At 59.4% G+C, this 113,083-nt stretch carries 112 protein-coding genes, 4 tRNA genes and 3 pseudogenes; 49 read left to right on the top strand and 70 right to left on the bottom strand.

Annotated features, from left to right (window positions below):
- Positions 1–20 precede the first annotated feature (20 nt).
- From QN219_RS05255 to uvrA, 4 genes are all read right to left on the bottom strand, one after another.
- A tRNA-Ala gene (locus QN219_RS05255) sits at positions 21–96 on the bottom strand.
- Between the two features lie 305 nt (positions 97–401).
- Positions 402–4,199 (bottom strand): vitamin B12-dependent ribonucleotide reductase, encoded by a 3,798-nt coding sequence (locus tag QN219_RS05250; protein WP_283998532.1) that lies wholly within the window; start codon positions 4,197–4,199, stop codon positions 402–404.
- Positions 4,200–5,059: 860 nt separating this feature from the next.
- On the bottom strand, positions 5,060–5,863 hold the full coding sequence (locus tag QN219_RS05245; protein ID WP_283998530.1) for a DUF72 domain-containing protein: 804 nt from the start codon (positions 5,861–5,863) through the stop codon (positions 5,060–5,062).
- A gap of 287 nt (positions 5,864–6,150) precedes the next feature.
- Positions 6,151–9,072: an excinuclease ABC subunit UvrA gene (uvrA, locus tag QN219_RS05240; RefSeq protein ID WP_283998919.1), complete on the bottom strand. Its 2,922-nt coding sequence runs from the start codon at positions 9,070–9,072 to the stop codon at positions 6,151–6,153.
- A 280-nt stretch (positions 9,073–9,352) separates the two neighbouring features.
- On the opposite strand from uvrA, the gene QN219_RS05235 reads away from it, so the two are divergent.
- Complete coding sequence (locus QN219_RS05235; RefSeq protein ID WP_283998528.1) at positions 9,353–9,877, top strand: single-stranded DNA-binding protein; 525 nt, start codon at positions 9,353–9,355, stop codon at positions 9,875–9,877.
- Positions 9,878–10,171: 294 nt separating this feature from the next.
- Here the strand turns inward: QN219_RS05235 and QN219_RS05230 are convergent, their stop codons facing one another.
- On the bottom strand, positions 10,172–10,801 hold the full coding sequence (locus tag QN219_RS05230) for a MarC family protein (protein ID WP_283998527.1): 630 nt from the start codon (positions 10,799–10,801) through the stop codon (positions 10,172–10,174).
- Positions 10,802–11,132: 331 nt separating this feature from the next.
- Between QN219_RS05230 and gyrA the strand changes: the two genes are divergently transcribed.
- Complete coding sequence (gene gyrA / locus QN219_RS05225) at positions 11,133–13,910, top strand: DNA gyrase subunit A (RefSeq protein WP_283998526.1); 2,778 nt, start codon at positions 11,133–11,135, stop codon at positions 13,908–13,910.
- 73 nt (positions 13,911–13,983) lie between these two features.
- On the opposite strand, the gene QN219_RS05220 is transcribed toward gyrA, so the two are convergent.
- Positions 13,984–14,877 (bottom strand): LysR family transcriptional regulator, encoded by an 894-nt coding sequence (locus tag QN219_RS05220; protein ID WP_283998525.1) that lies wholly within the window; start codon positions 14,875–14,877, stop codon positions 13,984–13,986.
- 91 nt (positions 14,878–14,968) lie between these two features.
- Between QN219_RS05220 and QN219_RS05215 the strand changes: the two genes are divergently transcribed.
- On the top strand, positions 14,969–15,940 hold the full coding sequence (locus QN219_RS05215) for an NAD(P)H-binding protein (RefSeq protein WP_283998524.1): 972 nt from the start codon (positions 14,969–14,971) through the stop codon (positions 15,938–15,940).
- A 43-nt stretch (positions 15,941–15,983) separates the two neighbouring features.
- Here the strand turns inward: QN219_RS05215 and QN219_RS05210 are convergent, their stop codons facing one another.
- The 7 genes from QN219_RS05210 to trxB all read right to left on the bottom strand — a co-directional run bounded on the left by QN219_RS05210 (position 15,984) and on the right by trxB (position 22,603).
- The gene (locus QN219_RS05210; protein ID WP_405052085.1) at positions 15,984–16,970 is read right to left on the bottom strand and encodes a transglycosylase SLT domain-containing protein; all 987 of its coding nucleotides are present in this window, start codon (positions 16,968–16,970) and stop codon (positions 15,984–15,986) included.
- Between the two features lie 72 nt (positions 16,971–17,042).
- On the bottom strand, positions 17,043–17,552 hold the full coding sequence (locus QN219_RS05205) for an N-acetyltransferase family protein (RefSeq protein ID WP_283998521.1): 510 nt from the start codon (positions 17,550–17,552) through the stop codon (positions 17,043–17,045).
- A 43-nt stretch (positions 17,553–17,595) separates the two neighbouring features.
- Positions 17,596–18,390 carry an aminoglycoside phosphotransferase family protein gene (locus tag QN219_RS05200; RefSeq protein WP_283998520.1) on the bottom strand — a complete coding sequence of 265 codons (795 nt, stop codon included), beginning with the start codon at positions 18,388–18,390 and terminating at the stop codon, positions 17,596–17,598.
- 72 nt (positions 18,391–18,462) lie between these two features.
- Positions 18,463–19,584, bottom strand: coding sequence for an alkene reductase (locus QN219_RS05195; protein ID WP_283998519.1), 1,122 nt, complete (start codon positions 19,582–19,584; stop codon positions 18,463–18,465).
- A gap of 46 nt (positions 19,585–19,630) precedes the next feature.
- On the bottom strand, positions 19,631–19,921 hold the full coding sequence (locus QN219_RS05190; RefSeq protein ID WP_173512995.1) for a helix-turn-helix transcriptional regulator: 291 nt from the start codon (positions 19,919–19,921) through the stop codon (positions 19,631–19,633).
- Between the two features lie 691 nt (positions 19,922–20,612).
- Positions 20,613–21,509 (bottom strand): LysR family transcriptional regulator VtlR, encoded by an 897-nt coding sequence (locus QN219_RS05185; protein ID WP_173512994.1) that lies wholly within the window; start codon positions 21,507–21,509, stop codon positions 20,613–20,615.
- A 119-nt stretch (positions 21,510–21,628) separates the two neighbouring features.
- Positions 21,629–22,603 carry a thioredoxin-disulfide reductase gene (gene trxB / locus QN219_RS05180; protein ID WP_283998517.1) on the bottom strand — a complete coding sequence of 325 codons (975 nt, stop codon included), beginning with the start codon at positions 22,601–22,603 and terminating at the stop codon, positions 21,629–21,631.
- A gap of 562 nt (positions 22,604–23,165) precedes the next feature.
- Between trxB and QN219_RS05175 the strand changes: the two genes are divergently transcribed.
- From QN219_RS05175 to QN219_RS05160, 4 genes are all read left to right on the top strand, one after another.
- Positions 23,166–23,636 (top strand): Lrp/AsnC family transcriptional regulator, encoded by a 471-nt coding sequence (locus QN219_RS05175; protein WP_283998515.1) that lies wholly within the window; start codon positions 23,166–23,168, stop codon positions 23,634–23,636.
- A gap of 142 nt (positions 23,637–23,778) precedes the next feature.
- On the top strand, positions 23,779–24,591 hold the full coding sequence (locus QN219_RS05170) for a glycosyltransferase family 2 protein (protein WP_283998514.1): 813 nt from the start codon (positions 23,779–23,781) through the stop codon (positions 24,589–24,591).
- A gap of 42 nt (positions 24,592–24,633) precedes the next feature.
- Complete coding sequence (locus QN219_RS05165; protein WP_283998512.1) at positions 24,634–25,665, top strand: glycosyltransferase; 1,032 nt, start codon at positions 24,634–24,636, stop codon at positions 25,663–25,665.
- Entirely contained in the window at positions 25,662–26,684 is a 1,023-nt protein-coding gene (locus QN219_RS05160) for a glycosyltransferase (RefSeq protein ID WP_283998510.1), read from the top strand. Before QN219_RS05165 ends, QN219_RS05160 begins: the two co-directional genes overlap by 4 nt.
- Positions 26,685–26,705: 21 nt before the next feature.
- Here QN219_RS05160 and QN219_RS05155 read toward each other — a convergent pair whose 3' ends face one another.
- Together QN219_RS05155 and greA are read right to left on the bottom strand one after the other, a co-directional pair.
- Complete coding sequence (locus tag QN219_RS05155) at positions 26,706–27,761, bottom strand: glycosyltransferase family 4 protein (RefSeq protein ID WP_283998508.1); 1,056 nt, start codon at positions 27,759–27,761, stop codon at positions 26,706–26,708.
- A 164-nt stretch (positions 27,762–27,925) separates the two neighbouring features.
- Positions 27,926–28,402 (bottom strand): transcription elongation factor GreA, encoded by a 477-nt coding sequence (greA, locus tag QN219_RS05150; protein WP_136505474.1) that lies wholly within the window; start codon positions 28,400–28,402, stop codon positions 27,926–27,928.
- Positions 28,403–28,684: 282 nt separating this feature from the next.
- On the opposite strand from greA, the gene QN219_RS05145 reads away from it, so the two are divergent.
- A complete protein-coding gene (locus QN219_RS05145) occupies positions 28,685–30,160 on the top strand; it encodes an MFS transporter (RefSeq protein WP_283998507.1) in 1,476 nt (491 codons plus the stop codon).
- A gap of 50 nt (positions 30,161–30,210) precedes the next feature.
- Here the strand turns inward: QN219_RS05145 and carB are convergent, their stop codons facing one another.
- On the bottom strand, positions 30,211–33,690 hold the full coding sequence (gene carB, locus QN219_RS05140; protein ID WP_283998505.1) for a carbamoyl-phosphate synthase large subunit: 3,480 nt from the start codon (positions 33,688–33,690) through the stop codon (positions 30,211–30,213).
- 389 nt (positions 33,691–34,079) lie between these two features.
- On the opposite strand from carB, the gene QN219_RS05135 reads away from it, so the two are divergent.
- Positions 34,080–35,024 carry a neutral zinc metallopeptidase gene (locus QN219_RS05135; RefSeq protein WP_283998504.1) on the top strand — a complete coding sequence of 315 codons (945 nt, stop codon included), beginning with the start codon at positions 34,080–34,082 and terminating at the stop codon, positions 35,022–35,024.
- 46 nt (positions 35,025–35,070) lie between these two features.
- On the opposite strand, the gene QN219_RS05130 is transcribed toward QN219_RS05135, so the two are convergent.
- The gene (locus QN219_RS05130) at positions 35,071–36,069 is read right to left on the bottom strand and encodes an aldo/keto reductase (protein WP_283998502.1); all 999 of its coding nucleotides are present in this window, start codon (positions 36,067–36,069) and stop codon (positions 35,071–35,073) included.
- Between the two features lie 117 nt (positions 36,070–36,186).
- On the opposite strand from QN219_RS05130, the gene QN219_RS05125 reads away from it, so the two are divergent.
- From QN219_RS05125 to tgt, 12 genes are all read left to right on the top strand, one after another.
- Entirely contained in the window at positions 36,187–37,140 is a 954-nt protein-coding gene (locus QN219_RS05125) for a LysR family transcriptional regulator (protein WP_283998500.1), read from the top strand.
- A 219-nt stretch (positions 37,141–37,359) separates the two neighbouring features.
- Positions 37,360–38,619: a TCR/Tet family MFS transporter gene (locus tag QN219_RS05120; RefSeq protein ID WP_283998498.1), complete on the top strand. Its 1,260-nt coding sequence runs from the start codon at positions 37,360–37,362 to the stop codon at positions 38,617–38,619.
- 291 nt (positions 38,620–38,910) lie between these two features.
- On the top strand, positions 38,911–40,308 hold the full coding sequence (locus QN219_RS05115) for an MATE family efflux transporter (protein ID WP_283998496.1): 1,398 nt from the start codon (positions 38,911–38,913) through the stop codon (positions 40,306–40,308).
- A gap of 103 nt (positions 40,309–40,411) precedes the next feature.
- On the top strand, positions 40,412–41,908 hold the full coding sequence (locus tag QN219_RS05110; protein WP_283998494.1) for an FAD-binding oxidoreductase: 1,497 nt from the start codon (positions 40,412–40,414) through the stop codon (positions 41,906–41,908).
- A 7-nt stretch (positions 41,909–41,915) separates the two neighbouring features.
- Entirely contained in the window at positions 41,916–42,326 is a 411-nt protein-coding gene (locus QN219_RS05105) for a DUF4383 domain-containing protein (RefSeq protein WP_283998492.1), read from the top strand.
- Positions 42,326–43,399 carry a hypothetical protein gene (locus QN219_RS05100; protein ID WP_283998490.1) on the top strand — a complete coding sequence of 358 codons (1,074 nt, stop codon included), beginning with the start codon at positions 42,326–42,328 and terminating at the stop codon, positions 43,397–43,399. Before QN219_RS05105 ends, QN219_RS05100 begins: the two co-directional genes overlap by 1 nt.
- Positions 43,383–43,697, top strand: coding sequence for a hypothetical protein (locus QN219_RS05095; RefSeq protein ID WP_283998488.1), 315 nt, complete (start codon positions 43,383–43,385; stop codon positions 43,695–43,697). The genes QN219_RS05100 and QN219_RS05095 overlap by 17 nt, the downstream gene beginning before the upstream one ends.
- Positions 43,698–44,160: 463 nt before the next feature.
- Positions 44,161–44,655, top strand: coding sequence for a pantetheine-phosphate adenylyltransferase (coaD, locus tag QN219_RS05090; protein ID WP_283998487.1), 495 nt, complete (start codon positions 44,161–44,163; stop codon positions 44,653–44,655).
- 35 nt (positions 44,656–44,690) lie between these two features.
- Entirely contained in the window at positions 44,691–45,263 is a 573-nt protein-coding gene (locus QN219_RS05085; RefSeq protein ID WP_283998486.1) for a peptidylprolyl isomerase, read from the top strand.
- 23 nt (positions 45,264–45,286) lie between these two features.
- Entirely contained in the window at positions 45,287–45,796 is a 510-nt protein-coding gene (locus QN219_RS05080) for a peptidylprolyl isomerase (protein WP_173512975.1), read from the top strand.
- 75 nt (positions 45,797–45,871) lie between these two features.
- On the top strand, positions 45,872–46,954 hold the full coding sequence (gene queA, locus QN219_RS05075) for a tRNA preQ1(34) S-adenosylmethionine ribosyltransferase-isomerase QueA (RefSeq protein WP_283998484.1): 1,083 nt from the start codon (positions 45,872–45,874) through the stop codon (positions 46,952–46,954).
- The gene (gene tgt, locus QN219_RS05070) at positions 46,955–48,085 is read left to right on the top strand and encodes a tRNA guanosine(34) transglycosylase Tgt (protein WP_283998482.1); all 1,131 of its coding nucleotides are present in this window, start codon (positions 46,955–46,957) and stop codon (positions 48,083–48,085) included.
- 18 nt (positions 48,086–48,103) lie between these two features.
- Here the strand turns inward: tgt and QN219_RS05065 are convergent, their stop codons facing one another.
- The 3 genes from QN219_RS05065 to QN219_RS05055 all read right to left on the bottom strand — a co-directional run bounded on the left by QN219_RS05065 (position 48,104) and on the right by QN219_RS05055 (position 50,138).
- A complete protein-coding gene (locus QN219_RS05065; RefSeq protein WP_283998480.1) occupies positions 48,104–48,523 on the bottom strand; it encodes a DUF4864 domain-containing protein in 420 nt (139 codons plus the stop codon).
- A gap of 198 nt (positions 48,524–48,721) precedes the next feature.
- Positions 48,722–49,930, bottom strand: a complete 1,209-nt coding sequence (locus QN219_RS05060) for an MFS transporter (RefSeq protein WP_283998479.1) — start codon at positions 49,928–49,930, stop codon at positions 48,722–48,724.
- Between the two features lie 13 nt (positions 49,931–49,943).
- Positions 49,944–50,138 carry a DUF1127 domain-containing protein gene (locus QN219_RS05055; protein ID WP_283998918.1) on the bottom strand — a complete coding sequence of 65 codons (195 nt, stop codon included), beginning with the start codon at positions 50,136–50,138 and terminating at the stop codon, positions 49,944–49,946.
- A 210-nt stretch (positions 50,139–50,348) separates the two neighbouring features.
- On the opposite strand from QN219_RS05055, the gene QN219_RS05050 reads away from it, so the two are divergent.
- Positions 50,349–51,857 (top strand): winged helix-turn-helix domain-containing tetratricopeptide repeat protein, encoded by a 1,509-nt coding sequence (locus tag QN219_RS05050; protein WP_283998478.1) that lies wholly within the window; start codon positions 50,349–50,351, stop codon positions 51,855–51,857.
- A 111-nt stretch (positions 51,858–51,968) separates the two neighbouring features.
- Here the strand turns inward: QN219_RS05050 and QN219_RS05045 are convergent, their stop codons facing one another.
- The 5 genes and pseudogenes from QN219_RS05045 to metG all read right to left on the bottom strand — a co-directional run bounded on the left by QN219_RS05045 (position 51,969) and on the right by metG (position 56,074).
- A complete protein-coding gene (locus QN219_RS05045) occupies positions 51,969–52,361 on the bottom strand; it encodes a GFA family protein (protein ID WP_283998477.1) in 393 nt (130 codons plus the stop codon).
- 115 nt (positions 52,362–52,476) lie between these two features.
- Positions 52,477–52,710: pseudogene (locus QN219_RS05040) on the bottom strand (helix-turn-helix domain-containing protein); the annotation flags it as partial.
- A 181-nt stretch (positions 52,711–52,891) separates the two neighbouring features.
- Positions 52,892–53,728 (bottom strand): MBL fold metallo-hydrolase, encoded by an 837-nt coding sequence (locus tag QN219_RS05035; RefSeq protein WP_283998476.1) that lies wholly within the window; start codon positions 53,726–53,728, stop codon positions 52,892–52,894.
- A 1-nt stretch (position 53,729) separates the two neighbouring features.
- Positions 53,730–54,509 carry a TatD family hydrolase gene (locus QN219_RS05030; protein WP_283998475.1) on the bottom strand — a complete coding sequence of 260 codons (780 nt, stop codon included), beginning with the start codon at positions 54,507–54,509 and terminating at the stop codon, positions 53,730–53,732.
- A gap of 14 nt (positions 54,510–54,523) precedes the next feature.
- The gene (gene metG / locus QN219_RS05025; protein ID WP_283998474.1) at positions 54,524–56,074 is read right to left on the bottom strand and encodes a methionine--tRNA ligase; all 1,551 of its coding nucleotides are present in this window, start codon (positions 56,072–56,074) and stop codon (positions 54,524–54,526) included.
- Positions 56,075–56,255: 181 nt separating this feature from the next.
- On the opposite strand from metG, the gene QN219_RS05020 reads away from it, so the two are divergent.
- A complete protein-coding gene (locus QN219_RS05020) occupies positions 56,256–56,561 on the top strand; it encodes a MazG nucleotide pyrophosphohydrolase domain-containing protein (protein WP_283998473.1) in 306 nt (101 codons plus the stop codon).
- Here the strand turns inward: QN219_RS05020 and QN219_RS05015 are convergent.
- The 5 genes from QN219_RS05015 to QN219_RS04995 all read right to left on the bottom strand — a co-directional run bounded on the left by QN219_RS05015 (position 56,556) and on the right by QN219_RS04995 (position 62,202).
- The gene (locus tag QN219_RS05015; protein WP_283998472.1) at positions 56,556–57,587 is read right to left on the bottom strand and encodes a DNA polymerase III subunit delta'; all 1,032 of its coding nucleotides are present in this window, start codon (positions 57,585–57,587) and stop codon (positions 56,556–56,558) included. The genes QN219_RS05020 and QN219_RS05015 overlap by 6 nt on opposite strands.
- A complete protein-coding gene (tmk, locus tag QN219_RS05010) occupies positions 57,584–58,264 on the bottom strand; it encodes a dTMP kinase (RefSeq protein ID WP_283998471.1) in 681 nt (226 codons plus the stop codon). The genes QN219_RS05015 and tmk overlap by 4 nt, the downstream gene beginning before the upstream one ends.
- Before the next feature lie 173 nt (positions 58,265–58,437).
- Positions 58,438–59,592: a D-alanyl-D-alanine carboxypeptidase family protein gene (locus QN219_RS05005; RefSeq protein WP_283998470.1), complete on the bottom strand. Its 1,155-nt coding sequence runs from the start codon at positions 59,590–59,592 to the stop codon at positions 58,438–58,440.
- Between the two features lie 63 nt (positions 59,593–59,655).
- Positions 59,656–60,690, bottom strand: coding sequence for a septal ring lytic transglycosylase RlpA family protein (locus tag QN219_RS05000; RefSeq protein WP_283998469.1), 1,035 nt, complete (start codon positions 60,688–60,690; stop codon positions 59,656–59,658).
- Between the two features lie 399 nt (positions 60,691–61,089).
- Positions 61,090–62,202: a protein-glutamine glutaminase family protein gene (locus QN219_RS04995; protein ID WP_283998468.1), complete on the bottom strand. Its 1,113-nt coding sequence runs from the start codon at positions 62,200–62,202 to the stop codon at positions 61,090–61,092.
- 301 nt (positions 62,203–62,503) lie between these two features.
- Between QN219_RS04995 and QN219_RS04990 the strand changes: the two genes are divergently transcribed.
- The 4 genes from QN219_RS04990 to QN219_RS04975 all read left to right on the top strand — a co-directional run bounded on the left by QN219_RS04990 (position 62,504) and on the right by QN219_RS04975 (position 65,377).
- Positions 62,504–62,593 (top strand) — tRNA-Ser (locus tag QN219_RS04990).
- A 167-nt stretch (positions 62,594–62,760) separates the two neighbouring features.
- Positions 62,761–63,999, top strand: coding sequence for a phage integrase central domain-containing protein (locus QN219_RS04985; protein ID WP_283998467.1), 1,239 nt, complete (start codon positions 62,761–62,763; stop codon positions 63,997–63,999).
- A gap of 31 nt (positions 64,000–64,030) precedes the next feature.
- Complete coding sequence (locus tag QN219_RS04980; protein WP_283998466.1) at positions 64,031–64,381, top strand: hypothetical protein; 351 nt, start codon at positions 64,031–64,033, stop codon at positions 64,379–64,381.
- A gap of 204 nt (positions 64,382–64,585) precedes the next feature.
- Positions 64,586–65,377, top strand: a complete 792-nt coding sequence (locus tag QN219_RS04975; RefSeq protein WP_283998465.1) for a DUF4145 domain-containing protein — start codon at positions 64,586–64,588, stop codon at positions 65,375–65,377.
- Positions 65,378–65,384: 7 nt separating this feature from the next.
- Here QN219_RS04975 and QN219_RS04970 read toward each other — a convergent pair whose 3' ends face one another.
- The 3 genes from QN219_RS04970 to QN219_RS04960 all read right to left on the bottom strand — a co-directional run bounded on the left by QN219_RS04970 (position 65,385) and on the right by QN219_RS04960 (position 66,384).
- Positions 65,385–65,699: a succinoglycan biosynthesis protein exoi gene (locus QN219_RS04970; protein WP_283998464.1), complete on the bottom strand. Its 315-nt coding sequence runs from the start codon at positions 65,697–65,699 to the stop codon at positions 65,385–65,387.
- Between the two features lie 141 nt (positions 65,700–65,840).
- Positions 65,841–66,029: an HNH endonuclease gene (locus tag QN219_RS04965; RefSeq protein WP_283998463.1), complete on the bottom strand. Its 189-nt coding sequence runs from the start codon at positions 66,027–66,029 to the stop codon at positions 65,841–65,843.
- The gene (locus QN219_RS04960; RefSeq protein ID WP_283998462.1) at positions 66,004–66,384 is read right to left on the bottom strand and encodes a hypothetical protein; all 381 of its coding nucleotides are present in this window, start codon (positions 66,382–66,384) and stop codon (positions 66,004–66,006) included. Before QN219_RS04960 ends, QN219_RS04965 begins: the two co-directional genes overlap by 26 nt.
- Before the next feature lie 104 nt (positions 66,385–66,488).
- On the opposite strand from QN219_RS04960, the gene QN219_RS04955 reads away from it, so the two are divergent.
- Positions 66,489–66,728, top strand: a complete 240-nt coding sequence (locus QN219_RS04955) for a helix-turn-helix transcriptional regulator (protein WP_283998461.1) — start codon at positions 66,489–66,491, stop codon at positions 66,726–66,728.
- A 187-nt stretch (positions 66,729–66,915) separates the two neighbouring features.
- Positions 66,916–67,179, top strand: coding sequence for a hypothetical protein (locus QN219_RS04950; protein WP_283998460.1), 264 nt, complete (start codon positions 66,916–66,918; stop codon positions 67,177–67,179).
- Positions 67,180–67,191: 12 nt separating this feature from the next.
- Here QN219_RS04950 and QN219_RS04945 read toward each other — a convergent pair whose 3' ends face one another.
- Positions 67,192–67,500, bottom strand: a complete 309-nt coding sequence (locus tag QN219_RS04945) for a hypothetical protein (RefSeq protein ID WP_283998459.1) — start codon at positions 67,498–67,500, stop codon at positions 67,192–67,194.
- Positions 67,501–67,619: 119 nt separating this feature from the next.
- Here QN219_RS04945 and QN219_RS04940 point away from each other — a divergent pair, with 119 nt between their 5' ends.
- From QN219_RS04940 to QN219_RS04910, 7 genes are all read left to right on the top strand, one after another.
- A complete protein-coding gene (locus tag QN219_RS04940; RefSeq protein ID WP_283998458.1) occupies positions 67,620–68,165 on the top strand; it encodes a hypothetical protein in 546 nt (181 codons plus the stop codon).
- The gene (locus QN219_RS04935) at positions 68,126–68,485 is read left to right on the top strand and encodes a hypothetical protein (RefSeq protein WP_283998457.1); all 360 of its coding nucleotides are present in this window, start codon (positions 68,126–68,128) and stop codon (positions 68,483–68,485) included. The genes QN219_RS04940 and QN219_RS04935 overlap by 40 nt, the downstream gene beginning before the upstream one ends.
- Before the next feature lie 90 nt (positions 68,486–68,575).
- The gene (locus QN219_RS04930) at positions 68,576–68,761 is read left to right on the top strand and encodes a hypothetical protein (RefSeq protein WP_283998456.1); all 186 of its coding nucleotides are present in this window, start codon (positions 68,576–68,578) and stop codon (positions 68,759–68,761) included.
- Positions 68,758–69,294, top strand: coding sequence for a hypothetical protein (locus QN219_RS04925; RefSeq protein ID WP_283998454.1), 537 nt, complete (start codon positions 68,758–68,760; stop codon positions 69,292–69,294). Before QN219_RS04930 ends, QN219_RS04925 begins: the two co-directional genes overlap by 4 nt.
- Positions 69,295–69,417: 123 nt before the next feature.
- A complete protein-coding gene (locus QN219_RS04920; RefSeq protein WP_283998452.1) occupies positions 69,418–69,750 on the top strand; it encodes a hypothetical protein in 333 nt (110 codons plus the stop codon).
- Positions 69,751–69,933: 183 nt separating this feature from the next.
- Positions 69,934–71,298: a hypothetical protein gene (locus QN219_RS04915; protein WP_283998451.1), complete on the top strand. Its 1,365-nt coding sequence runs from the start codon at positions 69,934–69,936 to the stop codon at positions 71,296–71,298.
- A gap of 180 nt (positions 71,299–71,478) precedes the next feature.
- Positions 71,479–71,661, top strand: a complete 183-nt coding sequence (locus QN219_RS04910; RefSeq protein WP_283998450.1) for a hypothetical protein — start codon at positions 71,479–71,481, stop codon at positions 71,659–71,661.
- Between the two features lie 483 nt (positions 71,662–72,144).
- Here the strand turns inward: QN219_RS04910 and QN219_RS04905 are convergent, their stop codons facing one another.
- The 3 genes and pseudogenes from QN219_RS04905 to QN219_RS04895 all read right to left on the bottom strand — a co-directional run bounded on the left by QN219_RS04905 (position 72,145) and on the right by QN219_RS04895 (position 75,227).
- On the bottom strand, positions 72,145–73,899 hold the full coding sequence (locus QN219_RS04905; protein ID WP_283998448.1) for a hypothetical protein: 1,755 nt from the start codon (positions 73,897–73,899) through the stop codon (positions 72,145–72,147).
- A 311-nt stretch (positions 73,900–74,210) separates the two neighbouring features.
- A pseudogene (locus QN219_RS04900) lies at positions 74,211–74,455 on the bottom strand (ATP-dependent DNA ligase); the annotation flags it as partial.
- 142 nt (positions 74,456–74,597) lie between these two features.
- Positions 74,598–75,227 (bottom strand): hypothetical protein, encoded by a 630-nt coding sequence (locus QN219_RS04895; protein WP_283998446.1) that lies wholly within the window; start codon positions 75,225–75,227, stop codon positions 74,598–74,600.
- A gap of 611 nt (positions 75,228–75,838) precedes the next feature.
- On the opposite strand from QN219_RS04895, the gene QN219_RS04890 reads away from it, so the two are divergent.
- From QN219_RS04890 to QN219_RS04880, 3 genes are all read left to right on the top strand, one after another.
- Positions 75,839–76,057, top strand: a complete 219-nt coding sequence (locus tag QN219_RS04890; RefSeq protein ID WP_283998444.1) for a hypothetical protein — start codon at positions 75,839–75,841, stop codon at positions 76,055–76,057.
- A complete protein-coding gene (locus tag QN219_RS04885; RefSeq protein WP_283998443.1) occupies positions 76,054–76,242 on the top strand; it encodes a hypothetical protein in 189 nt (62 codons plus the stop codon). The genes QN219_RS04890 and QN219_RS04885 overlap by 4 nt, the downstream gene beginning before the upstream one ends.
- A 1,182-nt stretch (positions 76,243–77,424) precedes the next feature.
- Positions 77,425–78,111 carry a hypothetical protein gene (locus QN219_RS04880; RefSeq protein WP_283998441.1) on the top strand — a complete coding sequence of 229 codons (687 nt, stop codon included), beginning with the start codon at positions 77,425–77,427 and terminating at the stop codon, positions 78,109–78,111.
- An 81-nt stretch (positions 78,112–78,192) separates the two neighbouring features.
- On the opposite strand, the gene QN219_RS04875 is transcribed toward QN219_RS04880, so the two are convergent.
- From QN219_RS04875 to QN219_RS04860, 4 genes are read right to left on the bottom strand one after another with little or no spacing between them, the layout of a single operon-like run.
- Positions 78,193–78,480 (bottom strand): hypothetical protein, encoded by a 288-nt coding sequence (locus QN219_RS04875; RefSeq protein ID WP_283998439.1) that lies wholly within the window; start codon positions 78,478–78,480, stop codon positions 78,193–78,195.
- Positions 78,477–78,836, bottom strand: coding sequence for a hypothetical protein (locus tag QN219_RS04870; RefSeq protein WP_283998437.1), 360 nt, complete (start codon positions 78,834–78,836; stop codon positions 78,477–78,479). Before QN219_RS04870 ends, QN219_RS04875 begins: the two co-directional genes overlap by 4 nt.
- A 5-nt stretch (positions 78,837–78,841) precedes the next feature.
- On the bottom strand, positions 78,842–79,042 hold the full coding sequence (locus tag QN219_RS04865; RefSeq protein WP_283998435.1) for a hypothetical protein: 201 nt from the start codon (positions 79,040–79,042) through the stop codon (positions 78,842–78,844).
- Positions 79,039–79,725, bottom strand: a complete 687-nt coding sequence (locus tag QN219_RS04860; RefSeq protein ID WP_283998433.1) for a hypothetical protein — start codon at positions 79,723–79,725, stop codon at positions 79,039–79,041. Before QN219_RS04860 ends, QN219_RS04865 begins: the two co-directional genes overlap by 4 nt.
- A 217-nt stretch (positions 79,726–79,942) precedes the next feature.
- Between QN219_RS04860 and QN219_RS04855 the strand changes: the two genes are divergently transcribed.
- A complete protein-coding gene (locus tag QN219_RS04855) occupies positions 79,943–80,941 on the top strand; it encodes a hypothetical protein (protein ID WP_283998431.1) in 999 nt (332 codons plus the stop codon).
- Positions 80,942–81,009: 68 nt separating this feature from the next.
- Here QN219_RS04855 and QN219_RS04850 read toward each other — a convergent pair whose 3' ends face one another.
- The 18 genes from QN219_RS04850 to QN219_RS04765 all read right to left on the bottom strand — a co-directional run bounded on the left by QN219_RS04850 (position 81,010) and on the right by QN219_RS04765 (position 99,083).
- Entirely contained in the window at positions 81,010–83,997 is a 2,988-nt protein-coding gene (locus tag QN219_RS04850; protein ID WP_283998429.1) for a hypothetical protein, read from the bottom strand.
- Between the two features lie 89 nt (positions 83,998–84,086).
- Positions 84,087–86,195, bottom strand: coding sequence for a hypothetical protein (locus tag QN219_RS04845; protein ID WP_283998427.1), 2,109 nt, complete (start codon positions 86,193–86,195; stop codon positions 84,087–84,089).
- Positions 86,196–86,207: 12 nt separating this feature from the next.
- Complete coding sequence (locus QN219_RS04840) at positions 86,208–86,621, bottom strand: DUF6950 family protein (RefSeq protein WP_405052084.1); 414 nt, start codon at positions 86,619–86,621, stop codon at positions 86,208–86,210.
- A complete protein-coding gene (locus QN219_RS04835) occupies positions 86,606–87,178 on the bottom strand; it encodes a hypothetical protein (RefSeq protein ID WP_283998423.1) in 573 nt (190 codons plus the stop codon). Before QN219_RS04835 ends, QN219_RS04840 begins: the two co-directional genes overlap by 16 nt.
- A gap of 37 nt (positions 87,179–87,215) precedes the next feature.
- Positions 87,216–87,923: a hypothetical protein gene (locus tag QN219_RS04830; RefSeq protein WP_283998421.1), complete on the bottom strand. Its 708-nt coding sequence runs from the start codon at positions 87,921–87,923 to the stop codon at positions 87,216–87,218.
- Positions 87,924–90,224 carry a phage tail length tape measure family protein gene (locus QN219_RS04825; RefSeq protein WP_283998419.1) on the bottom strand — a complete coding sequence of 767 codons (2,301 nt, stop codon included), beginning with the start codon at positions 90,222–90,224 and terminating at the stop codon, positions 87,924–87,926. It lies immediately after the preceding gene.
- Positions 90,225–90,445: 221 nt separating this feature from the next.
- Positions 90,446–90,799 carry a gene transfer agent family protein gene (locus tag QN219_RS04820; RefSeq protein WP_283998417.1) on the bottom strand — a complete coding sequence of 118 codons (354 nt, stop codon included), beginning with the start codon at positions 90,797–90,799 and terminating at the stop codon, positions 90,446–90,448.
- The gene (locus tag QN219_RS04815) at positions 90,799–91,251 is read right to left on the bottom strand and encodes a phage tail tube protein (protein ID WP_283998414.1); all 453 of its coding nucleotides are present in this window, start codon (positions 91,249–91,251) and stop codon (positions 90,799–90,801) included. Before QN219_RS04815 ends, QN219_RS04820 begins: the two co-directional genes overlap by 1 nt.
- 231 nt (positions 91,252–91,482) lie before the next feature.
- Positions 91,483–91,890, bottom strand: coding sequence for a DUF3168 domain-containing protein (locus QN219_RS04810; protein ID WP_283998412.1), 408 nt, complete (start codon positions 91,888–91,890; stop codon positions 91,483–91,485).
- On the bottom strand, positions 91,887–92,303 hold the full coding sequence (locus QN219_RS04805; protein WP_283998410.1) for an HK97-gp10 family putative phage morphogenesis protein: 417 nt from the start codon (positions 92,301–92,303) through the stop codon (positions 91,887–91,889). The genes QN219_RS04810 and QN219_RS04805 overlap by 4 nt, the downstream gene beginning before the upstream one ends.
- Positions 92,303–92,656: a hypothetical protein gene (locus QN219_RS04800; protein WP_283998408.1), complete on the bottom strand. Its 354-nt coding sequence runs from the start codon at positions 92,654–92,656 to the stop codon at positions 92,303–92,305. The genes QN219_RS04805 and QN219_RS04800 overlap by 1 nt, the downstream gene beginning before the upstream one ends.
- Positions 92,657–92,672: 16 nt before the next feature.
- Positions 92,673–93,011, bottom strand: a complete 339-nt coding sequence (locus tag QN219_RS04795; RefSeq protein ID WP_283998406.1) for a head-tail adaptor protein — start codon at positions 93,009–93,011, stop codon at positions 92,673–92,675.
- Entirely contained in the window at positions 93,011–93,583 is a 573-nt protein-coding gene (locus tag QN219_RS04790; protein ID WP_283998404.1) for a head-tail connector protein, read from the bottom strand. Before QN219_RS04790 ends, QN219_RS04795 begins: the two co-directional genes overlap by 1 nt.
- Before the next feature lie 206 nt (positions 93,584–93,789).
- On the bottom strand, positions 93,790–95,031 hold the full coding sequence (locus QN219_RS04785; protein WP_283998402.1) for a phage major capsid protein: 1,242 nt from the start codon (positions 95,029–95,031) through the stop codon (positions 93,790–93,792).
- A 69-nt stretch (positions 95,032–95,100) separates the two neighbouring features.
- Positions 95,101–95,715: an HK97 family phage prohead protease gene (locus tag QN219_RS04780; RefSeq protein ID WP_283998401.1), complete on the bottom strand. Its 615-nt coding sequence runs from the start codon at positions 95,713–95,715 to the stop codon at positions 95,101–95,103.
- Positions 95,712–96,884, bottom strand: coding sequence for a phage portal protein (locus QN219_RS04775; RefSeq protein ID WP_283998399.1), 1,173 nt, complete (start codon positions 96,882–96,884; stop codon positions 95,712–95,714). Before QN219_RS04775 ends, QN219_RS04780 begins: the two co-directional genes overlap by 4 nt.
- A gap of 92 nt (positions 96,885–96,976) precedes the next feature.
- Positions 96,977–98,695, bottom strand: coding sequence for a terminase TerL endonuclease subunit (locus QN219_RS04770; RefSeq protein ID WP_283998397.1), 1,719 nt, complete (start codon positions 98,693–98,695; stop codon positions 96,977–96,979).
- Positions 98,696–98,699: 4 nt separating this feature from the next.
- Positions 98,700–99,083 (bottom strand): hypothetical protein, encoded by a 384-nt coding sequence (locus QN219_RS04765; protein WP_283998395.1) that lies wholly within the window; start codon positions 99,081–99,083, stop codon positions 98,700–98,702.
- Between the two features lie 476 nt (positions 99,084–99,559).
- On the opposite strand from QN219_RS04765, the gene QN219_RS04760 reads away from it, so the two are divergent.
- From QN219_RS04760 to QN219_RS04750, 3 genes are all read left to right on the top strand, one after another.
- The gene (locus QN219_RS04760; RefSeq protein WP_283998393.1) at positions 99,560–100,228 is read left to right on the top strand and encodes a DUF6998 domain-containing protein; all 669 of its coding nucleotides are present in this window, start codon (positions 99,560–99,562) and stop codon (positions 100,226–100,228) included.
- Between the two features lie 338 nt (positions 100,229–100,566).
- On the top strand, positions 100,567–100,818 hold the full coding sequence (locus QN219_RS04755; protein ID WP_283998391.1) for a GlsB/YeaQ/YmgE family stress response membrane protein: 252 nt from the start codon (positions 100,567–100,569) through the stop codon (positions 100,816–100,818).
- 187 nt (positions 100,819–101,005) lie between these two features.
- Positions 101,006–101,194, top strand: a complete 189-nt coding sequence (locus QN219_RS04750; RefSeq protein WP_283998388.1) for a hypothetical protein — start codon at positions 101,006–101,008, stop codon at positions 101,192–101,194.
- A gap of 130 nt (positions 101,195–101,324) precedes the next feature.
- Here QN219_RS04750 and QN219_RS04745 read toward each other — a convergent pair whose 3' ends face one another.
- The 5 genes from QN219_RS04745 to QN219_RS34130 form a co-directional block, all read right to left on the bottom strand.
- On the bottom strand, positions 101,325–102,299 hold the full coding sequence (locus tag QN219_RS04745) for a hypothetical protein (protein WP_283998386.1): 975 nt from the start codon (positions 102,297–102,299) through the stop codon (positions 101,325–101,327).
- Entirely contained in the window at positions 102,296–102,514 is a 219-nt protein-coding gene (locus QN219_RS04740; protein WP_283998384.1) for a hypothetical protein, read from the bottom strand. Before QN219_RS04740 ends, QN219_RS04745 begins: the two co-directional genes overlap by 4 nt.
- Positions 102,515–102,656: 142 nt before the next feature.
- Positions 102,657–104,171, bottom strand: a complete 1,515-nt coding sequence (locus QN219_RS04735) for an AAA family ATPase (RefSeq protein ID WP_283998383.1) — start codon at positions 104,169–104,171, stop codon at positions 102,657–102,659.
- Positions 104,168–104,899: a hypothetical protein gene (locus QN219_RS04730; protein ID WP_283998381.1), complete on the bottom strand. Its 732-nt coding sequence runs from the start codon at positions 104,897–104,899 to the stop codon at positions 104,168–104,170. Before QN219_RS04730 ends, QN219_RS04735 begins: the two co-directional genes overlap by 4 nt.
- A gap of 102 nt (positions 104,900–105,001) precedes the next feature.
- Positions 105,002–105,229, bottom strand: coding sequence for a helix-turn-helix transcriptional regulator (locus tag QN219_RS34130; protein ID WP_405052083.1), 228 nt, complete (start codon positions 105,227–105,229; stop codon positions 105,002–105,004).
- A 94-nt stretch (positions 105,230–105,323) separates the two neighbouring features.
- Here QN219_RS34130 and QN219_RS04725 point away from each other — a divergent pair, with 94 nt between their 5' ends.
- Positions 105,324–105,818: a helix-turn-helix transcriptional regulator gene (locus QN219_RS04725; protein ID WP_283998379.1), complete on the top strand. Its 495-nt coding sequence runs from the start codon at positions 105,324–105,326 to the stop codon at positions 105,816–105,818.
- 287 nt (positions 105,819–106,105) lie between these two features.
- Here the strand turns inward: QN219_RS04725 and QN219_RS04720 are convergent, their stop codons facing one another.
- Entirely contained in the window at positions 106,106–106,636 is a 531-nt protein-coding gene (locus QN219_RS04720) for a dihydrofolate reductase family protein (RefSeq protein ID WP_283998377.1), read from the bottom strand.
- Between the two features lie 366 nt (positions 106,637–107,002).
- Positions 107,003–107,443, bottom strand: a complete 441-nt coding sequence (locus tag QN219_RS04715; RefSeq protein WP_283998376.1) for an OsmC family protein — start codon at positions 107,441–107,443, stop codon at positions 107,003–107,005.
- A gap of 178 nt (positions 107,444–107,621) precedes the next feature.
- Between QN219_RS04715 and lexA the strand changes: the two genes are divergently transcribed.
- A complete protein-coding gene (gene lexA, locus QN219_RS04710) occupies positions 107,622–108,341 on the top strand; it encodes a transcriptional repressor LexA (protein ID WP_283998374.1) in 720 nt (239 codons plus the stop codon).
- 72 nt (positions 108,342–108,413) lie between these two features.
- On the opposite strand, the gene QN219_RS04705 is transcribed toward lexA, so the two are convergent.
- From QN219_RS04705 to QN219_RS04695, 3 genes are all read right to left on the bottom strand, one after another.
- Entirely contained in the window at positions 108,414–109,325 is a 912-nt protein-coding gene (locus QN219_RS04705) for a PhnA-like protein (RefSeq protein ID WP_283998373.1), read from the bottom strand.
- 726 nt (positions 109,326–110,051) lie between these two features.
- Positions 110,052–110,125, bottom strand: a tRNA-Cys gene (locus tag QN219_RS04700).
- A gap of 299 nt (positions 110,126–110,424) precedes the next feature.
- Positions 110,425–110,718: a hypothetical protein gene (locus QN219_RS04695; RefSeq protein ID WP_173513342.1), complete on the bottom strand. Its 294-nt coding sequence runs from the start codon at positions 110,716–110,718 to the stop codon at positions 110,425–110,427.
- A gap of 137 nt (positions 110,719–110,855) precedes the next feature.
- Here QN219_RS04695 and QN219_RS04690 point away from each other — a divergent pair.
- The 3 genes from QN219_RS04690 to QN219_RS04680 all read left to right on the top strand — a co-directional run bounded on the left by QN219_RS04690 (position 110,856) and on the right by QN219_RS04680 (position 111,686).
- Positions 110,856–110,930, top strand: a tRNA-Asn gene (locus QN219_RS04690).
- Between the two features lie 76 nt (positions 110,931–111,006).
- A complete protein-coding gene (locus tag QN219_RS04685) occupies positions 111,007–111,363 on the top strand; it encodes an SMR family transporter (RefSeq protein ID WP_283998371.1) in 357 nt (118 codons plus the stop codon).
- The gene (locus QN219_RS04680; RefSeq protein ID WP_283998369.1) at positions 111,360–111,686 is read left to right on the top strand and encodes an SMR family transporter; all 327 of its coding nucleotides are present in this window, start codon (positions 111,360–111,362) and stop codon (positions 111,684–111,686) included. Before QN219_RS04685 ends, QN219_RS04680 begins: the two co-directional genes overlap by 4 nt.
- On the opposite strand, the gene QN219_RS04675 is transcribed toward QN219_RS04680, so the two are convergent.
- Entirely contained in the window at positions 111,674–112,519 is an 846-nt protein-coding gene (locus QN219_RS04675) for an SDR family oxidoreductase (protein ID WP_283998917.1), read from the bottom strand. The two genes, QN219_RS04680 and QN219_RS04675, sit on opposite strands and share 13 nt — an antisense overlap.
- A 322-nt stretch (positions 112,520–112,841) precedes the next feature.
- Between QN219_RS04675 and QN219_RS04670 the strand changes: the two are divergent.
- Positions 112,842–113,083 (top strand): annotated as a pseudogene (locus QN219_RS04670) (pyridoxal-phosphate dependent enzyme); the annotation flags it as partial.

Raw genomic sequence — 113,083 nt, 5'->3', positions numbered from 1 at the left:
GGGCTGGACAATGAAAGCCTTGGTGGAGTCGAAGGGAGTCGAACCCTCGACCTCCGCAGTGCGATTGCGGCGCTCTCCCAACTGAGCTACGACCCCAGCATTTCAAGTGTATAAGAGAATTCGGCGGGACGCGCCAGTGTCTTCGTGACCGCACGTCAAGGCATTAAATCTGAACGGACGACCGTGTTCTGGAAGTGGTGGTCATTAGGTCATGACCACATCGCCAATCGATTTTCCGGACGACGGTCGCCAGTTCCGGATTGATTCTGCTTGTATCCTCGCGCCCGTCCTCTGTGATGACAATCCCGTTGTTCTTCTGCAAAGCATTCCGGGCGCCGAAGCGCCCGGAAGGGATCGTTTTTGCCTCGGCGGGCGGCGACTTGATTGAGGCGCTACTCGCCTCAGCTGCACCCGCTCGTTGCACCGCATGTGTCGCACTTCTCGCAGGTGCCGTTACGGACCATCGTGAAGTTCTGGCACTCGGAGCACATGTTGCCGGTATAGCCCTGCATGATCGAGCGGGCGCGGCGTTCCGCCTCGACTTTCTTGGCATCGGCCTTGGCGGATGCGGCTTCCGCGGCGGCCTTGTCGGAGAAGAGGGCAGTTACCTCCTGTTCGACTTCTTCGGCAATCTCCTCGGCGAGTTCCGCGGCGCGCTCTTCATAGTCGCGCTTGAAGGCCAGGACTTCCGATGTAGCAGCCGCTACCGCCGGTTCCAGCTTGCGGACGGCGTTGCCGGCGATCGAGGTGACCGTGGCGCCGCCGGAGGCGCGCGCCGGTGCGGCGGTCGAGGCACCCTTAGGCTCGGAGAGCTGGCGATCGGCCGTGCCGCCGACGATGGTCGGCTTGTAGCCGCGGGTCCAACCGGTCGAGACGAGGTTGGTCTTGCCTTCCTGGATGCCGCGGCCGAGCGCGGTGTTGCCGAAGTCGGACGTGTCGACATGAGCAAGATCGTGGCGGCCGAGATAGGAGACGGCAAGTTCACGGAACACGTAGTCGAGGATCGACGTCGCGTTCTTGATCGCGTCATTGCCCTGAACCATGCCAGCCGGCTCAAACTTGGTGAAGGTGAAGGCCTCCACATATTCTTCGAGCGGCACGCCATATTGCAGGCCGAGCGAGATGGCGATGGCGAAGTTGTTCATCATCGCGCGGAAGGCGGCGCCTTCCTTATGCATGTCGATGAAGATCTCGCCCAAGCGGCCGTCGCCGAATTCGCCGGTGCGCAGATAGACCTTGTGGCCGCCGACGATCGCCTTCTGGGTATAGCCCTGGCGGCGGTTCGGCAGTTTTTCACGGGCGCGGATGACTTTCTCGATGACGCGCTCGACGATCTTCTCGGTGACGGCGACTGCCTGGGCAGCGGCCGGCGCCTGCATCAGCTCTTCGATCGCTTCCTCTTCCTCGTCGTCCTCGATCAGCGAGGCGTTAAGCGGCTGCGACAGCTTGGAACCGTCGCGGTAAAGCGCATTCGCCTTCAGCGCGAGCTTCCAGGAGAGCATGTAGGCGTTCTTGCAATCCTCGACGGTCGCTTCGTTCGGCATGTTGATCGTCTTGGAGATCGCACCCGAGATAAAGGGCTGGGCGGCCGCCATCATGCGGATATGGCTTTCGACCGAGAGGTAGCGCTTGCCGATCTTGCCGCATGGGTTGGCGCAATCGAACACCGGCAGGTGCTCGGCCTTGAGGAACGGCGCGCCTTCCAGCGTCATCGCGCCGCAGACATGGATATTGGCGGCTTCGATATCCTTCCTAGAGAAACCCAGGTGCTCAAGCAGGTTGAAGTCGATGGAGGCAAGCTGCTCATCGGTGACTTTCAGCGTGCCCTTGAGGAAATCGGCGCCGAGCGTCCACTGGTTGAAGACGAACTTGATGTCGAAGGCGGCCTTCAGCGCAGCGTTGACGGCCTCGATTTTCTCATCGGTGAAGCCCTTGGCCTTGAGCGTCGTCGGGTTGATTGCCGGCGCCTGGTTGAGGTTGCCATGGCCGACGGCATAGGTCTCGATCTCGGCGATCTGGCTTTCCGAGTAGCCGAGCGTGCGCAGCGCTTCCGGCACGGCTCGGTTGATGATCTTGAAGTAGCCGCCGCCGGCGAGCTTCTTGAACTTGACCAGTGCGAAATCGGGTTCGATGCCGGTGGTGTCACAATCCATGACGAGGCCGATCGTGCCGGTCGGCGCGATCACAGTTGCCTGGGCATTGCGATAGCCGTGCTTCTCGCCGAGCTCGACGGCCTTGTCCCAAGCGCTCTTGGCGTGTGCGATCAGCTCCTGGTCAGGGCAATCACCGTGGACGAGCGCCACCGGATTGACCGACAGGCTCTCATAGCCCGTGGTCTCGCCATAGGCCGCGCGGCGGTGGTTGCGCATGACGCGCAGCATGTTGTCGCGGTTCGGTGCGAAGCCCGGAAAGGGGCCTAGCTTGGCCGAGATCTCGGCCGAAGTGGCATAGGCGATGCCGGTCATGATGGCGGTCAGGGCACCGGCGATGGCGCGACCTTCGGCCGAGTCGTAGGGAATGCCGGACGACATCAGAAGGCCGCCGATATTGGCGTAGCCGAGGCCGAGCGTGCGGTACTCGTAGGAGAGTTCGGCGATCTCGCGGGACGGGAACTGCGCCATCATCACCGAGACTTCGAGCACGATCGTCCAGAGGCGGACGGCATGCTCGTAGTCGCCGATGTTGATCCGCTTGGTGGCGGCATCCTTGAACTGCATCAGGTTCAGCGAGGCGAGATTGCAGGCCGTGTCGTCAAGGAACATGTATTCCGAGCACGGGTTCGACGCGCGGATCGGGCCGGCCGCCGGGCAGGTGTGCCAGTCGTTCATCGTCGTATTGAAGTGCAGGCCCGGATCGGCCGACGCCCAGGCAGCGTAGGAGATCGATTCCCAGAGGTCGCGGGCTTTCAACGTCTTCAGGATGCGGCCGTCCTTGCGGGCGGTGAGATTCCATTCGCCATCGGCCTCGACGGCGCGCAGGAAGTCGTCCTTGATCGAAACGGAGTTATTGGAGTTCTGGCCGGAGACGGTCAGATAGGCTTCCGAATCCCAGTCCGTGTCATAGGTCTTGAACTCGATGTCCTTGTAGCCCTGGCGCGCGAACTGGATGACGCGCTTGACGTAGTTTTCCGGCACCAGCGCCTGCTTGGCGGCGCGGATCTCGCGCTTCAGCGCCGGGTTCTGCTTCGGGTCGAAGCAGGCGTCGTCGCTGCCGTCGCAGTTGACGCAAGCCTTCATGATCGCCTTCAGGTGCTTCGCGACGATCTTGGAGCCGGTGACGAGGGCGGCGACCTTCTGCTCTTCCTTGACCTTCCAGTTGATGTATTCCTCGATATCCGGATGGTCGATGTCGACGACGACCATCTTGGCGGCGCGCCGCGTCGTGCCGCCCGACTTGATGGCGCCGGCGGCACGGTCGCCGATCTTCAGGAAGCTCATGAGGCCGGAGGACTTGCCGCCGCCCGAAAGCCTTTCACCTTCACCGCGCAGATGAGAGAAGTTGGAACCGGTGCCGGAGCCGTATTTGAAAAGGCGCGCCTCGCGCACCCAAAGGTCCATGATGCCGCCCTCGTTGACGAGGTCGTCAGCAACCGACTGAATGAAGCAGGCATGCGGCTGCGGGTGCTCGTAAGCGGATTTCGACTTCGTCAGCTTGCCGGTGAAGGGATCGACATAGAAGTGGCCCTGGCCGGGGCCGTCGATGCCGTAGGCCCAGTGCAGGCCGGTGTTGAACCATTGCGGGGAGTTCGGTGCGACACGCTGGGTGGCGAGCATATAGGCAAGCTCGTCGCAGAAAGCGGCTGCGTCCTCTTCCGTATCAAAATAGCCGCCCTTCCAGCCCCAATAGGTCCAGGTGCCGGCCAGGCGATCGAAAACCTGGCGCGCATCGGTTTCGGAGCCGTACTGCTCATCCTTCGGCAGCGCCTTCAGCGCATCCGTGTCGGGCACCGAGCGCCACAGGAAGGAAGGCACGTTGTTTTCCTCGACCCGCTTCAGCTTGGCCGGCACGCCCGCCTTGCGGAAGTACTTCTGCGCCAGGATGTCGGCGGCGACCTGAGAGAACTGCGCGGGAACGTCGATGTTCTCAAGACGGAAGACGATCGACCCATCCGGGTTCTTGATCTCACTCGTCGCCTTGCGGAAATCGATCTCGGCATAGGCGGATTGCCCGGCCTTCGTGAAACGACGTTCGATCTGCATTGTCCCGTGTCCTTTGTTGCCATGCGCCAAGGCGCAATTAACCCGCCTGGCCGCGAGGTGTCCGCAGCCAGCTCCAGCTTCCGTCTTTGAAGGAAACCCATGCCCTGGGTCACCCTGTATCTTGTGATGATGCTGGCTGCAAACACTAAATATAGTATTAACAAGTCATTTATGCCAGCCTGAATATTGTCCCGGCGGCCCGAAAATCGCGCAAAAATTCCCTGCCGCGATCACACGAGGTCACGCCCGTGGGTCGCATGCCAGAACCGACGATTTGGGGGGATGAACCGGCCGCTTAACTTCCCGGTCCGCCGCCGTCGCAACGTGAAATCCATTAACCGTGAATCGGCTCAGGGCGTCAAGGGGTGGTTTGTGACGGAAGTTTGAGCGCTATATGTTGTGTGGATCGACTGTGGAAAACGGGGACATCGATCAAGCCGTTGAAAATCAGGGACTTCCGCTGGTTGCCTGCGACAATGCCGTAGCGGCAGACGGAAAATCAAAATTTTCAAGGATGAAAAAGCAGATGAGGGACATACCGTAGCGCTACCCGCGATTGCAAAAGCGGCGTGGATGTGACGCGCACTCGGTGATTCGGTCCCGCAATGACATTGAAGGCGGCGGCTCCGTTTCGGTTTTGGACGCCGCCGCAACATCTGGTATTGCCCTACAGCGCCGAGTGGCCTTTCAGACGCACAGATATCAATGCAGCAGATATCAATGCAGCAGATATCAATGCAGCAGCAATCATGGCCGCAACGAATCAACCAATGCCGGGCTCTCTTCGGCGCCACTGCGGCTAGTCATTTGAAACTAGGCAATTCCGTACGGAAAACGTTGCACACTTTCCTGGAATTGCTTTACCCCACGCGCTTCTGCAGTTCTCTGGCGCCGTTCGGCGCGTTGACCTTGCCCGAGGTGATGAAGAAGGCAAAAACGTCGCGGGGCTTCTTCTCTGCCTTGCGATCCGGCGCGCTCTTTTCGAGTCCTTCCGGCTCACCGCCCGCCGCAAAGGTCTTCAGCCGCTCAGCCCATAGATCCAGCCCCTCGGGCGGATAGCAGGTCTTTACGTCATCACTGCCTTTCTGCAGCCTTGCATAGACGAAGTCTGCGGTGACGTCGGCGACCATCGGATAGTCCGCATGTTCGGCGAGCACGACCGCCACCTTGTATTTGTTCAGCAGCTCGATGAAATCGGGTGCCTGGAACGACGGGTTGCGAACCTCGACCACATGACGAAGTCTCAGGCCGTCCTGCTTTTCCGGGAGGAGCTTCAGAAAGCCTTCAAAATCATCCGGCTCGAATTTCTTGGTTGGCGCGAACTGCCAGAGAATGGGGCCGAGGTGATCGCCCAGTTCCGTCAGTCCCTGGGTCAGGAATCTCTCCATCGATTCACCGGCTTCGGCAAGAACCTTGCGATTCGTCACGAATCGGCTGGCCTTCAGCGAGAAGATAAAATCGTCCGGAACGTCGGCCGCCCAACGGGCAAAGGTCTCCGGCTTCTGTGAACTGTAATAGGTGCCGTTGATCTCGATCGTGCGCAACTCCTTGCCGGCGAATTCGAGCTGCCGCTTCTTCGGAAGATCGGAAGGATAGAACGTGCCCTCCCAGGGCTCGAAGGTCCAGCCGCCGATGCCGACGCGGATTTTACCGGATTGTGTCATCGTCTCCTCCTCAAGGCCCTTTCGGGCGATTTATCTCGCTTGCCGCCAAGCCGCTCGACGACTCCGCGCAATCAGCGTCGCCGGTCCCGGTCAGCACGACCACCCGTTTCCGGGCGAACATGGGTCCTAAAGGAGCGTCGCGTTCCGCGCTCTACAGCGCCGTGCGTCCGTCGGGACGCACAAAGGTCGCTGTAGCACTTTGAATTGCCGCAGCTATCCTTAAATCGGGTACGATTTAAGGATAGATGCAGCAGGCAACTGTCCGAGATGCGGATCGCCGCGAACGGTCACTCCGCCGCCTCGACCTTCTTCACCGACCGGCGCTCCAGCAGCTCTTTCAGGAATTGCCCAGTGTAGGAGCGGGGCTCCTTCACAACCTCTTCCGGCGTGCCCTTGGCGATCACTTCGCCGCCGCCGTCGCCGCCTTCGGGACCGAAGTCGATGATCCAGTCCGCAGTCTTGATGACTTCGAGATTATGCTCGATGACCACCACCGAGTTTCCCTGGTTGACGAGCTCATGCAGAACTTCAAGAAGTTTGGCTACATCGTGGAAATGCAAGCCCGTTGTCGGCTCGTCGAGGATGTAGAGCGTGCGGCCGGTCGAGCGTTTGGACAGTTCCTTGGCAAGCTTCACCCGCTGCGCCTCGCCGCCCGAAAGCGTGTTCGCCTGCTGGCCGACCTTGATATAGCCTAGCCCCACTTGGTTCAGCGTCACGAGCTTGTCGCGCACGGAAGGCACAGCCGAAAAGAATTCGACGCCTTCCTCCACCGTCATGTCGAGCACGTCGGCAATCGACTTGCCCTTGAAATGCACGTCGAGCGTTTCGCGGTTGTAACGTTTGCCGTGGCAGACGTCGCAGGTGACATAGACGTCCGGCAGGAAGTGCATCTCGATCTTGATGACGCCATCGCCTTGACATGCTTCGCAGCGGCCGCCTTTGACGTTGAAGGAGAAGCGCCCCGGCTGGTAGCCACGGGCCTTCGCCTCCGGAAGCCCAGCGAACCAGTCGCGAATCGGCGTAAAGGCGCCGGTATAGGTCGCCGGGTTCGACCGCGGCGTGCGGCCGATCGGCGACTGGTCGATGTCGATCACCTTGTCGATGTGCTCGAAACCGTCGATCCGATCATGTTCTGCCGGATTTTCGCGCGCGCCCATGATGCGGCGTGCGGCCGCCTTGTAGAGCGTTTCGATGAGGAAAGTCGACTTGCCGCCGCCCGAAACGCCGGTAACGGCGGTGAAGACACCAAGCGGGATCGAGGCCGTCACATCCTTCAGATTGTTGGCTCGCGCCCCCACGACCGTGATTTCCTTTTTCTTTTTCGGTTTGCGTCGCTCGCTCGGCACGGCCACCGCGAGTTCGCCGGAGAGGTACTTTCCGGTGAGCGACTTCGGATTTGCCATGATGTCGGACGGCGTGCCTTCCGCGACGATCTCGCCGCCGTGGATGCCGGCCGCCGGGCCGATATCGACGACGTAGTCCGCGGTCAGGATCGCGTCTTCGTCATGCTCCACGACGATGACCGTGTTGCCGATGTCACGCAGATGCCGGAGCGTGTCGAGAAGGCGGGCATTATCCCGCTGATGCAGGCCGATCGAAGGCTCGTCCAGTACGTAGAGCACGCCAGTCAGCCCCGAGCCGATCTGCGAAGCCAGCCGGATACGCTGGCTCTCGCCGCCGGAAAGGGTGCCGGAATTGCGCGAGAGGCTGAGATATTCAAGCCCGACGTCGTTGAGGAAGCGGAGCCGTTCGCGGATCTCCTTGAGGATGCGCACGGCAATCTCGTTCTGCTTCGCGTTAAGGTGCTCGGGCAAGGTCTCGAACCAGTCGCGGGCGAGGCGGATCGACATGTCCGTGACTTCGCCGATGTGCAGCTTGTTGATCTTGACCGCAAGCGCCTCCGGCTTCAGCCGATAACCGGCGCATGCCGGGCAGGGGGCGGCCGACATGAAACGCTCGATCTCCTCGCGCGCCCAGGCGCTGTCCGTCTCCTTCCAGCGGCGCTCGAGATTGGGCACGATGCCTTCGAAGGTCTTCGTGGTGTTGTAGGAACGCGCGCCGTCTACATAATGGAAGACGATCTTCTCCTCCGTGCCGTGCAGGATGGCCCGCTGCGCTTCCTCGGAGAGCTCGTTCCAGCGGCTGCCGAGCTTGAAATCGAAGACCTTCCCCAACGCCTCCAGCGTTTGATTGTAATAAGGCGAAGACGATTTCGCCCACGGCGCGATCGCACCATCTCGCAAGGTCCGGTTCGGTTCCGGGACGATCAACGCTTCGTCGATCTTCTGCTGGCTGCCAAGCCCGTCGCAAGTCGGGCAGGCGCCGAAGGGATTGTTGAAGGAAAAGAGCCGCGGCTCGATCTCCGGAATCGTGAACCCGGAGACTGGGCAAGCGAATTTCTCCGAGAACAGCACTCGCTCGTGCGTCTCGTTCAACGACTTGTTTGCGGAACCGCCGGCGGCAGTTTCCTGCGGCGGCAGCGGCTTGTCGGCGAATTCGGCGATCGCCAGGCCATCGGCGAGCGTCAGGCAGGTCTCGAGGCTGTCGGCGAGACGTGTGGAGAGATCGGGCCGCACCACGACGCGGTCGACGACGACGTCGATGTCGTGCTTGTATTTCTTGTCGAGCGCGGGCACGTCGGCAATTTCATAGAACTGGCCATCGACCTTGACGCGCTGGAAGCCCTTCTTCATCAGCTCGGCGAGTTCCTTCTTGTACTCGCCCTTGCGGCCGCGCACGAGCGGCGCGAGGATGTAGAGCCGCGTTCCCTCGCCGAATTCCAGCACGCGATCGACCATCTGGCTAACCGTCTGGCTTTCGATCGGCAGGCCGGTCGCCGGCGAATAGGGCACGCCGACGCGCGCGAAGAGAAGGCGCATATAGTCATAGATCTCGGTAACCGTGCCGACCGTCGAGCGGGGGTTGCGCGAGGTCGTCTTCTGCTCGATCGAGATCGCCGGAGACAGGCCGTCGATCTGGTCGACGTCCGGCTTCTGCATCATTTCAAGGAACTGGCGTGCGTAGGCCGAAAGGCTCTCGACATAGCGGCGCTGACCCTCCGCATATATTGTATCGAATGCGAGCGAGGATTTGCCGGATCCGGAAAGCCCGGTCATCACGATCAGCTTATTGCGCGGCAGATCAAGGTCGATACCCTTGAGATTGTGCTCGCGCGCACCACGAATGGAGATGGTCTTGAGTTCGCTCATCGGAAGCCAGCTTTGCATGTCGTTGAAAGCCTCCTATTTAATGACGACGACGCCCGTGTCGAGGCGCAATCGGCAAAGAGGCGGCTCAATTGCGATTCGGTTGACAGGATAATAGGGAAATAATAGAACAAAAAAAGAACAAATGTCAGCTATAATCTCGGCAAATCAGTTGTGGATTATGTACGATGCGGGGCGTATCGGTGGCTACAGGCCGTTAAGATGCGCTTCTTGAAATTGGAGAGCCGGGCGGCGGTTCGGCGGAAAGCACGGGAAAAGCGATATGGCTGGTAGCGTCAACAAGGTGATCTTGATCGGAAATGTCGGGGCCGACCCGGAAATCCGGCGCACGCAGGATGGCCGTCCGATCGCCAACCTGCGCATAGCCACCTCGGAGACCTGGCGCGACCGCAACAGCGGAGAGCGTCGCGAGAAGACGGAATGGCACAATGTCGTCGTTTTCAACGAAGGCCTCTGCAAGGTTGTCGAGCAATATGTGAAGAAGGGCGCCAAGCTTTACATCGAGGGCCAGTTGCAGACCCGCAAGTGGCAGGACCAGAACGGCAACGACCGCTACACGACCGAGGTCGTGCTGCAAGGCTTCAACTCGACGTTGACGATGCTGGACGGCCGCGGCGAGGGCGGCGGCTCCGGTGTCAGCCGTGGCGGCGGCGACTTCGGCGGCGGCTACGAGGACTACGATCAGTCGCGCCAGTCTTCCGGTGGGCGCTCTGGCGGCCAAGGTGGCCAGGGCGGCCAGAGCGGCGGCAACTTCTCGCGCGACCTCGACGACGACATTCCGTTCTGATGTGTCGCCGCTCGCGAGAACGGCTCCGCGAAAACGACGAGAATTGGAAAGGCCGGTCGCAAGGGGACCGGCTTTTCGCGCTTCGGCTGTCCCACGATCGGACCTTTAGCGCCGCGCGTCTTATCAGACGCGCAAAGAACGCTGTAATCCTTTGAATTGCTGCGTGTCCTATCCTTAAATCGACTGCGACTTAAGGAAATATGCAGTAAAGGCGCCCCGATGCGACGGACGAGCGCCGTTGGCGGTGACGCGATCCATTGCGCTGTTGATCTCCGGTTCTTCCGGCGAGATGGGCTACGCCAGGAAGGCCGAGCGCACGCCGTCGAGGACGAACTGCACTGCCAGTGCCGCCAGTATGACACCAAGGAGGCGCGTGAGGATCGCCCGTCCCGTGACCCCGAGAAAACGGTCAATGCGTTCGGAGATCACGAGTGCCAGAAACAAGAGCACCATCGACGCTGCGATGACAACGAGAAGCTGGACACGATCGGTAACCGAGGGAAACGAACTGCCAAGCAGGATGGTGGCCGAAATCGCACCCGGACCGGCGATCAGGGGCAGGGCGAGGGGGAATACCGCGATGTCGTGAATGTGGTCCTTGGTCACCGCGACTTCGCCGGTTTTCTCCTTCCGTTCCTGGCGCCTTTCGAAGATCATTTCGAACGAGATCCAGAAAAGCAGCAGACCGCCCGCGATGCGGAACGCGCCGATCGATATCCCGAGCAAGCCGAGAATGCCGTCACCGAAGAGGGCGAATGCGGCGAGGATGAAAAATGCGATCATCGACCCGCGGGTGGCGACCTGGAAACGTTCCTGGCGGCTCAGACCCACAGTAAGACTTAGAAAGATCGGCGCGAGACCGGGCGGATCGAGCGTAACAAGCAGTGTCGTCAGTGCGTTGATCAAGAGATCGACATCGAACATCCGTTTCCCCTTCCGGATTGCTACGCCGGGTTTTCCCGGTGGCTTGCGCGCATTGTTAGGCAAGCGCGGCGAGCTTGGAAAGGGGCGGCTAGCCAACGGCCGATCAATGGCTTAAACCGACTTGGGACATGCCTCGCGGCCCTGATCGTCAGAGATGCGCGGCGCGCATGCTCGGCGCCTCGCAAATCTCGTTCCGATTTCCGGACGAATGCCCTAGAAAAGCCTGTTCCTGCGGCAAAAGACTGTTCACAACCAACTGCAAAAATTGGCGCTTAGAGCCGCATTCGGCTATAAAAAACCGACTGATTCTGAACAAAGATCGTGATCAACATTGACTGAACAAAGCACTCCCGGCGGCGGAAAAACTCCGCCAGGCATCGAGCCGATTTCCATCATCGAGGAAATGCAGCGGTCCTATCTCGATTACGCGATGAGCGTGATCGTTTCCCGCGCGCTTCCCGACGTGCGCGACGGCCTGAAACCCGTTCACCGGCGCATCCTCTACGGGATGAGCGAGCTCGGCATCGACTGGAACAAGAAATACGTCAAGTGCGCCCGCGTCACTGGTGACGTGATGGGTAAATACCACCCGCACGGCAACATGGCGATTTACGATGCGCTGGCACGTATGGCGCAGGACTGGTCGCTGCGATTGCCGTTGATCGACGGTCAGGGCAACTTCGGTTCGGTCGACGGCGACCCGCCTGCGGCCGAACGCTATACCGAATGCCGGCTGCAGAAGGCGGCCCATTCGCTGCTCGACGATCTCGACAAGGAAACGGTCGATTTCCGTGACAACTACGATGGCACGCTGCATGAGCCGGTCGTCGTACCGGCGAAATTCCCGAACCTGCTGGTGAACGGTGCAGGCGGTATTGCCGTCGGCATGGCGACAAACATCCCGCCACACAATCTCGGCGAAGTCATCAACGGCTGCATCGCGCTGATCGACAATCCGGCGATCGAACTGCCGGAGCTGATGGAGATCATTCCGGGGCCGGATTTTCCGACCGGCGCATTGATTCTCGGCCGTTCCGGCATCCGCCAGGCCTATGAGACAGGCCGCGGCTCCGTGATCATGCGCGGACGTGCCCATGTCGAGCCGATGCGCGGCGATCGCGAGCAGATCATCATCACCGAGATCCCCTATCAGGTGAACAAGGCGACGATGATCGAGAAGATGGCCGAGCTGGTGCGCGACAAGCGCATCGAAGGCATCTCGGACCTTCGCGACGAATCCGACCGCCAGGGCTATCGCGTCGTCATCGAGCTGAAGCGCGACGCCAACGCCGAGGTCATCCTCAACCAGCTCTACCGCTACACGCCGCTGCAGACCTCGTTCGGCTGCAACATGGTGGCGCTCAACGGCGGCAAGCCGGAGCAGATGACGCTGCTCGACATGCTGCGCGCCTTCGTCTCCTTCCGCGAAGAAGTCGTTAGCCGGAGAACAAAATTCCTGCTTCGCAAGGCGCGCGAGCGCGCGCATGTGTTGGTCGGTCTCGCCATCGCCGTCGCCAATATCGACGAAATCATCAAGCTGATCCGCCAGGCGCCCGATCCGCAGACGGCGCGCGAGCAGTTGATGGAGCGCCGCTGGCCGGCGCATGACGTAGATGCGCTCATTCGTCTGATCGACGATCCGCGTCACCGCATCAACGATGACGGCACCTACCATCTCTCGGAAGAGCAGGCCCGCGCCATCCTCGACCTGCGCCTGCAACGCCTGACAGCGCTCGGTCGTGACGAAATCGGCGACGAACTCAACAAGATCGGCGAGGAAATCAAGGACTACCTCGATATCCTCTCCTCGCGCCTGCGGATCATGTCGATCGTTAAGCAGGAAATGGAAGCTGTCCGCGACGAATTCGGAACGCCACGGCGGACCGAGATCGCCGAAGGCGGCCCCGATATGGACGACGAAGACCTGATCGCCCAGGAAGATATGGTCGTGACGGTTTCTCATCTCGGCTATATCAAGCGCGTGCCGCTGACCACCTACAGGGCGCAGCGCCGCGGCGGTAAGGGCCGATCCGGCATGGCGACGCGGGACGAGGATTTCGTTACCCGGCTATTCGTTGCCAACACTCATACGCCGGTACTGTTCTTCTCGTCGCGCGGCATCGTCTACAAGGAAAAGGTCTGGCGACTTCCGATCGGTACGCCTCAATCGCGCGGCAAGGCCCTGATCAACATGCTGCCGCTCGAACCCGGTGAACGCATCACCACGATCATGCCGCTGCCCGAAGACGAAACGACCTGGGAAAACCTGGACGTGATGTTCTCGACCACCCGCGGCACGGTCCGCCGCAACAAGCTCTCGGATTTCGTCCAGGTCAACCGCAACGGTAAGATCGCGATGAAGCTCGACGAAGAGGGCGACGAAATCCTCTCTGTCGACACCTGTACCGAGCTGGACGACGTGCTGCTGACGACGGCGCTCGGCCAATGCATTCGCTTCCCGGTCTCGGACGTGCGTGTCTTTGCGGGCCGCAATTCGATCGGCGTGCGCGGCATCTCGCTTGGCGATAGTGACCGGATCATCTCTATGGCGATCGTTGGCCATGTCGATGCGGAGCCGTGGGAGCGTGCGGCCTATCTGAAGCGAGCAGCCGCCGAGCGGCGCACGAACGGCGAAGAAGAGGAAATCGCTCTGGTCGGCGAAGAAGTCACCGACGGCGGCGAGCTTTCCAACGAGCGCTACGAGGAACTGAAGGCACGCGAGCAATTCGTGCTGACGGTCTCCGAAAAAGGCTTCGGCAAGCGTTCGTCCTCCTACGACTTCCGCACGTCAGGCCGCGGCGGCAAAGGCATCCGCGCCACCGACACCTCGAAGACGGCCGAGATCGGCGAGCTGGTCGCCGCCTTCCCGGTCGAATTCAACGACCAGATCATGCTCGTCTCCGATGGTGGTCAGCTCATTCGCGTGCCCGTCAGCGGCATCCGTCTGGCCAGCCGTGCGACGAAGGGCGTTACGATCTTCTCGACCGCCAAGGACGAGAAGGTCGTGTCTGTCGAGCGGATCAGCGAGCCGGACGGCGAGGACGAGATTGTGGAAGCTGCGCTTGGCGAAGGTATCGCGCCGGAGTCACCTGAAGTTTCTGAAGACTGATCGTACTTACATGCTAGAACTGAAAAGCCCGCCCTTGCCGGCGGGCTTTTTGTTGGCCGCGCACACCCTGGCGCTATTGCCGGACATAGCCCTTGAGCCCCTTGGCCAAAGCATCAAAGGTGACACGGCAGCGCGGGCTCGCGCGCAGGTTTTCGTGCATCACGAGCCAGGTTTCGAGTTTCATCTCAAAGGTGTCGGAAAGCACATGGACAAACTGAGGATCGCGGGCGGCAAGCGCGTTCTGGCAGATGCCGATGCCGAAGCCGGCTCGTATGGCCGCGAGCTGCGCGACATTGCTGTCGGTCTTCAGCGCAAAACGCACCGCCGGCAGATCCGGCGTGCGCGCCATGATGCTCCGGATCGCAGCAGTTTCCCGATCGAAACCTATCAGGGTGTGGCGGGAGAGGTCATCGATGGTTTCAGGAACGCCGCGACGGTCGAGATAGGACCGATGCGCATGGAAGCCGAGCGGCACTGCGCCGATATGAAGGGCAACCAAGGCATCCTGCGCCGGTCTGACCATGCGCACGGCGATGTCAGCCTCCTGGTGCAAAAGATCCTCGACCGCGTCCGATGCGGAAAGCTCGATGGTGAGGTCCGGATATTCCCGGTTAAGTTCTGCAAGGATCGGCGGCAAGACCTCTATGCCGATCACCTCGCTGGCGCTGATGCGGACGGTTCCGCCAACCGCACCATGCTGGCCGGAGGCGGCGCGAAGCAAAGCGGAGGAGGTGGCCGCCAGGGCTTCGGCATAGGGCTTCAGTTCCAGGGCTGCGTCGGTCGGCAACAGGCCCTGCGGCGAGCGAGTAAACAGCGGAAAACCGAGGACTTCTTCCAGCGCGTCGACATGACGACCGACCGTCGGCTGGGTCAGCCCAAGTTCGCGCGCCGCCGCCGACAACGATCCTTCGCTCAGGACCATCAGAAAGGTGCGGTAAAAATCCCAGCTCGGTTCAGCCTTGTTCATAAATTTAAGTATAGCTGCCATAGTTATTTAGACAATTCCGTTTGGCACGAACACCGGCGATCCTCAATCCATCGAAGCGATGGAGAGAGAAATGACGGAAACGCAGGGCAATTCAGGAACAGTTCTGGTGCTGGGCGCAACTGGGGGAATAGGGGGAGCGGTGGCCCGCGGCCTTCACCTCCGCGGGTGGACGATCCGGGCATTGAACCGGGATGCGGCGAAGGCATCCAGAAACATGTCGGCCTTCGAATGGATGCAGGGCGACGCGATGAACGCCACGGATGTGCGAGCCGCGGCGGAGGGAGCGAGCGTAATCGTACACGCGGTCAATCCGCCCGGTTATCGGAACTGGGGCAAACTCGTGCTGCCGATGCTCGATAACACGATCGCTGCGGCCAAGGCGGTCGGTGCGCGCATCGTCTTGCCCGGTACGATCTATAATTTTGGACCCGATGTCTTCCGGGTGCTCAACGAAGATGCGCCGCAGAACCCACGAACGGAAAAAGGCGCCATCCGCAAGGAAATGGAAGCAAGATTATTGGCAGCGTCGGAAGCCGGTGTCGGTGTTATCATTCTGCGGGCAGGGGACTTCTTTGGCCCGAGCGCCGCGAACAACTGGTTCTCCCAAGGGTTGGTGAAGCCGGGGAAGCCGCTTGTTGCGATCAGCTATCCGGGGAAGAAGGGAACGGCCCACCAATGGGCCTATTTGCCGGATGTCGCAGAGACGATGATCCGGTTGATCGAACGCGCGGAGAGCCTTCCACCATTTGCTGTCTACCACATGCGCGGTTTCTTCGACGACGACGGCACCAAGATGATTACGGCCATCCGGCGCGCTGTCGGGAAGCCTGATCTCGAGGTCAAAAGGTTTCCCTGGTGGCTCGTGACCCTTGCGTCGCCCTTCGTGCCATTTTTCAAGGAGCTCAAGGAAATGCGCTATCTTTGGCGCGAGCCGCTCGATATGCGGAATGATCGGCTGATCGCCACGCTCGGTGAGGAGCCGCAAACGCCGATCGATGACGCGGTTATGGCAACTCTCGTCTCGCTCGGCTGCCTTCCGTAATCCCGCGGAACGCAGTTGACGACCGTGCCGGGACGCCTGGGCCTCAGTTCTTGAAAACGATACAGGCGCCGCCGCTCTTGCGTATGGCGGCGCAAAGCTCGTTTGCCTCGGCGCGCGTCTGCCTACCAATGCGGGCCGCGTATCGTCTTCTCGCTCCGAAGGCGCCGTTGCGCTCCCTTACGAGGACTGCCTTTTCGGTGTTGATTGGCGCCGGCAGTCTTTTCACCGCATGCAAGAACAGCCGTTGCGCAACGGATTTCTGGTAATGCGCCGACAGTTGGACACCCCACGGCGCCCAGACGGCCTCATCGGCTATGACCAGCTCGCGCAGCCGCCGGGTATTGGCCAGCGCGACGCAGCCATCCAGGAAGCTCTTGCCCTTGTCGAGTTCGAGATTGAGCGACTTCGGTGGATTATCCCGCCAGTCTTCGACGGGATAGGCTGTAATCGCCAAGACATAGTCGCGCGTCTCGTATGGTAGCCGGTCGTTTTCGAGGAAGCGCTCAAGGCCCGCCTCGCCAGCATTGTAGGCCGCTGCCGCAAAACCGAGATTGCCATAGCGCGACTTGAGCTCGCTTAAATACTCGGCCGATTTGCCAAGAGCCGCCACAGCATCGAAACTGTTCGACAAGCCGCGCAGCTTTGCCGTTGCGGGCATGAACTGGGCAATTCCCTCCGCGCCCTTCGGACTGATAGCGTCTGGCTGGAAAAGACTTTCGCGCCAGATCAGCCGGGCAAAGAAGGGAGCCGGCAGATCGTTCACCAAGGCATAGTGCTCAATGATGCCGCAGACATCTCGGGCAAAATTATCGGGGCTGATGCAGAGGCGGACGGAGGGGTTTGCCGCGGACACACCCGAATAGAGGCACTTTCGCGGCGCGACCGGCGCATCGGTGCGGGCCTCTGCAACACCGGAGACCGCACCGGCAAGCCAGCCGGAGACCCACAACGCGGCTCCTGCAGCGCGCGCCAGACGTCCCATTCGGTTGCCCCAGATGTGGCATCTGCCCGCTCTGCTCTGTTCGCCCATGCGGCTCCTCAGCGACAACGAGTGAGCATACATAGCATCTTCGTAGGCGGCGAAAAACAGGCGAAGGCAATCTCAGTTCGGCGAGCCTGTGCGCAGAACCAGTTGCATAAAGGTCAAATCAAGCCAGCGACCGAATTTCGTCCCGACTTCCTTCATGTGGCCGGTTTGTTTGAAGCCCAGTTGCTCGTGCAAACGGATCGAGGGGAGGTTGCTCGATTCAATTCCGGCGACCATCACATGCTTGCCGAGTGCCTCGGCGCGCTCGATGAGCGCGACCATCAACGCCCGGCCGATACCGCCGCCGCGCCGGTCGCTGCGCACATAGACCGAATGCTCGACCGTGTGGCGATAGCCGTCGAAAGCACGCCATTCGCCGAAGGAGGCATAGCCGATGACTTCGCCGGTTTCGGACTGTGCAACGAGAACAGGAAAACCTGCCGTCTTCCGCGCTTTGAGCCAGGCTGCGCGATTGGCGACATCGACGACCGTTTCGTTCCAGATCGCCGTCGTGTTCGCCACCGCGTCATTGTAGATGTCGCGAATGGCCTCGATGTCGGCGTCGACCGCATCCCTGATTTGCATATTGCTCTCCCGTGACCGTTCTCCATCGAGAACGCCGTGAGCTTTAGCGGTTCAGTGCAGCCGCGGCAATCTCAGCCACTGCAAGCGGGTTTTCAGCACTTTCGCCGTCCTGCAGGAACCAGGCTGCCGACAGGCCGGCATAGGCAAGGCACCAGCAAAGAATCCGCCGTGGCTCGAGCTGCGCCTCCTGCGCTACGATCGCGAGTTGTTTCTCGAGTCGCCCAGGCGCTGTGACGATCGGCAATTCAGGATTACAAAAGAGGTTTGCATAGTCGAAGCCCCGCTCGCCATGGAGACGCTTCGGATCGATCGCGAGCCAGCCCCGTTCACCAAAGTCAAGGATGTTTCCATGGTGGATGTCGCCGTGCAGCACGGTCGGCGGATGAGGATCGGCGAAAAGCACCCTTGCCGCACCAGCACAAATCTCGAACAGACCGGCTTGGGCATGCGCCGTTGGTTCGAGCGCTTCGAACCATCTTTCGAGCGGTACGAGCTCCGGGAGTGGCATCGAGCGCGTAGTATGCAGCGAGGCGATCGTGCGGCAGATGATCCGCGTCGCGGCATCGTCACTGCCCGTCATCGCCATGTGAAAGAGCGAGCGCCGGCTTTCCGCACGCTCCATGAGGATGGCTTCACCGCTCTCGGCATAGACGCGAGCCGCGCCATGACCATCCCACCAGCGCATCAGCAAACCGCCGAATTTTTCCTCCGCTTCCTGCGCAACCTTGAGCATTGCCGGCAGGCCGCGCCAGCGCACCGGCAGCAGGCGGCTCGAACGGGTGGTGATCGCCTCGCCATCGGGCACCAGCGACCATCTCTCAATCCAGGAAGCAAACATCAGGGCAGGATAGTAGATTCGTGATGGGAAAGGGCCCCGCATTGCGCGAGGCCCTTCGTTTTGGCCAAGGCCTCAAGCAACCTGCTCGAGCAGCGGATAATCGGTGTATCCCTTGGCGCCGCCACCGTAGAACGTTGCCTGGTCGGGAGCGTTGAGCGGTGCGTTGTCCTTCAGCCTGTGGACAAGGTCGGGGTTGGCGATGAAGGGCTTGCCGAAAGCAACGAGATCGGCCTCCCCAGTTTCGACCGTTCTGACGGCGAGGTCTCGGTCGTATCCGTTATTCGTCATCCAGGCAGCCTTGCCGCCGGCCGCGGTGTAGGCAGCGCGGAGGCCGATATAGTCGAACGGGTGATCGCCCTGCTGGTGATCACGCGCGCCGCCCGTCGCGCCCTCGATGACGTGAATATAGGCAAGCGGATAGCGGGCAAGTTTCTCCACGACATAAGTGAAGAGCGCCTGTGGCTCCGGGTCAAAGGCATCATTGGCCGGAGTGACCGGCGAAATACGGATGCCGACCCGGCCTGCACCGATCTCCTTCGTGATCACGTCGACAACCTCGAAGATGAAGCGCGCGCGATTCTCGATCGAACCGCCATAGGCGTCGGTGCGCTGGTTGGAGCCGGAACGCAAAAATTGGTCGATCAGGTACCCGTTCGCGGCATGGATCTCGATGCCATCGAACCCGGCATTGATCGCGGCGCGCGCCGCCCTGCGGTAATCTTCGACAATGCCAGCAATTTCTTCCAGTTCCAGCGCGCGGGGTTCGGACGTTTCTGCGAACCCGCCGGTTCCATCCTCGTTGACGAGATAGGTCTTCGACTTTGCCCGGATCGCCGAGGGGCCGACGGGCTGGCCGCCGTTTGGCTGGAGAGACGTGTGCGAGATACGGCCTACATGCCACATCTGGACGACGATCTTGCCGCCGGCGCTGTGAACGGCATCCGTCACCTTGCGCCATCCTTCGAGTGCCTCGGGCTTATAGAGACCCGGAACGTCGGCATAGCCTTGCCCCTGATGCGTGATCGCCGTCCCCTCAGTGATCAGCAAGCCGGCGGAAGCGCGCTGCTCGTAATAGGTGACGTTCAGCGTGTTGGGGACCGCTTTCGGTGAGCGGTTGCGGGTGAGCGGAGCCATCACGACGCGATTCTGGAGCGTGATTTCGCCGATCGTGATCGGGTCAAAAAGTGAAGCCATGAAATGTCCTTTCCGTTGCAGCTGAGACTTGGGAGGAAGAAAGGTGTCAGAGGTTACCGATGGCCTTCAGGAATTCGGCGATCGTTTCCTCGTTGCGCTTGTAGAAAACCCACTGGCCGACGCGCCGGGTTGTCACCAGACCGGCGCGCTGCAGGACGGCGAGGTGCGACGACACGGTCGACTGCGATAGACCGCAACGTTCGAACTGTCCGGCGCAGACACCCATATCGAGTGGATGCTCCTGGCCGGAGAAATGTGCCTCCGGCTCCTTCAACCATGTAAGAATGTCCATCCGAGCCGGATGCGCCAACGCCTTCAGGATTTCATCTTTATCCATTGCAAAATCGCCGTATCTAGTTACATCGATATATGTATCGATAAATGCCGATATACAAATCACATGCCTGTGATCTCAGACAAAGCGGAACGCAGACGCCAAGCAGCCCATCCTGATCCAGCGCCAACACGCCGGAATCGACCCGAAATCATGCTCTTTCATCGGCAAAAAAAAGGGCCACAAGAAAACTTGGGCCCTTACAGTTGTGAAGGTCTCAAACCTCCAGAGGGGAACAGCTGCTGCGGCGGCTGGGAGGAGAATGCCGCCATATGCATCAGCCAAAAAACATGTGGGGAGTGCAAAGGCGGCTTTCAATAGCTGGCCTTGCCATTTTCTCGAGTGAAGGCTTTGGGGGAGCGGCAGGCAAAAAAAGAGGGCCACAAGAAAACTTGGGCCCTTGTAGTTGTGAAGGTAATAAGAACCTCCAGAGGGGAACAGCTGCTGCGGTGGCACTGGGAGGAGAAGCCACCAAAGATGCATCAGCTGGGTTTGGTATGCTGTTTTTTTGGGCGCGCAGCAATCATTTAATATGCATGACAGCCATGTCGTGTGCGCATCCCTGCACATTTATGCGGCGCACAAAGCGCCCCCTCTAAAGGGAACTTCCTTTGCGTTAGAAAATATCCTTATAAAACAGCATCTTTTAATTACAGTGAGCAATTGCCCAGAATTCAAGCAACTGAAGCAGGCGTCAAAAATTCCAGTTACGCGCCTTGGCAACGATATAGTCACGGAAGACTTTCAGTTTCGCCGCGTTCTTCATTTCGTCCGGGTAGCAGAAATAGGTATCGAAAGATGGAATGTCTGCGCTGATCGGGAGCTGAATGAGCCCGGGATCGCGGCCGACGATGTAGTCGGGAAGCATGGCGATGCCGATGCCTAGCAGGCAGGCTCGCTTGATCGAGGTCTGGCTGTTGATCTGCAGATGCGAGATTCGCGGATTGTCGTGGTCCCGTCCGGCGATCTCCAGCCAGTTCACATCAAGCAGGTAATTGGGCGCCGGCTCGCCGAAAGTGATGATCCGGTGATTGTCCAGATCCTCGACGGACTGGGGCTCGCCGTGTTTGTTGATGTAGGAGGGCGCGGCATAGATATGCATGTGCACCGTGAAGAGCTTGCGCTGGATCAGGTCCGACTGCTGCGGCTGACGCAGCCGGATAGCGCAGTCCGCGTGCCGCATGTTCACGTCGAGCTCTTCATTGTCCAGGATGAGTTGGACCTGCACGTCCGGGTGCAGGGACATGAATTCCTGTATCTTGTCCGTCAACCAGCCCTGGCCAAGCCCTACCGTGGTGGTGATGCGCAACTTCCCGGTTGGTTTGTCGGTCGTTTCGGTGAGTTGCACCTTGACGCTTTCGAGCTTCATCAGCACTTCATGCGCGGTGCGGTAGAGGATCTCGCCCTGTTCGGTGAGGATCAGGCCACGGGCGTGGCGATGAAACAGCTTGATGCCGACGTCCTGTTCGAGCGAACTGACCTGCCGGCTGATGGCCGATTGCGAGAGATGGAGTTTGTCTGCCGCATGCGTGAACGAGCCGGCCTCGGCCGCCGCATGAAATATGCGCAGTTTATCCCAGTCTAGCGACATGAAAGCCCCCATATACCACCACCCCGGGGAACTGAATAATCGTCCTCCGGTTGTGGCCTGATGCATCTGTTCCCACGCGGGACGCGGCGCCTTACAGCGCGCGCCCCGATTCGCAGCTTCTATTCGGCTGCAATTGCGACGGGCATATGACCCGCCAAATATTTCTCCGCCTCGAGCGCCGCCATGCAGCCCATGCCCGCGGCCGTGACTGCCTGGCGGTAAACGTCGTCCGTGACATCGCCGGCAGCGAAGACACCCGCGACATCGGTCGCGGTCGAATCCGGCGCCGTCCAGAGATAGCCGTTCGGCTTCTGGCGAAGCTTGCCCTTGAACAGCTCCACCGCCGGTGCGTGACCAATCGCGACGAATACGCCATCGGTCACCATGTCCGTGGTTTCGCCGGTCTTGGTATTGCGAAGCTTCACGCCGTTGACCGAAGCGGGCATCGGCGGCTTTGCCGGCGTGCCGAGATATTCGACGACCTCGTGATCCCAGATGACCTTCACGTTCGGCTTGGCGAAAAGGCGCTCCTGAAGAATCTTCTCTGCCCGGAATGTGTCGCGACGGTGAACGACGGTGACCGTCTTCGCCAGATTTGAGAGATAGAGCGCTTCCTCCACGGCGGAATTGCCGCCGCCGACGACGACGACGTCCTTGTTGCGATAGAAGAAGCCGTCGCAGGTGGCGCATGCCGAAACCCCGAAGCCCATGAAGGTCGGCTCGGTCTCGATGCCGAGCCACTTGGCCTTGGCGCCGGTGGCGATGATCAACGCGTCCGTCGTCCAGTCGTTGCCGCTGTCGGTCTTGATGCGGAAGGGGCGGACGGAAAGATCGACATCCGTCACAAGATCATTGACGATTTCCGCACCGACATGCGTGGCCTGCTTCAGCATCTGTTCCATCATCCAGGGGCCCTGGACCGGATCGGCGTAGCCAGGATAGTTCTCCACATCGGTGGTGATCATCAATTGGCCGCCCTGTTCCATTCCCGCGATCAGCACCGGCGAAAGCATGGCGCGCGCCGTGTAGATGGCCGCAGTGTAGCCAGCAGGGCCGGAGCCGATGATCAGCACTTTGGTATGGCGGGCGGTCATGAACGTGTCCTTGATAGGTCGGAGAGCCTGGGCAGCATCATCCGGTTCCGTTGGTTACTGGCAAATATCGCCTTACTTTAGGTATTCACCGCTTGTACTTTCAAGGGTGTGGCCGCCTATACACACAAGTGCTTGGGCTATGGGCAGCGTTTTGGCACCAGATCGGGCATTTTTGCATCGTTTTCAATGTCTCGCTCGACCCCGGCGCGCGATTCCGCCGCAATGGCGACCCGCTTTGTTTCATAGTGCTTTCGTGCCGGAAGACCGATCCGGTGCATCAGTTGCGGGGATGCGTGCCGAAGCCGTGGTGCTTTGCGTTGGTTTTCACAAATGTCTACCCGAAGGTTCCTGTGCATGCGGCAGCGAGTACTCTCGTTCTGCCGTCAGGTTGCATGCTAGGCACAGGAGTGAAATTGGCCGCTTGCGGGAATGGCGGGCCTGTCGCATTCGCGGCCACAGCGCTATCGTTCTCTCGCAGATTTGGGCGGCGATTGGCGTAATCCTGCTGACGGGCATATAAGGCCTCCTTCGCAAAGGCCGATGAAAAAGGGGATGCTAGGCAATGGTCATACGCGTCGAGCTCGATGCCATCGATATGAAAATACTGCGCGAACTGCAGAGCAACGGCCGGATGACGAATGTCGAGCTCGCTGAGCGTGTGGGCATTTCGGCGCCCCCTTGTCTGCGCCGCGTCCGCAAGCTGGAGGAGGCGGGTGTCATTCGCGGCTACCGCGCACTCCTGAACGCATCCGCGCTCGGTTACGACCTCGTCGCCTTCTGCATGGTCGGCCTCAAGCATCAGTCCGATGCGAACCTGAAAGCATTCGCCGCCCGCACCGCTACCTGGCCGCTCGTCCGCGAGGCCTGGATGGTCTCGGGCGAATCCGACTTTCTGCTGCAGTGCGTGGCCGAGAACCTTGCGAGCTTTCAGGATTTCGTTATTGAGGAACTAACGGCAACCGACAATGTCGACACGGTGCGCACGATGCTGACGATCCGTCAGGTGAAGGACGCGTGCCAGGTGGAAATCTAGCCGCGGCCCCGCGGTCATCGCATCCGGCCTGCGGTCCCTGTAGGAAAGTGCTCGTGAAATCATGCTCCCGCTCGGGAAAAGTACCGGAATGTTTCGCAGGCCGGGCCGCCTCACTTCAAAAACGGTTTGAAAAGGCGTCGGCGTGACCTCCAAGCTTCCGCTTTCCGTTTTCATCATCTGCCTCAATGAAGAAGGCTATCTGGGCAATTGCATCGAAAGCCTCGATCAATGCGCCGAGATCGTCATCGTCGATTCCGGCTCGACGGACGGCACGGCGAACCTGGTACAGTCCTATATCGACAAGGGCTGGCCGATCCGCTTCATGTATGAGCCATGGCGCGGCTATGCCGGGCAGAAGCAGTTCGCGCTCGAGCAGTGCAGCCAGCCCTGGTGCTTCAACATCGATGCCGACGAACGGCTGGATGCGCCGTTGCGCAAGCTGCTGCCGAATCTTCTCCAGGCCCCCGCCGAGACGGTTGGCTGGCGCGTCGCGCGTCGCCCCTATCTGATTGGCTACGGCTACACACCGGAACAGGTGCATGAACGGCGGAACCTGCGCCTGATCCGCCGGGGCAGGGGTCGATACGATCTGACCCAAAAGGTCCATGAAGGCATCATGCCCGACGGCAAGGTCGAGAACGCCCTCTCCGGCAGCCTTCTTCATTTCCGGCCGCTGTTGATGGACGAGCAGATCCTCAAGGAAAACAAGTACTCAAGCCTGAAAGCCGACCAACAGTTTGAAGCGGGCAAGCCGCCCAGGTCCTACAAACTCGTCTTCGGTCCACCGCTTTATTTCTTTCGCCTCTATTTTCGCAACGGCCTTTGGCGCTGCGGTCTGCCAGGCTTCATCGAGGCCATGACCGGCGCCGTCTATGCTTTTCTGACAGCGGCCAAAATCTATCAAAGGCACGCTCTCAAGGCACGGTCGAATACCGACGACGCGCTTTCCCACTAGGTCAATTCCGGGAGACGTGATCCAAGCCTCGAAAGGTAACCCATGAAGGTCATGCATATTCACTTCGGCAAGGAAGGCGGGGCAGAACGATTCTTCGTCAACCTCGTCAATGCCCTGCATGACAGGGGCGTCGAACAGCGTGTGCTCATCCGGCCCGATCGCAGTTGGCGCAAGGACATCGAAGGCTGCGCGACGATCTACGAAGGCATCTTCCGCAGGGTCTCGCTTTCGCGGTTTCTTCTGCAATGGAGAATGCGGCGCATTCTTCGCGATTTCCGGCCTGACGTCATCATGGCTTGGCAATTGCGGGCAAGCCGCTTCATGCCGGCATACAAGGACGCCATGCGTATCTCTCGGCTCGGCGATTACCCCGAACATCTCGGCTACTACACCAATGTCGAGACGCTGGTTTGCATCACGCCGGACATGGCCGCGAAGGTTCGCGAACTCGGGTGGAAGCGTGGCGTGGAGGTGATTGCGAATTTCACCCGCGCGACACCGGTCGCTCCCATTGCGCGCAAGGAGATGCAGACACCCGCGGACGCGTTCGTGGTCGTCGGCATGGGCCGATTTGTCAAACGCAAGGGCTTCGACGGGCTGATCCGCGCGATCAAGAAGGTCGACGGCGCCTATCTTTGGCTCGTCGGCGACGGGCCGGAGCGCGAGCGGCTCGAACAGCTGACAAATGAACTCGGCGTCGACGATCGCGTGCGTTTCGCAGGTTGGCAGACCAACGCCTACGGCTATCTGGCGGCAGGGGACGCATTCGCCATCAATTCCTCGCATGAACCGCTCGGCAACGTCTGTTTCGAAGGCTGGGGCGCGGGCAAAGCAACGATCTCCTCGCGCGCGGAGGGGCCATCCTGGGTGATGACCGACGAAGTTGATGGCCGGATCGTGTATTGCGGTGCGGGCGCACGCCTAGCGAACGCGATCCGTCGGCTGCGCGACGATCCTGAGCTTCGGGAAAGATTGAGTGCCGGCGGCCGCGAAACGCTACGTACGCGCTTTTCCGAACAGGCGATCAGTGATGCCTACATTGAACTCTTCTCCAAGGGTGCGGCGCAGCGATGAAGGTCATGCACTTCCATTTCGGCAAGGATGGCGGCGCCGAGCGTTTCTTCGTCCATCTCGTCAACGCGCTCGCCGAACGCGGCGTGGAGCAGACGTCGGTCATCCGACCCCGCCGTCTTTGGCGCTCCGAAATCGAAGGCGCGACCAGGATAATAGAAAGCCACTTCCGGAACCTGTCGCTGGATCGCCTGCTGCTGCCGCGCAAGGTGATGCACATGGCGCGGCGGGACAGGCCGGACGCCCTGATGGCTTGGGCGCCCCGCGCCAGCGAATTGATGCCACCTTACAAGGGATGCATCAGGATTTCGCGCCTCGGCGACTATCCGCCACGCCTTGACTATTTTCGCAACACGGACTGCCTCGTCTGCAACACGCCGGGCATCGCCGAACATGTTCGCAATCTCGGCTGGAAGCACGACGTCGAGATCATCTCGAATTTTACCAATACCGAGCGCGTCGAACCGGTCAGTCGGGCGACGCTCGACACCCCGGAGGGAGCCCCTGTCGTCATGTCGATGGGGCGCTTTGTGGAGCGCAAGGGTTTCCACACGTTGATCGCGGCGATCGCCAAAGTACCCGGCACTTACCTTTGGCTGCTCGGCGATGGCGAGGAACGGGCCAACCTCCACAAGCTCGCAACCGATCTCGGCGTCGCCGGCCGGGTGCGTTTCGCCGGCTGGCAAAAGGATACAAGGCCGTTTCTCGCGGCGGCCGATATTTTCGTGATGGCGTCAAGTCACGAGCCGCTTGGCAATGTCATCCTGGAGGCCTGGGCGCAGGGAACGCCGGTCGTCTCGAGCCGCTCCGAGGGGCCGCAATGGTTCATGCGTAATGACGAAAACGGTCTGATGGTCGACATCGGCGACGCGGATGGTTTCGCGCGTGCGGTGGAGCGGATCGCCAACGACCAGGCATTGCGGACAAGCCTTGCCAAGCGAGGGCATGAGACGCTGATGACACAGTTCTCCAAGCAAGCGATTACCGACGCCTACCTGAAGCTCTTTGCCTCGAAGCGGTAGCCGTCCCCGACAGCCATTGCGTCAGTGCATCAGGCTTTCATAGATGGTGCCTATTGCGCGCGCTTCGCCTTCGATGGCGAAACTCTTTGAGGTCCGCAACGGGCCATTGGCGCCAGCGGCTGCAAGTCGCGGCAGATCGTCCATGAAGGCGGCGGCGCCGTCGACCATGGCGTTCAAATCGCCGGGCGGAATGACGATGCCTGTTTCCTCGGCACCGTCGGCAATCAACTCCGCGAAAGCGCCGACATCGGTTGCCACCACCGGAACGCCGCTTGCCATGGCCTCCAAAGGTGTCAACCCGAAGCCCTCCCAGCGTTGCGGCGCTACGAAAAGGTCGAGCGCCCGGTACCAATCGGGAATGTTGGTGTGTTCTCCGACAAAGAGTATTCGATCCGCAAGGCCCGCCTTCGCAACCCGCTGCTTCAATTCCGCCTCGAAGGCGAGATGCTGTCCGGTCGCGCGTCCGGCAACGACGGCGCACCACTCGGGCCGGCTGGGGAGCAGGGAAATCATGCTGTCGACGAAGAGATCTGTGCCCTTCTGGCGGCGCACGCGCCCGAAACAGCCGGCGAATTTCTTGGTCGGATCCAGTCCGAGCACTCGTTTTGCCTCGGCCTTGTCGGTCGCCGGCCGGAAGCGCTTGGTATCGATGCCGTGCAAAACCACGGTATTCGGCACGTGCAGATAGGCGGCCGTCTTGCCGCTGGTGGCAATCACCGCATCCATCCGGCCAATAAGGAACTTGCTCCACCGCGTATGCCGGCGTTGCGAGGCGGAGGTGAAAACGATCCTGATTTTCATGCGCAGAAGATCGCGCAGGATGATGGCCGGCAGCATTTCGACATTGCGGCGCGCATGCCAGACACGGCATCGCCGCCCCGCAGGAGCCTCCCACAGATGTACCAGATCGCGAAATCGGATCGATGGCAATGTAGAGGGAAGCCCGGGGCCAAGAACCGCGATCTTCTGGCCGAGCGCACGCTGGATCGGAACGAGCTGAATGATCGTCGACGTGACGCCGGAGAGGCGTTGCTTGAAATTGGGCGCAATGATCTCGATGTCCCGGATATCGGCCACTTGAGCGCTCTCCTCGCGCATACGACAATCATCTTTTATAACGGGAAGGGACAGAGCGAGCCTCACGCCCTTTGAGCGGGATAAGAGCAGCCCGCCGAGGCTTGCGAGCATCGATCACGTTGGGTAGTCGGCTCAACCCAAAGTCATCGTGCTCGCGGAGCTCGTCAGCCCCAGTGAATGGCGAGGATTTCGTAGGCCTTGGAGCCGCCGGGCGCATTGACCTCGATCGAGTCGCCGACTTCCTTGCCGATCAGCGCACGGGCGATCGGAGAGGAAATCGAGATGCGACCTGCTTTGACGTCGGCTTCCTGGTCGCCAACGATCTGATAGGTCTTCTCCTCTTCGGTGTCCTCGTCGACGAGCTTGACCTTGGCGCCAAACTTGATCTTCGACCCGGACATCTTCGAGAGATCGATGACCTCGGCGCGCGCAATCAGATCCTCGAGTTCGGTGATCCGGCCCTCGTTGTGGCTCTGCGCTTCCTTGGCAGCGTGATACTCAGCGTTTTCCGACAAGTCACCGTGGGCGCGAGCCTCGGCGATCGCTTCGATGATTCGCGGGCGTTCTCCCTGCTGGCGCCAGCGCAGCTCTTCCTGCAGATTGGCGAACCCACCCTGTGTCATCGGCACTTTGTCGACCATTTCATCATCCTTCATCAAGCGCACGCGGCGCCACCTTTCGGCAGCGCCAACGCAAAAGAAAACGGTCGCCGGCGCGCAAGCGTCGGAACCGTCCAAAACATCCGAACCGCACTTATAGCAGAAAGCCAATTGCCATTGCCAGATTTTTCGCCCCGCGCCCTGCGTGCTGCGGGGCTGCCAAAGACAAAGCAACGCGGCTACAAAAAGCGACTTTACCTCAACCGCGGTTGAGGTTGTAACAGTTCCGCTTCCCAATGTTCTGCATAGGAAGTGCAAAAGAAAATGACCTCAATCGAAGACAAGGAAACGTCCGGGGGCGGTTTATCACGGCAAGATACATCGGGCTGGCGCGAGTTGCTGGGGCCCGGACACCTGACGGCCACGACAACACTCTGCCTCGGTGTGGCGCTTTTTGCATTCAACGGATTCTTCGTTTCGACATCACTGCCGACGGCCGTCGCGGAGTTCGGCGGTGCCGCGCTGCTCTCCTGGGCCTTTACGCTCTACCTCGTTTTCGCGATCCTCGGCGGTACCCTCGCAGCCGATTTGAAGTCGCGGTTCGGAGCACGAAACGTCCTCGTGGCCGCCGCATTCGCCTTCGTCGCCGGGACTCTCATTGCGACGTTTGCAAGCAACATGCAGACCGTCCTCGTCGGGCGGCTGTTTCAAGGGTTGGGCGAGGGGATCATCGCTGCGGTCTGCTACGCGCTGATACCGGAGCTTTTCCCGCCGCGCCTTGTCCCGAAGGTATTCGGCGCCGAAGCCATCGTCTGGGCTGCGGCCGCTTTCGCCGGACCGCTGATCGCCGGAGCGCTGACAGAATATTGGAGCTGGAGGGCGGCCTTCTTCGTCAATGTGCCAGCGGCGGCGATATTCATCGCCCTTGCTTTGGCGATCGTGCCGCCGAGCGAGAAGTCCGCTTCGAACACGACGGGCATCCCCATCAGGCGCGTGGTGGCAGTTGGCGCCGGAATCCTGCTGATCTCGATCTCGAACACAGTGGAAAACGAACTCGCAATGGCCGGCCTGCTTCTGTCAGCAACGATCATCCTCTACGCCACCGTCCAGATCGACCGGCGATCCGATCACGCCTTGCTGCCGTCGGACGCGTTCGCCACGAACAGCGCTCTTGGAACCGGACTTTGGCTGGTGTTGTTGATGCCGCTGGCACAGGCATGCGGTTCGGTCTACCTGGTCTACGCCCTACAACATCTCTGGGATCTTGGACCCACCGCGGCAGGTTTCGCCAACGCCGTCATGGCCATGTCCTGGAGTCTGACCGCCGTTTTCGTCGCCAGTCTGCGGGCACGAGAGTTGCGCGACGCGCTGACCTGGACAGGCCCTTTGTTGCTCAGCATCGGGCTTGCCTTGCTGACGCTCTCGGTCGGCGGCGGTTACTTCTGGGTGGTCTTTCCGAGCCAGGTCGCAATCGGCGCCGGCTTCGGACTTTGCTGGGGAACATTGAGCCAATTGTTGATGGAGGTGTCGCCGCCCGACGAACGGGACAAGACGTCTGCACTCCTGCCGACGCTCCAATCCGCAGGCTATGCGATCGGAGCGGCATTCTTCGGACTGGTTGCAAACGCTCGTGGCTTCGGCGAAAACGCAAGGGACGCCGCGATCAGCGACGCCATGCTTGCAGTTTTCGCGGTTGGATGTGCAATCGCCGTGCTGTCGTTCTACTTCGGAATCAGAACCCAGCGCCTGATCATGCAAACCGTTCGAGCGAATGAAGAGATGGCGCGCCAGCCCGCCTGAAGTCTGAATATGCGCGCCCCTTTTTGTGGGCGCGCATATTCAGGTCGGGATCAGAAATAGCTCTGCAGCGGACGGACCTCGAGATTTCCTGCCTTCAGCGCCTTGATCGCAAGTGCTGCTGCTTCAGCGCCGGCCATCGTGGTGTAGTAGGGCACCTTCTGCATCAGGGTCGCACGGCGAAGCGATTTCGAGTCGGAGATCGCCTTGTTGCCATCCGTCGTGTTGATGACGAGTTGGACCTGCCGGTTGCGGATTGCGTCCTCGACATGCGGCCGGCCTTCGAGAACCTTGTTGATCTTGGTCGCGGCAATGCCGTGCTCGCCGAGGAAGCGCGCCGTGCCGCCGGTCGCCATGACCTTGAAGCCGATGTCGGCGAGAACGCGGATTGCCGGCAGCACGCGCACCTTGTCTTCATCGCGAACGGACACGAAGACCGTTCCATCGCGCGGCAGATCGACACCCGCGCCGAGCTGCGACTTGGCGAAAGCGAGCGCGTAGTCCGTGTCGAGACCGATGACTTCGCCGGTCGAACGCATTTCCGGTCCGAGCAGCGTGTCGACGCCGGGGAAGCGAGCGAAGGGGAAAACCGCCTCCTTGACGGCGATGTGCTTCAGATTGCGCGGATCAGGCTTTTGGCCATAGGCAGCAATCGCCGTCTCCAGCGCTTCGCCCGCCATTACACGTGCGGCGATCTTCGCGATCGGCGCGCCGATGGTCTTTGCCACGAACGGAACCGTGCGCGACGCGCGCGGGTTCACCTCGAGCACGTAGATCGTGCCGTCCTTGATGGCGAACTGCACGTTCATAAGGCCGCCGACATTGAGCGCCTTGGCAAGCGCGGTCGTCTGACGTTCGAGTTCGTCGACAAGCTCACTGTCGAGTGTGTGAACTGGCAGCGAGCAGGCGGAGTCGCCGGAGTGAATGCCAGCTTCCTCGATATGCTCCATGATGCCCGAGACGAAGACCTCGCTACCGTCACAGAGGCAGTCGACGTCCACTTCGGTTGCATTCGTCAGATAGCTGTCGAAAAGCAGCGGGTTCTTGCCGAGCAGCGTGTTGATCTGACCGGTCTTGTCGTTGGGATAACGCTGCTTGATGTCCTCCGGCACGAGCCCCGGCACGATGTCGAGCAGGTAGGTCTGCAGCATGCTCTCCGAATGGATGATCTGCATGGCGCGGCCGCCGAGAACATAGGACGGACGCACGACGAGCGGAAAGCCGATTTCCGCGGCGACGAGGCGGGCCTGCTCGACGGAGTAGGCAATGCCATTGTTCGGCTGGTTGAGATCGAGCTTCATCAAGAGCTTCTGGAACCGGTCACGGTCTTCGGCAAGGTCGATCGCGTCAGGAGCCGTGCCAAGGATCGGAATGCCGTTCTTTTCCAAGGCCTCTGCCAGCTTCAGCGGCGTCTGACCGCCGAACTGCACGATGACCCCGTGCAACGTGCCGTTTTCCTGTTCGGCGCGCATGATCTCGATAACGTCCTCCGCCGTCAGAGGCTCGAAGTAGAGCCGGTCGGAGGTGTCGTAATCGGTCGAGACCGTTTCCGGATTGCAGTTGACCATGATCGCTTCATAGCCGGCGTCCTTCAGCGCGAAGGCGGCGTGGCAGCAGCAATAGTCGAACTCGATACCCTGGCCGATGCGGTTCGGCCCGCCGCCGAGAATGACGACCTTCTTGCGCTCGGAAACCTGGGCTTCAGAGCGCGCGGTGCCGACGAAGGGCGTTTCGTAAGTCGAGTACATGTAGGCAGTCGGAGACGCGAACTCCGCCGCGCAGGTATCGATGCGCTTGTAGACCGGGCGGACGTTCAGCGCATTGCGACGTTCCGCCACCTCCTTCGGGCGCTTGCCCGTGAGCGTCGCGAGGCGGGCGTCCGAGAAGCCCATGGCCTTCAGCATGCGCAGGTTTTCGGCATCCTGCGGCAGACCGTGCTCGCGAATGCGCGCCTCCATGTCGACGATCGCCTTGAACTGGGCGATGAACCACGGATCGATCTTGCAGGCTTCGTGCACCTCCGCCTCACTCATGCCGAGGCGGAGCGCCTGGGCGACCATGCGCAGCCGGTCCGGCGTCGGCGTGCCGATCGCCGCGCGGATCGCGTTGCGGCCGTCGCCGTTCTCGTCGAAGTCCGGAATGTCGATCTCGTCGAGACCGGTGAGCCCCGTTTCGAGACCGCGCAGCGCCTTCTGCAGCGATTCGGCGAAAGTGCGCCCGATCGCCATAACCTCGCCGACCGACTTCATCGCGGTCGTCAGGGTCGGCTCGGCGCCCGGAAATTTTTCGAAGGCAAAACGCGGTATTTTCGTGACAACATAGTCGATCGACGGTTCGAAGGACGCCGGCGTCGCGCCACCGGTGATGTCGTTCTCCAATTCGTCCAGCGTGTAGCCGATCGCCAGCTTGGCGGCGATCTTGGCGATCGGGAAGCCGGTTGCCTTGGAAGCCAGCGCAGAGGAGCGCGACACGCGTGGGTTCATCTCGATGACCACAAGTCGGCCGTTTTCCGGGTTGACGGCGAACTGGACGTTCGATCCGCCGGTCTCGACTCCGATCTCGCGCAGCACCGCGATCGAGGCGTTGCGCATGATCTGGTATTCCTTGTCGGTCAAGGTCAGCGCCGGCGCAACCGTGATCGAGTCGCCCGTATGCACGCCCATCGGGTCGATGTTCTCGATCGAGCAGATGATGATGCAGTTGTCCACCTTGTCGCGGACGACTTCCATTTCATATTCCTTCCAGCCGAGAACCGACTCCTCGATCAGGACTTCCGTCGTCGGCGATGCATCGAGGCCGACGATCTCAAAGAATTCCGAACGGTTGTAGGCTATGCCGCCGCCGGTGCCGCCGAGCGTGAAGGAGGGGCGGATGATCGCCGGCAGACCGACATCGTCGAGCGCCTGCGCGGCAATCGCCATGGCGTGGTTGAGATAACGCTGCTTGCGGTCGCCTTCGCCGAGGTTCCACTGGTTCTCCAGTTCGTCGAGCGCGGTGTCGAGTTCCGAACCGGCGAGCCGCGCTTTCAGCGCCGCGCGCTGCGCCTCGTGCGCCTTTCGATCCTGGTCCTTGATGTCGGTTGCGTTCGCAAGCCGAGACTTCGGCGTCTCGAGACCGATCTTCGCCATCGCTTCGCGGAAAAGGGCGCGGTCCTCCGCCTTGTCGATCGCTTCCGGCTTGGCGCCGATCATCTCAACATTGTAGCGGTCGAGCACGCCCATGCGGCGCAGCGAAAGCGCCGTGTTGAGCGCCGTCTGCCCGCCCATCGTCGGCAGGAGCGCATCCGGGCGTTCCTTGGCAATGATTTTGGCGACCACTTCCGGCGTGATCGGTTCTACATAGGTGGCGTCCGCCAGCCCCGGGTCGGTCATGATCGTGGCCGGGTTGGAGTTGACCAGGATGACCCGGTAGCCTTCCTCCTTCAGCGCCTTGCAGGCCTGGGTACCGGAGTAGTCGAATTCACATGCCTGGCCGATGACGATCGGCCCCGCGCCGATGATGAGGATCGATTTGATATCTTGGCGCTTCGGCATGGGCTCTCATCCGTTTCTAGCTGCGCGAAAAACCGGCCAGGGTGGGAGGTCACCGGCCGGGGCGCGCATTTATGGTCTTTTCAGGCTAGAAGCGGCTTATAGGCAAATGTTTCTGCAAGCGGAACCCCGAAAATTTCTGAATCGACAATAAAGCGAACATATTTGCGATAGCCGTCTGCATACCGTGGGATGACCATGGAGATTGGAAATGCAAGCGGATTCCCGGCACGGCTGGACCCGGCTTCACGCCACCGCGATCGGTCGCCAGGGGAAAAAAGGCCAACCGGATGAAACGAGACCGCCGCGATAGCGTTTTACAAGAATCGTCGCTCGGGCATATAGAATCATTCAACGCATTAAGCGCCGATGCGACGCTTGGAGGAAAGATCATGGAATGGAAGGGCCGCCGCCAATCCGGAAACGTTGAAGACCAGCGTGGAGCGGGCCGCGGAGGCGGTCTCGGAGGCAGTCCGTTCGGCCGCGGCGGCGGGTTCCGCTTGCCCGGCGGCGGAGGTGGCATGCGTCGCGCCGGCGGGGGATTAAGTTTCGGCACGATCATCTTTCTCGTCATTCTCTATTTCGTGCTCCGGGCCATGGGCATCGACATGCTCCAGGTCCTTGAGGGCGGCGGCCAGATGAACATGCCCGGCTTCGAGCAGAGCGACGGCTCGCAGGTACCCCAGGGCTCGGCCGAGGAAGAAGAGATGAAAGCCTTCATGGCGACGGTGCTCGCCGAAACGGAAGACACCTGGAACGGTATCTTCCAGGCGAGCGGCGAGCAGTATCAGGAACCGAAGCTAGTGCTGTTCGATGGCTCCGTCCGTTCGGCCTGCGGCTTTGCGTCGGCCGCCTCAGGCCCGTTCTATTGCCCGGGCGACCGCAAGGTCTATCTCGACATGAGCTTCTTCGACGAACTCGCTCAGAAGTTCGAGGCCACCGGCGATTTCGCCCAGGCCTATGTGCTGGCTCACGAAGTCGGCCATCACGTGCAAAACCTGATCGGCGTCTTGCCGAAATTCAACCAGATGCGACAGCGCATGAGCGAGGTCGAGGCAAACCAAATGTCGATCCGCGTCGAACTGCAGGCCGATTGTTTTGCCGGAATCTGGGGCAAATACACCGAGCAGAAGGGCCTGTTGGAACGGGGCGATCTGGAAGAGGCACTGAACGCCGCCACACAGATCGGCGACGACACGCTGCAAAAGCGTATGCAGGGCTATGTGGTCCCGGAAAGCTTCAACCACGGCACCTCGGAGCAGCGGATGAAATGGTTCCAGCGCGGCTTCGACAGCGGCCAGATGTCCGTTTGCGACACTTTCTCCGGATCCGTCTGAGCGAAGTGCCCGGACCAGCCGCTAGGACCGGTCCGGGTACTTCCGTTCAGCCGTGTCGCTCGCTATCGAGGTGTGCAAGGTGCGCCTCCGGATAGCGGGCACCAGCCGCAGCATCTTTCGGTACGGCACGCTCGATCGCCGCCAGGTCGTCCGCATCGAGGCGAACGGCCTGCGAGCCGAGCGCTTCGGCAAGCCGGTCCCGGCTCCGCGCACCCACAAGCGGCACGATATCGGCACCTTGCGCGACCACCCAGGCGATGGCTATCTGCGCGACGGTAACACCTTTTGCGCCGGCGACGCGGCGCAGTGCTTCAACGAGTGCCAGGTTCCGATCGACGTTGCCTTCCTGGAAACGGGGGCTGACGGCGCGGTAATCACCGGGCTTTGCTGCATCCTTCCGCCAATGGCCACTGATCAGGCCGCGCGAGAGAACGCCATAGGCCGTGACGCCGAGACCAAGCTCGCGGCATGTCGGAAGGATTTCCTTCTCGATCCCGCGAGAGATCAACGAATACTCGATCTGGAGATCGACGATCGCATGCACGGTCGCCGCACGCCGGATCGTCTCCGGGCCGACTTCCGAAAGGCCGATATGACGAACATAGCCAGCCTTCACCATATCGGCGATGGCGCCGATGGTATCCTCGATCGGCACATCGGGATCGAGGCGGGCCGGCCGGTAGATGTCGATGTAATCGACGCCGAGGCGCTGCAGCGTATAGGAAAGGAAGTTACGCACTGCCTTCGGCCGCGCGTCGTAACCGATCCACGCGCCGGTAGCGTCTCGCAACGCGCCGAACTTCACGCTCAACTGCACCTGATCGCGATTGCGCCCCTTGAGCGCTTCGCCGATCAGCATCTCATTGTGACCCATGCCGTAGAAATCGCCGGTGTCGAGCAAGGTGACACCCGCATCGAGCGCGGCATGAATGGTGGCGATGCTTTCCGCACGGTCGGACGGACCGTACATGCCCGACATACCCATGCAGCCAAGCCCGATTGCCGAAACCATGGGACCGGATTTTCCAAGCGAAACCGTATGCATCTCACGCTCCTTCGATGAAAGCCTTTGTCGGCTGTTTCGTTCGCCGCCATGTTTACTTCAGGTCACACTGTGCGATAATCGACGACACACAAAACAGCTTGTCCGAAATTTTGTACAATGAATGATCTTCCGCTTGCGGATCTCGATGCCTTTGCCGCGGTCGCGCGGGAGCGCAGTTTCCGTACCGCTGCCCGCAAGCGCGGCGTGTCGGCCTCTGCGCTCAGCGAAGCGCTGCGGCGGCTGGAGGGGCGGCTCGGCGTGAGACTGCTCAATCGCACGACCCGCAGCGTCACGCCGACGGAGGCGGGGATGCGGCTGCTTGAACGCCTGTCGCCGGCGCTTGGAGAGATCGCCGGAGCGCTCGATCAGGTGGGCAGCCTGCGTGACAGCCCTGCGGGCACGCTCAGGCTGAATGTGCCGACAATCGTCGCCCGCGAGATCCTGCCGCCACTTGTCGGTCGCTTCCTGAAGGCCAATCCGGCAATTACGCTGGAGGTGACGGCAGAGGATGGCTTCATCGATGTTCTCGCCGCCGGATTCGATGCCGGCGTGCGCTACGAGGAACGGCTTGAGCGAGACATGATCGCCATCCCGATCGGCCCGCGCGTGCAGCATTACGTCACCGCCGCTGCCCCGGATTATCTTGCCCGGCGTGGCACGCCACAACACCCGCGCGACCTTCTCGAACACGCCGCTATCCGTCACCGTTTCCCAAGCGGCGTTGCCTTGACGTGGGAGTTTGGAGAGGGCGATGCCGCCCTGACCATCGCACCGCCGGCGGTCATTCTGGCCAACGCAATCGATCTCGAAGTGGGCGCAGCGGTTGACGGTCTCGGAGTGATTCGAACATTCGAGGAATTTCTGGCACCGGAGATCAAAGCAGGGCGGCTCGTGGCAATTCTCGACGAGTGGACAACCAGTTTCCCCGGCCCATTCCTGTACTATGCCAGCCGTCGCCATATGCCGGCACCGCTCAGAGCCTTTGTCGATTTCCTGAAGGCGGAACAGCGGCGTTCGGAAAACGTCGCTACAGCGCCGCGCGTCCAATCAGACGCGCAGAGGTCGCTTTAGAACTTTGAATCTGTATGATTTTTGTTCTTAACTCGGTTCCGATTTAAGGAATCATGCAGTAGCACGCCCCCCGCAAGGCATCAGCGGACGCGATCGTTTCGATCATAAACTTTGAAATGTTCACGCATTGTTTCGATTTTGACAATGCGATACACCTTATTTGGTGACGTCGTTCACGTTCTGTCTCCACACTGGCGATGGACAGCGGGGAGGGGCTTCATGCTCGACAGGAAATTCGTGCGGCGCGGATTATTTCTCGTCTTTCTCATCCTCTTTCTCGACATCATGGGCATCGCCATCATCGTGCCGGTGCTGCCGACCTATCTCGAGGAACTGACCGGCGCCAACGTCGGCGAAGCGGCTATCGACGGCGGCTGGCTTCTGCTCGTCTATTCGGCGATGCAGTTTCTCTTCGCGCCGCTGATCGGCAACTTGAGCGATCGCTTCGGTCGGCGACCGATCTTGCTGGCTTCCGTCCTCACTTTCGCGATCGACAACCTGATCTGTGCGCTTGCAACGAGCTATTGGATGCTTTTCATCGGGCGCGTCCTCGCCGGGATTAGCGGTGCCAGCTTCGGAACGGCGTCGGCCTACATCGCCGACATCAGCGACGACAGCAATCGAGCAAAAAATTTCGGATTGATCGGCATCGCCTTCGGCACCGGCTTTGCGCTCGGCCCCGTCATCGGCGGCTTCCTTGGCGAGTTGGGCCCAAGAGTGCCGTTCTACGGCGCTGCCGCTCTTTCGTTCCTCAATTTCATTGTCGGCCTGTTCCTTCTGCCCGAGACCCTCGACCGCGCAAACAGGCGGCGCTTCGAGTGGTGGCGCGCCAACCCGCTTGGCGCGCTCAAACAGATGCGCAACTATCCCGGCATCGGCTGGATTGGTCTTGTCTTTTTTCTCTACTGGCTGGCCCATGCGGTTTACCCCGCCGTCTGGTCGTTCGTCTCTTCCTATCGTTATGGGTGGAGTGAGGGGCAGATCGGATTGTCGCTCGGAATCTTCGGCGTGGGCGGAGCGGTGGTCATGGCCGTTGTCCTGCCGCGCGTCGTAACGAGGTTCGGAGAACGACGAACGGCCGCGCTCGGTCTCGTCTTCACCGCGCTCGGAATGGCCGGTTATGCGGCCGCGTGGGAGGGATGGATGGTGTATGCCGTCATCGTCGCGACTGCACTTGAAAGCCTGGCGGATCCGCCGTTGCGCAGTATCGCATCGGCGCATGTCCCGCCGTCGGCCCAGGGCGAATTGCAGGGGGCGCTCACCAGCATTTCCAGCATCACGACAATCGTCGGGCCGCTGATCTTTACGCAGATCTTCGGATATTTCACGAGCCCGACAGCGATGTACTCGTTTTCCGGCGCGCCCTACGCCTTGGCGGGCTGCCTCATTGTCGCGGGCCTTACGGTCTTCCTGCTGCGGGTGCGGGCTGTTCCTCACAGGGCGTTCCAGGAGGGAGTGCCGAAACCAACGCAGGCCTAGACCCTGCGGGCTGACGGCGAGAGAGCAACGCCTTCAAATTGATCAAATTTCTTGATCGTTCGATGAAAAATTGAGCAGTCAGGCCTTTCCCGCTGGCACTTTCGTCGGTGCTGCTCTATCTCGGGTAGTTCTTCCACCGAGTTTGCAGCCGATCTGCCGCAACAGAACGGGATGAGGAAAGAATGTGAGCGGTCTTCCGCCCGCATCCCGCTCTAACTTTTTGAAATCGATGACATTTGTGATTTTGGATGCGTCCAAGGTCATGAACGTGATCTGGAGCCAGGTTTTCCCATGCTGACCACGAACACGAGCCAAATGCAGCTGCAGAACGACAATTCGTGGAGCAACCACTATCGTGCGAGCTTCTACCTTGGCGTGCCCTTCATCGGCGCGCAGCTTGCGCAACTGGCGATCAATACGACCGATGTGCTGATGGTGGGAAAGCTGGGCGCTACCGAACTCGCCGCGATCATCCTTGCGACCCAGACCTTCTTCACGGTCTTCATCTTTGGCAGCGGCTTTGCCAACGCCGTGGTACCGATGGCCGCGCAGGCGCAGGGCCGCGGCGACAAGGTTTCCGTCCGCCGCTCGGTGAGGATGGGCATGTGGGTCGTGCTGCTCTACGGCGCCCTCACAGCGCCGCTCCTCTGGATCGCCGAACCTATTCTTCTCTTTGCCGGCCAAAAGCCCGAAGTCGCGAAGCTCGCCGGGGAATACCTGCATATCGCGCAATGGGCTATTTTTCCGAGCCTCATCTTCATGGTGCTGAGGGCGTTCCTGAGCGGTTTGGAGCGGGCAGGAATAATCCTCTACGTGACGCTTGTGACACTCGTTCTCAATGCGCTGCTTTGCTACGTGCTGATCTACGGGCATTTCGGCTTTCCGGCGCTCGGCATCTTCGGCGCCGCACTTGCAGCCCTCGGAGTCGCGTTACTCGGGGCCGCACTCACGATCGCTTATATCCGCAGCCGCCCGGAGCTGAACCAATACGAACTCTTCGTGCGCTTCTGGCGACCGGACTGGCCGGCTTTCCGCGAGGTCATCTATCTCGGCATTCCGATTGCCTTGACGATCCTTGCCGAAGTGAGCCTGTTTACGGCCGCATCGCTGCTCATGGGCAACATCGGCACGAAGGAGTTGGCCGCTCACGGCATCGCGCTCCAGTTCGCCTCGATCGCGTTCATGATTCCGCTCGGCCTTGCGCAGGCTGGCACAGTGCGCGTGGGCCTGGCCTACGGAGCCGGCGACATGCTGGGCGTCAAGCGGGCTGCCATCGCCGTACTTGTCCTCGGCTGCGCCTTTGCGGCCGTCGGCAGCACGATCTTTGCTCTTTTTCCCCATCAGCTCGCCGCGCTTTATCTCGATACGAGCCGGGCGGATGCGGCGGAGGTTCTCGCCTTCGCCGGTCCGTTGATCGTCATTGCCGGCGCATTCCAGTTGGTCGACGGGTTGCAGGCGATTGCCGCGGGCATGCTGCGTGGTCTCAAGGATACGACGATACCGATGATCCTCGCGATGATCTCCTATTGGGCGATCGGCTTCCTCTGCGCCTGGGCATTCGCTTTCCCGTTGAACTTCGGCGGCGTCGGCGTCTGGTTCGGTTTTGTACTCGGGCTGGCGGCGGCAGCCGTGTCCCTCAATTGGCGCTTCTTCCATCTGCTTCGTTCGATGCAGAAAAGGTTCGCGTAAACCAGTGGTTGTCTTTGCGCTGAAAGGCGGGAATCCTGCAGCACCGTCGGCGTGACGGGTGCGGCTGATTCTTTCGCCGCAGTAGCAGATTCGGGGATTCTGGATGCGGAGACTCACACGTCGCAGCCTGCTGATCGGCGCCTCAGCCGGCGCTGGCGCGGTCGCAAGCCACCAGCTATGGCGGTCGTCTAGCCACGCCGGACCGGCCTATCCGCCCAACGGGACCGAATCCCCCGGAGGCGCCGTGGTACTCAACGACGCCAGCGAATTGTCGCCAACCGCCGTGGCCCGCCACATTGTAGTCGATGACGACCCGAAAGCCGCTGTCGTGGCGCGGATCAGAGGACTGATCGCCGAGGCACGCAACGAGGGCAGGGCGGTTGTCGCAAGCACTGCGCGTCATTCCATGGGTGGACAAAGCCTCGCGAGAGATGGCACGGCGCTGACGCTCGACCAGCACTGGCTGGAGGCAGACACGGCAGCGAAGACATACCGTGTGGCCGCTGGGACGCGATGGTCGACAGTCATCGCCAAACTGGACGCTCTCGGCTTTTCACCCGCTGTCATGCAGTCGAACAATGACTTCGGCGTCGCCAGCACGTTTTCGGTCAACGCGCACGGCTGGCCCGTGCCCTTCAGCGGCTGCGGCAGCACCGTGCGCTCTTTCAAAATGCTGTTGGCCGACGGCAGTGATGTCCACTGCTCGCGCATCGAGAATGCCGACCTCTTCAACCATGCCATGGGTGGCTATGGCCTCTTCGGCGTGATCACGGAAGTCGAACTCGACATGGTCCCGAATGTGCTGCTCGAACCGACATTCGAGCGGATGCCGGCGAGCGAAATCGGAACCCGCTTCGCCGCCTTGCTGAGATCGGATGCGACTGTGCAGATGGCCTACGGCCGTATGGACGTCTCGCTCGACCGTTTTTTCGACGAGGGGTTGCTGATCAGCTATCGTCCGACCACGAATCAGAGCGACATCCCCATAGCCGCCGGCTCCGGCTTCATCAGCCATGTCTCGCGCGAAATCTTCCGCGCCCAGGTCGGTTCCGACCGCATCAAGCATCTGCGTTGGTGGACCGAGGCCAGCATTAATCCGTGGATTGCTGCAACGGCGACACGAAACAGCCTGATGAACGAACCGGTGATAACGCTCGACGACCGCGATCCGGCACGCACCGATATCCTGCACGAATATTTCGTTTCGCCGGCGCGCTTCGCGGAATTCGTCGCGGCATGCCGGGAGATAATTCCCGCCTCCTATCAGCAGCTCCTCAACATCACGCTGCGCTTCGTCGACACGGATCGCGATAGCGTGCTTGCCTATGCGAGCGAGCCGCGGATCGCCGCCGTGATGCTCTTCTCCCAGGAGAAAACCGCGCGGGCCGAGGCCGATATGGCGCGCATGACGCGCGACTTGATCGAGCGCGTCATCGCGATCGGCGGCAGCTATTATCTGCCCTACCGGCCGCATGCCTCGGTCGACCAGCTGTTGCGCGCCTATCCGAGGGCGGGCGCATTCGCGGCCAGAAAACGGGAATTTGACGCAGATTGCGTCTTCCGCAACAACCTCTGGGACCAGTATTTCGCAGAGCTCTGAAAGGATCATGATGGGTAAGCTTCGCTGGATCGCCTTGGGCTACACGGTCGCGCTGCTCGCTGCCGCATCGCTCAATTACGTTCCCGGCCTTACCGACAGCCAAGGGCGGGCCTTCGGCATATTCGCTCTCGATATCTATGATGATCTGTTGCACATCGCCTCCGCAGCCTGGGCGGGCATTGCCGGCTTCCTTTCAAAGCATGCAGCACGCAACTTTCTGCTTTATTTCGGCGTCCTCTATCTCTCGGACGGCCTGCTCGGGCTTCTGACCGGATCCGGCTATCTGGATCTCGGCATTCTGACTTACGGCATCCAGGACCTGCCGTTCTCCTTCAAGATACTCGCGAATCTTCCGCATATCGCACTTGGTGGGTTTGCCGTCGCCTACAGTTTCGCCTTTGCGCACGAGGCGCGGTGATGAGGATCGTCTGGAAGAGCCTTAAATGGAGCATCGTCGCGCTGTTGCTGCTTGTGATCCTGATCGCAAGCCCCGTGGCCTATATCGAGGGCTTCTGTCACGGCGAGCCGGTGGAGGACGCGTATACGCCATTGATCAACGACCCCGCCTTCCGGCGGCACGAAGCCAACACATATCTGACCTATCCGGAATGGCATATCGTCTATGCCTATGACGGCCTCGCGGAAGCGTTGAAGACCGGCGACGAACATGCCTTCGACTATTTTTCGAGCGTCAAGGGCTTTTGGACATCGACTTGCGCGCTCACGCGGATCGCCGACGAACACGGCGGCGCAGACAGCCAGACGCGCATGATGATCTACACGATCGGCATCAGCTTCAATCTCGAAATGGCGTTGAAAGCCGCTTACGAGGAGACAATCGGCCGCGTAACGGCTTTGCTTCGAGGTGAAAAGAAAACGCCGCAGGATCAGGTCGCCGCCGGCATGGCGGCCGACTACGCAGCGTTCCTGCGGCAGACGCCGTGGTATCGCTATTCCTTCGATCGTGAGATCGGCAAACTCTGGGATGCACCGATTACCGATCCGGTTCGGGGCTGGGAACGACGCCTGGCGCTCGGCGGGGAATGGCGCGCGAAGGTCGCCTACGCCAAAATGATCGAAAGCGCGGTAGCGGCGACGGCCCCGGCGAAGCTGGAGATCCGCAGCATCATATCCGGACTGCCTGCCGACAGACTGTCGGACATTCCATGGGTCAAGGTCGTCCGTGAAAGCGACGATGGCGTGGAGATCGAGACGCCGCGCTATGCGCTCTTCACGAAGATTCTGACGGACATTGCGCAAGGGGGTGGAACGATCCGCGAAATCGCCGGCAATGACGATATCATGGTCTCAGTGACGGTTCCCGCCGGAGAGACACCGGCCTTCGCAATCGGGGAGGCGATCGCCCGGGTCAAGCGGGGCGGTTTCGCGACGGAGCGGCTCCTGCTCGGCCTGAAGGTCGAGCAACTCGCTGACCTCCTCCGGCAGACGCCGACCGACGACCCGGGCCTCGAACATGTTTTCGATTACTAGAGCCAGGGCGTTCCTTCTGACCGCCGCTGCCATCCTGTTGTCATGGTATGCGGCATCTGCCGTCCTCTTTGCCGTTCGTGAAGAGGGCAAGGCGGCGATTGTCCTGCTCCCGAACCATGGTCTCTCGCCGAACGGGCTGCCGCCGGGCGTTTCGATCCTGAGATGGGGGCGCTATTTCGCCGTGCTGGCCTCCGATAAGGCCGGCTATGTTCCTGCCCTTTATGCCGCTGGCGCCCTGATCGTGCTGCCGTCACGAGCCGGTGGATGTCTCGGCTTGAGACCTCCGGCCGCACGATGACAAGAAAAAGCCGGACGGGCAGGGGAGGCCGTCCGGCTTACAAGAGCGACCTCATCAGGGGAAGATATGAGGCCGCTTATCTTTGAACTTCCCGAAGGAAGTTCCTGGAGGCATTTGCAGGTTAAAAGCCGCTCTCTTGCTTGCGCCGGTCATGGGCCTCGTTGCGAAGCGCCTGGATCGCAGCGACAGACATCGCGAAAAACATCGTCATCGAAAACAGAGCAAGTCCCATGGCCGCACTCCTTTCAGTTTCGTAGAAACGGCATGTCTCCGAAAAAAGTTCCGTTCATTCTTGCCTCACGGTACAACTTCCGGTGTGAAACCATCTTGAACACTGCATTCATCTAGCATTCATTCTTTGCTCCATCCTGTTTCCGAGGGAACAGGCGAAAAGGCGGGTTGCGTCACCCTTGCGGTTAGCCGCCGTCCGTGACAAAAGGCTTCACCAAATGGAACAGGTAAGATGACCACGGCTTTCTATCCCGGCTCCTTCGATCCGATGACGAACGGGCATCTTGATGTGCTTGTGCAAGCGCTGAACGTTGCGGCAAAGGTCATCGTGGCGATCGGCATTCATCCGGGAAAGACGCCGCTCTTTTCCTTCGAAGAGCGGGCCGACCTCATCCGTCGCTCGCTGAACGAATCTCTGCCTGAAAGGGCAGGTGATATCGCCATTGTTTCGTTCGATAATCTGGTAGTCGATGCGGCCCGCCGTCACGGCGCGACCCTGCTCGTGCGCGGCCTTCGCGATGGCACGGACCTTGATTACGAGATGCAGATGGCGGGCATGAACCGGCAGATGGCTCCGGACATCCAGACACTGTTTTTACCGGCGGGGACCGCATCGCGGCCCATTACAGCCACATTGGTCCGCCAGATCGCGTCGATGGGCGGCGATGTCAGTGCTTTCGTGCCCAATGCGGTTCATGAGGCGCTGCAGGCGAAGCGCAAGGCCTGAACGCGCGGACAGCTCACACCACTCAGGGAGAACCCATGAAAATCCTCCAATTCGCTTTTGCCGGCGCCCTGGCGCTCGCCACGTTGACGGGGGTTGCCTTTGCGCAGTCCGGCGACAATGTGATTACAATTCAGCTCAAGGACGGCCCGGTCGTGGTTGAGTTGCGCCCGGACATCGCACCGAAGCACGTCGAACAGATCAAAGCGCTCGCTGCCGCAGGCGAATACGACAACGTTGCCTTTCATCGCGTGATCAAGGGCTTTATGGCGCAGACGGGCGACGTGCAGTATGGCGATATGGAGCAGGGCTACCAGGCCGAACTCGCGGGAACGGGCGGATCGTCCAAGTCCGACCTGCCAGCCGAGTTCTCCGATGTACCCTTCGAACGTGGTACAGTCGGCATGGCGCGCTCGCAGGATCCGAATAGCGCCAACTCGCAGTTCTTTATCATGTTCGCGCCGGGCGACTTCCTCAACGGCCAATATACGGTCGTCGGCAAGGTGGTCGAAGGCATGGAGAATGTCGACAAGATCAAACTCGGGGATGATGCCAACAACGGCGCCGTCGCCGATCCAGACCGTATGATCAGCGTCAAGGTCGGCAAGTAAAGTCAAACAGAAGGAGAAGAACCATGGCCGAGATCAAGGATCCGGAAAACACGATCATCATGGAGACCACGAAGGGCAGGGTCGTGATCGAGCTTCTGCCGGACGTCGCTCCGGGTCATGTCGCTCGTATCAAGGAGCTGACGCGCGAGGGCGCCTATGATGGGGTCGTGTTCCATCGCGTGATCGAGGACTTCATGGCGCAGACCGGCGATGTGCAGTACGGCAAGACCGGCGGCGAACACTTCAATCCGGGCCGCGCAGGCATGGGCGGCTCTTCCAAGCCCGACCTGAAGGCCGAGTTCTCCGACAAGAGCCATGTGCGCGGCACATGCTCGATGGCCCGCAGCCAGATGCCGAACTCGGCAAACTCCCAGTTCTTCATCTGCTTCACCGATGCTCCCTGGCTCAACAAACAGTACTCGATCTGGGGCCAGGTGATCGAAGGCATGGAGAACGTCGACAAGATCAAGCGCGGCGAGCCGGTGCGTGATCCCGATACGATCGTGTCGATGCGGGTTGCCGCCGACGCCTGATTTGCGCTAATGCACAGACCCGCCCCGTCGCGTCAAAAGGCGCCGGGGCGGGTTTGCTTTTGTCTGACACGATCGATGCGCGTAGACCTATTTGATTTCGACCTGCCGGAAACTTCCATCGCGCTGCGGCCCGCAAACCCGCGCGACAGCGCCCGCATGCTTGTCGTGCGGCCGGAAGGCGAGCCGGTCCTCAGCGATCGCGGCGTTCTCGACCTGCCGTCATTCCTTCAGCCGGGTGATGCTTTGGTCTTCAACGACACCAAAGTGATACCGGCGCAGCTCGAAGGCATCCGCAGACGCGGCGAAGAGATCGTGACACAGGTCTCGCTGACGCTGCATATGCGGGTCGCACCCGACCGTTGGAAGGCTTTCGCGCGACCGGCACGCCGACTGAAACCCGGTGATCGGATCTCCTTCGGCCACGGCGGAAACAGCTGCCTGCTCGGGGCGCTTGACGCGACGGTCGAGGAAAAGGCCGATGCCGGGGAGGTCACGCTTCGCTTCGACCTTTCGGGGCCGGCGCTCGATGAGGCGATCATGGCCGTGGGACACATCCCGCTGCCACCCTATATCGCTTCCAAGCGCCCTGACGATGCGAGGGATCGAACCGACTATCAGACCGTCTATGCGCGGGAAGAAGGGGCAGTAGCCGCCCCGACTGCAGGACTGCATTTTACCGAACGCCTTTTTGCAAAGCTCGACGAGGTTGGCGTCGAGCGCCACTTCGTAACTCTGCATGTGGGTGCGGGGACCTTCCTGCCGGTCAAGACGGACGACACCGACGATCACGTGATGCATGAGGAAATCGGTCATGTGAGTGCGGCGGCTGCGAGAAGCCTCAATGCGGTGCGGGCGAGGGGCGGGCGCATCGTCTGCGTCGGCACGACATCGCTTCGACTGATCGAGAGCGCGGCAACGAAAGAAGGCGAAATCCGTCCCTGGTCGGGTCCGACGGGCATCTTCATTACCCCGGGCTATCGCTTTCGCGCGGTCGACATGCTGATGACCAATTTCCACCTGCCGAAATCGACGCTCTTCATGCTCGTTTCGGCCTTCGCCGGGCTCGATACGATGCGCGCCGCTTACGCGCATGCGATCGCCACCGGCTACCGCTTCTATTCCTATGGCGATTCAAGCCTGCTTTTCCGGAAAGACTAGATGACCGAGACGTTCCAATTCAAGCTGCTGGCAACCGATGGCAAGGCGCGCCGAGGCGAGGTTTCGATGCCGCGCGGAACGATCCGCACGCCTGCATTCATGCCAGTCGGAACCGTTGGCACGGTCAAGGCCATGTATCTCGACCAGGTGCGCGAACTCGGTGCCGACATCATCCTCGGCAACACCTATCATTTGATGCTGCGTCCCGGCGCCGAGCGCGTTGCGCGGCTCGGCGGACTGCACAACTTCATCCGCTGGGAACGGCCGATCCTGACGGACAGCGGCGGCTTTCAGGTCATGTCGCTCTCCAGCCTGCGCAAGCTCGACGAGAAGGGCGTGACCTTCAAGAGCCATGTGGACGGCGCGCTCTATCACATGTCGCCGGAGCGCTCGATCGAGATCCAGGGGCTGCTCGACAGCGATATCCAGATGCAGCTCGACGAGTGCGTGGCGCTGCCCGCTGAACCCAACGAAATCGAGCGGGCGATGGAAATGTCGCTGCGCTGGGCCGAGCGGTGCAAAGTGGCGTTCGGAGATCAGCCGGGCAAGGCGATGTTCGGCATCGTGCAGGGCGGGGACGTTCCGAAACTGCGCGAGCGCTCGGCTCTTGCACTGAAGGACCTTGACCTCAAAGGCTACGCCGTCGGCGGCCTGGCCGTGGGCGAGCCCCAGGACGTCATGCTCGACATGCTCGACGTCACATGCCCGGCACTGCCCGCCGAGAAGCCGCGTTACCTGATGGGCGTCGGCACGCCGGACGATATCCTGAAATCCGTCGCGCATGGCATCGACATGTTCGACTGCGTCATGCCGACCCGTTCCGGACGCCATGGCCTGGCCTTCACCCGCTACGGCCGCATCAACCTGAGAAACGCGCGGCACGCCGAAGATACGCGCCCGCTCGACGAGCAATCGTCCTGTCCGGCAGCGCGCGACTATTCGCGCGCCTACCTGCACCATCTGATCCGCGCGAATGAATCGCTCGGCGGCATGCTGCTCAGCTGGAACAACCTGGCCTATTACCAGGAACTGATGGTGGGCATCCGCCAAGCGGTCGAGGAGGGGCGTTACGCCGACTTTATGTCGGAGACCCAGGAAGGCTGGAAACGTGGCGACTTGCCGCCCGTCTGATCCTCGGCGGTCGCCATATCAGAGTTGGGGGCCCGACGCGGTCTGCAGCATCATGACGCCATTGATCTTGTAGCTGCCATCCGGCTGCTCGACGAGATCGTAGATCGCCGTCCAGTCCTTTCCGTCCGATCCCGAGATCAGCACCTCCTGGAACACCTCGTCGCCAAGCACCTTCGAGCGGCCGAAGGCGAAGTTGCCCGGGCGGTAGAGATGCTGATAGCTGCGCTTGACCATCTCGAAGAAGACGATTTTGTCCGGGAATTTTGTCCGGATGGCCGGCGAGGCGAAGGAGTAGGCCGTATCGGCATCATCTTCCAGGAATGCCTTGATCTGAGCGCGTATAACGGATTGCACTGTATCTACAGGTTCATCGGCGAAGACCGCACCCAAACAGATCGAGAACGTAAGACAGAGTGCAACAAAAACGATCCTGACCATCACAGGCCTCCATCCGCCCTTGGTCGCCAAACCAAGGATAGGCCTCATGCTCACGCCGGTAAGGGCGTACGGTTGTGAAATCGCCGAATTATTCTTCGCTAATATGTAAATACATACATGATTTCAAGTGAATAAAACATTGTCTTAAACCACGATAGTAGATATCATAACTTCGTGATGCCACACGAAGCGCGTTGATCAGACCCGCCGTCTCTCTGCGACCAGAAACGCCCACAATATGCAGCACAGCAGGGCAAGGGACGATGGCAGCCCCTGATGCCCGGTCAGTTGCATCGCCAGCCCTGCCGCGGGCGAACCCACGATGCCGCCGATGCCCCATACGAACGCGAAGGCCGCGTTTCCGGCGATCAAGGCTTGACCGGTGAAACGCTCGCCGAGTTGGATCAGCGACATGGTGTAGATCCCGAACGAGACGCCGCCCCAGAGGAAAACGACCGGCCAGATGAGCCACAAGTTGAACAGCGACGGCAGCAGCAGGCAGCCGGCCAGCGACGCGAGCGCACAGGATAACATGGTCCGCGTCGAGCCAAACCGTTCGGCCACGCGTCCGAGCAAGATCTGCAGCACGGCATTGCCGGCGATGAAACACGTGATGAGCGAAGCGATGCGCTCCTCGGCGCTACCGAGCGCGGCGCCATAGACCGTGAGCAAGGAAAGCAGGATCTGCTCGAAGGCGGCAGCGGTGAAAACCGCAAACAACAGAAGCGGCGCCAGTGCGAAGAAGCCGCCGACCGATGTTGCCTCGCCTTCATGCGGCATCTTCGGCAGGCGCGGCACGACCCCAAGCACGATCAAGCCGCAGAGAAGGAAGGCCACAATGCCGACCATGAAGGGCGGCCAACCCTGCGTGCCGACCAGGCCGAGCGACAGCGGGCCGATGGCGAAGCCACCCGACACGATCGATGAATAGAGGCCCATGATGCGGCCCCGCCGCGGCGCGGGCGTGATCGAGATCAGCCAGGTTTCGCTGATCACGTAAAGCGGATTGGCGAAGAAGCCGAGCAGGAAACGCAGCGGCATCCAGGTCCAGACTTCCTGCCTCCAGGCAATCGCGACCAGGGTGAGCGCAGCCAGGATCGAACACAGGATTGCAAGCCGCGCGCCGCCCGCGCGCCGCACGAGCGCCGGAATGAAGGGCGCGGATACAACGAAACCCAGCGGCGTCATCGCCGCCGACAAGCCGATCAGGCCGGGCGTCGTCTCCTGCCGCTCCAGGATGAAGCTGAGCAGCGGATAGGTCAGTCCCTGTGCCACGGCGAACACCGTGACGGTCGCGATGATGCCCGCCATCGCGCTCCAAGGGATCCGGCCCTCCCGCGGCGATGTCGTGCTGTGCAGGCGCCGGCGAACCACTGCCGCACGCGGAAACTGGCGATCCGGTGTCATTGGAGCATTCGCCTTATAAAGGGTTTGATACTTGCCAGAAGGGCTTGGCGATCTCCGCCTCGACCTGCTGTCTTGTCAGACCGATATCGTCGATCAAATGGGGGTCGTCCTTCAACTTTTGCTCAAGTTCCCAGCGAAAGCGTATCCGCTCGCTCCAGGTCGCGATAATGCTTCGCAGGGTGGCCAGGCTGTAGTGCCGACGCGGCATTTCCGCTCGCCCTTGGGGCGTTCCCGGCCGCGCTGCCTTATGCGAGGCCAACGCAAGGGTCGGAGTATCGTTCATGGCAACCTCCATATGGTTTGAGGGGCCGAAGGCCTCGACGTGAAAGAGGATGAATTCTGCAGGACACGAACAGCGTCGTAATTAAGCTCTCCCAAAAAGTTCTCAAAAACTTCCAAAAGGGCTATAGATCCCCGTATGCAGGGATCGCGCTTTGCCTTTGGTCCGTTCGTGCTTGATCCCGGTGCGGGAACGCTCCTTCGGAACGATGATCCCGTTGCCGTTGGCTATCGCGGGCTGAAGCTTCTTGAGGCGCTCGTCGGACGGCCCGGCGAAATCCTGAGCAAGGCCGAGTTGATGGACGCGGCGTGGCCGGGAACGGCCGTCGAGGAAGGCAACCTCACGGTCCAGATCGCGCAGCTCAGGAAGCTGCTTGGTCCGTCCGCCGACGGCGGTGAATGGATCTCCACGGTTCCGCGCGTCGGCTACCGCTTCACGGGCGCCATCGAACAGCTCGGCAGCGCGAAACGAAAACCTTTGCCGTTGCCCAGCAAACCGTCGATAGCTGTGCTGCCCTTCGTCAATTTCAGCAATGACCCCGAGCAGGAATCCTTCGCGGATGGGTTGACCGAAGACCTGATTACCGACCTGTCGAGGACCTCCGGCCTGTTCGTCATCGCGCGCAATTCCGCCTTTGCCTACAAGGGCAAGGCGATGGACGTGCGCGGGATCGCCCAGGACCTTGGCGTGCGCTACCTGCTGGAGGGCAGCGCAAGACGCGCCGCGGGGCGCGTGCGCATCAACGCCCAGCTGGTCGACGCCGTAAGCGGCGAGCATCTATGGGCGGAGCGCTTCGATCGCAGCCTGGAAGATATTTTTGCCGTTCAGGACGAAGTCACCAGCAAAATCGTCGAAGCGTTGCTTGGCCGGCTGCGCGCACCGCCGCCGCGCAATCGGCCCAAAAATCTCGAGGCCTACGATCTCTGTGTAAGGGCGCGCAAGCTGATCGACGATTCGCCACAGACGGCGCGGGAAGCGCATCTGATGCTTACGCGCGCGATTTCGCTCGATCCGGGATATGCCGAGGCCTTTCGCTGGCTTGCCATGAACCACTGGATGCGATGGGTTCATTGGGGCGAACCAATTGAAAGTAACCGCAGCGTTGCTTTGCAACTGGCGCGCAAAGCCGTAGCGATCGATCCGAACGATGCTGGCTGCCGCTGGGTCCTGGCTAACCTGCTTGCATATGAGCGCAACTTCGCCGAGGCGGATGCGGAATTCGCCAAGGCGATCGAGCTCGATCCGAACGAGGCCGACACTTGGGCGACATTATCCGACATCGCGGTCTTGGCCGGGCGTGTGGAGGAGGGCATGGAGCACATTCGCAAGGCGTTCCGGCTGAACCCGTTTCCGGCAAGCTGGTACTTTCTGACGCTCGGCCAGGCGCAATATGCGGCCGGCGAGTACGAAGCCGCTGTCGAGACGCTGCGCAGGGACGAGACTTACCGTACAAGCTCACGCCGGTTCCTGGCGGCAAGCCTTGCGCAACTCGGCCGGCTCGACGAGGCGCGTGCAGAGGTCGAACTGTTCCTCGTCGGCAATCCGCATTTCACAACGCGCCACTGGGCCACGACGGAGCCGTTCCGCGACGCTGCGACGCTTGAGCATTTCGTTGATGGCTTCCGCAAGGCCGGTCTTCCGGAGTGACCGCCTCGCCGCGGATTTCGCCTTCCCCTCGGGGGCATCTGGTTCGAGATGCCGATCAAGGCGTGCATCTCTGGCACCTTGTAACGGCGCCCGTCGCACCATTCGTGCGACCTATTCCTCAAAGCGACTCGTGGGGTCGCGATCGCGCTCGTATCGTCTTTTGAGCGGAAACGGCGGCAACCAGGACTCGCGACGGACAGTCCAGAGTTCATAGGTTGGCACCAACTGGTCAGGGGCATCCAGGGATCCCAAGTTTACTTCGATTTCGTCTGCGGTGCGTCCGAAAACGGACGAGCCGCAGCGAGGACAGAAAAACCGCCCGGCGTAGTCGCGTGTTTCGCCATCGATCGTCACTGCATCCTGAGGGAATATCGCGGAAGCGTGAAAAAGCGCCCCATGATGCTTGCGGCAGTCGAGACAGTGACAAAGACCAACCCGGTTTGGGCGGCCCGACGCCACAATTCGGACATTGCCGCAGAGGCAACCGCCCGTGAATCGGTCCATGCTGCGTCTCCTCTAAATCAAGTGGACGGAATGTTTACGACGAACAGGACTGTCATCGCAATTGCCCCCCTGCAGGCGGGGACGCCTCGTTCTTCCATATTGGCGATAGTCATTATCTGAGCCTACGCAGCCGCCGACGACGCTCCTTGCTTGTCGTCGGCGATGCCGCGTAATAGCCGCCGCATTCCGGAAACTCGGCATAATGAAAGGCATTGCGCTTCAACTCACGATAGATCGTCGATCGGTGACGGTCGAGTTGCCGCGCGATCTCAGCAACCGGATGCTTGCGTTCTATGATTTGGTGCAAGCGTCGACGATCGGGAAGGGTGAGCTGCGAACAGCGACGCAACATGCAAAAATCTCCAAGGGCCAAGCCATTGTTTTTATTGGCATGTCGCACTTGGGAATAGAATGTACCCCCCTACATATCGTTATCGCATAAGATAGATTATGGAACTTGCGCGCGCGATCCTCACATGCGCCGATCCTCACGAAAACAGCGCCTTGAAGCCGTGCTCTAATATCTGGCTCTAAGCTTCTTCTGCGGACGGCATTGCGATGTCGAACTCTAGACGCATCATGTCATAGGCTGGCTCTACGTGGTCCGGCGTCTCGTTCAGCACCGTTTCATAGTCCAACGGCACGTGCATGTGCGTCAGTACGGCACGCTTCGGCTGAAGCCTCGCGATCCAGCCCAGCGACTGCACCAACGATAGATGGCTCGGATGGAATTTGTATTGCAGCGTGTCGATGACCAGCAGATCGAGGCCCAGCAGCTTGCCAACAGTTTCCGGCGGAAAATCGCTCACATCGCTGCAATAGGCAAAATCGCCAATCCGAAAACCGAGCGAATGGGTATTGCCGTGAAACTGCATCAACGGCGTGAACGAAATCGGCCCGCCGGCGCCGTGAACGGTAACCGGCGAAAGATCTTCGGTGAAGAGATGCGGCTCGACAATTGGCGGATAGCCGCTTCCCGGCGGCGATTCCACGCAATAACGAAACCTCTCGCGAATTGCGCTCATCGTGAGAGCGTCCGCCCAAATCGGTACGCACCTGCGGTTTTCGATCACGAAACCGCGCAGGTCGTCGATCCCGTGCAGATGATCGGCATGAGCGTGGCTGTAGAGGACGGCGTCGATATGGCGAACATCGGCGGCAATCATCTGGGCGCGGAAGTCCGGACCGGTATCGACAACCACGGTCGTCTTGCCACCGTCTGGCGCGAACTGCTCGACAAGCAGCGCCGCTCGCAGGCGGCGGTTGCGCGGATTTGCCGGATCGCAGCCCCCCCAATCGCCGGTGATACGCGGTACCCCTGGCGAGGAACCGCATCCGAGGATGGTGAAAACCCGCCGAAACGCCACGTCAGAGCCTCGGCATTTTTGAGAAGATGCGCAAAGCGTTCTCCGTCGTAATTTGCGCAATCTCCTCCGTCGAAACGCCGATCGTTTCCGCCAGGACCTCCGCCGTATGCGCGACAAAGGCCGGCTCGTTGCGCTTGCCGCGGAACGGTTTTGGCGCGAGGTAAGGTGCATCCGTCTCGACGATCATCCGGTCGTGCGGGATCGTCTTTGCGATATCCCTGATCTCCTGCGACTTCGGAAAGGTCAGGATGCCGGAAAAGGACACGTATCCGCCAAGCTCAACGCCGACTCGCGCAAGCTCCGGACCCGACGAGAAGCAATGGAGTAGGAAAGGGAAGGCCCCCTTCCCGCTCTCCTCGGTCAGTATCTCGGCCATGTCTTCGTCAGCCGAGCGGCTGTGGATCACCAGCGGCAGCCCGGTTTCGCGCGCTGCCGCAATGTGCCGGCGCAGCCCTTCAGCCTGGGCGTCGCGCGGCGCATTGTCGTAGAAATAGTCGAGCCCCGCCTCTCCGATCGCAACCACTTTTGGATGCGCGGAGAGCCGAACGAGATCTTCCGTAGTGATGTCGAGCTCCTCGTCGGCGTTGTGCGGATGGGTCCCGACGGAGCAAAAGACGTTCGGATAGGCTTCGGCGATCGCGAGGATCGTATCGAACCGCTTCACGCGCGTCGAAATCGTCACCATTTGCGTCACGCCGGCCGCATTTGCGCGCTCGATGATCGCGTCGCGCTCAGTCTCGAAGTCCGGGAAGTCCAGATGGCAATGGGTGTCGATCAGCATTCGTTTGCACTCGCTTACGCTTCCGGCGCCACGTAGCGTGGGAAGACCGGCTTCGGTGCCTCGAGCGGCGTTCCGGAGACGAGGCGTCCGGCCTCGCCGAGATGCGCGAAATCACGCTTGTCAGCCGGTACGGCCACGAGGTCGAGAAGCTTGCCTGCCGATTCTGGCATGAAGGGCTGCAGCAGGATCGCAATCTGCCGCACGACTTCGGCGGTGACGTAAAGCACCGTCGCCATCCGCTCCGGATCCGTCTTCTTCAGCGCCCAAGGCTCCTGGCCCGCGAAATAGCGATCGGTTTCGGAAACGACGGCAATGATCGCGGCGAGCGCGCGATGGATAAGCTGCTTGCCCATATCATCACGCGTCGTTTCGAGCAGGGCATCGGCAGAGGCCAACATGGCCTTGTCCTCGTCAGAGAGCGGCCCGCAAACCGGAACCTGGCCGTCGCAGTTCTTCACGATCATCGACAGCGAACGGCTGGCGAGATTGCCGATGCCGTTGGCGAGATCGGAGTTGATGCGTGTCGCTATCCCCTCCTCGCTATAGCTGCCGTCCTGGCCGAAAGAGACTTCGCGCAGAAAGAAGTAGCGAATCTGGTCGAGGCCGAAGTGTTCCACCAGATTGAACGGATCCACGACGTTGCCGAGCGACTTCGACATCTTCTCGCCCTTGTTGAGCAGAAAGCCATGAGCGAAGACCCGCTTCGGGAGCGGCAGGCCGGCGGACATCAGGAAGGCCGGCCAGTAGACGGCGTGAAAGCGGATGATGTCCTTGCCGATGACATGGATATTCGCCGGCCAGAATTTTGCACGCGGCCCGGTCGGATCGGTCAGATAGCCCGTCGCGGTGATATAGTTCGTCAACGCGTCCACCCAGACATACATGACGTGGGCCGGATCGTTCGGGACTTTGATGCCCCAGTCGAAGGTCGTGCGCGAAACAGAGAGATCCTTCAGCCCCGACTTGACGAACGAAATAACCTCGTTTCGCCGCTCGGCCGGGCCGATGAATTCGGGGTTCTCTTCGTAGTGCTTGAGAAGTTTCTGCTGATAGGCGGAGAGGCGGAAGAAATAGCTCTCCTCCTCCACCCACTCGACGGGGGTACCCTGAGGCCCATAGCGCACGCCGTCGTCGCGCAGCTCCGTCTCGTTTTCCTGATAATAGGCCTCATCGCGGACGGAATACCATCCGGCGTAGGAATCCTTGTAGAGATCACCCGCCTCTCCCATGCGGGTCCAGATTTCCTGCGAGGCCTCGTGGTGACGTTTCTCGGTCGTGCGGATGAAATCGTCGTTGGAGGCGTTGAGAAGCACGGCCATCTTCTGGAATTCGGCCGAGTTGCGGTCGGCAAGCTCCTGCGCGGAAATGCCTTCCTTCTTCGCCGTCTGCTGCATCTTCTGGCCGTGCTCGTCCGTCCCGGTCAGGAAGAAAACCTCGCGCCCGTCCAGTCGCTGATAGCGCGCCATCGCATCCGTCGCGATCAACTCGTAGGCGTGGCCGATATGCGGCCTGCCGTTCGGATAGGAAATCGCGGTGGTGATGTAGAAGGGGGAGGTATCTCTCATGATGGGCTTCGATATATCTCGGATCAGGAACTAGTGGCAGCTATTAGCGCATCGCCTTCAGGTAGGGAACCGCTGCGCCTAGAAAAAGCCCATTTGACGCCAAGCGCGGCGCCATAAAGCAGGCAGCCGGTTGACACACGCCACAAATTAGAACAAAACGAAAACAAACGAAGGAAGTGCGATGTTCGACGAGCTTAAGCGAAAATTCGAGGAAGCCTCGGCCGCCTATGCCGCCGAACATTCCGTCTTGCGCGATCCGGACTGGTACGTTCTGAAACTGCAGGAAGAAATGGGTGAACTGACGCAGGCGTGGAATAAGCTCAGCGGACGGGGACGTAACGGCGGGAAGACACTGGGTGAATTGCGCCAATCTCTTGCCGACGAAACAGCGGACCTCCTCGGCCATGTTCTGCTTTTCGCCTATCGCAACGATATCGACCTCGCCTCGTCGATCGAGCGGAAATGGAAGTTTAAGCCCGACCTATAAAGCGTCTTTCAGATCTTCGAGTAGCGACAGGATCGTCTGCTTGCGATCGAGATTATAGGCGTCGCTCACCGTCAGCCGCTCGGCGAAAGTGCTGGAGAGCCTCGCAAGGCGCTCGGCCCTGCTGATATCGCCGGCGAGCGCCGCCTCCCGCGCCTGCTGCATGACGCGTCCGGTCAACAGAGACGAGAAGAAATCGTAGATCGTTTCACTATCCCTTGCCGACAGAATATCCGCGAGCTTGTGCATCTGCCTTCGGACAGTTGGTCCCTGCCCCGCCAAAATATCGTCGAAGGCGGCGGCGATATCGACACCGCCGTAATTGATGAGCTTCAGCGCCTCGGAGACACTGCCGTTCGCCGCGCTGAGAATCCGCTCGACGTTCGGTCCCGTCAGATCGAAGCCGAGTTGGGCAAGCGCCTGGCGCATGGACTCGTCGTCCAGCGGCTTCAGCCGCAACGGAAGGCAGCGCGAGCGGATGGTCGGCAGCAGTTTTCCGGGCGCGTGGGTGAGCACGAGAAAAAGCGACCGACGCGGCGGTTCCTCGAGTATCTTGAGGATGGCATTGGCCGCATTGCGGTTGAGATCATCCGCCGGGTCGATGATGACGATGCGCCAGTTCCCCGTGCCGGATGTCTGGCCGAAGAATTTTCCGGCGCGCCTCACCTCGTCCACGGTGATTGCCCCTTTGGCCCTGCCCGTTTTCTCGTCCACCGGGCGGGTGAGATGAAGCAGGTTATGCGATGCCCCGGATGCGAGCTGCCGTGTGACGATGGAGGCGGGATCCGGATCGGCGAGCTGATCGGGTGCCGTCGTCGGCTCTGGGTGATTCAAGATATGGTTCGCGAAGCGGAAGGCAAGCGTCGCCTTGCCGATGCCTTCCGGTCCTTCGATGAGGATCGCATGGTGCGCTTTGCCGGACTTGTAGCTCTGGGCGAGAAAAGCTTCAGCCTGAAGATGGCCAAAGAGCTTCGCGTTTTCCGCCGGGGCCACAGCCCCCTCCAACACGCCAGGACGCTCTATCGTCATGATGCAGCTTCCGCACTTGACGGCTGCGGCTCGTCACCGTCCGGTAGCAATGCATCCATGATCTCCCTGACCTCGGCGGCGACGGCGTCCGGCGGCCGTGCTGCATCGACGACACGACAACGCCGAGGGTCGGCTTCCGCGATATCCAGGAAGGCTTCGCGCCGTTTCTCGTGCGTTTCCAGCTGTTCCTTCTCGAAACGGTCGGGATTGCCATCGGCGGCGCGATGGCGCGCGCGTTCAAGCCCAAGCGCGGCAGGCAGGTCGAAGATGATCGTTCGGTCCGGAATGACCCCGTTGACGGCCACCCGTTCGAGTGTCTCCACGAAGGCCGGTTCGAGGTTGCCGGTGATGCCCTGGTAAACGCGCGAGGAATCCATGAAACGGTCGCAGAGGACGATGGTACCCTTCTGAAGCGCCGGCCGAATCACTTCTTCGACGTGGTCGCTGCGCGCGGCCGCAAAGAGCATCGCCTCCATGCGAACGCCGAAGGATTCCGCCGCCCCCGACAGCAGCACGTGGCGAACTGCCTCCGCACCGACTGAGCCGCCAGGCTCTCGCGTGGTGAGCACATCGTAGCCACGGGCACGTAGCGAATCGGCCAGCAGGCGCATCTGGGTCGACTTGCCGGCCCCTTCCCCGCCCTCAAACGTTACAAACAAACCCTTCGTCAGCGACATGCGTTCCCAAATCGGCCGACTGCATGTTTCCTTAAATCGTAGCCAGGATAAAACATGCAGCAATTCAAAGTGCTACAGCGCTCCTTGCGCGTCTGACAAGACGCGTGGCGCTGTAGCTATCGGCCCTGTTTAGCCGATTGGTTCGCCAGAAGAAACGGTCGCGTGCGCATTTGTTACAGCCAGAAGAAGAGAAGCTCCTGGAGCGCATCGAGCGCGCGGCTTGTAAGCGTACCTACCTCGACCCCGCTGCCGGTCCTCACCGGCACTTCCCGCAACAATCGCTCGCCGTTCCAGAGCTTGACGACGCCGACCTCCTGACCGGCCGCGACCGGTGCCGTCAGCGGCCATTTGTAAACGATGCGCGCGGTTAGCCGTTCAGGATTGTTGACCGGGAGCAGGACATCGATCGGCCCGCCCGCGACAAGGGAGACGCGCGATGTGGCGCCACCATAGACGCTTGCTTCGCCGATGGTCTCCCCGTCGGCGAAGATGCGCCGTTTCTCGAAGGCGGTCATCGCCCAATCGAGCACCCTGCGGCTTTCGTCCGTGCGCTCCTTGTCGCTTTCGAGCCCACTCATGGCAAGATAGACGCGGCGGTCGCCGCGCTGCATCGACGCGGCAAGCGAAAAGCCGAAACCTTCCGCGAATCCCGTGGCCAGCCCATCGACGCCGACATTGGCCGCAATCAGCGGATTGCGATTGCGCTGGCGGATCTTGTTCCACTCGAATTCGGCCTGGGAATAGAGGCGATAGAAATCTCGGTGAGCCTCGCGCAGATGCCGCGCCAGCGTCACCAGCTCCCGCATCGTCACCTTGTTCGCAGGATGAGGAAGACCGGTGGCGTTGTTGAAAACCGCGACGGGCATGCCGAGTTCGCGCGCCCGCGCCGTCATACGCTCCGCAAAAGCAGCTTCGCTGCCGGTCATGCCTTCCGCGAGGATGATGCAGGCATCGTTCGCGAGTTGCACGACTGCGCCTTGAATAAGGTCCGCAACGCGGATTTTCGACTTGATTGCGGCAAACATCGTCGAGGTGCCGGACGGTGCGCCTCCGGTCCGCCAGGCGTGCTCGGAGACCTCGTAGGTCGTCTCAGGGCTCAGTTCGCCCTTGTCCAACGCCTCGAAAACCACCTCCATCGCCATCAGCTTGGCAAGCGATGCCGGGGGCACGGGCTCGTCTTCGCCGCGAGCGAAGAGCACTGTGCCGGTCTCGCCATCGACGAGATAGATTTGCTTCGCCTTGGTGTCGAACGCGGGCGCCTGGGCGACCGCATTTGTCGAAACGGTCGCCGCAAGAAGGGCGACGACCGTGAGCAACTTTATGCGCATGAGAAACTCCGGCTTCTTCATGGGCATAGCAGCGCGAACAAAGCTGTTCAACCGAGGCTGGCGCTAAACTCCGTCCCTGTTCCGGCGCTTTGCGTAGGCGATGATGGAATTGGCCGTCAGCGCGTTCGAATCAACCATAATTGCCTCGAAGGGCGACGCCTTGTCGCTGACGCGCACTTCGACATAGGCGGCGGCATAAGCCATGTTTCCGTCAGGCATCGGGATCAGTTCTGGCCGCACGGTGGGGATCGGTCCGATCTCCGGGAGCGTGACAAATTCGCCGAGAGATTGCGGCATCGCGACTTGCGGCGCCGGCTCGGCGAGCGCGGTCATCGGAACGCCCGTATCCAGCGTCGCGTTGCCAGGGACCGGCACCCTGGCGAGGTCCGGCACCTGGTTGCGGAACGGCTCGTTCGACGCAACCATGACACCTGTCGCGATCTGTCCTTCCGGCATCACGCCGGGACTGCGGTCACCCTTCTTGACGTAGGAGGCCATCAGATAGGGCATATCGTTGCCCTCGAGCGGCGCGCGCCCGACATATTGCACGCGCACCTTGGCACTGCCCTTGCCCTTGATGTCCAGCATATCGGCGGTTTTCGAGGAAACATCGATAATCCGGCCGTACTCGTAGGGACCGCGGTCGTTCACGCGAACGATAACCGATGTACCATTTTCCAGATTGGTGACGCGTGCATAGCTGGGCAAGGGGAAAGTCGGGTGGGCGGCGGACAGGTGATACTTGTCGTAGACTTCGCCGTTCGCCGTCAGTCGCCCGTGAAAGGCGGAGCCGTACCAGGACGCGACGCCCACCTTGTTGTAGCCGAAATCCTCCTTCGGCTTATACCACTTGCCCTTGACCTGATAGGCCTTTCCGACCTGGTAACGCCCGCCACCCTTCGGGATGTTTGTCCCGGTCGCGACCCGCGGGCTAGCTTTGACGCCATAGACCGACTCGGCAAAGTATTCCTTGCTCCGCGCCTTGCTTGTCTTGACGCTCGAAGCCGATCCGCAGGCGGCAAGCGTCGCGCAAAGCAACGGAACCGCAGCAACACGTAATCCCCTCGAAAGAAGTGCCGCATTTCTTCTAAAAATCATCTGTCCCCAATATCGTTCGCAAAGCCGTATTTCGAAAACATTCCGCTCTAGCCCCCGCGGAAAGCTCGGCGTCTCGAAAAGAGACAGTCGATTAATCATGTCAGCAAGACGGCAAAATTGCGAACAGGGAGCCTGAAGCGCGGCAAAAATCTTCCGCTATGGTTTACAAATCGTATAAACCCATGCGCGAGCCTCTCTCGCGCAGCCTTGGCCCCTTCCCGGGAGACCAGAAATTTTCCCGAGCGCCGGACACGTTAAGACTTGCAAAAACTGCGAGATTTGCCGTTCAACCCAGCGTCAAGGCCGGTGTACTGTCTCGTCGGCTGTGGAAGGCGAGTGGCTGCGACTTCCGGTGCCGGCCGAATTGCCCTGCAGCCTCTTTTCATATTCGTGGCTCCGCTACGGGCAATTCGCATAGGGCGGCGGGCCGTGCTGGATCGCGCGGTTCTGAAGCTGGAGACGATAATCGGCGAGCACCTTGTTGGTCTCGACATAGGTGGGGTCGGTCACGTTGCCCCAGATATAGAAGATCGACGCGTCGCTCGGCGTCAGCGTGGCGCTCGGATCGCCCTGAACCCCCTTCCAAGTTGCCTGCGTCACGGGCGTGGCGAAGAGCGAGGGATCGATCACCATCTGCTGTGTCCAGAACCAGCCCTGGCGCACGCATAGCGTCGGCGCGACATGCCAACCCCAGTTCACGAAGCAATTGGGATTGTCTTTGGTGACGACGTGCAAGCTCCCCTGTATCCACACTTTGCGCGGCTTGCGTCCCATATTGATCATCAGCCGGCACATCTCGTGCGCGCGGCCCCAGCAGCCGTCATCGGGATAGAGAAAAGGGATGCACGGCGCTGGCACCGTGAGCGGCGGGCAAGACTTCGCGCTGATCGCATCAAATATCTGCTGGGCGGTTGCTTTCGAAACGCAGCGAAACCACCACCAGGGCCAGAACGGCCAGCGCCAGATCCAGTCTAGCAGACGCTTCCACCACGGCCGCTCGAACGGCAGCGTATCGGGTTTGGGCAAAGGCGGCAGCGGCGCGTCATCGGGGCCGGGCGTGTAGGCGCGAATATCAATGATATTGTGCGCATCATCCTCGGTGATGATAAGCAGTTGCCCCGAATCGAGCGCGGCGCGCAGCAACGGCTCGAGCGTCGCGAAATCGGGATTGTCGCGCCTCAGGGCGTGGCGGGCGTGCGACCTTTCGAGCATGACCTCATAGCCCTGGTCGTTCGGAAGCATGCTCATCGGGCGCGTCACGTGCGGGATCAGCAGCCGTGTGATCGCCGCGCTGTTAGGATCGATCTCCAGATAGACCGGCGCCTTGCGCCTCGCGAGCCCGTCAAGGACTTGGACGAAGCCGCTCGATCGGGCATCACTCGGGTCAAGCCGGGCGCGGCGCCCGCCTTCGAGCTCAACCCAAAGCCCCTCGCGCAGCAGCTCGGCAGTGGGCCGGTCAAGTGGAGGATCGAAATCAATGCGGGTCGAAACAATCGCATTGGGATTTGGCATGGCACACCCCCCAGATGCGCCAAAATATCAGAGCGCTGCTCGCCTGTCCTTGCGTAGAATTTATGGCAAACCGAACAACTTTTAACTTTATTATGGCCTCTTCCAATGATCGCACATGTGACTTGCCTGCTCGCCTCCGCGAAACTCATCGGCACGTAATGCAGGGCATGCAAGCGAACGCCGCCGAGCACGTTGACGCGGCGATCAAAGCTGCTAAAAAGCCAGCCGTCGAGTGATTGGGTAGCAAGCGGTAGCAGTTGCCGTTTTCAGGAACCAACAATTGTTGGACTTTCGATCGACTGGAGGAGTGGCCGAGCGGTTTAAGGCACCGGTCTTGAAAACCGGGGTGCGTGAAAGCGTACCGTGGGTTCGAATCCCACCTCCTCCGCCAGTTGTCTTTCCCATTCATATCCATATAGTGCCGTAAGCCCTGATTTTCCGGCGTTGCGGCTGCTGCAGCGTTCCCACGTTTTGCCACGCGATGCCACCCATACCCCCGCTTCTGGGGGTGCTTTTTGGGGTATCGAGTCACGAATTTGGGGGTATGCTGGAGAACCGATGCTTACCGACGCACAAATAAGGAAAGCGAAGGCGGAATCGAAGCCGAGGAAGCTGTCGGATGGTGAAGGTCTGTTTCTCTTCATCACGAAGGCCGGCAGCAAGCTTTGGCGCCTGAAGTATCGGTTCAACGGCAGCGAAAAACTCCTTTCGATCGGCCCCTACCCGTCGGTTTCGTTGGCTGACGCGCGCCAGGCAAAGGACGACGCAAAGGCCCTTCTTAGGGCTGGCAAGGATCCCGCCATCGCCAAGAAACTCCAAAAGCTGGCGGGAGAGAAACGCAGCGCTGAAACTTTCGAGGCGATCGCGCGTGAATGGCACGCATTGCAGAAGTCGCAGTGGGTCGAGAAGCACGCGCAAGACGTGCTCGACAGCTTCGAGAAAGAGGTATTTCCACACATTGGCAACTCTCCCATTAGAGAGTTGGATGTGCCTGAAATAATGGGCGTCCTGCGGCTCATTGAGAACCGACAGGCGCATGAAACCGCACGTCGCGTAAGGCAACGAGTTTCTGCCGTTTTCGTCTACGCGATTGCGTCTGGCCGAGCCGCCGCGGATCCTGCCGCGGTCGTCAAGGGTGCTTTGGCTCCATTGGTGAAGGGTCGGCAGCCGGCAATCACGACGCTCGCCGAGGCGCAGGAGATCATCCGCAAGGTAGAGAATGAACCTGCGCACCCGGCAACCAAGCTAGCGCACCGTCTACTTGCTCTAACTGCGCTCCGACCTGGCACGCTGATCGCAACGCCCTGGCTGGAGTTCAACGGCGTTATCGACGATGTGTGGCAAGTGCCGGCCGCGCGAATGAAACTCAAGCGCAAGCACAAAGCGGAGAGCGCCAGGGATCATTTGGTGCCACTCTCGTGGCAAGCGCGGGAGGTTATTGAAGCGTTGAGGACGATTACCGGACGTGGCCCCCTCGCCTTTCCGAATACAAGGCATTCGCACAAGCCCATGAGCGAGAACGCGATCGGCTATCTGCTTAATCGAGTTGGCTATCACCACAAGCACGTCCCGCATGGATGGCGATCAACCTTCTCGACGTTGATGAACGAGCGTGATCCCGCAGACAAACCGGTGGTCGACCTGATGCTTGCGCACATTCCGAAGGACAAAGTGGAAGGCGCCTATAACCGCGCGCTGCACTTGGTCCGGAGAAAAGAACTGGCTCAGATCTGGGCCGACATGTTGTTGGAGGGAATGCCTCCCGCGGTTGCTCTTCTGGAAGGGCCGCGGCGGTAAGTAATTTTGAGCCAATAACGGAGAGGGTCAAATGACGGCGAAGAAAGCTATTGGCCAACGAGGGTCATGGTTCGCAAATGTCGATGGGAAAGAATTACCGTGCGTGCACAAGCATTGGCTAAAGGGTCTCGCCTATCATGACCCATTCAAGCCCCTGGTAAATGGACCGAGCCCGGCCAAAATTCATGAATATGTGCAAGCAATTCAACGGGAGAAGCAGGTGGTTCTTACCAACGACGCTGTCCTCTGTGATCCACAAGGCATGGTCAAAGGGTTCACCCGCCAGAATTACATCGCGGTCTTTGCAGTTGAGAATGTAAAATTTGACCCGAGCACTGGACTAAAATTCACGATCACCAGTAGATTGTCCGATCTGCAATAATGTTAGGACGCATCTACATCGCTCGACCACACCCTCGACTTCCGCCAGCCCGGGATGGCGCCTGACTGAAACACGGCACATGCGGCCCTCGCTCGCTCACGCGATCGTATCTGTTTTTTCAGTTGGGGATGTGAACAAACAGCGATTCTCAAGCGGGTTCCGGTTGAGCTAGATTTGGTAAGAAACAGTTTCTCAGGTGACGTCGTGAAATATGTGACACCATCCGTTCGCAAAACCGCATTCAACTGCCCGCATTGCCACGTTCTTACCACCCAATTCTGGTACTCCGCACACGCACACAGACTGGAAAAGGATAACCTTCCATTCGTCGTCGGGCCTGATAATCGCGAGGAATACCGCTTTGATGACATAAAGGATACCGAACAGCGGAAGCGGCTAGGCGAGTGGGTGGACAAAGTGGCGACCGGCAAGCCGATGTTTGAATCTCATTCCGAGTACCGAAACTTAGACGTCACTAACTTACATTTTAGTAAGTGCTATGAATGTACGCGTATCGCCGTATGGATAGCTGACAAGCTTGTCTATCCCGCCACAGGGACTGCGCCTCCTGTAAATGTGGATACACCCGACGACATCAAAGCTGACTACAACGAGGCAAGCAGTATCCTTGCCACATCCCCAAGGGGCGCGGCTGCATTGCTACGCCTCGCTATCCAAAAGCTGTGCAAAGAGCTGGGGCAACCCGGAAGGAACATTAACAGCGACATAGGCTCCCTCGTAAGCGGCGGGTTGGATAGAAGAATCCAAAAAGCGCTAGATGTGTTGCGGGTAATAGGCAATGACGCTGTTCATCCCGGGCAAATTGATCTCCGTGACAGCCTTGAAACGGCTGAAGGGCTATTTCGCCTTTTCAATTTGATTGTTGAAAAGATGATCTCCGAGCCGAAGCATATTGAGGAGATGTATGGGCAATTGCCACCTGAAAAACTGCAGCAGATAGAGGAACGGGACAAACGACGTGCCGAGGAGGCCTGACGGCGCCTCACACCTTCGACTTCCGCCAACCAGCCGCCCAAGCCTCAAATTCCGAGCAAAACCAACGCTCTCCGTATTGGGGGCTAATCTTCGTCTGCGAGTAATATCTCTGCCCCGGCACGTGGAAGATCCGCTCGCCCGTGTCGATGCTGACATTGCCTTTGATGTTGCAGGATCCGCCTGTGCCGCCGTTGAATGAGGCAATGAGGTCGGTTGCCGTCATGCCGCCGGCCGCGCCTAGAGCGAGCGCAGCTATTACCAGCCCCGGATACGACAGGACCGATCGCTTCTGCGGACGATATCCGTATTGGCGGTAACCCATGCCCCCTCTCCGCCAGGTTTCGCGCGGAGATAGTAATTGAGAGCATGCATTAGCGAAAGCTGCACAATTGGGTTAGTTGGCAACCGGCCGGCGCGCTGCTGGTGTGGGCGCAGGTGGTGGCCGCGCCGGCCATTGGTGACTCTAAAACTCGTTGCGTCGCCAGGACGCATAGCTCAGCCAGTCGATGGCGCCACGGCCATCATTGCAAGCCTTACAGGCTACAGCCAAGTTGTCTGGGTTATTCTTCCCTCCGTCAGCGCGTCGACGCAGGTGCTCGAGGGTGGCGGCGTCCCGCCGCTGGCGATCACGCCAGTTGTAGCTGATTGTCATGTGCTGGCCGCAGTAGCAGCACCGGCCGTTCTGCAAGTGGAATAGCAGCAGGGTGTACGCGCGCTTGTCCCTGGTCTTCATCGTGAGCAGCCTTCAGGAATTCAGCCCTGGCAACGCGATACGGTCTATCGCCACAGTTGCCGCGGATTACCTCAATTTCGTAGTGCTGATGGCCCACCCTGCTCTTGTGGCGCTCTTTGACCACCGCCACGAGGCCATGGAACTTCACCAGGTCGCCGACCTTAAACTTCCATCTGGCATAGGCGAGCTTCGGATCTCTTCTCGGCAGAAGACGCCTAGGCAGGGCTTCCAGTCTTTCGCGAGTGGCGGGGGAGATGAAGTATTGCTGGTCCATCGTAGGCTCCTCGTGTTGCGTTTGTCGCAGTGTGTTTGTACACTGTACCGACACAATAGCCGATTATGATGCTGTGTCAACATGCATTTGTACAGGGTACCAACATGAAGCCTATTCAACTCAAAATGGCACGTGCTGCGGTCGGCTTGGGCGTTCGCGAGCTTGCCGAATTGGCCGGCGTTACAGCGAACACGATCACGCGCATCGAGAACGGCGCCGATGCAAAGCAATCCACTTTGGATGCACTGCGCGCGGTACTAGAGAAGGACGTCATCTTCCTTGACGACGGCGCAACCACGCCAGGCGGCCCGGGCGTGCGGCTGCGTTCTGCCGATCGCGCATGAAATGGCTCGTGACGGGAGCTACGGCGATCGCAGTCCTGCTACTATTCCTGCTAGTCTCTGGCATTGCCGATATACCGTGCCAAGACGGGAGTTGGGATCCCGACAAATACACCTGTGTGCACTCAGGAGTGATGCAGTGACAGCGACACAAGTTCGCTGCCGCTCCTCCACGTGCTATAAAAGGTCAATGACCCAAGCAGATAAGCAGTACGAGTTTTCAGAATTCTCCGGCGAGTTCGTCGATGACGATGTGACGGTTATTCTGCGCATCTACCGGTCAGCCGGCACCTATCTCGACTGGACACTGGAAGTGCTTGACGAGGAAGGGAACACAACTGTCTGGAATGATACCTTCGTCACCGATCGGGAGGCGTTTGAAGAATTTCTCGCGACTGTCCGGCGGAACGGTATCCACACTTTCTCAGATCAGCCGGTGCAAAGGTTGCATTGACGCTTGACCGCGTCATTTCGCACCAATAGTTTCCAAATCGCGGCCCACCAAACCGCAGCGCTCTAGCGGCGACACCACCACAAGAAGAGACGACGACAAGGCGGTCGGCATCCGTGCCGACGGCAATGTGTTTTCTCGTTTATGGAGGTGGCTACGGTGCCAACCGTTCCGCTCGATACGATCTACACCACGGATGAAGCCGCCGAGCGCCTCCGCGTCACGCGGCGGACAATGATCAAGCTCGGTCGAGATCTTGGCTCCTGCTCGCTGATTGGTCGCGAGTATTTTTTCAGCGAGCGCGATCTCGTCGACATTTGGCAAGCGCAGCGCGCAATGCCGACGAGCTCTCAAGGACGCGCGGTCAACGTGAGGGGGTTTCTGTCTGATCTGCAGCTTCAGCGATCCTTGCTCTCACTGAGCCAGAAGAAACGGCGCGGCCAATGAGCTCAGATCTCCTCTCGCAGCTTCCCTTATTCGCCACCGACCAGCAACTGGCCGTCGCTATCGTTGGCAGGGATCGCGCGACGATGTGGGTGAAGACAGTCATTCCGCAACTGGAGCGGAAGGGCTTTCCACGAATCGATCCGCTGCACGATGGCCGACCAGTGCCGCTCGTGCGAAAATTCTACGACGGATACCTTGGCCTCACCGCTGGCTTTGCAGCCGCCGCGCCCGACGGAAAAGAAAATTTAGACGTGTGGTTGAAGATTCGCCGAGAAAAGCAAAAACCACGCCTGGGCCTCAGCGGTAACCACGAGAAGGTCATCCGCTTTATGGTTGATAATACAGACTGCACCACACCGGACGTCATTCCGAACGCCGGGGAGTACACGATGGAGCAGCTAACGAAGCTTGGCGCGCTGAAAGAGACCGGCATCAATTTCCAGGGCGCGCGACAGTGGGTCGTGACTGATGAGGGGCGTCGAGAGATCAAGCGGATAGACGATTGGCGGAACGGAAAGTTCGTGCGCTCGCCACGGTATTGAAAGCTGCACAGGAGGCGCAGATGACAACGCAGAATCTCGAGCAAGAACGCCAGCGACGCATCAAGGCGATTACCGACCGCCGCGACTATCCTCTCGTTGAGATGAGGGAGAAGTTCGCACCCGGCACGCATGGCTGCCACGAGGCACTGCACGTCGCGAGCATGCTCGGGGATTTCGTCGACGAGAGGCTCTGCAACCATCCCGCGGTGCTGCTTAATCCAGAATGGTACCGGCTCGCGTCAGCGGCACAGGATGCGCTCTTTGAGCTCTATCAGGCAATCGGCAGTGCGCATTTAGGTGATGAAAAGCATGGGCAATGACGAGAACGCCACGCGCCTGATCGGCAGCCATGACCGAACTTGACGGCATTCCTAACGCGCGGCAATCTCGATGCAACCTGGGGGTTTTGAATGGACGATGACGTCAAAACAGAAGCTGCAATGAAGGTCGTGCGATTGGCGAAAGAACTCGCAAAAGCGCTAGCAGAGGCGGACGATGTCGGTCTCGATATGTACGTTTCATACAGCGAGGTTAACCTCCCCGATAAACGGCTCAAGCATGTCTTGGCGCACGCTCGGCTAGACCGCTTGGAGTGATGACTGACGCTCCTCGCCTTGTCGGCCGGAAGGAAGCCGCTGCCTACCTCGGCATTGCGCCAGGCACCTTCTCCCTCTGGGTCTCAACCCACAAAATGCCCCCACCTGTTCCAGGCACGCGTAAATGGGATCGCAAGGCCATAGACGCGAAACTGGATGAGATCAGTGGCCTTACTCCAGCTGAGCCCGAGGAAGCCTACGACAAATGGACGAGGGAGCATGGCGAGGCGCAGCGACCCACAAGCGACTACGCTGATTGGAAAGCCAAGAAGCTTAAGCGCCGGGAGAAATATCGGCCACAATTGGGACTAGACGCCAAGCTGGAGCGGATTCTGCGGTTCATGGCAGATCACCCGGATTGCGACACGATCGACATGATTCCGCATGCAGGTCCGGTGACAATCGAATGGCTAGTCGAGAAAAGCGCTGTTCGTCTTGTCGGTACTGACGGCCATGCTCTCCGGTATGCTGTCACGGAAGAGGGTCGCGCGGAACTGCGCCGCCTGCAGAAGTGGAAATCGCTGACGCCGTGAATCACCACGTGCAGCCGCGCTCCCGCCAACACCTGTGGAATACCATTTGATCTGCCCTTCCCCGCACCGTGCAACCATGCTTAGTTGCGTGTTGGGCTAAATTTCTTCTTTGAGGGGCATTAAATGAAATTCCGTCTGGTTGTGCTGGCGACCACGCTGGCTGTGGCTTCCTGCGCAAAGCGTCCTGACGCAATCGTGCCGGTCGATATCCCGATGGCTGCGTACAGCAATCAGGGCTGCGAAGGGTTGGCTCAGGAACTGATGAAGGAGCAGGCCAATCTCGCCAGCCTTTCGAAGCAGCAGAACCAGGCCGCCACAGGCGATGCAATCGGCGTGTTCCTAGTCGGAGTACCTGCTTCCAGCACGTTCGGCGGAGACAAGGAAGGCCAGGTCGCCGTGTCGAAGGGCAAGGTCAACGCAATCGAATCATCGATTAAGGCGAAGGGCTGTCAGTAGGCAGCGGCACGCGGTACGGGATTGTGGCTGGGGGTGCGGCCAGGCAAAACGTGTCCAAGGGGGAAGAAGTTGCGAGCGCGGTGTGAAGGCGAGGCACTTATACGGCACTCAGTTTCTGGCGAGCTATTCTCTGTAGATGCTGATGACCTAGAATGGGAGGTGGTTGACGCCTCGGAACGGCAGATGGGGGATGAACTGCATCATCGGGCGACCGTTGATCATCCGGAGTTAGGCGAGCTCAGTTGGAGTTTATGGGAATACCCAGCCGGAGCTCAGAACAATGCTTTTACAGACTCGAACGGTCACGAGATTGTTGAAGATCTGCGATATTGGCTCGAGAGTGAGCCGGATTTAGAGGCTGAAGCGGCGGAACGGGCAGATCAAGTAAATTCGATTGTTGAGTGGTTCTCTCAGAACTACGAAGATCCGGCCCACAGTCTGCCGTACATAAGCGCGGAGGGAGGATATCAATGGATATCAGGCGGACCCTACGATGCGCGCGAAGTTATCAGTGACGAGTATCCCAACCTTCCCGAAGATGTGCTCGACGCCGCTGTAGAGGCGATCGAGGCGGACGGCATTACCGACTGGGCGCCTGTGCGGGACGCTGACCACTATGACCTCGATGATCTTGCCGAGGACGATCCCGCCGATCAACCGGATGCTAGCTCAATTGCGGAAATTCCTGTCCAAGAGCCCGGTTTGAGCTTTGATCTGAATGAGCGCGGCCGGTTGGACATTATTTCATCTGGCATTCCCGATGCAGATGAACTTCGCGACCTCGTTGATCTCGCCAGTATAACCCTAGCCGCCGTCGAAGATCTGGCAGCCTCTCTAATCGGGACGAATGCTTTTCCATCACTTCTGGCGGTGGCTCAACAATACCGTGCGGCTCTGCGGGAGGAAAAGCTCTCGATCGACAAGATATACGCCTTAGGCGTGCGCCTGGAAAATTCGCGTAGTGCGCTCAGAGCCGCCGCTGCGCACGGTGACGCACCGGAACTTCCGTATGGCTCAAATGAGGCGCTGGAATCCGTTCTCGCTCTTCAAGGCCCGCTCGTTCTCTCAACTAAGCGGGGTCGGCAATTGGCTGACCATGCTAGGACCTATTCCGCGGATCGGTTCAACACCATTGAATATCAGGTCAAGGGGCAAGAGCTTCTTAATGAATTAAAGAAAGCTCCAGACCTAGTCGAGCCTGCCGCGCTTGACATATTGTCCGAGGCTACCGGCGACATGGGATCTGGCCCCTCGCCGCAGCGCTCGAATCACGTGGCGCACACCGGTTATAGAAATCTGCTCATCAAGGTCGCTGGCTTCGCGGCAATAGCTTATTCTACCGGGATCTCGGCCGCGGTGGGTGATGGCTTTACCGCAAGTATTCCCGGCGCCATTTTGACAGAATCGGTTACGGCGGTGGCTAACGGTGCGTGGAACTTCATTTCGAATAATGCCGGTCTGCTCAGGGAGTTCGCAGCAATTGCTGGACCTGACATGTCCTGGTTGTCCGCGCTGGTTACGAAGGTGGTCCGCCTCATAAAGACATAGTCCTGGTCTGGTCCTCGTATCCCCCTGCACGTAAGAGATATATAGGGTCCGTGGGCTCAACGACGCTGATGTGATCAGGTCGCTGGTAGAGCAGTACCCACTTTGGGCGGCGCCTCTAATCCTTGACTGCAACCCGCGTTGTGAGACCCTCTTGGTTGTACTGCGTTAGGGAGGTCGAAGATGACCTTTGACAATGACGTTGAGCTGGCGCTCGCTGCCGCCTGCGAAGAGCTTGAGATAACGCGACAAGAGATGATCCGCCTGATCATGCGCGAATGGCTGGAGCAGTATGGTTTTCTGCCGTTCCGAGAGTTGGACGAGGGCAGCGAAACGAGGGGGAATGCGTTGCCCCACGGGCACTAGGCCATTCGCGTCACGTTATTAGAAACACCCCCGCATCATCCGCCCGCTCCCGGATACCCTTGAACGAGGCGTGCCGTAGCCTGGCAATGCACTATCAATTTGATTCCTCCGGAGGTGGCATTCTCCCCTCCTCGGATAGATTCGAACACGCGGCATCCTGGCAACGTTCGGCTTGGTCGCAATGCCGGTCGGCAAAAAAATCCCAGAACCGTTCTTCCTCAACAATATCCTTCGCCTCGGCAGCGCATTGAGCGCGCGTGTGGTCGATGGACTGTCTCACAAGACCTCTATTTTGATTTTGCCAGATAACGCAGCAGCCGCGATCTGTTGGCGAGGCAGCATAACCTGTGTCGAACGAAGCAATAAAAACAATTCCAAGTGAGATGGCTCGGCGCGATGGCCTTGATACATCCCAGGATGTTAACCGCATGACCTTAGTCCCCGTTCTTTCCGAGCACCCTACTCGCAGAATGGCTGAGTGGATCAAGGAGTGTATTCTCTCCAACGGGAGATTTTTGAAGGTGGGCGGTGTACAAGCTGATACGTGGCACCCGGCGGAACGAAAGCCTCGACCGTACAGTCAGCAACAACACCTGTGTCGCTGAGTGACTGAATTGAGTGTGAGTTCGCCAAAACGTTGTTGACATATAATGAGAGCGCGCAGGATTTCTTACCCTTAGCATCAATAATAACCAGAATTGAATCAGTTTTGTCGTTCCGATACACAGCGCCGGCGTTTCGTTGCCCCAGTTGGAAATATTCAGGTATCGGGGGTGGAACATTTTTTTGCTGCGTTTCGTTCCACATTGACCATGCTTCTTCCATTGACTTGCGCAGTGCCGCGGCCTCCGATGAATCGGAGGGCTCGCTTGGCCGCACAAGCGGGGTAAGCTGGATCGCTACGTTCTCACTCTCCCCTAAGATCATCTGATTAAAATTGAGCTCAATGCTTCGCTCTAGATCGGCCAAGCTGACTACATAAGCATCCACGCTCGTCGGAACCCAGCGATCGCCACTTCTCTTAAACGTAACTCCCGATTCGGCAGTCAAGTTATCTGCATCTTCCTTCGTAAACTTGATCCCGCTGTATTCGCCAGAGGCCTTATCGTTCATCTCTGCGGCCTGCTTCAATGTATTCGCTAGCTCTTCGCTAACAGTGATCTTTTGTATAGATAAGCCACCCATCTTGTACTTAGCAGTCCACGCGTCCGCGGATTGCTCTTGAATGATAACCCGCTCCTTTTCCAGGTGACCGAAGAAGTGGTTAAATAACTGGTCTACAATGTCGCTCTTGCAGACCTCAGAATCACAAATTTGGTCAATCAAAACACCAGTCGTAGCGCGCTCTATGTTGGAATCCAGCCATGTTCGATTAATTATTCTGTAATGCTGCGTATCAGCGGTGGATTGGCTTTGCTGACTACCTCCACCAATTGAGATGCCCCCTAATTTTACGCCAATGCCGGCGCCCTTCCCTTTATTGGTGAGTGTTGTCCGATTTACCTCTGTTTCATTATTTCTCAGTTGCGCGCCAAGGTCGGACTGGACCAGAGTTGATGCAGCCGCGGCAAGTTTGTTTACCTTAGCTGTCGCGCCGACGATGAACATAAGAGCAGTCAGTCTTTGCGAGTCCGCGATTTCGGCTAACTCGAAGCAAGTGGCTCTTACGCGACCCTCTAATTGCTTAGGAAATCCTGAAGAAACATCGGTCAGAGGAACACCTTTAAGCAAGTCAGTAAGAGGAATGGTATTGATAATCTCGTATGGCAGATTCTCATGATCGAATGCATACGCGACGATCCCAACTGACGGCGGAATTCCTAAGCTGATGTTTGTACCTGCTTTTCCACTATTGAGAACTATCAGACGTTTAATCTCATCAAGAAGATCGTTGCTATAAAATGATAAAGGAATCCGAATTGTCTTCTTTGTGTCATCGACTGATTGCTGATCTTGACACTGTTTTTCATAGTGTGTTTTAAATGAATTCCACTCAGGAATCACGTACGGCAAAAAATTGTACAGGTTTTCCTCGCCGGACACTTTGTAAATGTTTAGAATATTTCCAAATAGACCATGAGGATTTATTGACATTACCAGCTGTCTAGACTTGGATATGCGCTCTTCGCTGGTTACAGGAAGAGCCTGCTGCTCCTCGCCAGCCGGTGATTGCGCATGCGAGATTGCTAAAGAGCCAAATACCGCAATGGAAGTGAGAGTTAGCCCAAGTAAATTCACTTAAAGGCCCTCCGAGCTATCGGTTTCATGCACAGCTTTTCCGTGGCAAGCAGGCGACCCGCGATCTATGCCTCACCTGCCTTGACCATAATGGGTTCGGCTCAACCGGCACCCTGAGCTTGCATTTAACAATCACGAATTTACGTAGGACTGCCGCCAAGGACGGGCGATAATGGTGGTGTGCTATCGCTAAAAAGGTACGGATCGACGATCCCTGACGCTGGCCGCCTCCAAGAACATCGAACAGTGTGCACCAAAAATAAAGTCGATCGTCCCCATACTTGCATGTACTCTAATTTAACATCCTATAGTGTACTCCTCAATAGCAAACTGCGCTCCGAGACCTCCGTACGAAAGCGCTCGGTCCAGTCGTAACCACCGCGGGTTATGACCTTCACCCTCCCTGGTTCGATGTGTGTCCTATTTCACTTCCTAGGCCCAGTCCGGACCCTTCGGCGGCTTGTCGATAAGGGTCCGCGAGGCAGGGGTCGACGCGCGCTGGCATCGGGTCTGGCGGGGGCGCGTCGGGCGGTTTCTTTGAGGGTGATCTAGCCATGCGGGTGTTAACGCTGACCAAGACCATTTGTCTCACGCTCGCGGAAAACACGCGCTGGCAATTGAAGCAGGTCAGCGATCGCCGAAATTCCAGCAAACGCCGGCGCAGTTGCCGCCACTTGGGCCAGCGTTTTAGGCGAGCGTTAGCCACAGGGGGCAACGAGGAAATCGTTATCGGGAGTTCTGGGCGCTTCTATCCGCAAGAACCGAACGCGTTTACCATCCAAATCGTAGGTTCTGTCCTCAGGATTATCGTCCCTTCCCCTCCATCCTCCTCCCGGTGTCGGAGCGGTTCCATATACGTAGATTATGCGGTTTGTACTGGCCAACGGAGAGCCCGCCGGATCGAAGAGCTGGGCGTTACTCCCTGGCTCTACATGGTACCAACTGATTGTTGCCCACTCTCCACCAAGCTTTTGCACTCGAACAGCGAGAGAGAACGGATAGCCGCACTTGTTTCTAAAGTAGAAAAATCCAACCCGCGCACCAATAGCCTCTGCCAGTTCCGGCAGTGTGCTTTCAAGAATAGTCTCGTTTACCCCAAGTTTAATTAATTCGTTCGCTTTCCTGACCCGATCTCTCACCACGCCAAATTTCTGTTCAAGACTGCATCCTGGGCATACTCCCGAGCGTTCAAACGTATCATTCCACCAATCACGACTTTTTGAAGAGTCCTGTGACCTGAAGAAGTCAATCATTTGGGAAGTTACGGCAATACTGCCCGCATATTGAGGAAAGATAGCCGCGACTATGGCAGTCATCATAAGGCGCATTTTTTTTCGTTGTGCGCCAGTTGCTGTCGCCTAGCGGCTGCACGAGCCATCCGCATTGCCCGCTGCCGCTGTGCTTCGCTCGCCGATATCGGCGGCTTAGGTGGCGGCGCGGCCGCGGAAGGAGGTCGGGCAGCTGGAGTTCGTGAAGGCTCCATACGCTCACGGTCACGGTCAGGCCTTTCTGGACGCTCTGGACGTGGCACTACGACGATGATCTCTGCCCCGTCCCTATAGTTCCATTCGGTACGCCTTTCTTGTGCTACGGAAAATTCGAAGCACAACAGGAAAACTGCTGACAATGATGCAAAAAGTGGAGCGGTCCTCATTGGGAGAGCCTCCCTGTGCGTCATCCAACGGTGATCGACGACCGGAGCCGAAAAAAGTTTAAGCTATGGAAATAAAGCCCCAGACCCTAGATGCGATACGATAAGGGTCAACAATAACGTGCAAAATTTAACGGATTATCGAAGAAGAGTCTACAGAGGACCGGGCAACGCTAGTGCACTGCGCTGACGATTCCTGCTGGCGGCGGCCCGCCATGGCTTGACCTTGACCTCCATTGACTCTCGGTGTGCATGAGAAAGTTCACACAAGATCGCACGCTCACCGAAATGAGCGACGAAGCAGGCACGCGCACGCGCAAGGAAACCGCACTCCATGAACACTCGTGCGAACACCCTGGCTACAAGAAATGGGGCAGCTTCGGTTTCGCAGTAGGACGCGGCGAGCCGAACTGGTTCTGCTCTGAGCATCGGCCCGAGTGGAAAATCGGCCCTACCACCCAGGCGTCATTGACGGCGCGGATGGCGCGCGGAATAACCGAGCTATGACCGTAACAATCACAGAAGAACAACGTGAAGCCGCCCACAATCTGCGCGAGTCAATGCGGATCTTCAACCATGCCATTCGCGAGGCAGCGTACCGGGGTCTGCACGTTGAGGTAAACCTGCTTCAGCTGCATCGCAGCGAAGGGCCGACACCGGTTCCGCAGGTCGACGTTCTCGCGAAGTTGTGACGGCGTTCAAGCGGCTGGAGTCTTTCGCGGCAGAACAAGCCGCATTGTTGGTGGCCAGGTGACGACGATGGCGGCGGCAGCCTGCCCCTCAAGACGCGACGACCGCATGGAGCCGGCATCCGGTGCGGCAAGTTCGACTTGCCTTGCAAGCGCGAGCGGAGCGTGCGAAGCGTGAGGCGGCTTGTTGAGGTGCGGCGAGGTGATGACCGCAATCTGCGCCCGTTTGCCACTGCCTTCACGACGCGCCCAATCCACACTCCACCAGAGTCGCACCACTCAGAGGCGAATAGTAGTTGCCGCTAATAAAGGCAAGTGGTAATATTCTCGTTAAAGCTGCACGGGGGGATGAGATCATGCTTTACCGCATTTTGCTTATCACAGGGCTGCCTCTCACGATGACCTTCGCCGCAGTTGCGGGAGATGCGCAAAACCTGTCGAACTCACCGGAAATAAAAATTGAGGGCATAGGGAAGCTTTCGAGCCGGGTTGGTGCCTCAAACGATGGCTTTGTCGCCCAGTTTACCCCCATCAAGCCCACTTCCATCAGTTGCAGTGGAAGCTGCGGGGATAGATGGTCTGGTTCGTGGACGTGTGACGACGACGAAAGCTGTTATCTCGACTGCAGCTCGGACTCTCCCGCTCAATGCAGCAGCAATTAGTGAGGGATAACCTCGGAACTGATCATTCATATTGTCGCCGGAGTGGCACAGCGAAGTCACGGAGGGGGAAATGGTGCGCACGATTTTTACGATGTGTCTGCTCTGCGTCGTGGGCTTTCCTCATGCAAGCCAGGCGGCAAGCTGCTCGGCTCAGAATGATCAAGGAGACAACTGTTCGATTGATTGTCCAGATGGTCAGTCAGCTCAATGTTCCAATGCTACCGGCGGGGGGACTCCAATATGTGAGTGCTCGGGAACTCCGGATTTTCATCTAGACTTTGTCCGACCCTCAGGACCGATATCTTCCGCTCTCCCGATGTCATTAGCCGAGACTGACTTGCTTGCGGTGGTGAATGCCAAATTAGCGACGCTCCCGCCTGTCCATCTCAGGGATAAATGTCATAAAGTTGAGGATGGGCAGAGTTGCCGCCCCCGTAAAGTCCCCTGCGGTGGGGCACCAAGAGAGATGACAACTTCGTCAGATCAACAGCCGTTGTGGTGCTACGAGGAAATTTGCCGCCCATTGTACCGCGACGTGTGTACGCCAGTCATGGGAAGCCTGACATCCACCGGAGTATTTAGCAAAGAAACTGAACCGACAGTCAACGTTAAGGAGCCAAATTGGGATGACATCCCTATTTCATATTTTGGCTTGAAGGCTTCATACTACAATTGCAATCCGTTAAATCAGGAATTCACATTTACTCAGACTAATAAGCTATCTATTGGGACAAAGCTTACTAAAACGAAAACTATAAAATCAGGGCAAGAAATAAGCGCGTCAGTCGGTTTCGAGTTCATAGTCAAGGGAAATGTCGCTGCTAAATTTTCACGAGAGATATCAATTGGATCGACAGAAGAAGCATCAGAGATTCGAGACGAGACTTTCTCTTACACAGAGAAGGTTAACGTTCCTGGCATGCATCTTCTTACGTATACTCACGAATTTGCCCAAAAGGCTGTTGACATTCACTATACTGGAACGGTTCAAGTTGACGGCACATTGCAGCCAAATGCCGCGAAAATAAAAACACTTGTTCAAGCCCTCCCGCAGCCTGCCGATCGAACGTTTGAATTCGCAGGGTTTGTGACTAGCACGGATGTTTACGAAGGCCGAACCAAGAACATTGCGACGAAGATAACTGAGGAAGAGTGTTCAAAAGTCGACCAGCCGGTCGTGCTTGAACCATATGTCAGAGTTGAGAACTAAAGGCCCGTCGAGCGGCCCTATCAAAAAGAAAAAAGTCCCTTCAGCGATGGAGAGGGCAACTCGTCGTTCGCGTAAGCGGCTCTAGTTTGATGTTCTTCGGCCCGACGTGCGCTGCTCGAAAACGCGATTCAGTCGCTCCCCGAAGGCGTCAATTCGATTGCCGACACTTTCGATCGCGCGCATAATTTGCGCGGTTTGCTCCTGCATGCCGGCCTTCGTGACGTAGGATTCGGCGACATGCAAACGATGTGCAGATAGCTCATCGCGTACCGCTCCTATCTTTCCGTCAACGTATTTCCATACGCCGAAGATCGCCCCGAACACGCCGACGAAGAAACCGACGGCATACATAATCTCGGCGCCGGTCACGGCTTCACCCCGCAAAGCTTCTCCAGCTTGGAGTTCTCCGCCAGGATCTGGCGCTTGGTTCCTTCCGTCATCTTGTCTTCGACGGACGGCCGAACGGCGCGCGCAATGTCGCAGTAGTTACCCTGCGTCACGCAGCCACTTAGAGATAGCGCGATCAACGTCGCCACCCCCATGTTTTGAACTTCATCTTCGACGCCCCTCGCCTGTTTTATGGCTTTCGCGTTTGCATTAGCCTGCTCCGCCTTGGCATCAGCCTTGCCGCTGGAGCGTCCGTAAAAGAAAGCGCCCGCGACGATCGCGAGCGCAACGCTGGCAGTTGTTAGCCAGCCAGAAAAACGGGACCAGATTGCCGCCATTAAGATCACGTCGGCCGCCCCATCTTCTTGGCCCACTGCCACCACGCGACGGGAACTGCGCCGATCGCGGCAATAATGCCCGCCTCGATGGAGGCTGCGATGGCGGGATCCTCGGTAATCATGGCCCTGACTTCCTCGCCGATGTAGCCGGAGCCGTAAAGCCAGCCCGCGGTCATGTAGATCGCAATGCGAATCCAGACGGTCATTTCTTGCCTCCTTTGATGATCGCGAGCAGGAAGCGGCCGAGTGCTGCCCAGAAGCCGCCAGAGGCCGGCGCAGCAACGGAGCCATACCCGCCAGCTTTCAGCGCCGCTTCGAACACGGCAGCGTGGCCGGCGATCGTCTTGGCTTTATCCGTGCCGTTGATGATCCTGCGCGCGCCGATGTAATCGGCCTTGCCGTCGGCGAAATAATCCGCCAGCCGCTTGCCTGTGAACCAGCCGTCGGTCATGCCCTCGAACATGATTTTGGCCGCGATGTCCTGCCGCACGGCGAGATTAAAGTCGCGTAGGAGCGCGCCATTCAGGCCAAGCTCCTTATCGGCGCGCTCATAGTTCGAGTCCCACGTTAGCTGGACATAGCCGCGCCCATAGGGAACCTGCCCGTACTTGCCTTTAACGCCGTACTTGCGGCCAGCGCCTTTGCCGTACTCGGCAATCGGCTGCATCGTTCTGGCCGTCTCGAGAAAGACGGTTGCGAGCATGTAGGCCAGGTGCCTTAGAGGAGTGCCGCGGCGCTCAGCCTCGTCGAGAATTGCGTCAGTGCCCCTCACCTGCGCGTCGGATAGCTTGCCGGCGAACAGGGGGGAGCGCACCGCCGCGAAGAATTTCGCGCGGTCCATAGTGTCTCCTGCGATGTGGTGGTGGTTAGTGGCGGAGCGACCGGCCACGCATGAAGGCGCGCCCACGCGGTGACGTGGTCGTGATGGTCATTGGGATTCCCGTGGAGTCCTTTAGTGGCGTGGATGGGCGACGCGAAACGGAGTTCGATCGCGATGGGAAGAGTTTTCCCCGCGCCATGTCACCTCCTGAGTGTGCGAGGTTGTGAATCGGATCGTTTTGCGAATCGCTCAAGTTGCGTATCGTGGGGCGAACAAGGAAAACGCGATGAGCAGTGATCCAGACGATATTTCCGGCTTCGGGGCGGCCGTGGAGGTTGTCGGTTCGCCCTTAAAAATTGACTTTAGAAACTGCACCTTCGGCGGGGATATCGGTCTGTATGCCCGAGGCAATGTCGATCTCAGTCTTGAGCGACCAGTGTTCGCTGGTACCCGCCAAGCCATGAACATTCAAAGCGCGGGATCCACCCGCGTCACCGGCTCCCGCATAATTGACCCGTTGCCGCCAAGCAGAGGAAAGAGCCAAGTCGGTTATGAGCGCCCGAACGGTCCGCCGCTCCCAGCAATGTGTCCGAGGTGTCACTCCGTCTTCCCGTCCAAGAACTACAACATCGGCAGCTCGCGTTTTTATGGGTTCGACAACGAGGAAGTCTGCCCTTCATGCGGTTGCGAGAATGCGAAGCTTGCCAACGGCCTTTTTGTCCTGGCCAAGGAGACGATAGAGGTTCTCCAGGGCGAGCCGTTGACGTATGCAATGCTGGCGGCGTTGTCGACAATTGCGGCTGATTTTATCGAGGGCAAAGCGTCAGCGCCCGAGACGGCAGATCGCCTCAAAAAAGTCAACAGGAAGCTGGGGCGCATTTTCGCCGGCGCCATCAATTATGGTGCCGCGGCGACCGGGCTGCTGGCTTTCTGGTTCATGATCTTTCCATCGCACCTCGCACCGATTCACGCCCTCGTCGGCGAAGGCGTAACATCTTCCCGCAATGCACAGATCGAGACGATCTGCCTGGAGACGTTTGGCGAGGCCGCTCGTTGCCGCTTCCTGATGGAGATGCCAAACGACAAAAAGCAGCGCGATGTTGGAAAGAAGGAGCAGGTTCCGCTGGATACCCCCCTCGGTAATGCCCCGGAGAAAGCTGTTAATGGAGGTACAGAAATAGAGCTCCCCGAGGCGGGCCCAGTGCCGAGCGCAAGACCGAAAAGTCCGAAGCGGAAGAAACGTAGGGAACATCGCGCCTCCTTTGGTCGATCTCGCACGCGCTGAAGGTAGACCATTGTGGTTGCCATGAAGGAAGGGCGCGCGGCCATAAACCGCGGCCTGTTGGCAAGAGATCAACCGAGGAATGCATAACGGAACACCTGAGATGATCCCGCCCTGTTCTCAATGCGAATATTTCCGGCAACCACCCCGACAGTGACGTTGCCATCCGTACCAGTTGTTCCGGTTACATCCGTATTCACGGCGAGAAAGTTCGTGCCGGCAGCGCTGAACTTGGTGGCACTGAGTGTCGCCGTCCCTACGTCGTAGAAGACGGTACCTGAGCGCAGAGGGTCCGGAAAATTGCCGTTCTCTGTCGATCCGCAGCACGTGATGACGCACTGACCGCCGTTCTTTGGCGTCGTGATACTGACCGCCGCATCGTCGGCAATGGTGATTGTCCCGGCGAACAGTAGGTTCGCCTGAACCTTTCCGGCAGCATCGATGGCGACTTGCCCCACGCCATTCTCATCCTCGAATCGATACTGGTCGGTACTCTTGCGCATCCTGTAGCCGATGTAGCTGGCGAAGATGCGTCGACTGTAATCACCGTCAAAATGGTGGGCAGGATTGAACGCCCCTGCCGCCGTGTACCGCTTTCCGGCCAACGATGAGTCGCGGGTCTGCGCCGGAGCGAAATCGACAACGTATTTCGAGTTATTCAACCCGAAATCAATAGCTCCGGCATCACTGATAGCGACCATGCGCATGGCGTCACTATTGGCTAGCCACGCTCCATTCACATTGATCGACTTGCCCTCTTCATAGCAGCCCTCAAATTTGATTTCCGAGCACTTACCGAAGAATATCGCGATGTCGTCACGACCCATGAACGTACAGTTTAGGAACTGAACGCCGCGCATAATATCGCCGGCTATTTCCATGCAACCGGATGGCGACGAGAACGGCGTCGACAAGAAACTCGATGTCGCAAGATGCTTCGACTGATGCCAAAGGCTCTTGATGAGGCAGTTGACAAAGTCAGTTCCGGCGAAGCCGTAGTTGTCGCCCACCACCGTCTCAGCGGTGCGGATGGCGACGCCTCGGAAGCCTTGGAAGTGCGAACGGATAGCGTGGCCAAGCTCGCAAGACGGCACCTTGCCATCGCCGATTTCGTGCGCCGATATAAGAAGCGCCGCCTTTCGCCAGTGGCCGATGACGTTGCAGTCCTCGATGTTCCACCAATCGGCATTACGCGCCCACACGCCAACGTCCCAATTATCGGATAGAGCGCCGTCAGATCCGCTGTAGCCCGCGACACCATTGAAGTTAGGGTAAATTCCAAGCCCCTTGAGGCCGGAAGCCTTGCCGAGGATGACCGCGGCGCTAAAGTTCGGAGTCAGATCCAGCGTTGAGTAATTATTACCGCGCGTTCCGCTGTCTGCGAGATACGGAGCTCCTGCGTCAGGGTTGGCGACAGTGGTCGCCGTCGCGCCCGCGATGGCATGCTCTTTCGTGCCAGTTCCGGCAAAAAGCAGCTTGGTCTTGTGGGCAAATTCATAGCCTCTGCCTTGCCCGACAAGCTCCACGCCGTCTGGAACGACCAACTTCCGTGTCAGCAGAAATGAGCCGGCGGTGACCTCGCATTTGACGCCACCGGCGATCATCGCCTCGAAAGCTGAGGTGCTGTCGTTCACGCCAGTGGGATCGGCAGAGCCAGGGGCGTCAAGGATGCAGTACGTATCCGTGGCCCGAGCCTTCATCGTGCGGAGCGTGCCGCTCGGCCAGACGGCGACCGCTACGCCCACGCCTTCTGCGGCTGCTGCGTAGTGCTTCGCGGAATACATGCTGACAGCGGCGGACGTCGTCGGCGTGTAAACACTCGCGAACGGCGCTTGCTCGAACTGCAGACCCCACGCATAGACGCCGGAAACACCGTCGCCGGTATAGGAGACTACGCCTACCGTGGTTCCTTGCAGGGGGTAGAATTCACCACCAGACATGATGGTTGCACCGGCCTGAGTCGTCGCCGTCAATTCACAGCGATACCACCCGTTGCCCCAATAGGTAATTTTGGCGCGACGACTCGCTTCCACAACTTCCGCGCCTAGCGACACGCCTGCTGTGTCACGAATAACGCCTGTGGCGACGTCGAAATATGCGTCTGTGACAAACCCGATATTCGTTGCGAATCGAAGACGGACTAAGTTCCGCTCTGCCGCCTTAAACCACCCACTTCTGGTGTATTGCGTGCTAGCCGACACGCTGATGGCCGCCGTCTGACGAATGGAATGTTCGACACTAGCCGTAGTGGTCTCGACAAGCTTATCAGCCGTCGTTGTGCCATCCGGAGCGGCAACAGCGTTTGCGGTGACAGTCGCGTTAGTCTTTGTCCACGATGCGTTGTCGATCTCCTGCGAGCGCAGATAGAGATTTGACGAGACGGCAGAGCCAGTCGACTGCTCGGCCCACATATTCGCCCACAGACGCGACGCTTCAGCGACAGTCTTGGCCGCCTCAGCAGCTGCGACAACAGCCGCGGAAGCCTGATCGCTGACAAGCCGGAACGTGCTGCCAGAAACGATGCCCATGACGATCATGCCGGCAGTCAGCCCGCCCGCTGCAACGTCGCTTCCGCTATTCGTCTTGATCGTGAGTGCCGCGCCACCGTTGAACGAAACCGTGACCGGAGAGGCCGTGTTCGCCTCAAAGATGTTCATCCAGACAAGCGCAGATCCCGAAACCGGAATCGAAGTCGTCGCCTGAATCGCGTTCGCGGTGCCAGCGCCGGCATCAGACGCGATGATAAAGGAGAATGGTAAGTCAGCGACCCGCGTCCACGAGCCTGCGCCAGAAGCGCCGATCTTCCGATAGATGCCGTTGTTGGCGACTGTGGCGTCTCCGATAACCCAGGCCGAAGAGTTGGCACCGTGCGCCAAGTCGGCGTCCATCGCCGCCTTGCTGGAATAGATCAGGCCGCCATTGGCGGTGAAGGCCGTGATAATCCCCTCAACCCAAGCGCCCCAAGAGCGGGTATCGCTCTTCTTAACTTTGTGCGACCCCGAAGACGGCACGCCATCGGTTTCGTAGTCGCGCCAAACCTCTGCTGCGGTGATGGCCATGCTTTCTCCGTGAAAAAAGAAAAGCCCCGGCGCTAGCCAGGGCTGAAAACTCGATTGTTGTTGCTATTTCAGGACGTTACGTCAGGCCGTTACGTCACGACGAACGATCCAGTCGCGACCGCCGTACCCGGCACGCCAGACGGATTGATCGACCGCAGCCAGCCGTAGTAGGTGCCGGCCGCGAGTGACGTGACGACACGTAAGTCAGTCGCGCTCGGCGGCCCGTATTCGGTCGCTGCGAGCGTGGCTGTTCCCAAGTCGTTCGTGGTGTTGATGTAGATTCGGCAGGCGTAGTAGTTAGCGCTGTTCGGCGCGGTCCATTGAAACGTTGCTTGCCCTGCTGCCGGCGTCACCGAGACAGATACAACTGCACCCGGCGCAACCGGATCCGCCGTAGCGGTCAGGAAGATGTAGTCCGTCCACTCTGACTTGGTGCCGCCACCCCACGCGCGCAGGCGAACCTTGTATTCTTCGCCATCGACCAGATAGCCGGAGCGCACTTGCGTGTCGCCAGCCTGCGAGAACACCGACTGCACGCCCGTCGAGCCACTGGTGCGGTCGTATTCGAGCTCGTAAGTCAGAGTGTCGTCGACGAAGTCCCACGTCGCGTTGATGAATGCCGCCGTAGCGCCGCCCGAAACGACTTCCGTTTGGATCGTCGCAGCAAAGTCGACCGGCACAGGCACGCCAGAATCGGGTAATGGCTCAACGGATTCGCCTGGCTCGCCTTCTTCCGTGGCGGCGTTGAAGTCGTAGAGGCTCGAGTTCACCAGAATGCCCGAGAACGAAATGCGCATGTTGCGCAGGTCGATCGTCACGCTGGACGTGATCTCGATCGTCGCTTCCGCCAATCCCCGGCTGGGGTAATGAACCGTCACGAAACGCCGGTAAGGAATGTCTCGAGCGCCGTCGGCTGTAGAGTCGGCGACCACCGACACCTTGCGCGCGTTCGCCCTGACGAAGGTGAGTTTCTGCTTGCGCTGGCAGTGGTTGTGGCTCTGGATTGCCGCGTTCTCGAAAGTCCGCGTGCGCTCCGTATTGTCGTCGACCACGGCATAAGGGTCGCCGTAGATCGCGGCGTCCTCGGTGATGTAGTCCTTCGCCGTGTTGACGTACCGGCCTCGCACGCCGAGCACCGTGTTGGCGCGCCGCTTGTTCTTGTCGACGCGGATGCTGTAAATCGCCTCGGCAGTCAAACGCACATCCGGCGTCACGAACTCGCCGGCATGCACTCCAATCTTGCCGTCGGCGCGCTCGTAGACGACAAGCTCAGCCGCCTCGTCCATGATGCGCCCGACTTCGATCGGATCGTTGCTGGCGCGGAACCAGAAGCCGCCGTGATAGCGCTTCTCAGTGCCGCCAGTGCGGTTCGTCACGTTTTCGTCGCAGACGTCGGCCGCGTTCTGCCAATCCGGCAGATACATGTTCTCATAGGACATCTTGCCGCCGACTGGATGGCAAAGGTGCCAAAGCCGCATCAGCGCCAGATTCTTGGAGAACTCCCAAGTGTTCGGGTTGGTATAGCGATGCGCCCCGGAGCCGCCTTGCGTGCTATCCTTGCGCGGGTCGTAGAGTAGCGCGCCGTCGCCGACCGCCGAATGCTCCGGCATTTGGTTGGGGAAGACGTCGAGGAAGTCTTTCTGATCAACAGTGCTCACCCGCATGTAGACGGACGCGAGCCCGTCGCCGCGGCAGTTGTTATTCCAAATCGTCGGGAATGCCGTGACGACTTCCGAATAGGCAGTCTCGGCATTCAGGCCGAGTTTCGTCTTTATGTGAACGAAGCTGACGCCGTCCTTATCGTAGTGGCCGGGATCGGTGACGCCGCCATCAACATTGAGCGTTACCTTGTCGTCGTGCAGGTAATGCTGCACAAATTGGTGAATCCGATGTCCCGCCCAGACCATGATGTGGTGGGCGGTTCCCGACGTTTCCTCTAGAAAAACGTAGTCGCTGCCCTTCTTCACACGGCCGAGCACATACGGGAGCGACGGCACGCTCTGCTTGAGGTTATAGCTGCCGTCGTCGGGCTTCGGCACTTCCGGCTTTGAGGCGAAGGCACCCTGAATGAAGGAGGCACCCAGCGTCAAGCCCGCCGTAATTGCCGCGTACGTGCCGAGATAAAGAGCGTTCGCGGCGAAGGTCGTAGTCGCCAAAGACGACACGATCAGCGCAATGCTGTCGATAATGCCAGGCAAGCTTGCCCCCTGTCAGATTGTCCAAGCCGCTAGCGTTCGCGCCGTCATGCGACCGAATCCGCCGTGCATGCGGACGAGCCAGCCTTCGCCGTCGTGGATCGCGCCGAACTGCCGATGAATGTTAGATGTGCTGCCGATGACGCCGAGGGCGCCGCGTGCGGGCCGCTGGACGAGCTTGCCTTTGATGTTGGCTACGCAGGCTGCCACCAGCGGAACGGCGCCCTGGTGGGCCGCTATGATGGCGCGGAAGCCTTCGTCGCTGTCGTACGTGCCGCGCAGGTGGGTAGCTGGATCCGCGTGGCCGAGCCAAATAGCCCAGTCAGCGAGAACCATGCAGCAGTCGACGTGGCCGGGCTGCCAAGGGCGAGTGTTGTTGTCGGCGAGGAAAGCAGCAAGAGCGTTAGCGCCAGCTACCAATTGGGCCACTTGATGGTGGCGTCACGCATCAGCGGCACGCGCTTGCAGAACTGATCGTCTGCCGCCGACGGGTTTAGAACCGCTGATCGTGCCCGCTGGTCGACGTCCGACAGAACGGCGCCATTCGTTACGGTGCGCAGTGTGAAGAGGTTCGTGACTTCAAGGTTGACGACCGACTTAATGCCATCGGCGCTGGATTCGTCGGCAACGTCGAGGTTGTCGATTTCTCCGGTAAACACGACGATTGGGTCGCCATCGGGCTGCTCGGTGTCGTCCATGAACTGCAGTTTGAGAACGAACGGAGAGCCCTGCACGCTCGTCGTTTCGTCGTAATCCCAGATGCTATCCGCGGCGGATTGCGTCACCGAAATGAGCGATAGCGCCAGCGTGTATGCCTCGCCGTTGATGGCCGCCTCGATCGACTGCAGCGCGTCCTCTGTGAACTGCGCTGGCCGATACCTGTTGCCGTCAAGGTCAATGAACGGGCCGCCCGAGCCATCCCAAACGCGGATTGTCTCCTCTGGCAACTCAATGTCGCAGAGGATGCGCAACGATTTAATTGCCATGTTGCCTCTACAGATTGCTACAGACTGCTACTGGCGGCTACAAATTCGACCAGTAATCCACCGCCTCTACGAAACTCACCGAAGGCAGCGAAAACTTGCCCACCGCGTTCTGGTCGATGTCCATGCCGCGATCCTCCGCCAGGTGGCAGAGGCATGTCGGCTGGTCGAACTCGAGATCGGCGCCGGCAGGAATAAGCTCACGCACCGAAGGCGAGATCGGCACGGTCCAGATGTCCCCATCCACGCTGGTGACGGGTCCAGTCTCGTAAAGAGCGTGGTTATACGAAAACCGCACGCCCACAAGGTTGGCGTCGGCGTTGATGATGCGCAGTCGGATCGACGTTGCGCCCACCGCCGTCACGCCGTCGGTGACGACCGAAATGGCGCCCTGAACGTATGGCGTCTCGTCGTCGAACGGCGAATCGTCGCTGTGTTCCGTATCAATGACAGGCTCGAATTTGCCGGAGACGTACGGGGCTGACAGGCTGGAGCGAACGCGAACCGCTATCAGACCGGAGCGGCCGCCGAGTTTTTGCCGAATGGCTTGCCAGGCTTGCCACTGGTCGCGGTTTTTGTTCGATACGACGATGTTGCCATAGTCGATCGCCCAGTAGCCGAGATCTGTTCTGGTCGATGGCTCCACACCGCCGAGCGTTCTTCCGCCGCTACGCGAGAACGGAACAAGGTTCGCGCTGGCCTGTTGCGGGCGAAGAACGCAGATGGGCCATTGAATGATTTCAGCCATTTAACGCCACTCCGCTCCGCCCTTGGTCCGCTGATGCGCCGCGACCGCAGCAGGTGCCTGCTGGTTGGCCGCCGATACAATTTTCGGCGCCGCAGCACTCACCTCCTGCTGGCTCACCTCTTTTACGTAAGCCTGCAACTTGCCGTCGTCGTCGACGCTAACGCCGACAGAAACCTGAACGCCTTGCTGCCCGCCCATCTTCGTGCCACGCGGCAAGACAACCTCACCGCGTTGCAGAATCGCAGGCACTTCTCCAGGCATAAGGCCAGCCACACCGCCTGTGTGGTAGCGCTTGGCGCCAGAGAACGTAGAAGGCGAGACCATACGCTGCGGCGCGGGTCCACCAGCTACACCGCCGTCGTGGAAAATCGACCCGAGAATCCCCGACAGAATACCGCCAAAGCCGCCCCCGCCCCCGCCGAGCCCGCCGAACAGACCGCCTCCGGCCGATGGCATCGTGAGAAGCTGCTGCACGACTTGCATAAGTATCTGAAGAAGCTCTTTGCCCTCAAGTTTCCCGTCCGCAAGAGCCGTTGCGATCCCGTTTAGAGCCGTTGAGGCGATCTGGCCGAACTGCTCATATTGCTGTCCTAGTTCCTGGACGCGAGCTTTTGCCTGGTCGCTTGACTGGCCGATGTGGTCAAGGGCACCGGCAGGTAGCTGCATGGCCTCGGATGCGCGCCTCGCAATAACATCGCTGGCGTTAATCCAATCTTCCTGCACGCTGTTGGATGCGTTACCGGAAAGCATCTGCAACTGCAGAATGCCCTCCTGAAAGCGCACCATGCCAGTCGCAAGGCCAACGTGGCCGCCAGTCTGTCCAGCGGCAGCGCCGTTGGAATCCAAGAGAACGTCGCCGCGCATAACCTGCGACGGGTCGACACTCACGCCCCAGTTTGCAAAACTAGTGGCGACATTGCTTCCAGTGCCGGCAACCCCGACCTGCGCCAATGCGGAATTGACGAAGGCAGCGCACCAAGCGGTTGTCGCAGCATCAAGGTCAACGCCACCAGCCTTCAAGAAGGCATTGATGTTCCCTCTGTTTGCTGTTTCGTTCTGGCCAAGAAGTGTGGCTGCAGCATCTACCGCGACCGCGGACTGAGTTGTGATGGCGCGGGTGAGCTTGTCGGCGGCTTCCTTGGCCGCTCGGGTCGCCTCTCTGGCCGCCTCTCTGGCCGCCTGCGTAGCTTCGCGTTCGGCCTCTCTGGCGGCCTGTTCCGCCGCCCTCTTCGCCTCCTCGGCCATCTCAATCTGAGTCTGGGAGGGGTTGAAAACGCCAGCGCCAGACGTGACCGATCCGCCGATCGAAGGAAGAGGAATCGCGTTGACTGCGTTGCGCGCAGGATCTTGCAAGCTTTGAAGGTTTCCGCGAAGCGCACCTGCGCGCTCGCTAACCTCGGCCATTTTTTTGCTGAGGGATTCCAGCGCGGCAGTCAGGTTGCGCGCAAGCACTCCCCCGGACGCCTCGGCAGCCGTACCGAGCGAATTCAGCAGTCTCGCTGCTTCCTCAGTAGCGTCCTCGTTGCTTTCGATCGCCTTTTTCAGGGCATCAAAATCGTCCTGAATACCCCTAGCTGCATCCAGCTTGCCAAGGTCGATCAGCGACTGCTGAACGTCTGTAACGCCGAATTCGATGTCAGACAGCGCGTCCTTCAGAGGCTGCGTTACCTGATCAAGCGCATCCTTAAGACCTGCCTGCTTCGCGTTGAATTCTGCGATTCGGTCCAGTTCAGCGTTGTAGTCAACCAGCGCCTGCGGAGCGGACGTGCCCCACGCCTCAAGCGCCGCCTTAATCTTACCCCGATGCTCCTCAAGCGTCTTGTTGGCCTTCTCGCCGTCGTCCTCTGTTGCCGAGAAGTATTCATAAGCGGCAGCGGCGAGCGTACCGATAGCAATCGTTGCAATGCCGATAGGGTTAAGTATCTGCCCGAATGCAGAGCCTATTGCCCGCACCGCGCCAGCGGCGCCGCCTGCCTGATTCAACGCTTGGACGACCTGGCCGCCCTGCTGTGCAAGAACTCGAAACGGGGACGTTCCAGAGCCAAGCTGCGTCGCGATGTCGTTTAGCTGAAACGAAAGCTGCTGAGCGGCGGCCTTCTGCGCGCCAAGCGATTGAGTGATCTTGGCTCCAGACGATGAAAAACTGCTCGCCGCGTTGTCGTTGGCGCGCTTGAAGTTCCGCTCGATTCCGCCTGCCGTATCACCGGCTCGCTTAGCAATGGCCGCCAACTGCTTTTCAAATTTGGCCTGTGTCGCTTCTATGCTCACCAGCAGGCGAGCTTGATCGTCGTTGGCGGCCATATGCGCGCTCCTTTAGAAACCCTGAATGCCGAGCTCGGCCAACTGATCGTCGGCCATCGGCGGCGGGGCTTGCTCTTCCGTCTGATGAGCCTTGCGGTAGCCCTCAGAGCACGCCGCAAACTCCCAGAGAGTCATGTCATCGATGTCTCGCGGGCTAAAACCCATAACCGCACCAGCACCGTAATAAGTCGACCAGCGCGTCAGGCCGTTTGGCAGCGGGTCTAGTTGCTTTCCGCCGCTATCCCCGCCTCCGGCTCCCCCGGCTGGTCTGGCGTCTCCCACATCACAAAGCGCCTAAGTATTTCGGCAGATGTGACCGCGAGCGCGTATGGGCTTGCCAGCGTGAGCGCTCGATCGAGTTTTCTCTTGGCGTCTCGCTCGGGCATCCCGGCGCCGACGAGCCCCAGTCTGATCGGCTGCAATACGTCGTCGATTTTCCAACTCGACGAGAGCAAGCGCATAAGAACGACGGCGCAACCGGCGTCGCACTTGCTTTCGATGGCGCGAAGCTCACCTATGCCGAGGCGGAAGGCGCTTTCGCCTCCCGCCCATACGATCTCCTCTGCACCGCGCATTAGGCGACCTTAGCAGTGCGCGTCGGGACGCCGTCGAATTCGAAGTTGACCTCGGCGGTGATGCTTTGGCCCTTCTCGACGGCGTTGTTAAGCTGAGTCAAATAGGCCGACCCACTTTCGTACTCCGTATCACCGACGGCCGCGTTGACGTGTTGAACGCGAATGTTCTTCGGCTGGCCGCTGTACCAGTAATCCAGCATCATCTCGTGAGACTGGGCAGCCCAAACACCAGAACCGTTGATGGTAACTTCCTGCGACTGAACATCTCTCTGGACACTCGATGGGGCGGCCTCGTTATCGCAGTCGCCGGGCACTTCAGACGTGCTCATATTGGACTGACGATTGATACCGCGGGAAGTTAGGCCGCAGATCTTCGAATAGACGCCTGAGCCGGGAGTCGTTTCGATTTCAACGACCATGTGCTGAAATTTGCCTGTAGTGGGCGCAACCATATTACTCTCCAATAAAAAGGCCGCTCATCGGCGGCCGTTTGGGTGTGGGCTACGCGCCCGTTTTTGTTTTCCGCCTCGGTGGCGGCACGTTCGTCGCTCGTCCTATCGAGACGGCGTATTCAACGAAGTCATGCGGGAACTGCTGGGGCTCAGGCTTTGGCTGCGCGTTGAAGGAGAATCGGCAATTGGGCCGGCTCCAGTTAGTTTCGGCGTGAAAAATCGCCCAGGTCATCACAATTCCTCAATGCGGGCTGTAATCGTGACGACACCGTGAGTGATGAGGGGATCTGGATCGAGAAACACACGCCGAAAGTCGACGCGGATCTCGGCAAGCGCGTTTTCGGCCAACTCGAGCGACTGCTCGTGCAGCGCCTTGTAGATCAGATCCACCAACCGCTTACACTCGACCTGGCCAACCGCCTTGGACCAAGCATCCAACTGAATCGTGTGCTCTCCTGCGATGACACACTCGGCGCTGTCGTCGACGACGTCCGCCGGCCCGAAACTGACATATGCCGTCTTGTCGCCAAAAGGGTCTGCGGGAACGCGATCGTAAACGCCGGCCGCAAGGGCCATGACCGCAGCGTCGGCCTTGAGCGTGTCAAAAAGCAATTTTTGAAGTTCGGCCGACGCGCTCATGCTTCACTCTGTGTAACTGGGCCAACGAACCTGATGGCTTTTCTCTGCTCGCGCACGATCCTCGATTTGATGCGCTTTCTGAGCGACCGCCAACTGGGAAAAAAGAACGGCTGCGCGCTCATTTTCACTGTACCGAATTCTACCCAGCGAGCTTTCCAGTCTGTCGTATAGACTGTGATCTTGAGACCGCGTTCGGTTGGTTCGCTCTCCGCAAGAACAAGCGCGCCCTTCGGCGCCTCTCCCCACGTCCACGAAATCGAGGCCTTGAGGTCGCCGCTGTCAACCGGCACCAATCGGCGCATCATTTGACAGAGTTCCTCAGCCCCCTTTTCCATGGCCTTTCTGGTCGCGTGCTCCACCCTCTTGGGCATCGCGGCCAGCTTCTTCTCAAGCGCCGCGATGCCGTGCACCATTATGCAGTCCTCACGACGGCTATGCCGAGCGATGTCACGGCGGAATACGTGATCGCAACTTTGTTGTTGTCCGACGGATTTCGAAACGCGATCGGTAGCGGCGGAACAAGAGCAACGGTACCAGCCGCCACGGTCACAACGATACTGGAGCGCGTGAGTTCGCCATACCGCTCGTCATTGATCGTGCTGAACGCCGGCGTGAAGGTGACCGTCTTCGAAGACGCGTCGTCGTTCTTGACCACGAGAAAGGCCTGGCTTTCCCACACGAACTTATCGCCGCCAGAGGCAGCTGCCGCGAATGTCACGGCGCCGCCGTCCTCATCGGACAGATCTTGAATGCTCAAATCGGCCAAGTCGGCCTCCTATTAGTTAGGCGGCTGGAGCGCCGCTTTCGACGAGAATTTCGAGGTACAGCCGGTCAGAGGTCGGGGTGACGGCACGGATCGCGAACTCGGTTCCGGAGCGGGCGTCTACGGCTCGGTAATCGGTGGTTAGCGAACGACTCTTTTCACTAGAGCGGATCTTCAAGATCGCGGGCTGCTTGCCCGTGAGACGCGCCGCCATCACAGTCTCAGAGCCGCGCAGATACGTGACTTCTGCAGCACCGCGGAACACCTCGATCCAATTACCAACGGTATTGCCGAATCCGTCCTCGACTTCGCTGCGATTGTCGAAGCGGAAAATCGATTGCATGCGGCCGGCGGTCATCAGGCGACCCTTCCAACTCGATACCGCTCGAGGATCGCAGCGACGCCCAGCGGCAACTCGGACAGGCCACCGTCTGCCACCGCCTCACGGTTTTCGTAAAAATGCCCGATGAGCAGCTTAAGTGCGGCCTTCAAATCAGCCGGCGTCTCCGCATACCCGCAGACGAAAGTCACCTTCACCGCACCCGGCTCGCATACCGACGAAGGCCAAACCATATCTCGCGCTGGCCAGATTCGAAGTGGCTGCACGTCAAAATCGGTGCGCCAACTGGAAACGCTAGCGGAATTTCCGTCTGTATCGGTGTAGGTAATGCTACAAATCGACGTGACCGGCCCTAGCGGAACAACAATCTCACAAGGGAAGTGGTCCAGTGACATCCGCCATGTCTGCGGTAGCAGCGCAATTCCGATACCGTTCGGCCCTTCGATCGACGCCTCCGCGGCGGCGACCATCGCCGCAATGTCGGCGTCATCATCATCGTGCAGGACTCGCAGATGGCGCTTGGCCTCCGCGAGTGTCACGGCCGGTCCTGCCGGCGCAATCATTCGTACCAGCCGTGTCCATTCGTTCATTTTCGACGTGCCTTTGGTGATACAGTTGCCGTCGGCTCCGCACCTTCAACGAACTCAACTAGAGCCTCCCAACCAGCGCCCACCTGTTCCTTGAAGAGGTCGACATCAACGAGTTGGCCGCGGCGATACGAAAATGTATCGCCGGCTAGGCTCGACAAAACTTTGATCTTCATGGGAATAGGGAGGCCCAAGCCTCCCTCCTCTTGTTAGGACGCGGCGTGTTGAAGCGACTTGACCGCGGCCGCGTCGAGCAATTCCCCGTCAAGACGGGTGAAGCCGATGAAGCCCGTCTGATCGTAGTCAGCGTAACGCTCAACGAGGCGACGGATGGCGAATTCGCGGACCATGCGCACGACGTAGCGGTTGAAAGCTCCGAACAGGACCGACTTGTTCGAGGCACCGATCGCGGCCACCGCTTGGTTGATGCTATACGGCTTCTCGAGAATGGTCGCGGGTGCGCCCGTCCTCACATCGGCCGGCTGCCACACATATCGATCTTCCGCATCCTTGATCTTTCGAAGCGCTTTCAGCGTTCCGTCGTTGAACATCCAGCGAGCGGACGGGTCGTCACGGTAAGCTGGGTCAACGGCGTGAAAGAGGTCGATCAGGTTGTCGAAGGTGACCGCAGCGGCAGCGGCAACGCCGGTAACAGCGGTTGCCGCAGTAACGATGCCGTTCGGCTTTGCCGAACCATCGCCGACGGTCAAATGGCGGTTGCCGATACGGCCGATGCGTTCAGCCATTGCCGAACGAACGGTCCCTTCGACGTCGATCGCGGAGTCCTGCAGAAGCTCGGCGGAGACCAGCACGACACCGGAGGTGTACTTGTACGCCTCGAGCGTCTTTGTGCCGAACGCCACTTCGCTCTCGGTGACCTGCGTATTTTCGCCGATGAGCGAGCCCTCGTTAGAGGTGTCGTCCATCGTCGGCCACGGGATCGAATTGCCGGCGGTCGTGGTCAGCACCCGCGTAACGCCCGGATCCAGCATCGGACCCCAAGCCTTGAGCGACTTGACCAGTTCGGCCATGAACCCTTCCGGCACGAGATATCCGCCCTTGGAATCGGTCCCGACCGCCTGAGCTCGCATTTCACGCACGATCTTTCGCTGCTCCGCGGGCATGTCTTCCAGGCCGTGACGCAGGTAACTGCGGAACGCAGCAGCGCGGGCTTCGTCGGCGTTCTCCTGCCGGCCCCCTTGCACCGATCGATCTTCACCCGTCGGGCGGCGATCGTCAGCGGCGTTCAGGTCGCGCTCGCGCGCCTCCAGGACCTCCTCGCGCTTGATGCGCGCTTCGAGGCGGTCATATTCGGCCATGGCCGAGTCATGCTGAGCTTCAAGTTCGGCGACACGTGCTTCTGCGGTGTCGTCCTTGATGTCTGCCAGGAGTGCGCGGGCGTCAGCGACAAGTTTCTGCTGCTTTTCGCGCAGTTCAATAATTTTGGACATGGAGTCTCCATACAAAAGAGCCCGCCGAAGCGAGCTCAGTGGATCATTTTTGGTGGGTGACAGCGCTGGTCAGCGCGTGCTGCGGACCTTGAGATCAAGGTCCATTCTTAGGCGGGTCTTTGTGATTGCCGCCCTTTTTACCGGCGCTGCCGCCGGATCTGTAATTTTTGGCGCCGAGCGCACGTCGCGCCACTCCTGCAGAGAGCGCTTGCCGATGCTCCTGTCGTCGTACGCCGGGAAGGCAACAGCGCTGACTTCGAACAGTTCGACCTTGTGAATGGTGCGCTTCGGAATGTCGCCGCTCTCATCCCATTCGTCATGCGTGACGCGGAAGCCAAATGACATGCCGCTGATGTCGCCGCGCTCGATGAGTGTCCAAAGGTCTCGCCCGTCGGACGTGTCTGGCACGTCAATTTCAACGTGCAGACCGCGCTCGTCTTCCTTCAAACGCAGCGTGCCGCTCTTGGTGCGGCCGATAACGCGCCCCATGTCATGGTCGACGAGTGCGCGGACGTCTCCGCCGATCGCATTGGCAAAGGCACCTGGCGCAACTCGCTCCGTCCACCATCCGCCAATGTCGGTGTCGCTGTTGAATACGGCGGCGTAGCCGACCAGCGTGCGCTTCTCATCGTCGGCGCGGGCCTCAACGCCGTGAAGCCCGCCACGTTTTTCAATGTCCGTCATGCGGCTTCTTCCGCCTCGTCTTGTTTGTTGTCGTTGGCTGGCTGCTTCGCGACCATGCTTTGCATGCCCAGAGGGACAGTGGCGCCTTGGATGTGAAGCTTTTCCGCTTCGCCGCCATGCTTCGGCCAGTTCTCCATCGCGCGCACCTCATCGGGTGTGTAGATGGCGTTCTGGATGCCCTTGGCGTAGCCTTCCATGCGGGTGCGAAATTCACCGCGAAGCAATCCGTCGATATTAAATTCGCAGAATTTGGTGCGGTTACGCGCCGAGAACAGCTTAAGGTTTAATTCCTGCTCCCACGCCTTAACCCACTGGGAAATCAGGTGCTTGGTCAATGCGAGGTCTTGCTGTTCCGTGTTGCTGAACGTGCCGTGTGTCAGGTCCTGCAAGAAGACCGGCGGGAGGCCGTAAATACGTGCGATCTCCTCGATCTGCATCCGGCGAGACTCCACCATCTGCGATTTATCCGGATCGACGCCTACGGCCTTCAATTCATGCCCTGTCGGCATGATCATTACGTTTCGACGCTCGGCGTTGGCGTCTCGAACGGCCTTCTCGACGTCCTGCGATGCTCTCGTTGCGGCTGCGGGTGAAGGCATCGGGCCATAGAGTGCCAGCGGAGGGACCCCGCCGTTCGCAAAGAATTTGCGAGCATACTCGTCGAGTGCAAGCGAAAGTCCGACAGCACCCCTCAACTTCGTAACCGGATCGACGTGCGAGACGCCGTCTGGTTTCAGCATAAAAGTCAGGTCGAGGACTTCGTTGGCTGCATAGGTGACTTTCCGCCCGCCGTCATCGTAGTGGTAAAGCTTGCGGCCGCTCTTACGCTCAATCGTCAGCTTATCGGTGTCGAGGGGCCAGATGTTCATCACCCTGCCGGCTTTGTTTCGCTCGATGAACGAAACACCGCGGCCACGCAGCAGCGTGTTGATCATCATGCCTTTGCGCCACGCAAACGAGGTCAATTCGTCGTTCGGAGCATCGTGCAGGATGCCGTAAAGCGGGTCGGATTCGACCGTGTCGCGTCCATTCTCCGACTTTCGGAACACTTGCAGAGGAAGGCTGGCAATCGTATTTGCGATGAAGTTGACCGCGCACCACACGGCCGGCACCTCGAGCGCCGTCTCGTGCGTCACGACAACTCCGGCGACGCCATGCCATTCGCCCATCAGCGTGCGCCAGGCGTTGACGTCGGAGAGCGGAACGCTCGGGTTTTCCAGGCTCGCTCGCGTTTCCGCGGCGGTTTTTCTAAATGGCCACATCAAACCACCGCTATCTTGAAGTTAGGATCTTCCCATGGGGAGGGAGCGTGCGCGCCACCGAATGCACGAAGGTGCAGGCCCAAAGCCATGATTAGTGCGATCGCGCCATCTATCTTGTTTTCTGGCCGCTCTTTTCGCGGGTAAACGTTCTCTTTCGCGTCGTAGTGCCCGACGACATTGCCGATCATCCAAGACAACGGGTCACGCGGTCCAGAATTGTGGCCGAGCTTCCCAGAGCGCATAAGAGCATCGAGTTCTTTCGTAGGCTCCGAGAAATTCTGAACCGTCTGCCGATACTCAACGACGTTGGCGCCCTGCTCGGCCAAGTGGTTAGCCATCTGTTGCGCCTGCCACGGATCGTAAGCCACCTCCAGCACGTGAAAGCGACCAGACAAGTCAAGAATGTCTGCCTCGATACGATCGATGTCGATCACATCCCCTGGCGTGGCGATCAGCTTGCCTTCGGCCTCCCACCCACGGTACGAATCGTTGCGGCTGTCAACGATGGCTTGCTCCGGCACGTAGAAGCGAGCGAACGGGTACACCTTACCGGCCCGCTCGAACAGCGCGACAACGGCTGCAATGTCGACCTTGGAGGCCAGGTCAACCGCGATACGGCAGGGCTCACCAGCGAAGTCCTCAATGTCTAGATCTTCGTCAAAGCACCGATCCCAGGCGCGCATGTCGTAAAGCGCCTCGTTCGTCTGGATCCAGACGTTCAGGTGCTTCGTCAAAAAGTTGGCCTGAGATGCGGGCGATGACATCGCCTTGCGGCAAAGCGCGGCTACGTGCTCCGGCTCTACCGAGATTCCATAGTTCGGGTTTGCCTTCTGCCACGTCGCTTCTTCGGTCCAGTCATCATCGTTATCGATCGTGTAGATGATGCCGAAGTAGGTATCGTCGAGAGCCGTGCCCTTCAGAATGTTGCGCGTATAGGCGCGATGCTCGTAGCAGATGCCGGTCTTGTCGGCACCAGCCGTCGTGATCGCCCAAACCATCGACTGATTGCGCTTTCCAGCGCCCGTTTCGATGGCGTCGTAAACGCTGCGGTCGCGGTGGGCGTGCAACTCGTCGATTAGCGCGAAGTGCACGTTCTTGCCGTCGAGCGAGTCAGCGTCTGCGGAAAGTGCTTCGAAGTAGCTATTCGACCGCATCTGGATGATGCGGTGCGCCTCAACATCGATGCCGAGTGCCGTCCGCAACGCGGTAGCGCGACGAAGCATCGCCTGCGCAGCCGAAAACGCGACCTTGGCTTGATCTCTTGTGCGCGCCGCAGAGTAGACCTCGGCGCCGCCCTCTTTCTCGCCAAAACCGCAGTATAGCGCCGGCCCGTCAGACAGCGTCGTCTTTCCGTTGCCGCGGGGCACTTCAATATAAGCGCGTCGGTAGCGTCGTTTGCCGTTGTCGTGTCGCAGCCAACCGAAAGCGGTTGTTAGAATGAACGACTGCCACGGCTCGAGTGTAAGGTTCTGGCCGGCGAGCGGCCCTTTGATGTGCGGGAGGAAACAAGTGAACTTGCAAACACGCTCCGCAGCGTCGTGGTCGAAGTAATACAACCACCCTTCGGCGCTCACCGAGCTGGCAATATCATCCAGCTGCCGTTGGCACGCCTGCTGTACGAACTCGCACGCTGGAATGCGACCTCCAACCACGTCAGCAGCATAGCGGTAGCCGGCCGCAACATGCGGAAACTTCTCAGCATCGACGACATATTCCATGATCTCACTTGAAGTCTGCGAACGGATCAGCCTCAGGCTCCTTCGCCCCAGGCGCCTGAACCTTGCTCCGATCGGTCGGGCTGAAGCCCAACTTCGCCAACGCTCCAATCAGTTTGGAAATGCCGCCACCATCGAGCGCGCTCTTGCGAAACAGCACCATTAGCTTGACCGCGATTTCGAGCATCAGCCGGTCCGCGTCGGTGAGCCAAAAGCCGTAGCCGGCGAGTTCATCCCAAAGCTTCCGCTCATCAGCGTCGAAAAGTTTAGGGGCCGCGCCCACCGGGGCACTGGGCCTCGGTTCGTTCTGTCGCGCGCTCTTGCGCTGCGGATCTTTCTTGAAGGAGCCCTTCAATTCGAGGGCAGCCGTCGGCTTCCTCGGCCTTGCCATGGCACCAAACTCCGATTTCGAATTTTGCGGATGTGAATTTTTGCTTAGGCCGCCGGTTCGCGGCTGAACGGGCTGAGGGATGTTCCACGCCCCTCCCCTTTGCGCTCCTCGCGCTGCTTTGCACTGTTATGATGATGGGCGCAGAGTGACTGAAATGGACCGGACCAGAAGAGTTCCTCGTCGCCTCGGTGCGGCGTCACGTGGTCGCAAACGGTTGCAGGCTCAACGACCTCATCTTCGAGGCACATGACGCAAAGAGGATGCGCACTTAGCTGCGCCTCGCGGATCGATCGCCAACGCTTGGTGCCGTACCAAGCGCGCCAGGGCGTATCGTATCGCCTGCGGTCTGCATCTCGTTTGCGCTCGCTTGTCGTGCGTTGATGTGCTGGTTTGAAACGCGGTGGTCGTGTTGGCATCAAAGTACACGCATACAACGACTCACTGTAACGTCGCCCGCACATCAACAGGCGGGCAAAATGTCTCTAAACCAGTTCCAGATCATCAAGTCTCTTGGCGAGGCGCTTTCGTGGTTTGAGCGGGAGCTCTCGTGGGGCGTTCCCGCCGCAGAGCTCAGTCACCTTACAGGTCGTATCGGAGAGCTCTACACAGCCATGTTCACATACGGACAGATGGCAACGGAGGTGAACCAACGCGGTTATGATGTCGTCAGTGCCGCCGGTGAACGCATTTCCGTAAAGACGGTGACATCTAGCAACCAAGTCGGCTTCAATCACAACACCTTCGAGCACGTCGACCGTGTAGTCGTTCTGCGCATAAATACCGAGGACATGGCGATTGAGATCCTTTTAGACAAACCTGCGAGCGAAGCGCGGGCCATCATGAGAGAAGACAAGGCAGGGAAGCTGATCTTCCCGATCTATCGGTCGGCCGCTCAAGCTGATGTCGTGTCTGTCGTCGATCTGCTGGTCACCAAACAGGCGAACTACAAAGGGTACACGATCAAGCAATACGAAAACGGAACTGTTCATGTAGAGATGGATAACGTTGTGCAGCAGCCGGCATTGCCGATCTTGCGGGAATTCGCAGCTGAACTGCAGATTGATCCACTCAACAGCAGCGGTTCGCCGAAAAACACTCGGCATTTAGGTGACCAGATCATCCGCAAGATTATCGAGCTGCAATAGCACGACGGCTCAGTTGCCCCCTGTTTAGGCACTTTCGATTTTGCTTTGTTTTTGTGCACTCTTGTATTATACGTCAGCCATGCGATGCGGATTCTCCTCCCAAGCGCATCGCCAGGTATCGCGTACCGCTCTAGCCTGTCGCTGATGCATCGGCGCCGGGCTTTTCTTTTCCAGCATAAACAAGAAGCGCCCGCTCAATCCCACGATCGATCCGGCATGTTTACTAAGCAGTGACGCCGGCACTCTCGAAATGATGGCTGACGCCGCAACGCGGAGCGCTGTAGTTGACGGGCTCATAGCTTCCTCTACCATCAAGGGTCTCGCCATAGGAGGCTCAAATGGAAGGCGCAGGTGTGGGCTGGATTGCCGCAATCATCATCGGTGGGGTCGCTGGTTGGCTCGCTGAGATGTTCATGAAGTCCGAAATGGGACTCATTATGAACATCGTCCTTGGTATCGTTGGCGCGTTCGTGGCCAACTTTTTACTTAGCCTAATCGGCGTGAATCTCGGTGGCTGGATCGGATACCTAATCGCCGGTTTCATTGGCGCCTGCATTCTCATCGCAATTGGCCGAGCGATCAAACGATGAAAACAAGGGCGGCAGGGAGCGTGGCGCTGTAGTGCCGCCGCTCTACCTGCCGCACCGTTGCCCGTCGCTGGAGGAGGCAGCGCCAAGCAATAAGTAATACTTAAAGCAATAAGTAATACTTACTTTTATTCTTGCTTTATTAGACTTTGGTACAATAGTCTGGCCTCCACTGCCTGGGAGGAGCAAGATGGAGCATGTCGAAGCCGAAAAGCTTTCGAAGAACACCGTTGCCAAAGTATGGAACGTCCGCGAATTTTGCCAACAACATCAATTAGGTGAGAAAGAAGAGAGCCGTCTTCGTCGGCTATTCGGTCGGTTCGCCACGGCCTCAGAGCTGCTGCACAATGCCAAACGACCGCCGCGTTGGCGGTACTGAGAAGGACTGCGCAAATGAATACCTCTCGCTGATCGCTCGCGAGAGGTCGGTCGCAAATCAAGCTGCGCACCGAAGAGAGAAGACCCGGCGCTTTGGCCGGGTCGTAACAGTTATCTTTCAACTAGATACGTCACACTGCGCCACGAACGGGCACGTTCTGTGAAACTTTTTTGTTGTCGTTCGCCGCAGCAAGCACTCGAGCTGTCTCGACAAGCGCCGCCTTCCCTGCCCGGTCTGCATAGCCCTCGCTATAACCGAGCCGAATGCCGATTGACTTAAGCGTGCCCCTGGCCGCGACCTCTTCGACAACTTCGACGACTTCGCCCTTCCTGACCTCTGGGGCTTCCCACGCCTGCGCTCCGCTCGACGCATTCCCGCTTGGACGTGAGACCCCGCCCAGAAATCCTGCGCCTTTAGCGACGGCGGTTTCGCACTTTGTCGCCGGAAACGGCAGTTGATCTATAGGAACGGAGCCGTCGAGGCCCCAGCTTCGCAGCAACTCGCGACTTTCTTCGACGCCGGCCTGCGGATCGTACATGGGCGGCAAAACCGGCCTATTGGACACGTTCCTCGGTAACGGGGTCGCATGCATCGGCGACGGGGTGGTCGCCTTGGTTTTGTTGAGATATCGGTCGGGATTTCGTCGCGACGTCTTGGCGGTGCCTCCACCAGCCTTGACGCGGTCAATGGGCTTAAGTTTGTGCCCCTTTTTCGTCGATCCCCACTCCACAAGCCGGCCGTCACGAAATTTCAGCGAGCCGAGGGTGATACGTTCGCCATCCTCGTCCGCCTCTATGACCGGCGTCAAGCCCTCTGCCGCCTTCATTAACTCGCCGACAGTAGGACGGATCTCTTGCTTGTTGTCCTCCGCATCGGCGTGCCAGTTGGCGGCCGGTTTGGGCATCGCGGCCGCTAATGCTTGCGCGAGATCAGGGTGATTGTCGAACAGCCACCGCAGAGCTGGGAGCGTGCCGCGGTAGCGCGGCTGGCGAGGCTTGCGCATAGGGGTGTTGTCGTTGGCGGCGGCAGGACGACTGTGCTCCGCTAAGAGCTCGGACAATTTCGACAGATCGCGATGGCGCTGCTTCTCTGCGGTGTGGCTCACGCGGCATCCTCCTTTTTGGCGTTTCGGGTGTTGTCATTCGCGGCCACGAGGGACCCGGCGTCTTGGCTGACCTTAGCGCGGAATGCCGCCCGGTCGCCGAGGCGGTCGATTGCGGTACGCTCACCACGTGGAAGATGAAAATCGCGGGTCATCTCCGGCGCAGCCCCGCGACCGGGGAAGCTGCCACCGATGTTTTGGATTCGTATACGGATCAAGCTGTTCTCCTTCTCAATTTTTCCCCACCACCACTTTTACTCTTCCCACAACACTCCCACCCTCCACCCCACCCTATAGGTGGTGGTGGGGGTGGTGAGATGGGTGTTTTCTCCCCACCTTCCCCACCTCTCCACACCGCACTCATTCGGTGGTGGGGAAGCCAGGCACGAGGTGCGGACGCTCTGTTCCTTTGTGATCCGATCGCATCTCGACGCGCAGATGACCTTCGGCCTTCCATGCTTTGATCATGAGTTTGATGCGGCGTTTCTCCACGGCATCCGTCGGATCCATGCCCAGGACTTCCGCAATGCGATACCCTGCCCATTGTGCCGATTGCTCGTTCTCCCGGTAGTCTCCTGCACCCAACCGGGCCTTGATCGCCTCGAGAGCTTCAGGCGGCACATCAGCCACAGCACTGTTTTCGCTCGGCCACCGCCACCCTTCGACCACGCCAACCTCGTCGCCACGTTTCATAAGCCCCTTGCCGTTTCCAAGCGGCACCGAGACAAAATGGCGCCATTGCGACGATCCTGACTTCGGCACCTTGTTGGCTTTACCGAAATCAATTCTGAAATAACCCCTCTCGTCGGGAAGCCCGGCCTTCTCCGCCTCTTCCTTCGTCATGGCGTTGATGACCCTGACCGATCGAGCGGCATCCTTGAGCGCACCGCCGCCTCGAGTTGAGTCGGCGGTAATTTCCCCATTCCCCTTGGTCGCGTGGTGGATCAGTTCAATTGCGCAATTCGCCTCGTCGGCAATCCTGCGCCACTGCTTCGCGACGCGCTGCACAAGGGTATTGTCGTTCTCTGGGACTTCGTGGCTGCTGACGAATGGATCGACAATCACCACGTCTATTGCGTTCTCTCGGATCACGGCCAGCATATCGTCGATCATGGGCTCGCAGACTTTGAAGTCCCTCGCCTCCTGACGAACGATGACGAACTCCTGGTCCCGGCCGGAATCGGTGAATAGTCGATCATCGATTTGATCTGCGGTGATGCTGAAGTGTTTCGCTGCGGCAGCAAAGCCCCGCTCGATTTCGTCAGCGGGATCCTCGAGATTCAGATACCAGACCTTCAACTTTTGCCCGAGGCCAGTTTGGGGTTCAAAAAGCGGCCTGCCAGTCACCATGCAGAGACTTTCTGTAATGCCGTGTGCTGTCTTACCGACGCCGCCGGGCGCTACTGTCACTGTCAAGTACCTGCGCTGGTAGTGTTTGGCGAACAGCCACTCCCGCTGCGGAATCAGCGATGTGTCGCGTAGCTGGAACGGCGTCGCCTTGAGGCCACGGCGAGGTGTTTCGTCAACAGGAAGCGAGCCACGCGACGTCAGGAGCCAGCAAGCCCCCCGCTCATCGATGTACGCCTGTCCAGCCTTTCCATCGATCGTTGCGCCAAAGAGGGTGAGACCTGTCGCCCCTATGCGTAATGTCCCGCCGTGCTCGCGTTGGATTGCCTCCAGACGCGCACGGTGTTCTGGCTTCTCCGCGATAGCGGGCTTGTTGTCGTTGGCGGATAGCGGAACGGCTGGAGTGGTGGCGGCTGCTTTTGAGGGCCTGTCGGGCTCAGGTACAGCCGCACATTCCTGAAGGAGACGCGCAGCCTCCCTCTCCACCAGTTCGTTGCCATCGCGCCAGATGGCAGCGAGTGACGTCATGCCATCACCAAGTTGAACCGGCCCGGGTGCTTGGCGTTCAACGACTGTGAGATAACCTGGCGCTGAGCCTGCGCGACGAAGTATTCGCGGATGTTATCGGCATCGTCGTCAATCTCGAACCGCTCCAGAGCCGCGTCATCAGCGCCGAACGCCCAATCCCACACCTCCAAGGCCCAGGCGACATTGTTGCAATGGATTTTATCGACAGTCTGCAGGCGCTTAAGCGGCGTGCGCCGTTGCGGGTCGACATAGACGCAGCCGGTCGCTCCTGCTTCGAGCCATTCCAACGCCGAGGTGTGCAGTCGAACGGAATCGCCGCTAATTTTGTCGCCACCCAGCCAAATGGCCTTCTGACGGATAGTGGCGAACTCCAATCCGTCGATAAAGAGCATGCCAACGTCCAGAATCTGTCCATTGTCCACGATCGGAAAAATGAGGGCGTCCCGCTCACCTTCGCCGTCGAAGGTGTAGATGTAGCGGCCGCAAGGGTCCTTGACGGGCATCTCGTAGTCATATGAGCAGGTAGCGTGAACCAGCTTGCATTGAAACGGCAATGCATCCGGTTCGATGTCATTGTCGCGCAACCAGGCCGTCGCTTCATTGATGCCGTCAGCCGCTTCGTATTTCGACTTGGTTTCTTCGAGTGGCTCGCGATAACGCTCTTCGACGGCCTCCCAGTGCAGAAAGTAGTCATCTTCCCAAAGCTGGCTTACCGAAAAATCGGACATACGTTCTCCTCTCGCCGGGCGATGGCGCCGGTCGGCTGTTTTGTGGATGTGATTGGGATGATTGTTGATAAATAACTGGCTTGCCGCCCCGATCGTCAATGATCAGGCGGCGGCGGGAAGAGACCGGATCCAGTTTAGGATTTCAGACTCGCGCCAGCGGACACAGGCTTCGCTTAGTTGGCGCGGACGCGGAAATGTTCCTGCCGCCATACGGCGATAGATGGTTGAGGTTCCAAGTGACGTCATTGTCCTGACGTCGCGCAGTTTTAGTAATCGTTCCGGTAGGTTGTCGTTGCTTGCTAATATACTGCTGTAGCTCGCAGAGCTCATCGGTCCTCCTTTTGCTTGCCAGTCCTTGCCACGTGTTTTCCCATATAGTACACTTTGACAAATTTGTCAAGATGGTCACTCGGGAGAATGCCCTATGTCGCGCCTTTCGCAAATGTTGGCGTCTGAACTGAAGCGGCGAGAAAAGAGCGAACGAGAGCTCGCTCGCGAGTTCGGCTGGTCTCAGCAAGCCTTCAATACCTGGCTGAAAGGTTCAGTGCCGCGCCAGCAATTTTACGCACGAATTGCCAAGTTCCTGCAGGTCAATATTGATGACGTCGAAATGCTGGCCAAGGAGGCGGTGGAAAGCAATGACACTACAAAGCTGCCATATCTCGGGGCCCCACTACTTGGTCGCGGCACAGCAGATTCAGTGACTCTGGATAAATTTCCGATCGGCTACGCGAAGCCGGAGATAGAGGACTGTTATGCTCTGCGTGTTGACGGGCGCATTCTCTGGATAAACCCGAAAATCACCCCAGCCGCCGGCAACATGGTTATACTCCGGGCAGATGGACAGGGACGAGTCGCTCAATGGCCAACCGAGCATGACGGCGAAGTCCATGTCGTCGTTCTGGCAGAGATGATTTGAGTTGGGGTAGTTTCGGGGGTACTATGCGACAATCACAATTTAAACAATAAGTGTTTTCAAAGAGATATATTATTCAGTAGCACAGACACCTCCTCCGCCATCTCTCCCCGATTGCCCTCTATGGTCGATATTGCCGCCGATTGCCGCATTCTACCAAGCGGTATAGCGAACCGCCGATTCTAAGCTATAGCGCGGTATGTCTTGGAGACCAGTTCAGCGCAATCGGAGAGCTTACGACCCAAAACGGATCTGACCTGTCGGCGCAGTCCGTTGGGCGAGTCGTGCGATTAAGCAGGAACGTATGTCAGCCTAACCGTGTCCTCGCCAACGCGATCGGTGGAAACAAGACGAAGCGGCGGCCGTGGGCCGGCAAAGAATGGCTTACCGCGGCCAAGCACGATGGGTTGGAAGTAGAGTCGGTACTCATCGATAAGACCAAGGTCGGTTAGGCTTCGTGCCAGGTCCGGTCCGGAAACTGCAATCTCCCCAACGAGCCGAGCCTTCAAACCACGTATCACCGCCTCGATGTTATCCTCGACAAGTGTGGCGTTGGGGCCGACTGACTTCAACGAGCGCGATACGACCCACTTCGGTTGGCGCCGCCACGCCGCCGCGAACTCGTGTTGCTCCTCGCTCCACTCAGGACGGTCTTCGTCCCAATAACGCATGGTCTCGTACATGCGGCGGCCGTACACACTGCCGGTCAGGTCGCGCACGTGCTCCATCCAGTGACGAAAGAGCGCGGGACCTGTCCGCATTTCCAGGTGGTCGACGTAACCGTCCAGGGACTGGTTCATTCCGAAGACAAGCTTTGCCATGCTGCTAAATCTCCATCCTAAGCCCTTCACGATAGTACGAGCAGTGTGATGCAGAAAGTGAAGTCAGGCGCAAACTGCGCGCCGCGTTGTCGATTTGATGGCAGGACGCCGTGCGCGTCGAGCTCGAGACAGGGTCGCTCGTCGAGATCGATACCGGCCAACTTGATATCCATGAGCTCGTGCCGCCGCCAAAGTGGGACTGATCTTCCGCTCCGACGTGTCGATTGCCATTAGCGAGCCAAGCCCTGATCCAGGAAATAAGGAGCCGCGCGCGCGAGTTCCGGGGCTCTCACCAGGCTCATGGAGATAAAGCACGGCATCCACTTGCGATGTCCCGGCCCCTGGCGATCCAAAGGGCTCCGGTCGTTACGGCTGAGCGACGGTCGTCGTGGCAGTGTCGACGATCTCAAAGTCATGGGTGATCGTGGCCGTCCTGGCGAGCATCGCCGACGCCGAGCAATATTTCTCGATGGACAGTGCAATGGCCCGCTCGACCTTGTTCGCGGCCAGGCTGCGCCCCTTGACCACGAAGTGGAGATGAATGCGAGTGAACACTTTCGGGTCCTGAGCAGCACGCTCTGCGTCGATCTCGACGACGCAGTCCTCGATCGCCTCGCGGCCCTTTTCGAGGATGTGAACGACATCGTAAGCCGAGCAACCCCCAGTGCCGATCAGCACCATCTCCATGGGGCTCGGGCCAGGTGTTTTTCCCTCTGTCCCGAATGCTGTCCCAAGCACAACCTTGTGCCCACTCCCGGACTCGCCAAGGAACGTCCGGCCTTCAACCCATTTGATACGTGCCTTCATGAGATTCACCTATTACCACCACGTACCATCATAGTCCTGCAGACGTTGATGATCTGCAACATTCGACGTCCCTGGAGCAAAGTCGCGAAAATTCACGGAATTTTAGGTACTTGCGGAACACATATGGAACAGATAGTGTCTGTTCTTGATTTGTTTCGCGACTTTGGAGTGACGCGCCATGCTAACCCGCAAGCAACAGGAATTGCTTCTATTCATTCACGAACGAATGAAGGAATCCGGGGTGCCGCCGTCCTTCGACGAGATGAAAGACGCACTGGACCTCGCCTCCAAGTCAGGCATCCACCGGTTAATCACTGCCCTTGAAGAACGCGGCTTTATTCGCCGTCTTCCCAACCGGGCTCGAGCACTCGAAGTCATCAAGCTCCCCGAAGCCTATGCGACGAGTGCGCAACCTCGGCGGGGCTTCTCGCCAAGCGTGATCGAAGGCAGCCTGGGCAAGCCACCCGCGACGCCTGCGGCCACCGCAAAGTCGGCGCCACCGAGTGATTCTGCAACGGTGTCGGTGCCGGTCATGGGACGAATCGCAGCCGGTGTCCCGATTTCCGCGATCCAGAACAACACGCATGATATTTCGGTGCCGGTCGAGATGATCGGCAACGGCGAACATTACGCGCTTGAGATCAAGGGCGACTCCATGATCGAAGCGGGTATCTTCGACGGCGACACCGTGATCATTCGCAACACAAGCACGGCCAATCCGGGCGACATCATCGTGGCACTCGTTGACGATGAAGAGGCAACGCTCAAGCGGTTCCGCCGAAAGGGCGCATCGATTGCGCTCGAGGCCGCCAACCCAGCCTATGAGACGCGGATATTCGGGCCGGACCGCGTCAAGATCCAAGGCAAGCTCGTCGGGCTTATTCGCCGTTATCACTAGTTGAGGACGACCCGGCACTTGGCTAGCGCTCTGCCTGCGGCATCAAGCCCAATGCGCGGCATTGGCGACTAACTAGCCGACTCGACGGGTGGAGTCCGTCGTCGCTACGGTTCGTGTCGTTCCGGCTGCGCCACCGAACCAGGCAGCGAGGGCGCCTACAACAAGCGACAGGAAGCCCAGGAGCGCTCCACTGGAAACGACGGTGGCGGCCGTGTCAGCGGCTTCGGTCGCCTGCTGCTTGGCGCGTTCCACCGAAGCCCTGTAGCTTTCCTCGTACTCTTGAACCTGGGTGCGCGCCTGGTCCACCGGGATGTTTTGCGCTCTCGCGATGGCGTCGGCAGCGCGGTTTCGGGCTTCTTCCGCGGTCGCTTCGTCGCCCGTGACGACCGCACGCACGGCGGCAACTGCAGCATCGCGAAGAGCTGCGGGATCATTGCCCCCGGTCGCGCTTCTGATCTGCCGTTCGATATCGGCCATTGGATCGACGGATGTCGCGACCGCCGGTGCCGCGGCAGTCGTGGCTATGGCGGCAGTCCTTCCGACACCCCCAACAATGCTACTCAAACCACTGAAGGCGCCACCAACCACAACGCCGACCGAGGTCGTCAGCAGATAGAGAATGACCAGTGTCGTGACGGCCCAACTGGTCAGCCCATGGTAACTTCCTGTCGCCCTGCTGGGACGGCCTGAAACCCTGCTTGCGACATATCCGCCGACGAAGGCTGCGACAATGCCTGAGATAACGAACCAGAGACCTCCTGCAATCGAAAACGTACTTGCGTTCGGGTTGTCGGCGGTTGCCGGATCAATTACCGCGGCTCCAATTCCAACGCCCAAGAGGTTCAACAGAAACTGCACCGCAAGCGCGAGCGCCACGCCGGCAAATACCGCTCCCCAAGAAATTTGGTTGACGGCGGCGCTCGCCGAAAGATCGGAGACGTAATCGGTCTCACGGGCGTGATGAACGGCGACAGGTTCGCTCATTGACATATTCCTCCCGGATGCTCACGCGATTCCCGCCCAAACCATGGATGCTCGAAACTGTTCCCTGGGACAACCAATGATCACCGGCGAAGGCATGCGAGGCGCATCACCGCCTAAGCGGGCGAAATAGCAAACTCAAATATGCCTGCCTCAACCGCCCACTTCTTAATGCACTTGAACGAAGCATACCGGCGCTTTCAACCATCCGTTCGCGTGCGGCGTCCGACTTCGGCGACAGGCGCGGGCCGCATCAAGATCGCACCCTTTCGTCTCAGCGCCGGGCTGTCGGTCCTGATTTCGTCGAACAACTCGCACAGCTTCACCGGTTCCCGATGGCTCCAGCCGGTTGCTCAAGATCATGTAAACGAGGCCATCGCCCTTGCACGCCTCCAGCGGCAGGCGACGGATCGCGGCAGATATGGTGGATGGCTTATCCTACGATCACGAACGTCGCGGCGCCGGCATGTGATCTTTGCCACCGGTCGTTTCGGGATGCCTTCGAGCCATGCTCACCAGCGACGCGGAAGAATTCCTTCCCGTCCGCCTCTCTCCCCAAAGCGCGCCTCGTAAGACAGCCATCGCCCGCATCGATTAGGACGACACCGGCAGCAAGTTGTTGACATTGAGCAATGGCGGAAGCGGAAACAGACTGGCACCCGTGCCTGCAAGTGGCAGATGACGCGATTTCGCACGGAAATTTGTGCAATCACGTGGATGATGTGACTTTGGAGGCCTCGCCCGGAATTGAACCGGGGTACAAGGATTTGCAGTCCTCTGCGTCACCACTCCGCCACGAGGCCTCTCACGCTCGATCGATCAAGCGATGGCCGGCGTTTAGAACGAATCTATGAGGAGTGCAAGGGGGAATGGTTCGAAAAAGGCGGGACGACGCGAGGTCGTCCACGTTCTCCCCAGCGGCCTCCAACCGCGGTCTCGCCCGGAGCGATTTCGGCTTTGAAGACGGTTTTGCATGTCTACAGTGTTATCGGGCAGCGACGGCCCACCGACAACGCGTCGCGTGGAACCAAACGCAGGCCGTCGCACGCGAGCGTTCAGTGTTGCACATCCTCAGGCAATCGCGTTCCGCAAGTCCGCCGCTTCAGGATTTGCCAGAATTTTGCGTGCCGCGCCAGCGCGCCCACCAGACCGCCAACTTGCGGCGGCGGCGGCGGATCGCCGGTATGTCGTGAGAAAGCACGAGCAGCCCCAGCGGGATCATCCAGAACCCCAGGACCGGCAGAAAACCCAACACACCGCCTACGATAAGGAGCGTGCCAACCAGAATCCGCAACACCGGCGAGTCGGGCAAGCCGATACGCCATTTTCCGAGAACGATCTCGCGCGTTCGTGGATCGATACCGAAATGCCGTTCTTTCTTGCCGTTCGTCATTATCCGTCTTTCATGCTCGTCTCCCAAAATTGGGGCCTTCTCCACAGCCTCGCAACCGGCGTCGTCATTTTTTTTGAAAAACAGCTTGGCAAATCGAAAAAGCATTTGTATTAGCAGCCTCACTTCTGCGGCGCAGATGATCCCTGGTAGCTCAGCGGTAGAGCACTCGACTGTTAATCGATAGGTCGCCGGTTCGAATCCGGCCCGGGGAGCCAGTTTCGAAGAGCCATTCGCGGCAAACGCCCGAATGGCTCTTTTCGTTTGTCGGTATAAGACCTCTGAAGGTTCCTGATGCGTCTTGCATGGCTTTTCCTGGCTCTTGCGATCACAACCGAGGTCGCCGGCCTCACCGTGATGAAGGCTGTCTCCGCCTCCGGCTCCTATGCCGGGCATGCAATCATGTATGTATCGATCGCACTTTCTTATGTGTTCCTTGCCAAAGCCGTGAAGACGATTTCCGTCGGCGTTGCCTATGCCATCTGGGAAGGCTCCGGTGTCGCTCTCATTACGCTCGTCTCCGTGTTCTTCTTTGGCCATGTGCTGAGCGGTCGCGAGATGCTGGGCTTGTCGATGGCCGTTGCCGGGATGCTGCTTGTCAATGCCGGCGAGGCACAGGACAAGGAAGTGACCGGAGAAGCAGCCCAATGAGCGCTGATGGCTTCTATTTCGCTTTCGCGGTCATGGCCGGCGTCCTCGACGTCGCTGCGAACCTCGCCTCCACGAAGTCGAACGGCTTTGCGCGGCGCGGCTGGGGCGTTTTGTCGATCCTCCTGGTACTTGCCGCCTTCGCGCTGCTTGCGGAAGCTGTCAAGGGCATGGAACTTGCCGTCGCCTATGCGGTTCTGGGCGCCACCGGCATCTTCGGCACCGCTGTCTGCGGGCGCCTTTTCTTCGGTCAGAAGCTCAATCCCGTCGGCTGGCTCGGCCTCTCGCTGGTTTTCGGCGCAGTTCTGGTACTTCACACCGCCTGACGCGGCCGACCTTTTGAACCGGCTTGGTCCTTTTTGGCAGCTGTCGCGGCCGCGCGCCCGGGCACAAGCCAGTCGAGAAGCGCGAAGTAGGCGCCGTACGGCAGGAAACGCAGCAATTTGACCGTATAGGTGAAGCGCCTGGGAAACGTGATCTCGAAGCGTCCGGATTTCAGCCCGAGACATATGCGTTCCGCCGCCTCGTCCACGCTCACCAGGGCCGGTCGCGGAAACTTGCTTCTGGTCGAACTGGCCGTATCGATGAAGCCCGGGCAGATCAGTTGCAGGCGTATCCCGATGCGATCAAGGTCGAATTTCAGGCTTTCTGCCATGTTGATGAGAGCGGCCTTGGTCGCCCCGTAAGCGGCACTCATGGGTAGCCCGCTGTAGCCGGCCACGGACGACATGATGGCGATCTGGCCATGTCCGTTCGCCTTCATGTGCTCGATAACAGGCACAAGGCAATTGACAACGCCGTGAACGTTGACGGCAAAGCTCTTGTCAAAGGCTTCCCTGCTGAGATCATCGCCGCGCACCGGAATAACCACCCCCGCATTGAGAATGGCCAAACTGACCCGACCGTGTTCGTATTCAATGGCCGCGAGCAATCGCTCCATGTCACGCTGATCGGTGACATCGCCATCGAGAACGACGATCCGCCCGGGGCCGGATGCCTCATGCTGAAGCGCCACCAGCTTCTCGTGGCTGCGCGCCGTCACGACGACCGAATAACCTTCCTCGACCAGCCTGAGCGCCACAGCGCGTCCGATGCCCGCACTCGCGCCGGTTATCCACACCAATCCATGCTCTGGTCGGGCTGTAAATACGGTCGTCATGTCGTCCTCGCGTTGACCGGGAAGGGCCTCCCCTTCCGAGGCCCGTGGCTGTCTCCCCCTTCCCGGGCCTAGTACCTCTCCAACGGCAACGCTTGCCCCGAACTTTTCACTTTCCTCGGCGTTTTGACGGCCGAGACGAATTTTGCCCGGGACAGGTAAGCTGCGAAACGCTATTTCTTGCCTAGTGCACAGGCTGAGCCGAAAACACGCCAATATTTCGGCGATCTTGCCTGTAAACCAAATGTTTATCGGATCGCCGTCCATCAGAGGTAATGCCTGGCTCAGGCCTGGCGTCCGTTCCGTCCAGCGTGAGGTTCTCAAAATGACCGTTCTTCCGTCCGTGCTCGAAGCGATCGGCAACACGCCGTTGATCCGGCTCAAGGCCGTTTCCGAAGCCACCGGCTGCACCATCCTCGGCAAAGCGGAATTTCTCAATCCGGGCCAATCGGTGAAGGACCGCGCTGCCCTGTGGATTATCCGCCAGGCGGAAAAGGCCGGGCAATTGAAGCCCGGTGGCGTCATCGTCGAAGGCACGGCCGGCAACACCGGGATTGGTCTTGCGGT

Source organism: Sinorhizobium sp. 8-89, assembly GCF_030124325.1.
Taxonomy (GTDB): domain Bacteria; phylum Pseudomonadota; class Alphaproteobacteria; order Rhizobiales; family Rhizobiaceae; genus Sinorhizobium.
Note: the sequence above shows the minus strand (reverse complement) of the source record. Positions and strands in the feature narration are given on the sequence as shown.

Excerpts from the sequence above, each read along its gene's own strand:
- QN219_RS05250 (WP_283998532.1), bottom strand. The coding sequence starts at position 4,199 with ATGCAGATCGAACGTCGTTTCACGAAGGCCGGGCAATCCGCCTATGCC.
- QN219_RS05245 (WP_283998530.1), bottom strand. The coding sequence starts at position 5,863 with ATGACACAATCCGGTAAAATCCGCGTCGGCATCGGCGGCTGGACCTTC.
- uvrA (WP_283998919.1), bottom strand. The coding sequence starts at position 9,072 with ATGAGCGAACTCAAGACCATCTCCATTCGTGGTGCGCGCGAGCACAAT.
- QN219_RS05235 (WP_283998528.1), top strand. The coding sequence starts at position 9,353 with ATGGCTGGTAGCGTCAACAAGGTGATCTTGATCGGAAATGTCGGGGCC.
- QN219_RS05230 (WP_283998527.1), bottom strand. The coding sequence starts at position 10,801 with ATGTTCGATGTCGATCTCTTGATCAACGCACTGACGACACTGCTTGTT.
- QN219_RS05220 (WP_283998525.1), bottom strand. The coding sequence starts at position 14,877 with ATGAACAAGGCTGAACCGAGCTGGGATTTTTACCGCACCTTTCTGATG.
- QN219_RS05215 (WP_283998524.1), top strand. The coding sequence starts at position 14,969 with ATGACGGAAACGCAGGGCAATTCAGGAACAGTTCTGGTGCTGGGCGCA.
- QN219_RS05210 (WP_405052085.1), bottom strand. The coding sequence starts at position 16,970 with ATGGGCGAACAGAGCAGAGCGGGCAGATGCCACATCTGGGGCAACCGA.
- QN219_RS05205 (WP_283998521.1), bottom strand. The coding sequence starts at position 17,552 with ATGCAAATCAGGGATGCGGTCGACGCCGACATCGAGGCCATTCGCGAC.
- QN219_RS05200 (WP_283998520.1), bottom strand. The coding sequence starts at position 18,390 with ATGTTTGCTTCCTGGATTGAGAGATGGTCGCTGGTGCCCGATGGCGAG.
- QN219_RS05195 (WP_283998519.1), bottom strand. The coding sequence starts at position 19,584 with ATGGCTTCACTTTTTGACCCGATCACGATCGGCGAAATCACGCTCCAG.
- QN219_RS05190 (WP_173512995.1), bottom strand. The coding sequence starts at position 19,921 with ATGGATAAAGATGAAATCCTGAAGGCGTTGGCGCATCCGGCTCGGATG.
- QN219_RS05185 (WP_173512994.1), bottom strand. The coding sequence starts at position 21,509 with ATGTCGCTAGACTGGGATAAACTGCGCATATTTCATGCGGCGGCCGAG.
- trxB (WP_283998517.1), bottom strand. The coding sequence starts at position 22,603 with ATGACCGCCCGCCATACCAAAGTGCTGATCATCGGCTCCGGCCCTGCT.
- QN219_RS05175 (WP_283998515.1), top strand. The coding sequence starts at position 23,166 with ATGGTCATACGCGTCGAGCTCGATGCCATCGATATGAAAATACTGCGC.
- QN219_RS05165 (WP_283998512.1), top strand. The coding sequence starts at position 24,634 with ATGAAGGTCATGCATATTCACTTCGGCAAGGAAGGCGGGGCAGAACGA.
- QN219_RS05160 (WP_283998510.1), top strand. The coding sequence starts at position 25,662 with ATGAAGGTCATGCACTTCCATTTCGGCAAGGATGGCGGCGCCGAGCGT.
- greA (WP_136505474.1), bottom strand. The coding sequence starts at position 28,402 with ATGGTCGACAAAGTGCCGATGACACAGGGTGGGTTCGCCAATCTGCAG.
- QN219_RS05145 (WP_283998507.1), top strand. The coding sequence starts at position 28,685 with ATGACCTCAATCGAAGACAAGGAAACGTCCGGGGGCGGTTTATCACGG.
- carB (WP_283998505.1), bottom strand. The coding sequence starts at position 33,690 with ATGCCGAAGCGCCAAGATATCAAATCGATCCTCATCATCGGCGCGGGG.
- QN219_RS05135 (WP_283998504.1), top strand. The coding sequence starts at position 34,080 with ATGGAATGGAAGGGCCGCCGCCAATCCGGAAACGTTGAAGACCAGCGT.
- QN219_RS05130 (WP_283998502.1), bottom strand. The coding sequence starts at position 36,069 with ATGCATACGGTTTCGCTTGGAAAATCCGGTCCCATGGTTTCGGCAATC.
- QN219_RS05125 (WP_283998500.1), top strand. The coding sequence starts at position 36,187 with ATGAATGATCTTCCGCTTGCGGATCTCGATGCCTTTGCCGCGGTCGCG.
- QN219_RS05120 (WP_283998498.1), top strand. The coding sequence starts at position 37,360 with ATGCTCGACAGGAAATTCGTGCGGCGCGGATTATTTCTCGTCTTTCTC.
- QN219_RS05115 (WP_283998496.1), top strand. The coding sequence starts at position 38,911 with ATGCTGACCACGAACACGAGCCAAATGCAGCTGCAGAACGACAATTCG.
- QN219_RS05110 (WP_283998494.1), top strand. The coding sequence starts at position 40,412 with ATGCGGAGACTCACACGTCGCAGCCTGCTGATCGGCGCCTCAGCCGGC.
- QN219_RS05105 (WP_283998492.1), top strand. The coding sequence starts at position 41,916 with ATGATGGGTAAGCTTCGCTGGATCGCCTTGGGCTACACGGTCGCGCTG.
- QN219_RS05100 (WP_283998490.1), top strand. The coding sequence starts at position 42,326 with ATGAGGATCGTCTGGAAGAGCCTTAAATGGAGCATCGTCGCGCTGTTG.
- QN219_RS05095 (WP_283998488.1), top strand. The coding sequence starts at position 43,383 with ATGTTTTCGATTACTAGAGCCAGGGCGTTCCTTCTGACCGCCGCTGCC.
- coaD (WP_283998487.1), top strand. The coding sequence starts at position 44,161 with ATGACCACGGCTTTCTATCCCGGCTCCTTCGATCCGATGACGAACGGG.
- QN219_RS05085 (WP_283998486.1), top strand. The coding sequence starts at position 44,691 with ATGAAAATCCTCCAATTCGCTTTTGCCGGCGCCCTGGCGCTCGCCACG.
- QN219_RS05080 (WP_173512975.1), top strand. The coding sequence starts at position 45,287 with ATGGCCGAGATCAAGGATCCGGAAAACACGATCATCATGGAGACCACG.
- queA (WP_283998484.1), top strand. The coding sequence starts at position 45,872 with ATGCGCGTAGACCTATTTGATTTCGACCTGCCGGAAACTTCCATCGCG.
- tgt (WP_283998482.1), top strand. The coding sequence starts at position 46,955 with ATGACCGAGACGTTCCAATTCAAGCTGCTGGCAACCGATGGCAAGGCG.
- QN219_RS05065 (WP_283998480.1), bottom strand. The coding sequence starts at position 48,523 with ATGGTCAGGATCGTTTTTGTTGCACTCTGTCTTACGTTCTCGATCTGT.
- QN219_RS05060 (WP_283998479.1), bottom strand. The coding sequence starts at position 49,930 with ATGACACCGGATCGCCAGTTTCCGCGTGCGGCAGTGGTTCGCCGGCGC.
- QN219_RS05055 (WP_283998918.1), bottom strand. The coding sequence starts at position 50,138 with ATGCCGCGTCGGCACTACAGCCTGGCCACCCTGCGAAGCATTATCGCG.
- QN219_RS05050 (WP_283998478.1), top strand. The coding sequence starts at position 50,349 with ATGCAGGGATCGCGCTTTGCCTTTGGTCCGTTCGTGCTTGATCCCGGT.
- QN219_RS05045 (WP_283998477.1), bottom strand. The coding sequence starts at position 52,361 with ATGGACCGATTCACGGGCGGTTGCCTCTGCGGCAATGTCCGAATTGTG.
- QN219_RS05030 (WP_283998475.1), bottom strand. The coding sequence starts at position 54,509 with ATGCTGATCGACACCCATTGCCATCTGGACTTCCCGGACTTCGAGACT.
- metG (WP_283998474.1), bottom strand. The coding sequence starts at position 56,074 with ATGAGAGATACCTCCCCCTTCTACATCACCACCGCGATTTCCTATCCG.
- QN219_RS05020 (WP_283998473.1), top strand. The coding sequence starts at position 56,256 with ATGTTCGACGAGCTTAAGCGAAAATTCGAGGAAGCCTCGGCCGCCTAT.
- QN219_RS05015 (WP_283998472.1), bottom strand. The coding sequence starts at position 57,587 with ATGACGATAGAGCGTCCTGGCGTGTTGGAGGGGGCTGTGGCCCCGGCG.
- tmk (WP_283998471.1), bottom strand. The coding sequence starts at position 58,264 with ATGTCGCTGACGAAGGGTTTGTTTGTAACGTTTGAGGGCGGGGAAGGG.
- QN219_RS05005 (WP_283998470.1), bottom strand. The coding sequence starts at position 59,592 with ATGCGCATAAAGTTGCTCACGGTCGTCGCCCTTCTTGCGGCGACCGTT.
- QN219_RS05000 (WP_283998469.1), bottom strand. The coding sequence starts at position 60,690 with ATGATTTTTAGAAGAAATGCGGCACTTCTTTCGAGGGGATTACGTGTT.
- QN219_RS04995 (WP_283998468.1), bottom strand. The coding sequence starts at position 62,202 with ATGCCAAATCCCAATGCGATTGTTTCGACCCGCATTGATTTCGATCCT.
- QN219_RS04985 (WP_283998467.1), top strand. The coding sequence starts at position 62,761 with ATGCTTACCGACGCACAAATAAGGAAAGCGAAGGCGGAATCGAAGCCG.
- QN219_RS04980 (WP_283998466.1), top strand. The coding sequence starts at position 64,031 with ATGACGGCGAAGAAAGCTATTGGCCAACGAGGGTCATGGTTCGCAAAT.
- QN219_RS04970 (WP_283998464.1), bottom strand. The coding sequence starts at position 65,699 with ATGGGTTACCGCCAATACGGATATCGTCCGCAGAAGCGATCGGTCCTG.
- QN219_RS04965 (WP_283998463.1), bottom strand. The coding sequence starts at position 66,029 with ATGACAATCAGCTACAACTGGCGTGATCGCCAGCGGCGGGACGCCGCC.
- QN219_RS04960 (WP_283998462.1), bottom strand. The coding sequence starts at position 66,384 with ATGGACCAGCAATACTTCATCTCCCCCGCCACTCGCGAAAGACTGGAA.
- QN219_RS04955 (WP_283998461.1), top strand. The coding sequence starts at position 66,489 with ATGAAGCCTATTCAACTCAAAATGGCACGTGCTGCGGTCGGCTTGGGC.
- QN219_RS04950 (WP_283998460.1), top strand. The coding sequence starts at position 66,916 with ATGACCCAAGCAGATAAGCAGTACGAGTTTTCAGAATTCTCCGGCGAG.
- QN219_RS04940 (WP_283998458.1), top strand. The coding sequence starts at position 67,620 with ATGAGCTCAGATCTCCTCTCGCAGCTTCCCTTATTCGCCACCGACCAG.
- QN219_RS04930 (WP_283998456.1), top strand. The coding sequence starts at position 68,576 with ATGGACGATGACGTCAAAACAGAAGCTGCAATGAAGGTCGTGCGATTG.
- QN219_RS04920 (WP_283998452.1), top strand. The coding sequence starts at position 69,418 with ATGAAATTCCGTCTGGTTGTGCTGGCGACCACGCTGGCTGTGGCTTCC.
- QN219_RS04915 (WP_283998451.1), top strand. The coding sequence starts at position 69,934 with ATGGGGGATGAACTGCATCATCGGGCGACCGTTGATCATCCGGAGTTA.
- QN219_RS04910 (WP_283998450.1), top strand. The coding sequence starts at position 71,479 with ATGACCTTTGACAATGACGTTGAGCTGGCGCTCGCTGCCGCCTGCGAA.
- QN219_RS04895 (WP_283998446.1), bottom strand. The coding sequence starts at position 75,227 with ATGCGCCTTATGATGACTGCCATAGTCGCGGCTATCTTTCCTCAATAT.
- QN219_RS04890 (WP_283998444.1), top strand. The coding sequence starts at position 75,839 with ATGAGCGACGAAGCAGGCACGCGCACGCGCAAGGAAACCGCACTCCAT.
- QN219_RS04885 (WP_283998443.1), top strand. The coding sequence starts at position 76,054 with ATGACCGTAACAATCACAGAAGAACAACGTGAAGCCGCCCACAATCTG.
- QN219_RS04870 (WP_283998437.1), bottom strand. The coding sequence starts at position 78,836 with ATGGCGGCAATCTGGTCCCGTTTTTCTGGCTGGCTAACAACTGCCAGC.
- QN219_RS04865 (WP_283998435.1), bottom strand. The coding sequence starts at position 79,042 with ATGACCGTCTGGATTCGCATTGCGATCTACATGACCGCGGGCTGGCTT.
- QN219_RS04855 (WP_283998431.1), top strand. The coding sequence starts at position 79,943 with ATGAGCAGTGATCCAGACGATATTTCCGGCTTCGGGGCGGCCGTGGAG.
- QN219_RS04850 (WP_283998429.1), bottom strand. The coding sequence starts at position 83,997 with ATGGCCATCACCGCAGCAGAGGTTTGGCGCGACTACGAAACCGATGGC.
- QN219_RS04835 (WP_283998423.1), bottom strand. The coding sequence starts at position 87,178 with ATGGCAATTAAATCGTTGCGCATCCTCTGCGACATTGAGTTGCCAGAG.
- QN219_RS04830 (WP_283998421.1), bottom strand. The coding sequence starts at position 87,923 with ATGGCTGAAATCATTCAATGGCCCATCTGCGTTCTTCGCCCGCAACAG.
- QN219_RS04825 (WP_283998419.1), bottom strand. The coding sequence starts at position 90,224 with ATGGCCGCCAACGACGATCAAGCTCGCCTGCTGGTGAGCATAGAAGCG.
- QN219_RS04820 (WP_283998417.1), bottom strand. The coding sequence starts at position 90,799 with ATGCGCGGTGCAGAGGAGATCGTATGGGCGGGAGGCGAAAGCGCCTTC.
- QN219_RS04815 (WP_283998414.1), bottom strand. The coding sequence starts at position 91,251 with ATGGTTGCGCCCACTACAGGCAAATTTCAGCACATGGTCGTTGAAATC.
- QN219_RS04810 (WP_283998412.1), bottom strand. The coding sequence starts at position 91,890 with ATGAGCGCGTCGGCCGAACTTCAAAAATTGCTTTTTGACACGCTCAAG.
- QN219_RS04805 (WP_283998410.1), bottom strand. The coding sequence starts at position 92,303 with ATGGTGCACGGCATCGCGGCGCTTGAGAAGAAGCTGGCCGCGATGCCC.
- QN219_RS04795 (WP_283998406.1), bottom strand. The coding sequence starts at position 93,011 with ATGACCGCCGGCCGCATGCAATCGATTTTCCGCTTCGACAATCGCAGC.
- QN219_RS04790 (WP_283998404.1), bottom strand. The coding sequence starts at position 93,583 with ATGAACGAATGGACACGGCTGGTACGAATGATTGCGCCGGCAGGACCG.
- QN219_RS04785 (WP_283998402.1), bottom strand. The coding sequence starts at position 95,031 with ATGTCCAAAATTATTGAACTGCGCGAAAAGCAGCAGAAACTTGTCGCT.
- QN219_RS04780 (WP_283998401.1), bottom strand. The coding sequence starts at position 95,715 with ATGACGGACATTGAAAAACGTGGCGGGCTTCACGGCGTTGAGGCCCGC.
- QN219_RS04775 (WP_283998399.1), bottom strand. The coding sequence starts at position 96,884 with ATGGGCGAATGGCATGGCGTCGCCGGAGTTGTCGTGACGCACGAGACG.
- QN219_RS04770 (WP_283998397.1), bottom strand. The coding sequence starts at position 98,695 with ATGGAATATGTCGTCGATGCTGAGAAGTTTCCGCATGTTGCGGCCGGC.
- QN219_RS04765 (WP_283998395.1), bottom strand. The coding sequence starts at position 99,083 with ATGGCAAGGCCGAGGAAGCCGACGGCTGCCCTCGAATTGAAGGGCTCC.
- QN219_RS04760 (WP_283998393.1), top strand. The coding sequence starts at position 99,560 with ATGTCTCTAAACCAGTTCCAGATCATCAAGTCTCTTGGCGAGGCGCTT.
- QN219_RS04755 (WP_283998391.1), top strand. The coding sequence starts at position 100,567 with ATGGAAGGCGCAGGTGTGGGCTGGATTGCCGCAATCATCATCGGTGGG.
- QN219_RS04750 (WP_283998388.1), top strand. The coding sequence starts at position 101,006 with ATGGAGCATGTCGAAGCCGAAAAGCTTTCGAAGAACACCGTTGCCAAA.
- QN219_RS04735 (WP_283998383.1), bottom strand. The coding sequence starts at position 104,171 with ATGACGTCACTCGCTGCCATCTGGCGCGATGGCAACGAACTGGTGGAG.
- QN219_RS04730 (WP_283998381.1), bottom strand. The coding sequence starts at position 104,899 with ATGTCCGATTTTTCGGTAAGCCAGCTTTGGGAAGATGACTACTTTCTG.
- QN219_RS34130 (WP_405052083.1), bottom strand. The coding sequence starts at position 105,229 with ATGAGCTCTGCGAGCTACAGCAGTATATTAGCAAGCAACGACAACCTA.
- QN219_RS04725 (WP_283998379.1), top strand. The coding sequence starts at position 105,324 with ATGTCGCGCCTTTCGCAAATGTTGGCGTCTGAACTGAAGCGGCGAGAA.
- QN219_RS04720 (WP_283998377.1), bottom strand. The coding sequence starts at position 106,636 with ATGGCAAAGCTTGTCTTCGGAATGAACCAGTCCCTGGACGGTTACGTC.
- QN219_RS04715 (WP_283998376.1), bottom strand. The coding sequence starts at position 107,443 with ATGAAGGCACGTATCAAATGGGTTGAAGGCCGGACGTTCCTTGGCGAG.
- lexA (WP_283998374.1), top strand. The coding sequence starts at position 107,622 with ATGCTAACCCGCAAGCAACAGGAATTGCTTCTATTCATTCACGAACGA.
- QN219_RS04705 (WP_283998373.1), bottom strand. The coding sequence starts at position 109,325 with ATGAGCGAACCTGTCGCCGTTCATCACGCCCGTGAGACCGATTACGTC.
- QN219_RS04685 (WP_283998371.1), top strand. The coding sequence starts at position 111,007 with ATGCGTCTTGCATGGCTTTTCCTGGCTCTTGCGATCACAACCGAGGTC.
- QN219_RS04680 (WP_283998369.1), top strand. The coding sequence starts at position 111,360 with ATGAGCGCTGATGGCTTCTATTTCGCTTTCGCGGTCATGGCCGGCGTC.
- QN219_RS04675 (WP_283998917.1), bottom strand. The coding sequence starts at position 112,519 with ATGACGACCGTATTTACAGCCCGACCAGAGCATGGATTGGTGTGGATA.